This window comes from Acinetobacter sp. 16 (assembly GCF_033439925.1).
Taxonomy (GTDB): domain Bacteria; phylum Pseudomonadota; class Gammaproteobacteria; order Pseudomonadales; family Moraxellaceae; genus Acinetobacter; species Acinetobacter junii.
This window is the reverse complement of record NZ_CP137746.1, coordinates 3,228,390-3,343,732: the sequence shown is the minus strand read 5'-3', so window position 1 is coordinate 3,343,732 and position 115,343 is coordinate 3,228,390. Positions and strand designations below refer to the sequence as shown.

Below are 115,343 nucleotides of genomic sequence, written 5' to 3'. Positions count from 1 at the left end.
GATCTGTTTCGCGAACCATCGATGATGTCGCAACGTTACAAATCGTCATCGTGCTAATGTCAATCGTGTTGGCTTTAGCGCGTTTTTGGGTTTCACGTAAGGCTGCTAGAGTATCTGCCGTTTCACCAGATTGAGAAATACAGATATACAGCGTATTTGCCACAATAACAGGCGTACGATAGCGGAATTCGCTGGCAATTTCGACTTGGCAAGGTACGCCGATTAATTGTTCAAACCAATATTTTGCAATCATGCCTGCATGATAACTGGTTCCACAGGCAATAATTTGTACCTGTTGGATTTTAGCAAAATCAGCATTGGCATATTGAAGAAAATCTTCACGCAAATAATTGCCATTTAGGGCTTGAGAAATGGTTTGCTGGATCGCTTCAGGCTGCTCATAAATTTCTTTGAGCATGAAGTGCTTATATTCACCTTTAGATGCGTTGCTAACCGTAGCATCCAGTTCTTTCACTGGACGTTGAACAGCTTCACCTTGCGCAAAAACTTCAATGCTCGTACGAGTTAAGCGAGCAATATCGCCTTCTTCTAGATAAACAAAGCGATTCGTGACTGGAAGTAGAGCCAATTGATCTGAACTGATAAAGTTTTCACCGATACCTACACCAATCACGAGAGGAGAACCTTCACGGACAGTGATTAATTCATCTGGATGTTCAGTATGAATAATTCCAAGAGCGTAAGCACCTTTCAGTTGTGGAATAACTTTTTGTACGGCTTCAAGTAAGCTATCAGTATGTTTTAATGCGTCATGTACGAGATGAGCAACAACTTCGGTATCTGTTTGAGAGGTAAATACATAACCTAAGGTTTGTAGATCGTCTTTTAATTCTTGGTAATTTTCAATAATACCGTTATGTACGACAGCGACATTTCCAGAAACGTGTGGATGTGCATTATTTTCAGTTGGTTTACCATGAGTTGCCCAACGTGTGTGTGCAATTCCGATATTACCCATTAAATGCTGGTCTGAAACAGCTTCGGCAAGATTAGCTACTTTTCCTACGCGACGCTCACGTAGAATTTTTTGATTATTGAGTAATGCCAAGCCAGCAGAGTCGTAACCACGATACTCAAGACGCTTGAGTCCTTCGATCAAAATATCAGTTACGCAACGTTGAGCAACGCCTCCAACAATACCACACATAATTTTATCCTCTTATTTTTTCAGCTTTTGGGGACGTTGATAATTTGCTTTTTCAAACTGTTTAGATCGTTCGACAGCCAAACTATGGTCAGCCACATCTCGTGTTAAGGTTGAACCAGCGCCAGTTGTAGCACCAGTACCGATTTTGATCGGAGCAACCAGTGAATTATTGGTGCCAATAAATACATGATCTTCAATAATAGTTCTATGCTTATTTGCACCATCATAGTTGCAAGTAATCGTACCTGCACCGATATTGCAATCCGCACCAATATCAGCATCACCAAGATAAGTGAAATGATTGGCTTTAGAACCTACACCAATATTAGAATTTTTAACTTCTACGAAGTTACCGATATGCACATCATTTGCAAGATTTGCGCCTGGACGTAAACGAGCAAAAGGACCGATTTGAGTATTTTCGCCTACCACCGCATTTTCAAAAATACTATAAGCCTGAACTTTAGTGCCTGCTGCGATACGCGTGTTCTTTAGGATACAGCCTGCACCAAGTTGTACGTTATCACCGAGCTCACAGTGACCTTCAATAATAACATTGACATCGATTTGAACATCTTGCCCACATTTTAATGTGCCACGTAGATCAAAACGATTTGGATCAATTAAGTGAACGCCTTGTTGCATTAATTCTTTGGCTTGTTGTTGTTGAAATTGACGTTCCAACGTAGCGAGTTGTAGACGATCATTTACGCCTTCAACTTCAAATGCAAGTTCAGGTTGAATGGAAGCGATTTCTAGACCATCTGCAACCGCCATCGCTACGATATCGGTAAGATAATATTCACCTTGTGCGTTATTATTCGACAGCTTTGGTAGCCATTGGTGTAGTTTTGCATTGCTAACGCAGTAGATACCCGTATTGATCTCTTGGATCTGACGTTGTTCTTCATTGGCATCTTTATGCTCAACAATGGCTTGAACTTTTCCTGCCTGACGAACGATACGACCATAGCCCGTTGGATTTTCGACATCGAGTGTGATCATCCCAATACCAGACTGGCTAGATGCTTCTAGTAATTGTTCAAGAGTACTGAGTCGAACTAAAGGCACATCACCATATAAAATGAGTGAGATACCATCTTGCGGTAAAACTGGTAATGTCATCTGTACAGCATGACCAGTACCTAATTGCTCAGCTTGTTCAACCCATTCAATCTGTTCTTGTGCAAAGCTTTGTTTAACAAGTTCACCGCCATGCCCATAAATGGTAATAATATTTTGGGCGTTGAGTTTTTTTGCGGTTTCAATGACGTGTCCCAAAAGTGGACGACCTGCAAGTGGTTGTAATACTTTAGGAAGCTTTGAACGCATTCGCGTTCCTTTCCCTGCAGCTAGAATAATGACGGTTGTTGACATAATTAACCCTAATATTAATGTGTTAGGTCAAAAAATAAAATTGAATAAGAAAAATACATAATGCAGCCCAAAGTCCTGCAATCAGGTCATCAAGCATAATACCAAAGCCGCCAGAAACTTTTTGGTCAGCCCAATTAATTGGAAATGGTTTCCAGATGTCGAAGATACGGAATAAGACAAAACCTGCAATGACCCATAACCAATTCATTTGCTGTAAGTAAAGCAGAGGTAAAAAGGTAATCGATTGTCCCGCAAATTCATCCCAAACGATACGACCATCATCATGGACATTAATCACTTTGGCAGTGTGACCACAAATATAAATGCCTGCAATCGACATGAGTAGGATTGCAAAAACACTGGCATTGAAGCCAAGTATTAGCCACAGGGGGATGAAAAGAAGAGCAAACGCTGACCCAAAAGTACCAGGTGCTTTGGGACTGAGACCAGAGCCAAATCCTACACCGCAGAACACAATAAAGCGGTCAAACCAAGTCATTTGGCTAAAGTGAATAGGGGGTTTATGCAAAGTGTTGATATCCATGAACATGTAATGGGTAAACTTCGCCCATATACTTAAATAACAATCCAGTTTGTTGGGTAATTTCGCCGATTATTGTAAACGGTACATCAGATTGATGTCGCGATAGTTCTTCGAATTTTTGCGGTGATATTGTAAAGCATAATTCGTAGTCATCCCCACCAGCGAGCGCATATTGCCAAGCTTGTTGTTGATCTAATGCTTTTAGTGCTGAATCTATTGGCAAACGATCTAAAAATAAAGTCGCACCCACGCCAGAGGCTTTCAGAATATGTCCTAAGTCTTGTGCTAAACCATCCGAGACATCGATCATACTGGTCGCTCGACCTTTCAGTCGCTGACCTAACTGACAACGCGGTGTTGGATAATCTAAACGTTGTTGTAGAGTATGACCTAAATGGTGAAGTCCATACGCAGCATCACCGACTTGCCCACTCACGCATATATAGTCACCGACTTGCGCACCAGCTCGCGTAATTGCTTGCCCTTGTTCGATCCAACCTAGCGCTGTCACTGTAATCGTTAATTGGGAGCTTTGCGTTGTATCTCCGCCGATTAATGCAACATTGAATTGGTCACAACATTCAAAGAGTCCTCGACTGAATTCAGCCAACCATGTCTCATCTACACTTGGTAAACTGAGTGCAAGCAAGATACTGTGTGGTTGAGCTCCCATTGCCGCGATATCTGATAAATTTACGGCTACACTTTTCCAACCCACAGCATGTGCGGAGGTGTCTAAAGGGAAATGGCGACCAGCGACTAGAGTGTCTGTGCAAATGACGAGTTGTTGCGAGGTAAGAGGGGTGAGAATGGCTGAGTCATCACCAATACCTAAACTGACATCCTGATGAGATGCTCGTTTAAAGTAACGGTCAATAATTGAAAACTCAGCCATGAAACATCAAGCCTATTATTTCGCTTGTTGTTTTTCAGCTTCACGAAGCTTTGAAGAAAGACGATCTAATACACCATTGATGTATTTATGACTGTCTGCACCACCAAAGTGTTTTGCTAGCTCAATTGCTTCATCAAGTACAACGCGATAAGGAACTTCGAGATGATCTCGTAATTCATAAGCGCCCAATCGTAAGGTTGCAAGTTCTACACCATCAAGTGCAGATAGCTCACGGTCAAGTACAGGAATGAGTAACTCATCTAAAGCTTCATGTTGAGCAACCACTTGAGTGAGTAATTCATGGTAGTAGTTGAGGTCAACCTTGTGCATGGCATTTTCAACACGTGTACGTGCTTCAATTTCATGAACAGGATTTTGACTCATTTGCCATTCATAAATCCCTTGTACAGCAAAACGACGTGCTTTGCGTTTCGCTGCATAAGCGGCCTGAAGTGTTTGCGACATGCTTTAAATTGCCTTTAATAAGTTAACCATTTCGATAGCAGTAAGTGCAGCTTCGCTACCTTTATTACCTGCTTTCGTACCTGAACGTTCAATCGCTTGTTCGATGCTATCGGTAGTTAAAACACCGTTGATCACAGGCATTGTGCTTTCAAGTGCTACAACACCTAGACCTTTAGCACATTCACCAGCAACGAAGTCAAAGTGAGGTGTGCTACCACGAATTACTGCACCTAAAGCAATGATGGCATCAAATTTGTTTGAAGCCGCTAATTTCTTCGCAACGATCGGCAGTTCCCATGCACCTGGTGCATGAATCACGGTGATCGCATCTTCTGCAACGCCGTGACGTTTTAATGTGTCGATCGCACCTTCAAGTAAATGTTCTACAACGAAGCTATTGAAACGACCAACTAAGATCGCATAACGACCTTCGCTTGCGAGATGTAATAAACCTTCAATTCGGCGAATTGCCATAGCAACCTCGATTATTTTGCTGTGATTTGATCGGCAGTGATGTATTCCACCACCTCTAAATGAAATCCTGATAAAGCATTGAAACGAAGCGGAGAACTCAACAACTTCATTTTCTCAACACCAAGATCACGTAAAATTTGTGCACCGACACCAATTGTTTGATATTGCTGCGATAGCGCTGCATTTGATTTCAGTGGCTTTGGTTGGTTCAAATGATGAATGGCATGACCTAAATCTTCCAAGTGATCTTGTCCAATCCAAACCAATACACCACGGTCACTTGCAGCAATCGTTTTCATTGCAAGATCAAGATTCCATGCTGGAGAACCATCAGCTTTATTGAGCTTTAAAAGATCACGAACAGGATTGAATCCATGAACACGAACAGTGGTCACGCCTTCTTTCGGCTCACCTTTTACCAAAGCTAAATGAATGTCTGGGTTACCGATTTCACGATATTTATAAAGATCAAAAGTCCCGTATTCAGTTTGAATGGTTTCTTGAGATAAGCGTTCAACAGTTTGCTCGTTGGTCATACGGTAGTGAATTAAATCCGCAATCGTACCAATCTTGAGACCATGCTTTTCTGCAAATACTTCTAAATCAGGACGGCGCGCCATAGTGCCATCTTCATTGATAATTTCACAGATCACTGAAGCAGGCTCTAAACCTGCTAAGCGTGTTAAGTCACATCCAGCTTCGGTATGACCTGCGCGATGTAAGACACCACCTGGTTGAGCCATTAATGGAAAAATATGACCAGGTTGAACAATATCACTTGGTTTAGCATGGGCAGCTACAGCTGTGCGAATAGTATGTGCACGTTCTGCTGCTGAGATACCTGTGCTGATGCCTTCGGCTGCTTCGATTGAAAGGGTGAAGTTCGTGGCATGTTGAGCGCCGTTTTGATCAACCATAAGCGGAAGGTTGAGTTGCTTACAACGTTCGCGGCTTAATGTCAGACAGACCAAACCACGTGCATGTGTAATCATGAAGTTAATGTCTTCAGGACGAACATGGGTAGCAGCGATGACTAAGTCACCTTCATTTTCTCGATCTTCGTCATCCATGAGGATAACCATTTTGCCTGCACGAATATCTGCGACAAGTTCTTCAACACGACTCAGCGGCATTCGCTTTCACCTTTTAAGCAGCCTTTTAAGGCATTAGTATTCGATAAATTTGGCATAGTTTACCGCATTTTAAAACTTTTCGCCTGTGCTTCTTATCGCACGTGACGAATTTATACATCATGCTGAGTAAACGCTTTTATTGATCTAAATATTTGGTTTTGATTCAGAATATAATATTTTGTTTTTTCTAAAAATTTCATTGCTTTGCAATAATTTTTTAACTCAAGCTGCGCTGAATCGATTTAAGAATATAGTTTGAGTGTGTTGATGTTTTATGCAAATCAAGCACTTTTTGATGGAATGAACTTTATCGTTATTCAAATAATAAACCCCATTCTATACTTAAAAAAATGGGGATATTTTATCGAGGTGAATTACGAAAGGCTGGATGATTCAGATGAGACTTTTGCCTTTTTACCCATTAAAATTTCAGTGCGCAGATTTTGAGCTAAAGTTGCACACTCCTCATTCATACCATTAATCATAAATGCATGACGTGTCATGATGTTGCTTGGGTTAGGCATAGCAACTAATTCATAGCTATGTTGAATCGCTTTTAATTGCTCGTGATTCAAATGCAAGGCAGCTTCTTTTGCATGTAAATGTTGAGTTAGGCGTTTCGAAGCTTCAATTGCGTCGAGCTGCATGGCATCTACAGGGCTAGCAACAGAACCACGCGTTTGCAAGGCAAAGCGTTTGTCTTCGCGATAACGTTTATACAGTACCTCTGCGAGCAGTTGGAAAACAGCACCAATCATCATAAGACATTCTAAAGCATGTGTTTGATCTGACTGAGTACTTAAGGTTGCCCCTTCAGCATTAAACTCTTGTTCAACACAAATTTTAGATGGATCAATTTGATAATGTTTAGCACATAGATCGATACTTTTATCCAAAAATAACTGACATAGCTTAAAGTAAGGCAATGAAACGGATTGGTTAACACTATTTAAAAGTTGTTTTGGATCATAAAACTGGATGTTAAGCGCCAATGTATGCTGATCAACTTGAGGTGTTTCAGTGCTGACCTTCTCAACTCGCGTTTTGGGTTGTACTTTTGCTTGTTGTTGTGCTTGAGCGACCAAAGTAACGGTATTTTGTTTTTCTAATGCCAAAGCTTGAGTTAAACGTTGAATTTCATGCTTGAGATGATTTTCTTGATTGATACGAGCAAGATATTCGGTTCGCGTTGGGCGTGCAATAGCACGGTAGCCTAACCAAATTAATCCATGAATCAAGAGAGACAATAGAATCGCCAACCACTGTGTGCGCAAAATTTCACCAATACTTGGTTGTATCAGTGTTATTTCGACTGTTCCCACTTTCTTTTCATTCTGTAAAGCATCACGGACAAATACTTCGCCTTGACGAGTTTTAGCCATACCGCTAGTTGCTAACACTTGTTTGTTGGCATCCAAAATACGGATTGAGGCAACACTTGGATTGGTCGCATAGCGATTAGCAACCAATGCTAAAGAAACAGTATTGGCGGGTTCCATTTCAGAAAGAGTTTCTGCCACTAACTGACTGGTCATCAGTTGTCCTTGGCTGGCGCGGTTTTCATTGAGTTGATGAGTCGTTGCAATCACCAATAAAAAGGTATGCAAGGCAAAACTAACGATCAGTAGGCTAGCAAATAGCCCTTGGCGAGGCGCATTCAAGTTAAACTTCCAAGGCAAATAGATTCATGGGTTATGTTATGATTCTTACAATAGTTGTCGCTCTAACACGAGTCAATTCATGCGAGAAATCATTCTTATATCCTTTTTAGGACCAGATCAACCGAATCAGTTTACTCGATTAATGCAGGTACTCTCCGTACATTCTTTGCAAATACTCGATGTCGGTCAGGCGGTTATTCACAATCAACTGACCCTTGGGATCGTTGTTGCATCAGATAACGAGACTGCAACAGCATTAGCAATGAAAGAGATTCTGATTTTAGCACATGATATTGGCTTAACTGTGCGATTTAAACCAATCAGCAACGCAGAATATGACCAATGGGTGAGTGAGGGCGGACGTACACGCTATATCGTGACGGCTCTTGCACCTGAACTGACCGCTGCGCATTTGCAAGCTGTGACTCAAATTGTTTCGGGTCAAGGGTTTAACATAGAAACGGTAACACGTTTATCAGGACGTTTAGAACTAGAAGAAGAAAGTCAGTTCCCACGACGCGCTTGCGTTCAGTTCGGATTAAGCGGACAAATGCTGGATGCACAAGCAATGCGTGCTGCTTGTTTGAGTTTATCAGGTGAGTTAAACATCGACGTTGCCGTACAAGAAGATAATGCTTATCGCCGTAATCGTCGCTTGGTTTGCTTTGATATGGACTCTACATTGATTGAGCAAGAAGTGATTGATGAGCTTGCATTAGAAGCGGGTGTAGGTGAGCAAGTTGCTGAAATTACAGAGCGTGCAATGCAAGGTGAGCTTGATTTCCAACAAAGTTTCCGTGCACGTGTTGCGTTGTTAAAAGGCTTAGATGCATCTGTTCTGCCTAAAATTGCTGAGCGTCTAACTGTGACAGAAGGTGCAGAGCGCTTAATTTCAACGTTGAAAGCCTTGGGTTATAAGACAGCAATTCTTTCAGGTGGCTTCCAATATTTCGCAGAGTATTTACAAGCTAAACTTGGCATTGATGAAGTGCATGCCAATATTTTGGATGTGCAAGATGGGCTTGTCACTGGTGAAGTGAAAGGTGCGATTGTTGATGGTGCGCGTAAGGCAGAGCTGTTACGCCAGTTGGCTGATAAAATGGGTATCTCATTAGAGCAGGCGATGGCTGTTGGTGATGGCGCAAATGATTTACCAATGCTGTCAATCGCTGGGCTAGGTGTGGCTTTCCGTGCCAAACCTCTAGTTCGTCAAAATGCCAATCAGGCAATTTCGAGTGTGGGTTTAGATGGCGTGCTTTATCTTTTAGGTATGCATGATAAAGACCTCAATCGAGCATAGATAAATGTAGATCTGAGCCCTCAAATAAAGCCACAGATCATGTGGCTTTATTGATTTTATTGGCTGTCATCACTTCGTCATATTTATGTCTAAATGTATAGAAAACCTACAATTAAAAAATTCAGAAAAAAGTTTTTTTGACGTCAAAATTAAGCGTATTTTTTTGTAATGACACTCAGTAATTGATGCTATATAGAAATTTCAGAATTATGATTTTTAAAAAATGTAATTACAAAAGCATATTGCGACATCTTGTGTCGTATCGTTAATTTTAAGCTCTTTTTTTCTAAAAAAAACGCTCCATAATGCATAAAGACGTTAATGCAACACGAAGTACTGTTAGAGATTACAGAACAATATAAGGTCTGAACGTTGATTCAGACATCCTTTTAAAGACGGAGGTTTCTATGGAAGCAGCGAATTTCACCATGTGGGTTGGATTTGGCTTGATCGCTGTCGCAGTTATTGCTGTTTTCTTCTCTCCTTATCGTCGTTGGTTAGGTTTTATGTTGGCGGGTATGATTAGTTGGGGACTGCTCGAAGTGGTACGCTTTGGTGTGCAAACCATGTTCGAAATGTCTGTCGCTTATAGTTATCTGACAGCGCTCAGCCTTGCGATGGTGACGGTGACATTTATTCTTTTACGTGAAGACAAACAAGCACAAAAACAACTGGCAAATCGCCAGTATATTGAACACACGCCTGTTTATAAGGATGACCAACAACAATGTTCTAGTCGATAAATACATAATAATTCTAATCACATCAAAGGCGTGCTCAGCACGCCTTTTTTACATTCACTTTCTGAAACAAAGCTTTTACAGAGTTCTTCACAATTGTGCTAGGATACGGGTTGTCTTAATTTTCATCATTATACTGTGGGCATAATTGTCATGAAGCTTTCTTCTCTACCTGTGGTTAAGTTACCTATCGTTGATGTAAGTACAGATCCACTGGATTTGTTGGTGGCAGGTTTGGCGTTGCGTATGAAGCAATTGGCACGTACTAGCCCTAAGTTTATTGAGTTAGTTCATGATCGTGAATTTCGTATTCAAATTGGTACAGATTTGGGTATGGCGCGTCAGATTATTGTCAATCACGGTAAGATCGATACAGTTGCAGGCAATCCTGAAAAAGCGGATTTTATTTTGCAATTTGCTTCAAGTGAGCAAGGCGTAAAAACTTTAGTAAAAGGCGACCCAACAGCATTCATGACAGGTATGCAAGACGGTAGCATTAAAATGGAAGGTGACTTTAGCTTATTGGTTTGGTTCAACCAAGCAGCGAAATTGATCCCACCTAAAGTACCAAAACCTGTAAAAGAAAAAATTCGCCAAGCACGTGCGTTTATTAAAGAAAAAACAGGTAAATAACAAGCCTGAAAAAAACTCCCTAGATGGGAGTTTTTTTATTGCCTAAAGTTATTCAATCTCTAGATTAAAAGTCACAGGTCCATCATTCACCAAATGTACTTTCATATCCGCAGCAAAAATACCTGTTTGTACATTTTCAAATTGCTGTTGTGCGTATTCAACCAATTGCTCGTAGAGTGCTTTGGCATCTGAAGGTGGCATCGCAGGTCCAAAGTCTGGTCGTAACCCTTTTTGAGTTTGTGCCATGAGGGTAAATTGAGATACCAATAAAATACCGCCACTGGCTTGACTCACATTCCACCCCATCTTGCCATTTTCATCGTCAAAGATTCGATATTTGAGAATCTTATCGATCAGTTTCTTACCCTTTTCTAAAGTATCGTCTTTCCCTAAGCCTAGAAAAACCAATAAGCCTTTTTCAATCTCGCCCGTGGTTTGTCCGTCCACAACCACTTTTGCTTCAAGAACTCGCTGAATTAATGCACGCATAACTTTAAAAATTGGATGATAGGAGATGCGCAATTTTAGCAGAGCAAAAGGATAAAAATGAGTCGTGCAGCAAAAGTCTACTATTCAATCTCCAGCGTTTGGTTGTATAACAACAGATATCTAATAAAAATTGGTTAAAACCATCCTTTATGCCTGCCATTATTCGATCTTTACTCGACACGGACTTGTATAAATTCACGATGTTGCAAGTCGTGCTACATCAGTTTCCGCAAACTCACAGTGTTTATTTATTTCGTTGCCGCAATTTAGATGACACGGTTTATCCGCTAGTTGAGATTTTGGATGATTTGAACCATCAACTTGATTTGTTGTGTGAGCTGCGCTTCACCGATGATGAGTTACAGTATTTACGTTCCTTGCGTTTTATTAAAAGTGATTTTGTTGATTACTTAGAGTTATTTCAACTTAAACGTCGTTTTATCCAAGCCAGTATGGATGAGGCAGGTCGGCTCGATATTCGAATCGAAGGTCCAATGGTACAAGCCATGATGTTTGAGATTTTCGTTTTAGCTATCGTCAATGAGCTGTATTTCCAACGCATCCGTAATGATGACGTTTTTGTAGAAGGCGAGCGCCGTTTACAGCAGAAGCTAGTTCAACTACAAGATTATGCTCAGCAACAGCAAGAAAATGATCCTCCATTCTTAGTCTCAGATTTTGGAACACGACGACGTTATAGTTTTGAATGGCAAAAACATGTAGTTCAAGCCTTTCACTCAGCTGCACCCAAAGTTTTCCGTGGCACCAGCAATGTGCTGTTAGCGAAAGAATTAGGCATTAGCCCGATCGGAACCATGGCACATGAGTTTTTACAGGCTTTTCAGGCATTGGATGTACGGTTACGTAATTTCCAAAAAGCGGCTTTAGAAGCGTGGGTACAAGAGTATCGAGGGGATTTGGGTATCGCTTTGACCGATGTGGTTGGGATGGATGCTTTCTTGCGAGATTTTGATCTGTATTTTGCCAAATTATTTGATGGTTTGCGCCATGATAGTGGTGATCCTTATGAATGGGGTGATAAAGCCTTTGCGCACTATCGCAAATTAAAAATAGATACCAAGACCAAAATGTTAACTTTTAGTGATGGTTTAAATTTAGAGAAAGCATGGTTATTGCACCAATATTTTAAAGATCGCTTTCAGGTTAGTTTTGGTATTGGAACTAATCTCACCAATGACATGGGACAGACACCGCTTAATATTGTTTTAAAACTGGTGGAATGTAATGGGCAATCGGTAGCAAAAATTTCTGATAGTTCAGGCAAGACCATGAGCGATAATGAAACGTTTTTGGCGTATTTGCGTCAGGTGTTTGAGATTGAAGAGGCCTAATTATTCTTTCATACTCAAAATTTAGTACGGCTGTGGAATCGCTCAAATGTTATGAGAGATCTGTAATAGGTACTCTTTACTTTTGAAAGATCCAAAGTAACAATTTTTTGTTGAACTGACGGCACATCCTCAGCAATTTCAAAGCAACGCTTTGAAAGCAGCGCAAGGCAGCCACAGAGACGGCATGGATGCCGCCTCTGCACCAGTAAATTTTTTCGACAGGTTTATATGGCTTAACTTTCGCAATTGTCAGCAAATTTTATGCTTTAAATCTAAAATCGTTGGGTTTTTTCCTATATCTTGTTTTCTGCTAAATGAATATGAAAAATCAGACAAAGATAAAAAGTGAGCTATGCTAAAATTTGATGCAATGCTGTAATCACAAGACACCATAACAATGACTGACACAGATTTTAAATTAGGTTTATTGATTGAACCTGAACAACTTGTACCATACTTGGGTCATGAGTTGATTCGAGTGATCGATCTAAGCCGAGCTTCGGTTTATGAGCAACTGCACATTCCACATGCTATTCATTTGCAACCTAAATATTTAGTTGCGCAGAATGAACAAGCGAATGGTGTATTGCCAGATGTCGATGGTTTAAAAACCTTGATTGAGAAATTAAATATTTCACCGCAACATCATGTAGTGGTGTATGACGACGAGGGTGGTGCTTGGGCAGGGCGTTTGATTTGGAATTTACACTGCTTAGGTTTCACACGTACCAATTTGATTAATGGTGGTATTCACGGCTGGTTAGGTGCAGGTTTGCCAACCACATCTGAAGTTGAACCATACAAACCTGTTGCAGAGTTGGTTGCTATTGATGAGCAAGCCGTACAACAGCATCGTATTGAATATGATGAACTCCTCAATGCAGTCAATCATAAGAATATTCAACTTTGGGACTGCCGTACCATAGATGAATATACGGGTTTACGTCTTGCTGCGCGACGCGGTGGTCACATCCCAAGTGCTTTGCATTTTGAATGGAGTACTGCCCTAAATCGTGAAAATCATCTAAAATTACACCCGCTTGAACGCACTCAACAACGTTTGGAACAATTAGGCTTTAATTTACAACAACCTGTGGTGGTGTATTGTCAGTCACATCACCGTTCGGGCTTGGCGTATATCTTGGCAAAATTACTCAATTGGCAAGTGAGAGCCTACGATGGTGCGTGGAGTGAATGGGGCAATCGCCTCGATAGTCCTATTATTTCAGGGGAGTCACCATCTTGAGTTTTTCAGCAGACCTAAAAAAACAACTTTTTATCAAAGCACAAAACTTAGTACCTCAACATCAACTGAGCCGTGTTATCGGCAAAGTGGCAGCCAGTGAAAATGTTTTGGTAAAAACTGCTGTGATTCAGGCATTCAAAGCTAAATACGGCATTGACATGAGCATTGCTGAGCAGACTAATCCGAATCAATATAAATCATTTAATGAGTTCTTCACCCGTGCATTGAAGGAAGGTGTACGCGGTGTAGACGAGCGTGCGGATAGTATTGTTTGTCCTGCGGATGGTGCAATTTCTCAGCTGGGTAAGATCGAGGCAGGTGATATTTTCCAAGCCAAAGGTCAAAGTTTTTCTGTAGAGAAATTGATTGGTGATCCGCAACTTGCAAAGCCATTTGTAGATGGTCAGTTTGCAACAGTTTATTTATCACCAAAAGATTATCACCGTGTACATATGCCATTTGCAGGTACATTGACTGAAACTTTATATATCCCAGGTGAGTTGTTCTCAGTTAATCAAACGACTGCTGAAAATGTACCAGGTTTGTTTGCACGTAATGAGCGTATGGTATGTTTGTTTGATACAGAACTTGGTCGTATGGCGGTGGTTTTAGTTGGCGCGATGATTGTAGCTGGGATTGAAACTGTTGCGACAGGTAAGGTAAAACCTTCAGGTAAAGTTGAATTACAGCATCATCAAATGCAGTTAGATAAAGGTGCTGAGTTAGGTCGTTTCTACTTAGGTTCTACTGCTGTGGTTTTATTTGAAAAAGATAAAATGGTATGGGAAGAGCAGTTTAAAGCGAACTCGACTGTAGTAATGGGTGAGCGTTTAGGTCATTCGATTTAATTAGTAAAATTATAAAAAGCCCGGCAGAGTAAAACTTGAAGTGCGACATAAACCACCTAATTAATTTAAAGGGTTTATGGAGTATATAAAATTGTCATACCATCATCTTAACTTTGAAGATCGTACTGCATTAATGCTTGAGTCAAGAAAAGAAGGCTTTTCAGCCAGAAAATTTGCTGAACTTATTAAAAGACATCCTAGTACGATCTATCGTGAGCTTAAAAGAAATAGCATCAATGACGTTTATCAAGCTCGATATGCTTCTGATAACACTTTTGCTAGACGTAGACGTGGTCACAGAAAACTCAAAATCGATTCAATCCTCTGGAAATTTATTGTTGAAGCGATCCGTTGTTTATGGTCTCCTCAGCAAATAGCAAAGCGTTTAAAGACATTTCCTGATTTGGATCAAACAATGAATGTAAGCCATACAACGATTTATTCAACGATACGAGCATTACCCAAGGGTGAGTTGAAAAAAGACTTATTATCCTGTCTACGTCATGAAAATAAAAAGCGAAAAGCTAACGGTGAACCTAAAAAAGATTCTATATTACAGGATATTAAAACTATTCATGAGCGCCCAGCCGAAGTTCAAGAAAGAAAAATACCGGGTCATTGGGAAGCTGATTTAATTAAAGGTAAAGACAATAAAAGTTCGATAGCAACACTTATTGAACGAAATACACGGCTCTGTATCTTGGCAACATTACCTGATGCAAAGGCAGAATCAGTGCGCAAGGCTTTAACTGAAGCTCTGAAATATTTACCTGCAGAACTGCGTAAAACGTTGACCTATGACCGTGGACGCGAGATGGCAGAACATAAAATACTTGAAGAAGATTTAGGCATAGATGTATATTTCTGTGACCCACATTCACCCTGGCAAAAAGGCACATGCGAAAATATGAATGGTTTAATTAGGCAATATTTACCTAAAGGGATTGATTTAAATCAGGCAGATCAGCATTATTTAAATCAAGTTGCCATGTCACTGAATACTCGTCCTAGAAAAGCGTTAGATTGGCTTACACCATTAGAGAAATTTGCTCAGCTTGTTGATTATCATAAGACTTTTCAAACTGTCGCACCTCATGTTTGAATTCGCCCCCCTATAGATAGGGGCTTTTTATTTTATGTTTTTATTTTATGTATTTCGCATAAGGCGTATTATGTTAATTTTAGAAATATTTAACGATAAATATGCTTCTCAGGATTAATACTAATTATCAAATGATCTTCAATATCACGAAATTTAGTTACTTGATAATCAGGTGTCTGCGGATTTTGTTTATCACGATTATCTCTTTTCACTCTGATAGCAGCATTGTTGTGACTTTCTAGAGCGACTTTGAACCTTTTTCCGTGATATTGGCAGTTTTCAAATGTATTAGCATCTCTTAGAAGATTTGTTAAATATAAAGCACCGTAGCTTTCATCTTGCGAGTATTCATTTAAAGAACATGAATATAAAATCAATTGCTGAGGTTTTGCCCTTTCAATTTGATTTTCATACAGCCTTCTAGCTTCTAATCTCGTCAACTTTAAAGAATCTCCAAACTTGTAAGACTCCATGCTCATTGAAGCTCTCGATTCAGTAAGAGTTTCAATTTCACTACGACAACAGTCATATATATTAATCTGCTTTTTACATAAATTTTCCAATTCAGACTGTGCTATTAACTCTTTATCATTGTTTATTTGAACATAAGTTTGTTGACGCTTATGTCCTCCATGACCTGTAAAAAAAACCATCATGTAGTCATAGCTATGTAATTTATCTATCGCTAATGCTAACTTAAGAAAGCTTAACGTAGGATTAATATGAACCTCAATTTCATCTGAGTTCCATGCCCCCCCAACAATATCTTTTAAAAATACCTGAATATGATCTATATCTTTAGAAACACCAGTTAACAGAGGATCTTGGTTGGCAATAATTATTGCTTTTTTCTTCATCAGTGTTTTCCTAGACATTTATTAACAAGTGCTACAAACTTTTCATCATAACTATCAATATTTTCATTCGGATCATTTAAAGGATCATTCCAATTTTTTTGGTGTAATCTAACCCATTCTTTCATATTAATATGCTGTTTCTGAATACATTCCAAATCATATTCACAATATTCAGCTAAGCGAGAAAGATAGTTAAAAACTAAATTGCAAAAAACGCTATATCTCTGATATCTATCACAATCATCTCCAATTTCAGCTTTGGTTTTATCCCAAGTTTCACAAAATTTCTTTGTCTCAAGATAAGGGTATGAAATAGCTATCTTCAAAATATCATCAAGCTGCTTATCTAGCTGGTCTAAATCAGCTTTTTTCTGATTCTCTTCTCTAATCTTTTTATCAATATTATTTTTGACGAAAAATAAGACACCTGATACAACAACCGATAATACAGTACCTAAAATTGCAGGCCCTATTTTTGACCAATCTACTCCAGTTACTACTTCAGGAACACAATTAATATCCACAGTATTTCTCTTATAAAGTTATATCACAATTATACATATTTAATTTTAACTATTGATATAGTTAATCTTTTTTTAGCGACAGGTTAAGTCGTATTCCATACTAAAATAAATATTTAGTTTTCTAATGCACTCACCTAATTCGGGCTGACGGAGCCACGCATAGGTCGTATCTACGCAAGGGGTAATTGTGCTTTCCCTTATAGAGAGCCTAGATATTTTTAGACTCCATTAGTTAACATAAAAACTCTTATTCGCAATTTTAATTTAAAAACTGGAATTTTCCACCAATTCATCATCCATTTAACATAGTGGCGCTTATGTGAAACCATATTGGAAAAATTATATTAAATCAATTCCTTAATGGTTTTTATACTGTCCTAAAAAAGATAAAGAAACTGACTTAGACACAAGTCGGCTGCTTTTTAAGCATGTTTGATATTTCTTGCCAAGAATAAAACTATTCTGTAAGCCATTTCCTACACCAATTCCAGTCAATGACCCATATCCGTACCCACCAAAATCACCTAATATGGGCTCATCAGGAACAGGAAGTTCCAAAACATAAAACAATAATAATAAGTTTGAGCATCAGGATGTGAGATATGACAGGAGTTGTATCTAGTGAAAGGAATACGAAAAAGCCCGACAGGATGTCGGGCTTTTTTCTTTTCTGTTAAAGCTGTTGTGTTGCCCAAAGTTCTATCAGCAACTGGAGAGTTTTAGTGAGAGGTTTGTAACTAGGCCAAATCGCATGGATTGGCATATCTAGTCCGTTGGTGGTATCACTAAACTCCAAACGAACCAAACTTTGTTTAGCAAAATGCTCTTGGACAATAGACAACGGAAAATTACCCCAGCCGAGTCCTTGCTCCACCATCCCAATCGCCATGGATAAATTATCCGTATGCCAGTAGGCATCTGAGACCAAAATACGTGGGTCAGGGAGAGGATAATTTTTACTTGCCACAATAATTTGTCGAAGCTCAGATAACATCGTCAGCTCATTTTTATGTTGTGCCCGAAGCTGTTGTGCTTCTTTAGGGGAAATCGCAGCAACAAATTTTTCAACACCCAATAAGCGGAAGCGCTCATTGGCATCAATCGTAGAAGAACTATAAGCAACATACAGATCGATTTCATTATTTCTAAGGCATGCTTTGAGTTCTTGCTGTGCTGCGCAGTGCATTTCGATATTTAACAGCGGATAGCGATGCGTTAAATCTTCGATGCCTGCCAATACAATTTTTTGATTAATATCAGCCGCAACACCAATTTTAAGATTTGTTTCCAATCCCATAGAAAGCTCGGTGAGATGCATTTCAAGTTGACGCAATTTGGTCACAATTAATCGTGCATGCGGTTCAATAGATAGGGCAATCTCGGTAGGTTCTAAATGATTTTTGCTACGTTCAAATAATTTTAAATTCAATTCTGCTTCTAAATTCGCAATGGCCATACTCACAGCCGAAGGAACTCGATTTAAAGCACGTGCTGCAGCAGAGAAATTGCCTTGATCAATTACTTCAAGAATTAATTCTAGCTGTTCACTATTCATATTTATCTCTAGCTTGCTTGTCAGTAAAACTGATCACGATTAACTTTTTTTATCAGAAAGAGCGCGTAAAATCCACGTTTTGTTGATTTTGAGGTGCTGTCATGCAAGGAATGAAAAGAAGAGTGACCTATGTATTTTTCTATGAAGTACTCAGTTTTTTGATTTGTGCGATGATTTTGGCTGTACTTTCAGGCTCAACGATCAGTCACACTGGACCTTTGTCATTATTAATTGCGGTGATCGCTGTCAGCGTAAATTTCTTTTACAACTATGCCTTTGAATGGTGGGAAAAACGACAGCATTCTAAGACACGAACCATTTTTAGACGTGTCGTGCATGCTATCGGTTTTCAGGTGGTCTTAGTCATTATTTTGATTCCATTGATTGCTTGGTGGATGCAAATCAGTTTAGTCAAAGCCTTCTTATTAGATTTTAGTTTGATGATCATTATTCCATGCTATACCTTTGTTTATAATTACTTTTTTGATCATTTATTTGGCTTGCCAAGTCACTTGCTTGAAACTAAACCATTGCCTTCAACGACTAAGCTTTAATTTAAATCAAAGCCTATTCAAGCAATCATGATTGCATATAAATATGGGGACTTATTAAAAGCCCGGCAGAGTAAAACTTGAAGTGCGACATAAACCACCTAATTAATTTAAAGGGTTTATGGAGTATATAAAATTGTCATACCATCATCTTAACTTTGAAGATCGTACTGCATTAATGCTTGAGTCAAGAAAAGAAGGCTTTTCAGCCAGAAAATTTGCTGAACTTATTAAAAGACATCCTAGTACGATCTATCGTGAGCTTAAAAGAAATAGCATCAATGACGTTTATCAAGCTCGATATGCTTCTGATAACACTTTTGCTAGACGTAGACGTGGTCACAGAAAACTCAAAATCGATTCAATCCTCTGGAAATTTATTGTTGAAGCGATCCGTTGTTTATGGTCTCCTCAGCAAATAGCAAAGCGTTTAAAGACATTTCCTGATTTGGATCAAACAATGAATGTAAGCCATACAACGATTTATTCAACGATACGAGCATTACCCAAGGGTGAGTTGAAAAAAGACTTATTATCCTGTCTACGTCATGAAAATAAAAAGCGAAAAGCTAACGGTGAACCTAAAAAAGATTCTATATTACAGGATATTAAAACTATTCATGAGCGCCCAGCCGAAGTTCAAGAAAGAAAAATACCGGGTCATTGGGAAGCTGATTTAATTAAAGGTAAAGACAATAAAAGTTCGATAGCAACACTTATTGAACGAAATACACGGCTCTGTATCTTGGCAACATTACCTGATGCAAAGGCAGAATCAGTGCGCAAGGCTTTAACTGAAGCTCTGAAATATTTACCTGCAGAACTGCGTAAAACGTTGACCTATGACCGTGGACGCGAGATGGCAGAACATAAAATACTTGAAGAAGATTTAGGCATAGATGTATATTTCTGTGACCCACATTCACCCTGGCAAAAAGGCACATGCGAAAATATGAATGGTTTAATTAGGCAATATTTACCTAAAGGGATTGATTTAAATCAGGCAGATCAGCATTATTTAAATCAAGTTGCCATGTCACTGAATACTCGTCCTAGAAAAGCGTTAGATTGGCTTACACCATTAGAGAAATTTGCTCAGCTTGTTGATTATCATAAGACTTTTCAAACTGTCGCACCTCATGTTTGAATTCGCCCCCCCATATTTTTTTAACTATGACACTAAACGATGTATATTTTTTATAAGCGAATCCATGTCATAGCACGAAAGCTATTATTACTTGGATGTTTGGCACTGATATTTAGCATTTTACCAGTTTTGCTTAAACGTCCTTGAATACTGTATTTATAACCATCATAAGGGTTGATCCAGACACCTTGACCAAATTCCTCATCTTGATTGAGTTTTTTGAGCTTAGTTAATACTTCCATACCGACGATAGGTTGATCTTTCAAAGCACCTGTACATTTTGTGCAAGTAGTCGGAGCGGCCTCTTTAGCAGAGGGATACATTTTGACGATGACAGCACTGTATTGTTCTGTTTTAGAATTGCGTCGAATCACAATATCTGACACATAAGAACCAGTGCGTTCATCGACAACTTTCCATGTACCAATTAGAGGATCAAAAGGGCTTGCTTGAATATGAAAAGCAGTACTGAGTCCGAGGAGTAACGCAAAGCTGCGAATTAAAGAAATAATCATAAGTCGTTTTTACATCGAGATGAAGTGTAGAAATAGCGAAATGAAACAACAACTTATTATATTATTTAAAAGTATAGAAAAACATCATAAATCAGGGAACTTGGCAGTTCCCTGTAATTATTTTAGATCATATGGTAAAGGCGTTCTTTCGGGAACACGGCTGTAAATGTAGAGCCTTCATTTTCTTTAGAGGTGATTTCGAGATGTGCACCATGCTGCATCAGCACATGCTTAACGATCGCTAGGCCTAGACCTGTGCCGCCTGTTTGACGACTGCGAGCGCTATCAACCCGATAAAAACGCTCCGTGAGACGAGGGAGGTGTTTAGGGTTGATCCCAATACCATTGTCTTGGACAGAAAAATAGGCATGATCACCATCTTCGTGCCAACCAATGGTAATAATTCCACCTTTGGGTGTGTATTTAATGGCATTAGTAATTAAGTTACTGAAAGCACTAGCAATTTCCATGTTTGAACCAATCAGATCACAGTGGCTATCAATATCTAAGTTGAGTGTATGACCATAGTCGAGATTGTAGGCACGTGCATCATCAAATAATTGATTCATCAGATTTGCCATATCAATAATCTGATTTTTAGCGACTTTTTTATTATTCTCTAAATTGGATAATAGTAATAAATCATTAACCAAAGCATTCATACGTTTGGTTTGCGACTGCATTTGGGTAAAAGCACGTTTCCAACGTGGGGTAATATCATCTTGATCGGTAAAGGTTTCAAGGTATCCGCTCAATACCGTCAGTGGCGTGCGTAGCTCGTGGGAAATATTATCCACGAAATCTTTACGCATCTGTTCAAGGTTATGCATTCGAGTAATGTCATGTGCAACCAAGAGACGGCTTTCCCCACCAAAACGTGTGATTTTAACTTGTACATAACGCTCTTCGTCCATCTGTGCTTGAAGACGAATTCCATCTGGCGCTTGATCACTATTTTTGAAATATTCAATGAAATTGGGTTGGCGCAAAATAGAGAGTAAATTGCGACCACGATCTAAAGGATTAATTCCCAATAACTTTTCAGCAGCAGGATTCCACCATTCAATCTGATGCTGATCATCGATTAAAACCACCGCTTCAGCTAATGCAACTAATGATGACTGGGCACGATCTATTAATCCCACCATCTCAGCTTGTACGATTCGTTCTTGGCGTTGTGCGCGGTAGACATTAAATAATAGTGCGCCCCAAATGCCATTTAGATTAGGTGGCATATCGTAGGGACGATTTGAAATCCAATCATTGACTAGATAAAGCGAGCGGAGCTGCAAAAGAAAGAAAACAACAAAGGCAACAAAGATACAGCTCCAAAAGTATCCAACCCCAAATCCAATTAAGCTTGCAATCAATAAGAAAAACATCAACAGTCTTAAATCTTGTTTTGCAAACGTCCACAAACTGCTGTAACGAAATTGTTGGTGCTCACGTGCCAGTTCAGGGACGGGATAAGGTTCATACATAAAGGGTTTTAACCTGCTGCTAAGTCAGCTCGTGTAGAAAAACGATAACCAGTGCCACGTACCGTTTGAACAAAACGATCAACACCAAAGGGTTCTAACACTTTGCGCAAACGACGAATATGTACATCAATAGTACGGTCTTCGATATATACATTGCCGCCCCAAACTTGGTCAAGTAATTGAGCACGTGTATATGCACGTTCAGGGTGAGTCATAAAGAAAGCAAGCAAACGATATTCAGTCGGCCCCATCTCGAGGATGCTGTTTCCAAAACTCACACGCTGGCTGACAGGATCAAGCATTAAGCCATTGGCATCAATAACTTTTTCACCGCTCAGCGCATTGGCACGACGTAACACTGCTTTAATACGTGAAACCAGTTCACGCGTCGAAAATGGTTTGGTCATGTAGTCATCAGCACCAGCATCAAGACCTTGAACTTTATGGTCTTCTTCACCGCGTGCAGTCAACATGATCACAGGAATTTCTGCTAAGTTTTCATCGCGTTTTAGGCGACGGCACAAATCGACACCACTCACACCACCCGGTAGCATCCAATCCAGCAAAATAAGAGCAGGACGCTGGTCAACAATAATCTGATGCGCTTGTTTAGCATCTTCCGCTTGCAAACATTGGAAGCCTGCCATATCCAAAGATGTATGGATCATTTCGCGGATCGGTAGTTCATCATCGACAATTAAAATATAGTCATCTTTCACAGCGCAATACCCTTAATATCTGTAACGGTGAACCGTTTTGTTGTTATGACAGGCTTATTACAAAGATTAATTATGACAATATCATTGCAAAAGAGTTAATAAAGTCGAATTTAGCAATAAATTGTGACAATTGTGGGGCAGAGCAATGACCAAATGATGACAGATTGCTGATTAATAAATCAAATGAATTCATTCATTTAATCGGATCATCATTTAAGTATATGCTTTGTAACAAAACTGTAAAAGGATTTTAATTTTTTTGTGATGTGGTTTCGATAAAGGATAAAAACACGGCACAGCAGGCTGCAAGAACTTCATCAAGTGGTTGCTTGAAGCCTTCAGAGACCCAACGAATAATAATATGAGTCACGTATCCATTCAGCCCTGTTGCCATTAACGACACTTCATCATTGCCTTGAGGGGCATTCGGCATCGTGATCATGACGAAAGCCTGAATAATACGGTCAAATTGCGTCAATGTTTCTTGAATTGTGGCTTGGTTATGTAAGTCTTGAACGAGCATGGCATCAATATAAATGATACGTGCCATACGCGGATCATCTTTAATCGCAGTGAGCAATGCAGATAAACCTGCAGTCACCATGTTTTTAGGTTCAGGGGCAGCCATGATGACCGCTTGGGTCAAGCAAGTTTGCATTTTTCCAATCATTTTTAAGAAAACGGTTTGGAATAATTCTTCACTTTTCTTAAAAGATTCATAGAAATAGCGTTCAGTAAGTTTTGCCTCATTACAGACATCTTTCACAGTGACAGAGAAAAAACCTTGTGTCCCGTAAGTGGCGATACCCGCCTCAATCAGTTTCTCTCGGCGCGCTTCTTTACGCTCACTCAAAGACAGCCCTTTGAATTGGCGTTCTTTCGCGTCAACATTCTTTTTTTTACGTGTCGCCTGATCTTGAGTCGTCATTAGAAAAACCGTTCCCTAAAAAATCTTTAAATCGTGTGGCTCGGACGAGTTTGCATTGAATTACTGTCATTTCAGATCAAAAATCATGAAGATGACCATCCATGCCACAACTTGCAAAAGGTAGACAAAATTATTCCCCTTGTTAAATTTTATAACGAAGTTTGGGGAAACATCTTAGTCCTAACACTCTCGACAATAACATTTTTTACCAATTGTCGATGCTTTATGCGGCTCTAGCATAACTAAATTCCACGCAATATGCTTTGTCTCGTTCCAAGATCTTAGGTCATGAAATGTAAATAGACCTAATATGACAAGCAATATGTTGATTCTTGCCATTTGTCTTAAAGTGATATTGTACTATATTGACAATATGTATTGTCAAAATTATATTGGTTATAACTCAAACTGCACATGATCTACTCAAATGTGTGCAATTCATTCGCAATACAAAGGATAGGCAATGAAAAATTTTAAAAATAAAGTCGCAGCGATCACAGGTGCAGGTTCTGGGATTGGACAACAACTGGCAGTTTTATTGGCTAAACAAGGTTGTCACTTGTCATTGAGCGATATCAATGAAAAAGGCTTAGCACAAACTGTTGAGCTTGTGAAAGATAATCCAATTACAGTTACAACCAAAGTGCTTGATGTTTCTGATCGCGAAGCGGTAAAACAATGGGCACAAGAAACAGTTCAAGATCATGGTTGTGTCAATATGATCTTTAACAATGCAGGAGTTGCATTGGGTTCTACCGTTGAAGGTGCAAGCTACGAAGATTTAGAGTGGATCGTCGGAATTAACTTCTGGGGTGTGGTGTATGGAACAAAAGAATTCCTTCCATTCATCAAACAAACTAAAGATGGTCACATCATCAATATCTCAAGTATTTTTGGTTTGACATCACAACCAACTCAATCTGCTTATAACGCAACAAAATTTGCGGTACGCGGTTTCACAGAGTCATTACGCCAAGAACTTGATATTGAAAAGAGCGGTGTAAGTTCACTTTGCGTACACCCAGGTGGTATTCGTACCAATATTGCCAAAGCTGCAAAAATGAACGACAGCTTAAAGAGCCTAGGTATGGATCCAGGCAAATCAATCAAGCAGTTTGATAAATTCTTGCGTACACCACCAGAAGAAGCTGCACGTCAAATTTTAAATGCGGTATTAAAAGATAAACGCCGTTTGTTGATTGGAACAGATGCTCGAATTTTAGATTCTTTCCAACGTCTATTCCCTACGGGCTATCAACGTATTGCAGCTTTTGCAACTAAGATGCTTTAAGCTTTATATGCTTGATCAAAAAGCCATTCAGATTTGAATGGCTTTTTTATTTATTAGATGAGTCGTTTAATATCACGTCTTTTCCAGACAAATTGATAATAACTTGCTTGAAAAATACATAGACATACAAAGGCGAGCGCGTAAGCCGTCCAAATACCATTTAAGCCCCACATAGAACTAAACCAATAAGCACAAGGCACTTCGATCAGAAGGATGGTCAAAATATTGATCATCATTGGGACATTGACTGTGCCACTGGCACGCATGATTGAAGCAAAAATAGCGCTTGCTCCAAAAAACAAAATTGACCATAGCACAATAAATAATAGCTGTTGCCCTAATACCACCACACTATGATCGGTGATAAAAAGCGCCATTAAATACTTAGAAAATAGATAAGCCAAAGTGATGAGTGTTCCTGTAAACAAGATATTCATGCCTAAGGCAGTCCGTGTCACTTTAGCCAATAAGTCGGATTTTCCAGCCCCAATCGCTTGCGCTGCAAAGATTGATGCCGCTATGGAGATCGACATGGCTGGGAATTGAATGTAGTTCAGAACTTGATTGACTGCGCCATATGCGGCAGTTGCGTGTGCGCCATAACGATTAACTAAGCCAATAATCACTAAGCCAGCCAAAGACGTGGTGACCATTTGTACGCCTGTCGGAATACCCAGTTTTAAAATTAACTTACTTAAACTTGGATCGTGACGAATACTTCGAAGCAGTTGACGATCAATTTTAAGAGGATGATTTTTATAATTTAAGTAGAAAGCTAGAAAAATGAGTACAGCCGCATAACCCATGATGGTGGCAACTGCAGGTGCGATAATGCCTAATTCAGGAAAACCAAAATAGCCTTTTAATAAAACAGGTGTAACCACCAAGCCAATTAAACTGGTTAAACTCAAGGCAATTAGCGGTGTCACGCTATCGCCAACACCCCGTAAAATCGAGGTATAAATAATATAAACAAATAATAACGGACTACCCACCAGCATCCATTGAACGTAGGGTAATGATAGATGCATGACTTTAGGATCGGTGCCCAACACATTTAAAATCTGCTCAGCAAATACCAGACCTAAAATGGCAATCAAGGTGCCCCCAATCAGGGTAATAAATAATGTTGAGCCGATGACACAGCGAACCTTTTCAAGATTTTGTGCTCCCCATGCTTGCCCAACTAATACGGTAGTGCCTGCTGAAATTCCAATCACAAAAGCCAAGAGAAAAAACAGGATAGGGAAAAATACAGAAACGGCTGCAATCGCATCCACGCCCATCATCTGACCGACAAAAATCGTATTAATCGTACCTGAAAGATTCTGCAAAATATTTGTGGCGATTAGCGGGACAAGAAAAACAAAAAAGGTTTTCCAGAGATTGGGTTGCATCACCAACGTTTGGCGTGGCGTCATTTAAACTCCTTTACGCGTCTATTGGAAACGCAAATCATCTCTTCAAAATAACATATGCAGCACGAGCTTGGGTTGAGTTCAGTTTATGTTTTGTTGATCAACACTGTACGAGGATTTCTCCCGCACGTTGCAAGGTTATATCGGTTTTAGCAAAACAAAATCGAATGAGTCTGAGTGATTCAGGAGGCTGCTGATAAAAGACGGAAATTGGGATAGCGACAATTTTGTGTTGCTCTGCAAGGAATTGGCACATCTCCACATCATTCAGATCAGGTCGAATTTCACTATAGTCTAGGTTTTGGAAATAGGTTCCCTGAGATGGTAGAAATTTAAAATGTGAGTCTCGGATTTGAGCATTAAAACGATCACGTTTTGCTTGGTAGAAATGAGGAAGTTCTTGAATATGCTCAGGATGCTGCTGCATATAATTAGCCAGTGCGATTTGGCATGGTGTAGTACCACAAAAATTTGCGTACTGATAAATCTGTCGAAATAGACGCATTAATTCTGGTGCAGCAACACAATATCCTGTTTTCCAACCCGTGACATGATAGGTCTTTCCGAAAGAACCAATGACATAACTACGTTCACGCAGTTCGGGAAAACTTAGAGCACTAAAATGTTTTTGCCCATCAAAGACCAGATGTTCATAAACTTCATCAGACAATACAACAATATTTTTATCTTCAATAAGTTGAATCAGTTGTTGCCAGTCCTGCTCTGACCAAATTGCTCCTGTAGGATTATGTGGTGTATTGACAATAATCATGCGAGTTTTGGCAGTGATGCTGTCTTGAACCCTTTGCCAATCTACCTGAAATGAGGGTGCTTCCAAATGAATATGAATCGACTTACCACCTGCGAGTTGTACCGCAGGTGCATAACTGTCATAACTTGGATCAAAAATAATAACTTCATCACCTGCGTGGATACAGGCTTGAATTGCACAGAAAATGGCAATGGTTGCACCAGGTGTAATGGTAACTTCGGTGATGGGGTCGCAATTTAATTGATCACGTTGCAGAAATTGTTGTGCTAACTCTTCGCGCAGAGCTAGTACACCATCTCCTGCTGGGTATTGGTTATAGCCATCTAATGTTGCTTGGCTAAGTGCTTCTAACAGAGCGGGTGGGGCAGGAAAATCAGGAAAACCTTGTGATAGGTTCAAGGCATTGAGCCTGTGAGCGAGTTCAGTCATTACACTAAAAATGGTCACACCTTGACTTGGAAGTTTTGACTGAAGTTGCAGCATGGTGATTAACCTAATTGAAGTTTTGTTTTGAGTTGATTGTATCGGTAAAAGGATGAGATATCCAAATCGTCGCAACTGGTGCGAACAGAGATTTACGTCTCTTCCTTGCTTCAATAATGTGCTAAATATCAAGAGAAATAGTGGAATAGTGTCTTAATCAAAACAATAGTGACAGAATTGGTCATTTTTTAATTAAATTTGTATAATAAATTATTATTTTTCAATTACATATGGTGTTTTAATTTAATTATTTAAGCGATATAATTTATATCGAGAGATTAAAATAAATACGAATAATTGTGAAATAGGACATTAAGCAATGGACAATTTCGATCTAAAAATACGCTATCCGCATCATCTTGATTTAAATGATGTAGAACAATGTGGAGCATTAAATACCATTGGGGTATTAACTCGATTTGACAGAATGGGTTGGAAACAACAACTCAATCGTTGGTTGCAGCTCGACGGTGCAAGCCCGACTTTTACCATTACAGATGGTAATACAGAACACACCATCGAAATCGTTTTAAATCCCTATGCCTCATCTCAAGAGTTGAGCTTCACGGTAAAAACAGATATTCCTGTGGTCGTTGCTAAAAAACAAATCTTTGGTTTAGTACAATTTCAGGCAAAAGAGCGAATTCATTTTAGCCATCTGTCATTGGTTCAAGTAAAAGCGTACTTAACTGCCTTTTTAAAACAAGATACCGAAGCTTTGGCACGCTATTATCAAGAAAGTAAGCAGTTGGTTTGCTGATGAATGACAGGAAAAGAGATCTTTCTCTTTATGTGTTTTTGTTGGGAAGATGGATGAGCCCTAATCACAGGGTGCTTAGAGCAAAAGACGGCAAAGTCGAAAGACTCTACCGTATATGGCTCTATCGTTTATAAAACGTTTTCAACAATTGCACGAATGACGCCAAGTGCCAAACCAATAAATGCGCCAACAATCACACCATTCACACGGATCATATGTAAATCGCCACCCACTTCGCTTTCGATTTTGGCGATCATTTCTCGAGAATCCCACTCGTGGATGCGCTCACTGATATAACGAATAATTTTATCGCTATATTGTTCACTGAAGTTGGTTGCTAAGCCGACCATTTTTTCATTCAAAACTTCACGAACTTTTTCATTTTGAATCAAGCTTATACCAAGCTGTTGAATCGCAGTTCTTAAATTCGTTGCGATACCTGAATCTTCTTGCATTAAATCCGTTTTAATTGCATCACACAGGATCGCGATAGCACCACTAATAAAATTGAGCACCTGAGGACTATCGAGCAAAGCATCCTTGCCACTATTTAGACGTAGACTGGCTTCGCTATCGTTATCAGCAAGTTGTAACATCAGTGTATGTGTTGTGGCTTCAATATCTTGGCGCCATGGGTGATCAGGGTTAGCTAACATCGATTCAACTTTTTCGATCAGTGAATCAATCGTCCGTTGTTGTACATCAATTCCAATCCAGCTCGCACCTTTTGCCAGCTTCCATACGCCTAATTCTTGAAATAATTTACGAGATAGGTCTCGTGCTTCTTCAGGATGAGACACCATCCATTCATGTGCCAGATCAAGCCCACGTTGCAATACATCTTGGTGGAAATCATTATCTAAAACAGCACGTAACATTTCACTGGCAAGTTTGTTGATTTTGGTGCTACGAACCCATTGCACACTATTGTTCTGTACAAAGTGAGCAATTTGATCTTGGCTGACAAATTCAAAAATTCTAGGCACTGTGTGCTGAATCATCTGCACCACTTGCGTATTGTTTTTAGGATTGGCTAACCATTCACCAATTGCCAAACTCATGTCTGCATTTTTGAGACTACGTTCTACGATTTGCGGTGATAAAAAGTTTTCTTGGACGAAGCGACCCATCGATTCGGCAATACGGGCTTTATTACGTGGAATAATTTCCGTGTGGTCACGGAGTAATTTCGGTAAAGGCATTTTGCCGAAAGGATTACGAAATAGTACTGTGACCGCATACCAGTCTGCTAAACCACCAACCACACCTGCTTCTGCACCAAGCATAAATATATGGATGATCCATTTGTATTCAGGAAAAAAATGCGCCGCGACCATTAAGCCAATCCACGACACTACCGCAATAATCAGTGCCATCGTGGCGAAGTATTTACTTCTCTGGAGGCTAGGTACGTGGATTTCTTCGACTGAATTCATTTAGTCATCCTTTATTCACTTTTTGTTTTGAGTGGGCACAGCGGGCTGTAACACATCTCCTGATGGACTCAATCCGTACTTTGATCCTAATGATTGCAAAATCATTTGCGCGTCAAAAGCATCTGGAGATTGATCTTGAGTCTTGAAACACTCGATAGTATACGACACTTGGATTGGATCAATATTGACCACTTGTGGCATATCATAGAATGGATCGGGCCAAAAGCCTGGATGGCGACGATAGTAGCCATATGGATAATAGCTAGGCGATGGATAAATCACAGCCTGACGCGGTGCTTTATTCCGTGCATTACTTGGGTCATCCACAACCGTAAAATAACGGTATCCATTTTTGAGTGTTGTTTGAGCAGCTTTTAATAAGGTAATTTCTTCAGCTGTACCATAACTTAGATTTGGACCTGCTTGAAAACCAATACGATACGTTTTGCTATTTAATGGATAAGCGGTGAATTGACCAAGTTGGTCAAAGGTTTTGGGTTGTTGTGGAATGGTCGCGCACCCTGTAAATGCCAATGCGACAAGGAGAGGGGTGCATTTCAATACAGTTTTCATATGCAATTCCTATTTCAATGTCTGTAAAACTGACTTAAAAGCTACTGTTGGGTTGGGTTAAAAATTCCAACTCTTCCGCCGTTGATGTTCTACCTAAAATTTCATTTCGATGTGGATAGCGGCCAAAACGATCAATAATGATCTTATGTTTCTTTGCAAAACTCAGATTGATTTCATTACCCAAGCGTTGAAAAAGTTTGAGCGCATATTCATGCATCAATTTAGATTCACTGTGCATAAACGGCATATATAAGAAAGAACGTTGTTCAGGACTCAATTGCGCATCAAGTTGTAAGCTAATCGCTTCCTGTGCCAGTGCCAATACCAAACTGTCATAAGCAAATGCTTGTGCTTGGTCACGGTAGATATTACGAGAGAATTGATCGAGTACAATGATTTCAGCCAAACGGCCTTCTGGTGTTTTGCGCCAAGACCAAAGTTCTGCTTGTATTGCTTGCTGGTGAATTATTTGAAATTGCTCGCGAATTTTATCGTCAAAAGCATCACTTTTCGCGAACCAAAGTGAATGATGATTAGGATCAAACCAAAAGTCGAGAATGTCTTGTGCTTGCATGAAGAAGTGCCAAATGAAAGATCGATTATTTTAATAAAATCACAAATTCAGCGTGTCTTATGTAACAAGATTGTGATAAAAATTGCTAAATTAAATCAGATGACTAGATCACAATTGTCGTTATAATTGGCAGAATAACGAAGTCGCTAACACTTATCTTGTTGGCCGATCTTGAATAAGCGAGCATATAAATTATGAATCAACCCAACACATTTTCTTCCTCTGTGATTCCAACATGGGTAGATGCTTCGCTATTGAAGGGGATGTTACGCGGCATAGAACGTGAAAGTTTAAGAATGCAAAGCAATGGATTTTTATCACAAAAAAATCATCCAAAAGCTTTAGGGTCTGCACTCACGCACCCTCATATTACAACGGATTATTCAGAAGCATTGATGGAGTTTATTACCACTCCTCAATCTACTATTGCAGCGGCATTAGATGAGTTGCGAGATATTCACACCGTGGTGCATCAACACCTAGAAGAAGGTGAGCGCTTATGGCCACTGTCGATGCCATGTATGCTGGATGATAATGAAGAGAATATCCAATTAGCACAGTACGGAACCTCGAATATTGGTCGTTTTAAAACGCTTTATCGCCGTGGTTTAGGTGTGCGTTATGGTCGCCGTATGCAGACGATTTCAGGGGTGCATTATAATTTATCTTTCCCTGATCAATTGTTTGCTGAGTTACAACAACAAGAGAGCGATCAAGAATTAAAACAACTCAGTGCTCAAGATTATCGTAGCCATCGTTATTTTGGCTTAATTCGTAATTTTATTCGTTTAACTCCTTTGGTGATGTATTTATTAGGAGCGAGTCCATCCGTTTGTCGTTGTTTCCTGACAGGTCGTGAACATCATTTACAACCTTTGGTTAAAGGCACTTTGTATTTACCAGAGGCTACGGCTTTACGTATGGGGCGTTTGGGATACCAAAACTCAGCACAGAAAGAATTAGGCATTCATTATAACGATCTGCATGACTATTTGGATGGATTGCAGAAAGCAGTTCATACACCTTATCCAGAGTTTAGTGCGTTGGGCTTAGACGATGAGTCTGGTGAACCTATCCAAATTAATGATCATGTGCTTCAGATCGAAAATGAATACTATAGTTTGGTCCGTCCAAAACAAGTTCCTCAGGCCGGTGAAACGCCATCACAAGCGTTGAAAAATCGTGGTGTTGGTTATGTCGAACTTCGTGCTGTTGACGTGAATCCGTATAGTTCAATCGGTATTGATGAGATCGCTGCAGGTTTTCTTGAAAGTCTAGCTTTATATTGTTTACTGAGTGATAGTCCAGAGTTGTATGCAGATGAACAAGAACAGATTGATCGCAATCAAACTGAGGTTGTGAATCGAGGTCGTGCAGCTGATGTAAAGATTGAGCTTGGTAAGAATACAATGACTTTTCAAGCTTGGGCACAGCAGCATTTAGCTACTATTCAACAATGTGCGACTTTACTCGATCAAGCGAATCAAACACAGTTGTATCAAGACGCAATTGTTGTGATGCAACAACGCTTAGCACATGTTGAAAATACGCTTTCAGCGCATGTCATTGAAGATACCTTGAAGCATGGTGGTACATGGAGTTTTGGCAGCGTTATGGCTCAGCAACATGTGCAATATTATGATCAGCATGTATTAAACCAAGAAAGAAAACAGTATTTTGATGAGCTGGGACAAACTTCGTTGCAAAAACAGGCTGAACTTGAACAAGATAACGACATGAGTTTTAGCCAATATCTTGCAAAATACCGTTAAAAATTTTTTAGAGGATTTCCCATGCGTTGGAATTACCGTTTGGTCAGTGCTTTACTTGTTCTGACCAGTATTATTGGTATCTCATTTGCCTTGTATTTAGAACACGTACAAGGATTAGAACCATGTCCACTTTGTGTTTTCCAACGTATTGGTTTGATCGGTATGGGATTTATCGCATTGATTGCGTTTATTCACAATCCGATTTCGAATGGATTCAAACGTTTTTATGCATTATTAGCGACCTTATCAATTGGTTGGTCTGCGGGTGTTGCTGCACGTCATGTTTGGTTGCAGAATCTACCACCTGATCAAGTGCCAAGTTGTGGTCCTGGTTTGGATTATTTGGTAGAAGCTTTGCCGATGAAAACGGTTTTACAGCAAGTCTTAACAGGTTCTGGCGAATGCGCCTTGATCGATTGGACTTTTTTAGGTCAGTCGTTACCTGTTTGGTCTTTGGTATATTTTAGTTTTATTCTGCTGATTTGTTTGTGGCAGTTGTTTAGAAAATATGATTCTACTAAAGCTTAAAATACCATTTTGAATAAAAAGAGCCGAAATTTATAGGCTCTTTTTTTATTGATAAGCGAAAATGTAAAGATTTGCTAAAAATAAAATATAATTATAGACAGATAGGTCTGTTTTTTATAAAGTGCAGCCGTTTCTTTATCCTATGATTATAAAAAAATGCTTTTTAATATATCTAATGTATTAGAAAAAATAGGGCTAAATGCACAAAAACGTGCAATACACGTACAATTTTCTAATGAAGAATTAAATAACCAAGTTTTTTTACAGCGTATCGAGGGAAAGCATCAACTGAATGATGGCTTACATGCGGAATTAATTTGCCTCTCTACCAATCCTCATATTGCATTAAAACAATTTATCGGTGTTCAACTGGCTGTGGATCAAGTCACAGATTCAGGACAGTTGTTCCGTATGACTGGCATAGTAACTGAAGCGTGCTATGGACAAAGTGATGGTGCCTTAACTCTATATAAACTGAGTCTGAATGATGCGACAAACTTATGGCATAAACGCCGTAATAGTCGTGTTTTTATGAATAAAACAATTGTTGAAGTTACAGAAGTTTTATTCAAAGAATGGCAAGAAAAAAGCCCATTATTTGCTGCAAGTTTGAGTCTTGATCTGAATGGACTAAAGCAAAGTTATGATGTGCGTCCATTTGTGATGCAGCATAATGAATCTGATTATGATTTTCTTACACGCCTATGGCGTAGTGAAGGGATTAGTTGGCTCATTGATGAAGCAGAGCTTTTTGTTCCGCATTTTTCCATACCGATTCAATCACAAAAATTACGATTGATTGATGATAATAGTCAATATCAAGCCTTAGCTCGACGCAGTATTCGCCACCATCGAAGTAGTGCAACCGAATACCAAGACAGTATTACAGGTTTTGTCGCAGTGCGAAGTTTGCAACCCACTGCTGTTCATTTGCAACGTTGGCAGCCTGATGCTTTAGCACAAGACGAAGGCGCTGGTTCAGTCATCACCACACATAGTCATTCTACAAGTTTTGACTCAGTCAGTTTAGGTCTTGAACAAGCATGGCATGTAAGTCCAGCATGGATGCAGGATTTAAAAGGTGAAGATCAAGCTACAGCTTCAGGTAACAGCCAATTAGAAAAGCAAAATCAAATATTAAATGACAGGTATGCTTTTCAAGCCAAGTTTTTTAAAGCTTATAGTTCAGTGCGTGACAGCCAAGTAGGATATTGGTTCAACCTGATTGATCATCCAGAAATTAATCAGCATGACGTCGTAGATCAAGAGTTCTTGATTATTGCTAAAACGTTCTACAACCAAAATAATTTACCGAAAGATTTACAGCAACAGGTACGTCAATTATTAAAACAAAGTCGTTGGCATGCACTGGAAGATGAAGAGGCTGAGCGGCAGGCAAATGAACTGACATTGATTCGCCGTCAAATCAAAATTACACCAGAATATGATCCTCTACAGCATCGCCCAATCGCCTATCCACAACGCGCTAAAGTTGTTGGACCAGAAGGGGAAACTATTTATGTAGATGAATGGGGGCGTATCAAGGTTCGCTTTCTGTTTACCCGTAGTGATGATCACGGACATGATGGCGGTGCGGGCAGTAATGACAATGATACCGATTCAGCATGGGTGGATGTGTTAACACCTTGGGCGGGAGAGGGGTATGGAGCTCGCTTCTTACCTCGTATCGGTGAAGTTGTCGTTATTGATTTTTTTGATGGCAATATCGACCGTCCATTTGTGACTGGGCGCATCCATGAAGCGCAGCGCTCACCCACCAAGTTCGATGTAAAAGGTCAGCTTCCAGCAACTAAAAAACTGAGTGGAATTCGCAGTCAGGAAATAAACGGGAGCGGCTTTAACCAATTACGTTTTGATGACACAACAGGACAAATTAGTACCCAACTCCAAAGTAGCCATGCAGCAACACAGCTGAATTTAGGGAACTTAAGCCATCCGAAAGAACAAGAGACGAGCCAAGGCCGAGGTGAAGGCTTTGAGCTGAGAACAGATGCTTGGGGAGCTGTGCGTGCGGGTAAAGGCATGCTCATTAGTACCTATGCACAAGAGCAGGCGATTGCAGACCATTTAGAGGCTGCACAAGCACAATCTTTACTTTCACAAGGCTATGAAAGCATGAAAATGCTCAGTGAAGTTGCAGCTAAGCAACAAACTGATGCTTTGAATGTGATTAATCGCTTACCTAAATTTATCCAGTCGCTTGAGCTAAAAACCACAGGACAGGCATTAAATAGTACGGTAAACCTATTTAAAGAAGGCATTAATAACGACCCTATTCACGCTTTAAAAGACTGTGGCGGCTTTATCCAAGACATTGGTGCACTAGGTGGAAATGCAAAAGGCGTTGTAGATGAATTTAATGCTTTCTTTACCGATGCCAAAGATGCAGTGGAAAACTTAAAAGCGTTCATCGAAAACGTTGAAGAACATGGTGCCGACATCGTTAAAGGTAAGCTTGCAAGCATTAAAGATCGCATTCATAAAAATCCATTTGAGAGTATTAAAGAGGTCGGAAAAGTCTTAGCGAATGTCGAGACTAAAGACTTTGACATGATGAGTGTATGCGGAACTTTTAGTAAAGGCAGTAAATTGGAAGTATCACCTTCTAAAGCATTGAGTTCTTTACAAGGCTTTATGGAGGGTTATACCCAAGGTTTAGAAAGTAGTTCCGATACTAAACAGCAAGAACAAGGCAAAATTTTTAGACAAGCGCTTATGTTATTAGCATCGCCAAATGGCATTGCTTTGACGACGCCTGAAAATATTATTTTGCAAGCGTCGCAAGATATTGCTGAAAGTGCCAGTGGTTCAATTAATTTGAGTGCACAAAAAAATATTATTGGACATGCACAAGACAAAATCAGTTTGTTTGCTGCGCAAAAAGGCTTGCGTGCTTATGCAGCAAAAGGAAAGCTCGAACTACAAGCGCAAGATGATGCTATTGAAGCAATTGCCAAGAAAGTCATCAAGCTCATTTCTACTGAAGAAAAAATCGAGCTTACGAGTCCAAAAGAAATTGTATTAACGGCAGGTGGGTCACAGCTCAAAATTAATGCCAATGGCGTATTTTCAACAACAGGCGGTAAGTTTGAAAGTAAAGCTGGGCAGCATTTGTTTACGAGTGGGGCCAAGGTTTCATATGAGGTTCCTGAGTTGCCAAAAAATGGGCCTTATGCTGTTGATTTTTTATTTGCTAGTTTAGCTGGAAATGGTATAGAAAATGCAAAAATACAGCTGTATGAACCAGACAAAAAAGAAATTATTTGGGAGGGTAAAACAGATTTAAGAGGGAAAAGTAATTTATCTCTCCAGAATGAGTCAAAACGATATGAAGCTCTGATTGGCTTTGATGATTGGTCAAGTATATTTGATGATGAAGATAATTATGAAGAAGAACATGAAGAAGAATTTGAAATAGGTGAGCATGGTATGCAAGCTGAAGAAAATAACTTAGAAGAATAGGTATAATTTATGTCAAAAATTTATATTGTTAAATCAGGTGATACTCTTTGGGGAATTTCAAAAAAGCATCATACCTCAGTAAAAGAGTTAGCTAGAATTAATTCATTATCAGGTAGAATGATTCATAATCTTAGAATTGGGCAAAAGATTTATTTACAAAATGATGTAAATAACACTAATAATTTTGAAACCCAATTAAAAATTATTTTAATGGATCTTTCTTTTAAGCCTATACCAAAAGCTACCATTCAATTAGAGTTTGATGGAAAAAAAATTATTAGAAGTACAAAAAATAGTATTTTTGAAGATATAAACATTCAAGATCATTCGAAAGGACTAAAAGTTTTTTTTAAAAACTTAAATGGTACTTTCGATTTAATTGCTGATCATAAAGTGCTTCCATTAGGGCGAAAAGTATTAAAATTAACATCAAGAAAAATGAAAGTAGAAGGTTCACATTATGCAAAAGATGGAATATTAAATGAAACAGTTAATCAGATTATGAATAATTTAAAAAGGATTGGAAAACCTATAGTTGAAAGTATATCTACTACATCAAATAAAGATGAATTGAAAAATAAGCAACCACCACCAAAAATACCTGAAGAAAAAATAGAGCAAAAGCGTACTGATAATGGTAATAGTACCCACATAATTGCTGCACAATTTACAGAAGATAATTTTTTATTAAAACCTGTGAATAATAAATATCGAACTTATATTGTGAACGCAGCTAAAAGACATGGTTTCACCCCCCACTCTTTAGCAGCTGTTATTGAAGCTGAAGCAGCAAAAATAAAAAAGACAGGTGAATGGAATACTAATAGTAAAGCAAACTCGAGTACTGCAGCAGGATTGACCCAATTCTTAGATGAAACATGGTTAGCTATGTGTAAGGATAAAAGTTCATTAGTTGGGCAATATGTAATGAATAATCCTAAACTAACTAAAGAGCAGAAATTAAATTTAAGATTTAATGCGGAAATGGCTATTGATGCTGCCGCAGCCTATGCAATTAGTAATTTTAAATCGTCTGGTTTGCCCTATCAGAAACTAACAGAACCAAGTTCAATCGCTAAGTTTGCTTATTTGTTACATCATGAAGGAGCTACAGGAGGTAAAAATTTTGTACTAAACACTTTAAGTCAGGAACGTGCACACAAATTACTTTTTACTCAATTTGGAAAGAATGGCGCTAAGCAAGCTGCAGATTTTTTAAGCCGGTATAAAGGTGATGCAAAAGCTGCTTATGGAGCATGGCTGAGAAATTATATTGATGGGCATATAAATATTTATCAATATGTTGTAGATAAGAGCAAGACTTCTGGAATAAACTTAAGTACGGATGAAACTATAAAGTTATTGAAAGGACAAACAATTTCCACTCCTGCTCCTAAAATATCAACTACTACTAATAATCAACAAGCGACAAAAGTCAGTACTGTTGAAAAATCTGAATCTAAAATTGGAATTAATACTTCCCAAGCCCCAACAATTAATGTTGGAGGAGATAATAAGTGGCATAATCCTTTAGCAGATTGCAAATTAAGAACAGCAGGTTTAGCGAATGCTAAAGGTGCAACATTTGGTAAAGTAAGAAATAATGGTACTAAGAATCACCAGGGTGTTGATTTACAAGCTAATCCAGGTACAAAAATATATGCAGTCTGCGGTGGTGTTATTGCATTTGCTGGGGCAACTGGCGGTGCATATGGTAAAGTAATTGTCTTAAAGGTTGATATAAACGATTTACCTGAAAAGCAAAAGAAATATGCTCAAACTAAACTTACAAAAAATAAATATGTCTACTTCTTTTATGCTCATTTATCAGTTATTGATGTAGATAAAGGTGATCCAGTTGATACTGGCGAAGTAATTGGAAAAACGGGTGCAACAGGTAATGCTAATAAAATGACCACTATATCCAAAGGTGCTCATCTTCATTTTGAAGCCAGAAGCGCTCCCTTATTAGGAGTAGGGTTAGATGGAAGAATTGACCCAATCCCATTTATAAATGCAAATTTACCATATTAATTTTGAGGTACTTATGAAAGTTTTAAATTCTTTTGCAATGATGATAGCTTGTAGTGTTTCTTTTAATATTTGTTATGCAAAAGAAAATAGCGAGTGGAATGATTATTTACAAGATTCTACCCAAATAAATTCACCTATAGAATATATAGATTCTTATAATAAATATACAGTTATAAATCCTAATTTGAAAATTAAATTAGTAGACTTTGGTAACATTAATAAAACTAAAAAAGAGATTAAATATTCTTTAAAAAAGTATGGAGTTCAAATTTTAAATCGGAAAGAAGTATATAATATTTTTGAAGGTAAAGTTCCTTTAAAATCTAATGTTGACTTTACATTGTTGTACAATGATAAAAATATTGTGGCTTTCAGAATTCGAGAAAATAGTAATATAGATTATGTGAAAGAACCATATAAAAATTTTACTGCAAATGCATATTTTTATAATTTGATAAATAATAAATTTATTGAAGTGCCAGTTTTGAATTCAGATAGTGAGGATAAAAGTAAGTCGACCGATATCTTACAAGGAGATCAGTTAACATATGATTCAAAAAAAGGGCAATATATTTATCTTGCAAATATAAAATCTTATAAAACAGGAAAAACTCAATCTATAAAAACTATTTTTAACAGTAATTTAAAGTGTATTTCATCTACTTTGGGATGTGAGACAATAGGGGTTCTTCCTGCTACAAAAGCAAATTAATTTGTAAAAGCCCAATATAAGTTGGGCTTTTCAAATATTTTTAAATCTTCAAATACATACTAGGTCCACTATCAATCATAAATTTCAAAATGATTTAGGTTATAAAAAATAGCTTTTGCGCTTTGATAACTTTAATTTGAAAACCTAGATTAGAATAATCAAATAGATTATTATTTATAAATTTAAAAAATAGTATTTTACTAAATTAAGAGCATAGCATGTTTAGAAGAAAAATATTTTTAATTGGTATGTTAGCTTGGATTAATGTTGCTAATGCTGAGTTTAATATAGAAAATAATCTAAATCAGCCTGTATATATCAAATTAGGGTATCAGAATGTTTTAAATTCTTCCTTTATATATACTGATGTCAGCAAAAATGTAGATTTGAAAAAAAATATCGTTACTGTTCCATATGGCGAAGTTACAGTTTTACTAAACCCAGTTTTGAATAATAATAATGAGATAAAAGGAAAGGATTATTACTTTATAAACTATCAACCAAAAATTCTATTAGGAAAAAATCAGTATAAGCTTCCTTTTATTATTTCAGATGTTGGAGCAATTGGTACTAGTATTATTTATAATGATAATAATATTGCTATTTTTTCAATTGAAAGTTATGCAAATCCTGTGTCAAATAATAATTCAAAAAAATTTAAAAGTGATATATATATATTTAATAAAAAAATTTAGGAATATATAATCCATCATTTTTATCAATAAATGTTAAATTAAAAAGTTTAAATGATGCTTCAATGAAGTTTACAAAATTATCATCTATAAAATATAATAAAAATGATAAGTCCTATCAAGTGGTATATGATTTTCAGAAAGTAACTGAAGATTTTACTTCAACTGGAAAAGTTAATTATGAGAATTTCCCAATTCAATATTCTTTTTCCTTGATTCCTGATAAAAATAAACCTTTTTTAATTAAAGATATTATTGAAAAGAGAAAGGGTGATAAAAAGATTGTTTCGAAAATTGAAAATAATGATATGTATTCATATTTTTTAAAATAGAAATATTTTAATATAAATATATTATTATAAGCAGTAATAAATTAATATAATTTTTTGCTGCTTATAAATAATTGGTAATATTGAAAATATTTTCTTATTAATAAAAGTTAATACCAAATGACTAAATATCTTAAATTTATAGTTTTTAACACTTTCATGATTGGATCTACTGAGGCTTCATATGCTGATTTTGGTTTTATTCAAGATAAAGATGGGTATGTGAATGTAAGGGAAAATTCAAGTTTAAGTTCGAAAGTTACAACCAAATTAAATAATAATGAAATTGTTTCTTGTGTGATGGATGAAGAGACTAATAATTTTTGTTTAGTTAATGCAAGTAATGGTGTAACTGGATTTGTCTATAAAAATAGAATAAATAGTTTTGGTGGTTACACTTCTATTAAACTATCTCAATATTCTAGAGAAAAAGCTGTTTATAGTGATAAAAATATAATAGTAGAAGTGTATGCAAAAAAAGCTATTTTAGATCCTAAACTTTATAAAACTTTTAAAGGTGAATATAAGTAGGCAATAATAAACAATTCTTTGGTACTGATGGTAGTTTACCTAATAATAATTTTTTACAACTTGATAAAATCATAATTAAGGATAAAGATAAGAAAATAGAAATTGGTAAAAATGATATAGAGCAATACTTTTTTCCTAAAAATGGTATAGATGGTGACAAGAACGAGCTTGCTGATTTTAAAATATATTAGACCTCTTGCAAAAATCATTTTTTAACCAACTCCATGTTGTAAATTGCAGCAATTAAATTCAGACGTAAACCCATGCGTTTACGCCTATTTCGATAACGTGTAGCCAGAATTCTAAAGGTCTTTAATTTTCCATTGACGTGTTCAATTCGAATACGACGTTTACTAATTTCCCGATTTATTTGCTTCTGTAATAAAGTTAACGGCTTCTTTTTACTTGCCTTGAATGGCATCAGGCATTTTATCCCCAAACGATTTAAACCTAAATAACCTTTATCAATAAGCATAAAGGCTTGATATCTCTGCTTTTTACGTTGAGCCTTAAACAACTGGAAATCATGTGTACTCCCATGTGTAAGACCTAATGAAATAATCTGCATCGTTTCATAATGAATGATGAGTTGAGCTTTGATCGTATGTCGTTTTTTCTTACCGCTGTAGAATCTTTTCTGTTTTTTTTGGACGCTCAATTGTCATTTCAGTTGCATCGACAATAACAACATTCCAATCTATCCATGCACCATGCGGTAGTTTCTTAGGTAAATGAAATTTATCAGATTTTATTAAAATATTTTCTATTTTATGAATAATTCTGGACGCAGTTGATTCGTGGATTCCATAACTCATAGCAACATGAAAGAGCGTGCGATATTCACGCCAATAACTTAGCGTCATTAACAGTTGGTCTTCAAGTGAAAGACTCGAAGGCCTACCTCGTTGAGTATTGACTTGGCTTGACTCTAATACTTCAAGCATTTCTAAAAAGGTTGAGGGTTGTATTCCAATCAGTCGTTTAAACTGACTATTTGATAGCATCTTTACTTTTTCATATTTCATGTACTCATGATAGTAGAACATGACTTTTTAATCTGGATAAAAAACAAACAAAACGTTGATCGTTTTTTGATTTTTGCAAAAAGTCTATTATTTAAATAATAATATTTATATTTTAAATACTTTTAATAATGGTGGTGCAGCAGCTTACAATATTGTTTTAAATGTAAAAAATGGAAAAGTAGTTGCTAATAAAGCTTGGAAGGTTGAAATTTAAAATATTTTCTTTCTTCTACAAAAGCTAATTTATTAAAGGAGCCCAACAAAAGTTGGGCTTCTTTACGCCTCTAAAATCCCTTCCAAATCTTTGAGTGTATAGTTCCATTCATCAATTATGAGTTTGAATATCTTCTTGTACATAATCATGTACATGAGGAAAAAACTAGCAAGAAATTTTTTTAGAAAAATTAGGTGGCACTGAATTTAAAAATACTTTAAGCTAAAAAATATTACTTTATGTGAGTTTTAATAAAAGTATAAGATAAAATGTGTAATTCTAAAAATATATGCAAAATATAATTATAGATGAGTTAAATAAAAATATTTTTATGATGTTTTTTTGTAAGTTTTCTTATAAAATAAAGCACCAGCTTAGGTGTAATTTATGAAATACAAATTATTTACATTTATTTTTCTATCTATTTTATGTAGTGTTACAAATGCAAGTAACGATGATAAATGTTTTGAAGACTCAAAAAGTTTAATCACAAACTTATATAAAAACTATCCTGTGGATGGAAATAAAATTATTGAGAGTGCTGATAGAAAAACTATTTCTAGGTTTTTTTCTAATCAATTAACAAATATGTTAGTAAAAGATTATGCTTGTAGAAGTAATTTAAATGGTGTATGCAATATAGATTTTAATATTTTAAGTAATGCACAAGATGATATAGGTAAATTTAGTATACTACAAGCTACAGATAATATTGTTACTGTTAAATTTAATACGCCTACACATGGTGAGTTTATTGATTTTTTGATAGAAAATAAAGGGGTAAGAGTTTCGAAACACTGCGTTTCAGAAGAGCAATATAGAAAAAATAATATTATTGATTTAGGTACGAATAGTAATGGTTTTGGTACTAATAGTCACTTGAATGCACAAGGGAAAAAATTTAAGCAAGCCTGTAAGGATGCTAAGCTTAATGGTATCATTAGTGGCTTTATTTCTGGGGATGAACCTGGAGAAGGTGCAATGCATATAGAGATAACCCAATGAAAAATACTTTATTATTAATACTAGTTTTATTAATTTCTGGATGTTTCAATACAGCTAATACAGCTAATACAGCTAATACAGCTAATACAATTTATTATTCATATAAAAAATGCACTTTAAAAAACATTTGTAATGAATTTAATTATACAAAAAATCAAAACAGCTATGCATTGTTTGCTTATAAGCCTCCGGTAGATGAATTTTATATAGAAATAAAAGATAATAAATATTATGTTATATATAAAAATATCTTTTCAGAAGGTGTTGAAATGGGGTGGGCACAAATGAAAATAGTTACAAATAATGAAAATAATCTAGTTATGGAAACTAATAAGATATTTCAAACTTTAGGAAACTATAATTCTATAGGTAGTGGTGATAACTCTAATTATGTTCCCTCGAGAAACTATAGAAAAGATATGTATATAATTAATGACTTCTATGATGGTTACTCTTTCAAACAATATCAAAAATTAACTTTTATAAAGAAAAATAAGCAGCTTTTACTTGATTGTAAAAGTTATATGAAAGATTTAGATCCGAAGAATAATTATTCAGGCATGTTCTATAGCGTTTGTTCTGATAAGGAAAAAATTTATTTTAAAGAAATTCCAGAGTTATAACCAAGGTTGTTTTTTACTATATTAACTCTTTAACTTTATAGCAAGAGTGGTAAGTTTTTTTACTTTTATAAATTAGAGAGACTAAGTACTTGATATGAGAATAATATTATTTACACCTAATCTTATTTAAGTAATAAGATTAGGTGTAAGATGGTATGTATTACTATTAATTATATTTAACTAAAATATTTGATATTAAATTACGTAAAACAGTTGATGTTCAAAATTAAGTATCAAATGTTTCAATATATTTTATTTCAGCAGATGTAGCAGGTGAAGGTGGGCAGAGTAAAACTTGAAGTGCGACATAAACCACCTAATTAATTTAAAGGGTTTATGGAGTATATAAAATTGTCATACCATCATCTTAACTTTGAAGATCGTACTGCATTAATGCTTGAGTCAAGAAAAGAAGGCTTTTCAGCCAGAAAATTTGCTGAACTTATTAAAAGACATCCTAGTACGATCTATCGTGAGCTTAAAAGAAATAGCATCAATGACGTTTATCAAGCTCGATATGCTTCTGATAACACTTTTGCTAGACGTAGACGTGGTCACAGAAAACTCAAAATCGATTCAATCCTCTGGAAATTTATTGTTGAAGCGATCCGTTGTTTATGGTCTCCTCAGCAAATAGCAAAGCGTTTAAAGACATTTCCTGATTTGGATCAAACAATGAATGTAAGCCATACAACGATTTATTCAACGATACGAGCATTACCCAAGGGTGAGTTGAAAAAAGACTTATTATCCTGTCTACGTCATGAAAATAAAAAGCGAAAAGCTAACGGTGAACCTAAAAAAGATTCTATATTACAGGATATTAAAACTATTCATGAGCGCCCAGCCGAAGTTCAAGAAAGAAAAATACCGGGTCATTGGGAAGCTGATTTAATTAAAGGTAAAGACAATAAAAGTTCGATAGCAACACTTATTGAACGAAATACACGGCTCTGTATCTTGGCAACATTACCTGATGCAAAGGCAGAATCAGTGCGCAAGGCTTTAACTGAAGCTCTGAAATATTTACCTGCAGAACTGCGTAAAACGTTGACCTATGACCGTGGACGCGAGATGGCAGAACATAAAATACTTGAAGAAGATTTAGGCATAGATGTATATTTCTGTGACCCACATTCACCCTGGCAAAAAGGCACATGCGAAAATATGAATGGTTTAATTAGGCAATATTTACCTAAAGGGATTGATTTAAATCAGGCAGATCAGCATTATTTAAATCAAGTTGCCATGTCACTGAATACTCGTCCTAGAAAAGCGTTAGATTGGCTTACACCATTAGAGAAATTTGCTCAGCTTGTTGATTATCATAAGACTTTTCAAACTGTCGCACCTCATGTTTGAATTCGCCGTGCTATGCACATAGAGATTATACAATGATGAGCAGACTATTTCTTTTATTTGTAATTAGTTTAATGTATGCATGTACAACTGAGGCGGATCAGCCTAAATCAAGTAACACAAAACTTTATTTTTCATATCGAATCTGTGAAAAGGCAGGAAAGTGTAAGAATTTTACACCTACAAAAAAGATGGATAATTATCTCTTTAAAAGACTTGATCCTGCATATGATGAATTTTATATAAAAGATAATAATGGTAATTTTACCTTATATTATAAAAATGTTTATAGTGAAGATGTTCAAGTTGGATGGGCAGAAGCTAAAGCTGATAAAAATAATAGTAGTGAGTTGAGTTTAAATATTGATAAAGTTAACCTCGCCTTGGGTGGGATTGATTTTATAAAAAATGGATATGCAACTAAACAGGCTGAATCAAAGAATTTTAAATCGGGAATCTATTATTTAGCTGATAATTATACGGGTGCTCCATATTATCAAAAGCAAAAAATATTTTTTAAGAAAAATGCTGGAGATTTAGTATTGGACTGTAATAGTTATTTGAATAATCCCTCTGTAAAGAATGAATCTTATGGAGTTTTTTATGGAGTATGTTCTGAAGGGGAAAAAGTATATTTTAAGCAGGTAAACTGATTTAGTTTTTCTTTTTGAATAAAAATGTAAGAATGGTAAGTCTTACATTTTTCAACCTAATATAGTTTATTAAAATGAATAACTTAGGTGTGATATTTGTTTTTAGGATTAGAAAAAAACTATAAAAATAGCAACTTGTCTGAGTTTTGATTTTTATTGAAGGTACATATAGTGAGAAATAGTTTCACTAAGTTTTCTAACGTTTTATTAGTCTCTAGTTTGAGTATCTATTCAAATGCTGCAGATTATAAACCACAACGGTTAGACGAGAAAAAATATATAGTTGACTTCTTGCAAAAATCAAAAAACGATCAACGTTTTGTTTGTTTTTTATCCACATTAAAAAGTCATGTTCTACTATCATGAGTACATGAAATATGAAAAAGTAAAGATGCTATCAAATAGTCAGTTTAAACGACTGATTGGAATACAACCCTCAACCTTTTTAGAAATGCTTGAAGTATTAGAGTCAAGCCAAGTCAATACTCAACGAGGTAGACCTTCGAGTCTTTCACTTGAAGACCAACTGTTAATGACGCTAAGTTATTGGCGTGAATATCGCACGCTCTTTCATGTTGCTATGAGTTATGGAATCCACGAATCAACTGCGTCCAGAATTATTCATAAAATAGAAAATATTTTAATAAAATCTGATAAATTTCATTTACCTAAGAAACTACCGCATGGTGCATGGATAGATTGGAATGTTGTTATTGTCGATGCAACTGAAATGACAATTGAGCGTCCAAAAAAAACAGAAAAGATTCTACAGCGGTAAGAAAAAACGACATACGATCAAAGCTCAACTCATCATTCATTATGAAACGATGCAGATTATTTCATTAGGTCTTACACATGGGAGTACACATGATTTCCAGTTGTTTAAGGCTCAACGTAAAAAGCAGAGATATCAAGCCTTTATGCTGATTGATAAAGGTTATTTAGGTTTAAATCGTTTGGGGATAAAATGCCTGATGCCATTCAAGGCAAGTAAAAAGAAGCCGTTAACTTTATTACAGAAGCAAATAAATCGGGAAATTAGTAAACGTCGTATTCGAATTGAACACGTCAATGGAAAATTAAAGACCTTTAGAATTCTGGCTACACGTTATCGAAATAGGCGTAAACGCATGGGTTTACGTCTGAATTTAATTGCTGCAATTTACAACATGGAGTTGGTTGAAAAATGATTTTTGCAAGAGGTCTAGTAATAGTGAGTATGATCTGAATAGTGTATATTCAGATATAAAAGGCTATATCAGTGATAATAAAAATGAAGTTAAATATCTTGTTGATACTCAATGTTCTTGGTTGAAAAATAGAAATTTAAAATGTAATTTTAATGGAAAAGAAGCAAATAGTGGAAACTATAAATGTTTAAGTGATTTTAATAATTCTAAAATAAAAGATTTGAAAAATTCATATTTGGACCTTGATAGTTTAGAAGGAAAGCTAATAAAACCATTTAAATATACAAATGGTATCATGAAAGATTTGGAAACAGGTGGATGTTATTGTAGTGAAAGTACAATTAAGATTTTAAAAGATAAAATTTATATATATCAAGCTTGTGATCAAGGGTTAAAGGAGCCACGTATATATAATATTGTTGGTAAGAAAAAAGATGGATTTTCTGTAGAGTATCAAATTGATACTACTAATAATAAAGTACCAGAATTTAATTTAGTTTTTGTCACTAATGGAAAAAATGTTTGGAATATTGTTCCTAAGGTTTTTAGAAAAAAAGATTTATTGAATTTAAATTTTAAAATTGGCTATACAACTGATGAAAATTTGAAAAACAATAAAATTGATTGCAGCGATTATGAGGAGTAATGCTCTAAATTTAGATTTTTTTTACCTAAGATACAGTGAATTTTATGATTAGAATTACAGTTAAGCAAAATTAATCTGAATATTTAATTTCAAAAATCTAAAAAAAGCTCAGCTATACAGCTGAGCTTTTTTACTTTTATGTCTCAACAATCCCTTCTAAATCATCAAAGGTATAATTGTTGGGTACATTAATCATATGTGTTTGAACACCTTCTTCAACGACTTCCCCAACTTCTGGATAAAGCCATCTTGTGATTTGCTCAGCAACACTCGAATGGTATTGAATTTCAAAATGATTCAAACCATAGAAAACAGCTTTATGTGTATCTGGTAATTTAAGCTGAAAACGAGGGTTCGGATGTTCACCAAGAGCACTTTTAACACTGACGAGATAATCACCTATCACTTTAAGTGCTTTATTTTTAACTTTCTCAAATTCTAATGTTCCAGCAATCAGGAATGTGTTGATATGAGATGGTAATGGTGCAGGTTTACGATTGTCGTCCGCGAAGCCGATACGCGCATCATTATGTTCCCAGTCATCATCACGAACACTACCATATCGTAGATCGAGTATCCCATTACTGCGTACATTTACTAATTGACCGATCAGGCTGATAAAAGGGAATGCCCCTAATTTGTCTTGTAAGACAAAACCAAATCGTTCCAGTACGGCACCGTGATGTGGGGAACCGATACATACGAGATTTTCTACCATATGTACCCATTGATGTAGATTTTGTTTGCCATAGAAAAGCGCACTGCGTGAAACCAGTCCACCCATACTATGTCCGATCAAATCGATACTGGTAATACGAGGGTTTCTCTGGATCAAATCTTCTAATACGTTGGCAAAACTGCGACCATTTGCAGAGATTCGACGACCTGTATTGTAATTTAAATACAGCATCGTGTTATTGTCACGCTGAGCAAGTAAACGCTCACCGATTCCGCCATAACGATGATTTGACCAACTCAAATGGTTCATACATAAACCATGTGTGAGTATTACGATACGCCCAGTAAGTTCACCTTGCTGTAATGATCCATAGTGATCATATAACACCATCGGTAATGCCATTGGGTTATGTTGTTTTAGGAAGAAATCCCCAAAAATCCCATTCAATGCCCCTACAACAAAATGAAGGCTTGGCGTTAATGGTTTATCGTGTAGAACTGGAAATTTTTCAACGATATGACGCAGACTAGGAGCAAGAAAGCTACTTCCGTATTTTTGAATAGCATCATATGAAAATTGATAGAATTTCTGTAATTGTGGATGTTTCTGTAATTTTTTGGCTTTTTGTGCACTTAAACCGAGCGTAGTCCTTAACACTTCAGTTTGAATTAATTGCACCAGTTCATGAACACCACTTAAACTTGTGCTCACTAATTGTGCCAAACCTTCCAAAACATCTGCCTGACTTGGGGGCGTACTGTCCCATTTGCAGTAGGTTTCATGCAGAGGTGTTAAACTTGGCATATTATTTTTCCCCATCCTTGATATATATACCGAAGGTTTGAAGTTATTAACTTAACATTGTTTAGATAAACTACAACAAACTCTTACATCTTATGTCTTTCAGAACTAATTTTTTTAGAATACTGATGAATGGAATTCAGTATCGTTTTTTGTGTCAGACAATATCGAGCTTAAATGTAATTTATATTGTTATATGTTTAATCATTACGCAAAATAATGTGATTTATTTGACAATAAGTCAAGCACTTGTCTAATTTGGTGCATATGCAAATTATCTATTTACATGGTTTTAGAAGCAGCCCACTATCAAAAAAAGGGCAAGAGCTGTATCAATATTGTGCAAATCACGATCATATTCACGTGCATTTGCCCGATTTGAATCAACCACCTGAAGTGGTTTTAAAATACGTTTCTAATTTAATCGAAAGTTTACCACTCGATCAAGTTGTCTTGGTCGGTAGCAGTTTGGGTGGGTTCTATGCGACATATTTTGTCGCCAAATATGATTGTCCTGCTGTACTGATCAATCCTGCTATGCAACCATGGCAACTCTTTCAAGAGTTGTTTGGTATTGAGCAAATCCCACTCAAAGTCACTGAATCATGGACGCTTGATCACGATCAATTGCAGCAATTACAATCAATTGCTGATACGAAAACAGAACAGGCTGATAAAATTCTCGTGCTGTTGCAACAAGATGATGAGGTCTTGGATTATCGTCAGGCACAACGCTATTATAGTGCCCTACATCCATCTGCATTGATATTAACGGATGTGGGTGGTAATCATGCAATGGATGATTTTAAAGACAAATTACCCTTAGTACTCGAATTTTTGTCGGCAGGCATATAAAAAGGAAGTCAGATCAAGTGACACAATACACGGCACAATCCCTCGAAGTTCTTTCTGGTTTAGATCCTGTTCGTCGTCGTCCAGGGATGTATACAGATACCTCACGCCCAAACCATTTGGCGCAAGAGGTGATTGATAATGCTGTCGATGAGGCGCTGGCAGGACATGCTGACCAAATTTGTGTGACGGTCTATGAGGATGGTTCGTTGTCAGTTGAAGACAATGGTCGAGGTATGCCTGTCGATATCCATCCAGAGTATGGTCAAAGTGGTATTGAAATCATTCTGACCAAGCTACATGCAGGTGGTAAGTTCAGTACTGATAACTATCAGTTTTCAGGTGGTTTGCACGGTGTTGGTATTTCTGTGGTCAATGCTTTATCTACACGGGTTGAAGTCGCTGTACAACGTCAGGGTAACTTGTATCAAATGGCATTTGAGCAAGGTGAGCCTGTTGCGCCATTGTCTGTGTTAGAAGGTAAAGTTGCGAAACGTGCGACAGGGACAACCGTTCGTTTCTGGCCGGAAGCTAAATATTTTGATAGTCCTAAGTTTGCATTAAAAGCGCTGAAACATAATTTAAAAGCCAAAGCTGTATTGGCGGCAGGCTTAAAAATTATTTATGACGATAAAATCAATAATGAAAAAATCGAATGGCAGTTCGAAAATGGTCTCGTTGACTATTTAATGGATGAATTGGAAGATCGAGAGATTTTACCAGCACCTGCTTTTGTGAGTAGTGGACAAGCAGAAAGAGCCGCATGTGAATTTGCAATTTGCTGGAATGTTGAGGGTGGTGAACAGATTCAAGAAAGTTATGTCAACTTGATTCCAACTGCGCAAGGCGGTACGCATGTGAATGGATTGCGTTCGGGGGTCACAGAGGCTTTACGCGAGTTCTGTGAATTACGTAATTTATTACCGCGTAACATGAAACTTTCGGCAGAAGATGTCTGGGATGGGGTGAATTTCATCCTATCTTTAAAATTCCAAGAGCCACAATTTTCAGGACAAACCAAAGAGCGTCTCTCGAGTCGTGAAGCTTCGAATATTGTGCTCAATATTGCCAAAGATGCATTTGCGTTATGGTTAAACCAACATGCTGAGATTGCAACTCAACTAGCTGAAATGGCAATCGCCAAAGCAGGTCGTCGTTTAAAAGCAGCTAAGAAAGTCGAACGTAAGAAGATTGTGGCTGGTCCAGCATTACCTGGAAAATTAGCAGATTGTGTCGGCTTAACCCGTGAAGACAGTGAGCTGTTTATTGTCGAAGGGGATTCAGCAGGTGGCAGTGCTAAACAAGCACGGGACAAAAATTTCCAAGCGATTATGCCGATTCGTGGAAAAATCCTAAATACTTGGGAAGTCTCTTCGGATGAAGTCTTGGCATCTCAGGAAGTCCATGACATTGCGATTGCGATTGGTGTTGATCCAGGTAGTGATGATTTGTCTGAACTACGTTATGGCAAAATCTGTATCCTTGCCGATGCGGACTCAGATGGTCTACATATCGCAACTTTACTCTGTGCATTGTTTGTGAAACATTTTCCAGCTTTAGTTGAGGACGGTCATTTATTTGTCGCGATGCCACCGCTTTATCGTATTGATATTGGCAAAGATGTGCACTATGCCCTAGATGATGATGAGTTAGAGGCAATTCTGAAAAAAGTAAAAGGTAATAAAAATCCACAAATCACTCGATTTAAAGGTCTGGGTGAAATGAATGCCAGTCAATTACGTGAAACCACGATGGATCCAAATACACGTCGTTTGGTGCAACTGGATCTAGATGATGCACATTTAACTGCAGGTTTGTTAGACAAGTTACTCGCGAAAAAAAGAGCGGCTGATCGTAAACACTGGTTAGAGCAGAAAGGTAATTTGGCGGATATTGTGGTTTGATTTGAATCGATTTTTTGCATAGCCCAGTTGATCTGGGCTTTTTTTATGCCTTTTTAAAAAATGTAAATTCATAAGCTGAAAAACAAACATGGAATGCTATTTGCTTTTTATCTCTTGGTAAAATTTTATCTAACATTTGAAGCGTATTGATCAAAATAGCTTGTTTGTTTCTAAGATTTTAAAATTCAAATATATCAAATCTTTAAATGATATAGTGAAAATAGAATGAAGCGTTTTTTAAGTATTTTTTTCCCAATTCTGTTTAGTAATACGATTTTTATTATGAGTGGTGTCATTGATACCGCATTTTTATCTCACTATAGCCATGTGCATTTAACGGCTTTATCGGTTTCTCTCTCAGTTTATATGATTGTTTTTGTGGTGGGCTACGGATTACTACAAGGAATGTTTCAAATCCTCGCTGAAGAAAAAGGGAGGGAAATTAATCAGCAGAAATTAACCAATATCGTAAGCTTGGCGGTATTAATCGCAGCTGTATTTAGTATTGTTGCGATTGTTTTGATCAATAATGCCGAGCATTTATTAACCTTTTTTCAAGCATCAGATACCGTCCTGTTATTGGTTAAAAATTGTTTGATGATTTTTTCAATCGATCTGGTGGTTCGGCTATGTTGCCGTATTTTAACCATACAAATACAGGTTCTTGATCGTCCAATTATCGCAACTTATATAGGCGTAATTTTTTTATTGATTAAATTGCCTCTGTCCTATGCTTTGATCAATCGAGTAGCGTACTTTGATATTGCACCTTGGGGTGTCTATGGCGCCGTTTTCTTCGAATTGGAATACCTACCGCACTGATGATCGTGATTGATGTGATTGCTTTTATGGCAATTTCGATTCTAACATTGCCACTAGGAAGTATCGTGATTGCTTCACATCAAGTGGTCGCTAGTATTTGTTCCATGCTATATATTTTACCTGCCGCATTTTCTGTTGCATTCAGTTTGATGTTATCTGAAAAAATTGGCGCTCAACAGAAACAAGTTGCTTTGCTTTGGTCAAAAAAAGCCTTTCTGCTTATCTTTATTTTTGCCGTCACTTTATGCAGTGTATTACTGCTTGTTCGAGATAAGTTCATTTCTCTATTTACCCAAGACTTAGCAGTTATTCAAATCACGACCTCCCTCTTTATCCTCGGAATCTTGTTTCATTTAGCAGATGCAATGTTATGTATTTTTGCAACGGTATTACGCTGTTGGGGCATAACGATTGTGCCAAGCATGATTTATAGCACTTCATTGTTGATCTTTGGTTTAGGCGGTGGACAGCTATTGGCATATTGGTGAGTGGATTGGTGGATCTTTGAAATTACTCCATTAGGTATTGATGGGTTTTGGATTGCTTTAATTGGGTCGTATAGCTTAGCTGTCACCATGTGTGCTTTATGTTTTAAATACCGAAATGCCACTTGGATTCGTTGAAACAATCTGATTTTTTGAATCTTCTGGATCAAAAAGTTAAATACTCTTTATCTGAGCAAGCTATCAATTTTCTATTTTGCCTAATTGTGCTTCATTTTAGTTCAGCATGTATTTTTTGTATGCAACGTTGTATACAAGATTGGATTTTTTTCTACTGGTTTGAATTAATTTTTATTACAAAACAATAACTTGTTGTGTTGGCACAGATATTGAATAACTCCATTCAGTAAAAATCAAAAGATCAACCTGTGGAGAACAAAGATGCAAAATAAATTGATGTCGATGTCTGTACTTATGGCAGCGATGATGGGGGTAGGACTGGTCGGTTGTTCAAAACCAACAGAAAAAACAGAACAAACAAAAGCTGAAGCAAAAACAGCACCAGCAGAAAGTGGTGACACCATTAAAGTGGGGATTCTGCATTCCCTTTCAGGTACTATGGCAATTTCTGAAACTTCCCTGAAAGATACAGCATTGATGACTATTAATGAAATCAATGCTAATGGTGGTGTACTCGGTAAAAAATTAGAACCTGTTATCGTTGATCCAGCATCAGATTGGCCGTTATTTGCTGAGAAAGCTCGCCAGTTAATTACTCAGGACAAAGTTGCTGTTATTTTCGGTTGCTGGACATCAGTATCACGTAAGTCGGTTCTTCCTGTGGTTGAAGAGTTGAATGGTTTACTGTTCTATCCAGTGCAATATGAAGGTCAGGAACAATCAAAAAATATTTTCTATACCGGCGCAGCACCGAATCAACAAGCGATTCCTGCAGTTGAGTATTTGATGGGAGAAGAGGGCGGTAAAGCACAACGTTTTGTTTTACTTGGTACAGATTACGTCTACCCACGTACGACCAATAAAATCTTACGGGCATTCTTGAAATCTAAAGGCATTGCCGATGCAGACATCATGGAAGAATACACACCGTTTGGTCATAGCAACTATCAAACCATTGTTGCCAATATTAAGAAATTCTCTGCAGGCAAAAAGACTGCGGTGATTTCGACCATCAATGGTGACTCTAACGTACCTTTCTATCGTGAGCTTGGTAACCAAGGTATTAAAGCGGCTGATATTCCAGTCATGGCATTCTCCGTTGGCGAAGAAGAATTACGTGGAATTGATACCAAACCATTGGTGGGTCATTTAGCGGCATGGAACTATTTCATGTCAGTTAAAAATCCGAAAAACACCGAGTTTGTGAATAAATTCAAACAATATGCGGTGGAGTACAAACTTCCAAATGCCGATAAAGTTGTGACCAACGATCCGATGGAAGCGACCTATGTGGGTATCAATATGTGGAAACAAGCGGTCGAAAAGGCAGGTACTACTGAGGTTGATAAAGTTCGTGATGCAATGGCAGGTCAAACATTTGCAGCACCATCGGGTTATACCCTCAAAATGGATGAAACCAATCACCATTTACATAAGCCTGTGATGATTGGGCAAATTCGTGGTGATGGGCAATTTGATGTGGTTTATAAAACGCCTCAAACCATCAAAGCTGAGCCTTGGAGCCCATACATTCCTAAATAATTTTCCTATGCAACTTGCTGTTTCGGCAGCAGGTTTTTCTTAGTTTTATTTCTTGTTGATTGGTTTAAATAGAAAATATAAGGGGAGTCTTATGGCGAAACACTATGTTTTGGCAATGCTCTGCATCATGGCACAGATCATGTTTAATCCTGCATGGGCAGAAGTTACCTCACCAACAACCGTGACGTCTACAACTTCTCAGGATGCCATCCAAACTTTTGTTAAATCTGACTTTGCTACTCGCCGTGCCATGTTGAATCAATGGCCAGCCAGTATTGAACAACTGGATCAATTGGTCGCGTATATTGATCAAAATGAGTTATATACCGATAGTTCAGGTCATACTTACATTTTAAAAAACGATGAAAAATTATTAAGTTATCCGCAATTGCAAGCCATCGACACTTGGCCCTCAGATTTATCTCAAGTGACGCTGGTCAATACTTTACGTAAGGCACTGAACTTTGGACAAGCCAAAGTTAAATTGAATTCTGACGATGCAGCACAACGTTTAGCTGCGGTGGACATTTTAGAAAATAATTTAGATGAGCTCGATGTTGCTACAGTTAAGCAACTCTATCTCAATGAAAAAAGTGAAGCGGTTAAAGCACGTTTGGCACAACTGAAAGCACGTTTAGATTTTAATAGCTCAGATGAGTTTACCAAGATCGAAGCAGTAAAAGTTTTGGCGGATTCGAATCGTCCCGATGTATTGGCGTTGATCAACCAAAGCATAGAACAGCCACAAAATAATCCCGCATTAAAAGCAGCTTTGCTTGAAGCACAAAATAAAATTAAAACGCGCATTCAAATCAGTGAATGGTCAGGGCATGTATTTTCAGGTCTCAGTACCGCTAGTATTTTACTTTTAGCAGCGCTTGGTCTTGCAATCACCTATGGTTTGCTTGGTGTCATCAATATGGCACATGGTGAACTCATCATGATCGGTGCTTATACCACTTACGTCATTCAAAGTTTTTTTAAAACGCACTTTGCAGGCTTGGTTGATTGGTATTTATTGGCAGCGATTCCTGCTGCATTTCTGGTGAGTGCACTGATTGGCATGTTGATTGAACGCACGGTGATTCGCCCGTTGTATGGTCGCCAACTAGAAACATTATTGGCAACCTTTGGTGTGAGCTTAATCTTGATGCAATCGGTTCGCATGATCTTTGGTGCACAGAACGTTGAAGTGTCGAATGTCGCATGGCTCAGTGGTGGTATTGCCCTGACGCCAAGCCTGATGTTGCCATATAACCGTATTGCGATTATTGGTTTTACTGTGGCGGTCTTACTGCTTCTAGTTTTCTTATTAAACAAAACCCGTTTTGGATTATTTGTTCGTGCTGTGACACAAAACCGTCAAATGGCGCGTGCCGTGGGCATTCGTTCTGCACGTATCGACATGATGGCATTTGGCTTAGGTTCTGGCTTAGCTGGATTGGCAGGTTGCGCGCTAGCACAAGTAGGGAATGTCGGGCCTGACCTCGGACAAAACTACATTATTGATGCTTTCCTTGTTGTTGTCGTCGGTGGTGTGGGGCAAGTGTGGGGTGCGGTACTTGCAGCCTTAGGTCTAGGGATTAGCGGTACAGTTCTAGAGATTGGTCTAGGTGCAGTTTTAGCAAAAATTATTCTCTTGGTTCTTGTGATTTTGTTTATCCAAAAGCGTCCACAAGGTTTGTTTGCCATCAAAGGTCGTTTCGTGGAGTAAGCCAATGAAAATCACTTCTTTATTTGCAGATAAACCGTATAGTGCAATTGCGATTGCCATTTGTTTTGCCGTGTTATTGAGCTTACCTTGGTTACATCTGTTATCCCCTGATTCGGCATTTTATCTGTCAGCGTATTGGATTACGTTAATTGGCAAAATCATGTGCTTGGCTTTGGTCGCATTGGCACTGGATTTAGTGTGGGGCTATGCAGGGATTTTAAGCTTGGGGCACGGTTTGTATTTCGCCCTCGGTGGTTACGCCTTTGGCATGTACTTGATGCGCGAATCAGCAGGTGATGGCTTACCTGATTTCATGCGCTTCCTCAGTTGGACAGAACTCCCTTGGTATTGGATGGGCACAGAGCACTTTGCTTGGGCGATGATCTTGGTTTTATCTGTGCCTGCCTTAGTTGCGTTTATTTTTGGTTTCTTTGCTTTTCGCTCAAAAATCAAGGGTGTGTATTTCTCAATTATTACCCAAGCCATGACCTTTGCAGCGGCACTCTTGTTCTTCCGCAATGAGACGGGTTTTGGTGGTAACAATGGCTTTACGGGTTTTAAAACCTTACTCGGTTTTGATATCACTTCTGCGCCAATGCGTGCCAGTTTATGTTTTGTCACCGCTTTGGTTTTGATGCTGTGCTTTATCGGCTTACGTCAACTGATGAATCGTCCTTATGGCCGAGTGCTTGGCGCGATTCGTGACAGCGAAAACCGTTTGCAATATTTGGGTTATCGCACGTTGTGGTACAAGCTTTCAGCATGGGTATTGTCGGCTGTGATCGCAGGTATCGCAGGGGCGTTGTATGTGCCACAGGTCGGTATCATTAACCCAAGTGAAATGAATCCAGTCAATTCGATTGAAATGGCAGTGTGGGTTGCAGCAGGGGGGCGTGGCACCTTGATTGGACCGATTCTTGGTGCAGGTTTAATCAATGCTGTGAAGACTTATTTTACAGTAGCAGCACCAGAAGCATGGTTATTGATCTTAGGCGCTTTATTTATCGTGGTGACGATTTTCTTACCGAAAGGTGTGATTGGATTATTTGACCGTTTTAAAAAGGAGAGCAATTAAATGAGTGATTTATTCCTAGACTCAGCTCAACATGGCGGTCAACTCGGCGAGGGTTATGGACGTGCCAAAACTGAGGGCGCAGATTTTAGTCATGGGATTGCCTTGTATTTGGAAAAAGTCAGTGTGTGGTTTGATTCGTTTCGCGCTCTCAATGATTTATCACTGTACATCGCTGAAGGTGAATTGCGCTGCATCATTGGACCAAATGGTGCGGGGAAAACCACACTAATGGATGTGATTACAGGTAAAACGCGTCCAACCACGGGCACTGCTTTTTTTGGACAAAACTATGATCTTGCCAAAATGGGCACAGAGGAAATTGCGGAAGCTGGGATTGGGCGCAAATTTCAGAAACCAACGGTATTTGAAAATTTCACAGTCATGGAAAATTTACTACTCGCTGCACCCCGTGATAAGCGAGTGAAAAAAAGCTTATTTAACAGACTTGATCCACAAGCGCAGTTAGCACTGGATGAAAGTTTGGAGCAAATTCGCTTAAAGGAGTTTGTGAAAAAGCCCGCAGGATTATTATCGCATGGTCAAAAGCAGTGGTTAGAAATCGGCATGTTGTTGATGCAACGTCCGAAGCTGATTTTATTGGATGAGCCTGTGGCGGGTATGACTGATGCGGAAACAGAACGCACTGCTGAATTGTGTTTGGAATTGAAAAAAAATCATACGCTGGTGGTCGTGGAGCACGACATGAGCTTTATTGACACCATCAGCGAGAAAGTTACGGTATTGGCGCAAGGCGCAATTTTGGCAGAGGGCACATTGGCAGAGGTACAAGCCAATGAAGATGTGATTGAAAAGTATTTGGGACGCTAGGAGACTGCCATGTTAGAAGTGAAAGAAATTAACCAGTTTTATGGTGGTAGTCATATTCTGCGTGACGTGTCTTTTCAAGCGCCTGTAGGGGAATGCAGTGTTGTTCTAGGACGGAATGGCGTTGGTAAAACCACGTTGCTGAAATGCTTGATGGGGATTCTCCCGATTAAATCAGGACAGATTTTGCTAGATGGCAAAGATATTGCCAAAATGTCCCCTGAGCAACGAGTACGTGCAGGATTGGCTTACGTGCCGCAAGGACGAGATATTTTTTCAACTTTAACCGTAGAGGAAAATATCTTAATTGGTATGGCGAAATTTTCAGGTGCGAAAACTCGAAAAGTACCGAGTCATCTCTACGAAATTTTTCCTGTCTTGGATGAAATGAAGCATCGCCGTGGTGGAGATTTGTCAGGTGGTCAACAGCAACAGCTCGCGATTGCGAGAGCGTTGGCTTCGGAGCCAAGAGTCTTGATTTTGGATGAACCGACTGAGGGGATTCAGCCCTCGATCATCAAAGATATTGGGCGGGTGATTCGTAAATTGGCAGATCAGGGTGAAATGGCGATCGTTTTGGTGGAGCAGTTTTACGATTTTGCTGAAGAACTGGCAGATAACTATACGGTGATGGCGCGTGGTCAAGTGATTGCAAACGGGCAAGGTGCAGAAATGCCGGAAAAGGGGATTCGGGAATTGGTGGCGATTTAGTATCGACCCTATATATCTCATTTTACTATTTAGAAACTAGATATTAAAAAAATGATTATCTTTCGGAGTCATACCTAGTAGTCTTCTAATTTTTAAATACGCCTTCCGCTGGAGTTACTTTGGTTTTGCCCAAAGTAACCAAAGGCATTGTCATTCACAAAACCTGTTCAATTCTTGGATTTTTTCTATTGTTTCGCAGAAACAATATCTTTCAAAGATTACGCAGGTTGTGAATGACGTTTCCGAGACTCATAAGTTTTCTTAAATTTTTTGTTGAGTTTGAGGGTAAAGATCATTTATTTACCTTCAACCTTATAGAACGTGCCGCCCGCATAGACGTTATGCCCAAAACCACATCCAGACTCGCCACTATTTTGTTTCACCTCAATTTTTTGACCATTATTTGTATCATTCGTAAATTGAAGCTTAATCTGGCAGTCCTCATAATGATAGTTGGCTTGCTTTGCAGTGATCGGCATTGTGGTATCAAATTCACCTAAATTGGGACCATAAATAAGACCACGAATGCCAAAATAATAACCTTCAAAATTAATTAGATATTTATTTTGTTGTTTCTTGACCGTGATGTAATCCCATTGTCCGAAACCATTGGCTCGGACATAAGTGCCTTGTAGGTCTTTCGTGATCTGCGGTTTAGGAAGCTGTTTTAAATTGTATAGACTGATTTTTGAATCTTCATCTCTTAAAAACCATACCCTTGCCCATTGTGGTTTACCTAATTTTGCATAACTCAACCCGACATTATTATTGGCTATTTCAATCTCTCGATCAGTCACTTTAATACCGCTTTCTTCAGCATTCATTTGGCAGAAATGTGCCCAGGCGGCTTGATCTTCAAATTGTTTCACTGCTTTGGCATATTGCTTTTGGTCGTAGAGCTTTTTCCCATTTAGAGCGTATTGTTTTACTTTGGCACAGCCTTGCTGTAATTCTTGCTCAAAAGACGTTTCTGCAAAACTAACGGTTGTTGCTGAAGCACATGTAATGATTAAAGCGAGTTGTGAAATTTTCATGTTTTAAATTATTTTGTAAATGAGATGTTTTTATTCTAACCAACTACATATGCATAGTAGAGATGAAATTGTTCTGTTTATGAACGACTCAATTGTAGCTGCATCAAAACTAAATCACGCCATTTGTCAAACTTTTGTCCCACTTGTGGCATATAGCCAGTTTGAATAAAACCAAGTTGTTGATGTAATACGATTGAACCCGTATTTTCGCTATCAATCGCAGCCACCATGACATGCATATGCTGTTGAGTCGCAAGATGAATCAGTTGTTGCATGAGGGCTTTACCTAAACCCTGACGAGCATAATTCGGATCAACAAAAACAGAATGTTCGATACTCTGACGATAGCCGCTGATACTACGAAATGCAGCATAGTAGGCATAGCCAGTAACTTTATTATGGTGTTGGTCTTCAACCACAATCATTGGGAATTGCTGCTGTTGCATGTCTTGAAAACGTTGTTGATATTGTTCTAAAGCAACAGCTTGATCATTCCAGTTGGCTGTACCTGTCAGGATTTCATGATTATAAATCGTAAGAATCTGTTCCAAATCATTTAGTGTGGCAAAACGAATTTGATAAGGTGAATGCAAAGAACGCGCTGCAAGCTTAAGTTTGAATGGCATGGATGAATTAATGAAAGTTCATATATTCTGAATATGCCTGATTGCAAAAAAAACAGCAAGACTAAGCTTGCTGTTTTTCAATTGATTGACTGTTTAGAAGTGGTATTTAACCAAGGCGCTGACATTGTTTTCATCGCGGTTTTTCATACCAAACTTGTTATTCCAAACAGAGTGTTCTACACCTAAATATAAGCGTGTTTCAGGTGAAATATGTTTGCCAACATTCCACTTATATTGTGTGGTCCAGTTGAGTTCACTTTCATGACGCTCCTTACCATCGTGGGCAGCACTTGACCAGTCAAGGAAACCATCGACCAAGAAATCTTCAGTTGATACTTTAAATGGCACTGCATAGGCAATCGTCATTTGATAGTCATCAGCGGTTTTTTCATTATTGGCACGGTAGAAGTTTACATTCGCATATTGGAAATATGGAATTGCTAAATCAAAGCCTACACCGTACAAGAAGTTGTCAAAGTTATTGCCATTGGCACTATTGCTTTCCCATGTTGTTGAGATCAACACATCTTTGACTGGGCCGAAAGCAAGTTTCTGACCTGAAACCTCACCCAAGCTCAAGCGTGGAGAAAGCTCGAAATAAGTGCTTTTATGATCGTCGCTACCACGCATACGATCCATAAAGAAGAACACATCGGCATATTTTACTTTTGCCGCATATTCAACTGTTAAAGTTGTTTGTTTTTCATCAACCACTTCGTAGTTTTCGCCGTATAAACCCGTTAGGCTGAAATCCTGCCAAATTGGTTTCGCTTGAGCGAAAACTGCTGTAGATAACAATAAAGATGTAGCCGCAAGTTGCTTCAATTGCATTTAAAAAATCTCCCCCACAAAAGGCGTGTAAAGCATACAAGTTATGAAGCAAAAATAAAGCCAAATTTGACCAAATGCTCAAAAGAATTGTATACGGTAAAAGCTCTGCTAAAGATAAGATTCGGTAAGAGAATCTTTTTGATCAAGTTTTAATAAAAATGTCAAAAATCAGCTTGCATATTTCTGATGAAAGACAGATATTGGAATTATAGAAGATCTTCTAAATAACTGAAACACAACTGATGTGAAGCAAGGAGACGACAAGCATTTACATAATCAGAATATACAACTGCACTGAATGAATGCATGCTCAAAGTGTGCTGAATAAAAAGCTTCGTAGAACCGTCTCAATATAGAAGAGAGGAAGATATTTATGAATATTGAAATCCGTACAGATAAAAACATCCATGGTAGCGAACGTTTAATTAGTTATATCCGTGCAGAGCTTAAACAAGAATTTCAACGTTATAGCGAACGTATTACACATTTTTCGGTTCATATTAGTGATGAAAATGGGGAAAAAACGGGAGATCATGACAAACGCTGTATGATCGAAGCCCGTCCAGCAGGTATGAAACCTGTAGCTGTGACACACAAAGCTGCAAATATCGATGCATCTATCCATGGTGCAATTGATAAATTACAACGTAGTTTGGAACATTTATATGAGAAAAAAGACCACCATCGTGGAGCTTTACCAGAATATGTTGATGTCGATGATGATATAAAAGTAGATGATGAGGCGTAGTGAGCGCGTTTAAAAAAAGCCCAGTATTGGGCTTTTTTTATGCCTGTATCAAATTTATACATGATTTTTAGGTCGTTTTATAAAATCCCGATGGGATATTCGGCATAATAGGCGAATTAAATACTTTGTGAGAATTGGTCATGTTAAGCAATCAGCAACAGGCCTTGGTGCAAGCCATACAGCAACTCGATTTAGACCAAGTGCAAGCATTACTTGCTGAAGGACTTGACCCAAACTTTATTGATCCAGAACAAGGACCACCTGTTTCAGTTCTTTGTGATGGTTTGTTTGCGTGGTGGGAAAAAATTTGTGAGGCTTATGAAGCTGGCAAGCCATTAAGTGAAGATGAAAAACAACAAGAACTTCACGTTTATCTTGCTATTTTAGACGCATTAATTCAAGCCAAAGCAAATCTACATTTGTGGGATGCTGAAGAATTTTATGGTCCGCTTTGGGATGCTGCAAGCTCGGCATGTGTCCCTGTGGTACAGCGTTTACTAGACGAAAAAGTTGATCCAAATACACGTGATGAAGAAGGACTAACGATTTTATCTTCGATTAGCCAATTATTCTTTGATTGTGATTTTGATGAAATTGATTGGTCAGAATCGCTGAAAGAAGAGCGCGAGACACTCGAATTATTGCGTCAGCATGGCGCTAAAATGTCAAAAGAGCTAACAGCATAAGTTTAGCGAAAACAAGGAAAAGGGGTTCATCATGAAGAAGCTTAATGCTTTAACTTTTGTGGCTGCGTCAATGCTAGCAAGCACGACTTTTGCGGCAGAATTTTCATTTGATCGTCCTGGTGCAGGGATCGGAACAGGGATTACACCTGTTGGTCAACTTGCTTGGGAACAGGGCTTACCAACAGTAAGTTACCAAGAACAAAATATTGAAGGTGTAAAAGATAAAACTTTAACCCTAAATGGCGATATGTTGTTGCGTACAGGTTTAGCAAATGGTCTAGAACTGCAATTGGGTTGGCAAGGTCCAGTATGGCAACAACACAAGCGAGCTGGATTTAAAACTGAAACTGATGGTTTAGGCGATGTCAGTATTGGTTTAAAGAAAGCGATTGATCTGAAAGATGATCGTTTATCGATGGCGGTGTTAGCTGAAGCGATTATTGCAACGGGTAATGATGAATTCACAGCACATGATGATATTTATAGCTTAACTTCAGCTGTTGCCTATGAGTTCAGTGATTTAATCGGTACGTCAATTACCATGCGCTATGAAGCACAAAATAGTAATTGGGCAGTGACAGCGATTCCAACCATTGATTATAAAATTGCAGGTAAATTATCAGGATATTCTGAGTTTATTTATCGCAAAGCAGAGAGCCAAGACTATCAATATGGTTTAGGGACTGGACTGGTTTATGCCATCAATGATCGTGCACAGCTTGATGCAAGTGTGGGTGTTGATTTAGATGGTGATGTGCGAAGTTATAACGGTGGTTTAGGCGTATCCGTTTTATTCTGATAGATGATCTCTCAAATGCTCTATGTTGAACTGCCATTCAAGAAATCGGGCATTTGAGAGAACATAGAGAGATGATATGAAAATGAATGTTCGGGGTGAGGCTAGTGTCTCGCTGATCCAATACTTTTTGGGTACATTATTGCTGTTATGTGGGTCTTTAACCTACGCCCAAGAAAATTCAGCAGCACCATTACTAAGCCCTGAAGAGGCATTTACATTTTCAGTTGAATCGACACAAACCGATCAAGCACGATTACGTTGGGAAATTCAGCCAAACTATTATTTATATCAACATAAATTTGAAGTTCAGCAAGGCAATCAAGCTGTTGCGTTGGATTTGCCCAAAGCCGTTGAGCAATATGATGAAAACTATGGTCATAGCCAAGTTTATTATCAGCAAGTTGAATTCAATATTCCGACACTAGCATCGCAGCACTACCGTGTCACATGGCAGGGTTGTGCCAAAGATCGAATTTGTTACCCACCTCAAACGATTGACTTTCAAACCGATATTGATGGTTTGGTGAGTATGCAAAATACCACTGCAAACTCTCAAAAGCGTTTTTTAGATGTTGCTCGATCTGCTCAGGCAGCGAATACAAATAACGCAGTATTAAGTGAAACGCCACAAGACCAATCAACGGTAGACAGCAACAATACTGTTATGGCCCAAGATCAGAAATGGTCGAGCACATTAGAACAACATTCTTTAGCTTATAGTTTGGCTTTATTCTTAGGATTAGGGATTTTACTGGCATTCACGCCATGTTCATTGCCGATGTTGCCTATTTTGACATCATTGATCGTGCGTGAACATAAAGGTGTTAAAGCATGGATGATTGCATTGACCTTTGTGATCAGCATGGCGATGGTATATGCGGTACTGGGATTAATCGCATCAGCTGCAGGGTTGAACTTTCAACGGTGGCTTCAACAGCCAGCAACATTAATTGCCTTTAGTTTATTGTTTGTGGTTTTCGCACTCAATTTATTTGGTTTATTTGAAATTAAACTACCACAAAAATGGGTCAATCATCTTGATCGAATGCAATCGGTGCAACAAGGTGGCACCTTAATTGGCGCAAGTGTGATGGGGATGATTTCAGCTTTGTTGGTTGGTCCATGTATGACTGCTCCACTTGCTGGAACGCTACTGTTTATTTCACAGACCCAAAGTCAATGGCAAGGTGCATTACTCTTGTTTACGCTCGGATTTGGGATGGGTATACCTTTGCTTTTGGCGAGTGTACTTGGTGCAAAAGCACTTCCTAAAGCGGGAGAATGGATGCATCAAATCAAGGTGATTTTTGCCTTTTTGATGTTAGCGCTCAGTTTGTATTTTATTCGACCACTTTTGCCTGAATTGGCGATGCAGATTCTCAGTCTATTATTAGGTCTTGGATTTATTGTTTTTGCAGCGTATCGACTCTTTGTGAAGACGAGCCAATTAAAATGGCTATACGCATTATTGTTATTGGTTGTTGTTCCTTTTTTGGCATTTAATCAATATCAGCATGTACAGAATTTGACAACGCAACAAGCTGATCAACTTGCTACTTGGCATATTGCACGAACAGCAGATGAGTTTGAACAACTTCTTGCAACTGCGCCGAAAGATCAAATGATCGTGGTTGATGTGTATGCAGACTGGTGTGTAGCATGCCAACCGATTGAGCATCGGATTTTAAAAGACTCAGAGGTCCAAAATGCTTTGGCTCCTTATTATTTGATCAAGCTTGACCTCAGTCAGTATGATCTATCGCATCAGAACTTACTCAATCAATGGGACATATTAGGTCCGCCAACTTATTTATTCTTAGATCAACAAAAGAAAGAAATACGTGCTTTACGTTTGACGGGTGCATTCCAGAAATCTGAACTAATACAACAACTCGCTGCATTAAAAGAGAAATCATTATGAGTTATCAACTGTTCATCGGAAATAAAAATTACTCCACATGGTCGATGCGTCCGTGGATTTTGTTAAAACAGGCGGGTATTGCATTTCAAGAACATTGGATTCAGTTTGATAGTTTTGAGCCAGATAGCCAGTTTAAAACTGAAATTTTAAAACTTAATCCAACAGGAAAAGTACCTGCTTTAGTTGATGAGGATATTATTGTTTGGGATAGTCTAGCGATTGCAGAATATATTGCTGAACAACATCCTGATAAAAATTTATTACCTCAAGATAAAAAGTTACGTGCCCGCGCACGTTGTATTAGTGCAGAAATGCATAGTGGTTTTCAGAATTTACGCAATCTTTGTCCGATGAATGTTGAAGCGGATTTATCACATATAGGAAAACAGCTTTGGGCTGAGCATGAGCAACTGCGTAATGAAGTCGCACGTATTGATCAAATTTGGTCAGAGCGACCAAGCGAAGATCAGTTTTTGTGTGGTGAGTTTAGTATTGCCGATGCATTTTATGCACCAGTGGTAATGCGTTTTGAATGTTTTGACCTACCTATTTCAGCATCAGGCAAAAGCTATATAGACAAGATTTTGTCTTTACCATCGGTTCAACAGTGGATTACGGAAGCAAAACAAGAGCAAATGTTTGTACCATTTGATGAGCCATATCGTCAGACTCGAGATGAATATTTAAAGAAATAGACAAAAAGTAAAAGAGGGAATTTCCCTCTTTTATTGATCAACCCACCAGCTCACTAAATACTTTGACTTGGTTGCGCCCATTTGCTTTGACTGCATACAATGCTTTGTCAGCTTGACTAATAATTAAGTGTGACTCACTGGCATTTTGTGAGCTGCTAATTCCAAAACTAGCACTAACCGAAAATTCTTGATGATCTTCAGAAATAAAACTTAATTGTGAAATCGCAATTCGACAACGTTCAGCAATACTTTTTGCTTGTGTTGTACTGGTGTTGGGAAGCAAAATAATAAATTCCTCGCCCCCAAAGCGACCAATCATGTCTTGATCACGTAGATTTTCAGTTAAGCATTTCGCGACATTTACTAATACTTCGTCCCCTAAACTATGTCCAAAGTGATCATTAATATTTTTGAAATGATCAAGGTCGAGCAAAATCACAGAATACAACTGATCGGCTTGTTGATTGAGCTTCTCTAGCTGATTACTAATGCTTCTACGATTCATGACATTGGTTAAAGGATCGAGGCGGCTCAGAGCTTGAATGGCAGTTTCACGAGTACGCCATTGTTGCAGTAAAATTTCAAACAAATACAAACAAGCCAATAGAATTGGGAGCAGGAAGAAGAACATACTGCCAACCCAGAAAGGGTGCATTTCCGCTTGATTTAAGATCTCAGGATTAAATATTGGCGCATACTGAAGGATGCCATACATACTGAGGAAATTACAAAAGAGCAGAGCAATAGTCGCGGGAATCAATGCGCAGTAGATCATACGACGATCAAACAAGATGAGACCGACACCGACTACACTAGCGTATGTCACCATGGTCGCAGGGCTAAAACTGCCGATCAGATAGCCTGTATGGCAAAGCAATACCGTAACAATCTGTACACTCAAAATAGGAATAATTTCCTGAACCCACACTCGATCTTTGTAAAAATAACAAGCAATAATCAAGCTGAGAAAAACGATCAGCATGATCAAGTTGGTGAGTAGTTTTGAGCGAACGAGTGGTAAATTCACCCATTGCCATGTACTAGGATTCAGCAAGACAAAACTGTCCCACAAAATTCCAAACAAGCTCATCAGTGCAGTGAGTATTAGCAACAAAATACTTTTTTTCAGCATGTCCCAATTGATAAGCGGTTCATGCTCCCAAAGTTGTGAGAAATTCCATTTTTCACGTTTTGCTAAACTCTTAAAGTGAACCTTCATGATTGACATGCATCCTTTATGCAATGAGATTCCTAAGAACGGTTATAAGTGTAAATTTGTGATCAAAAAAATTGAAAAACGATTATTGAAATTACAATAGCATCTTTAGATTGAGAAAAAAGTCTAGCTCTCGGTTTTTAATGTTAAATCGCAAGGGAAAATTTTTTGGAAAAAGACTTGGTTATCTAAATAATCGATCAAATTTTAACTATTATGACAAAAATAAATTAAGAGTGACAATGGTCAGCCATTGCTGACCATTTTTTTCATTTGGAGAAAATGAGTTAATTTCGATCTAAGGAATGAGCAAACTCAGCAATATCCGCTAGTGCTTGTTTCGCTTCAGGGAACCATGCATTAAACATTTGGAAGTTATGCCACATACCTGTGTAAAGTTTGAAGTTCACTTTGACATTGGCTTTTTCCGCCTTTTCTCTAAAGCGTTTTGAATCATCCAATAGGATTTCCTTAGAGCCGACTTGAACCAACGTTGGCGGTAAACCTTTTAGATCATCAAATAAAGGAGATACCCGAGGATCATCCGCTTGAATCCCATCTTTCAAATAATGATTGATTCCTGCTTGTAATGCTTCAATCGAAAGTAAAGCATCATGCTTCTGATTGAAACGTAATGATTCACTAGTGAGTGTCAGATCTAAATATGGTGACATTAAAATCATACCACTTGGCATCAGTTCAGGTTGTTGCTTCAAGCGTAAGCAAAGCGCCAATGCAAGGTTAGCCCCACACGAGTCGCCAGAGACAATAATATCTTTGGGTTTAATTCCTTGTACCAGTAGTGCTTGGTATACATCAAAAATTGCATCTATCGCCTCTGGAAATGGATGTTCAGGTGCGAGTGGATAATCTACATGGATCACCTGCATTTGAGTACGAGCTGAGATGTCAGTCATTAACGCACGATGTGTGTTTAGGCTACCTAAGAAAAAGGCACCCCCATGAATATGAAAGATCAGTTGGGTTGCAGAAGCTTGAGCTTTGATTTCTTCACCGCGAACACCCGCCAAACGTAGTGGTCGAATTTGTACTGTTGGATTCTGAGGAAACAAGCGACAAAGTTGATCTAAAACAGGTCGTAACGCATTCGGTGCTAAATTAAACTGACTGGGTGTGCGAATAGTCGCTTTTAGTAACGATTCAGTAAAATAATATTTCCAAACAGTACCAAATTTCATAATTTTTCCATATTGTTAGGTCAGTATATAACTAAGAGAATTTTGACTCGTGTGCCTTGCGCTGTCATTACTGCAATGTTTTGTTGTTGGTCAGGCTATACCCAATAGTCATAATCAAGAATTGCAATATTGATAGAAATACTCAATACTCTTAATCTTGAAAAGACCCCTTAAGGATATTACAAAAATGAAGAAAATTGCTTTAGCATTTGGATTGCTCGGTTTAACAACTTTTGCCAATGCTGCAGATGCATTAAATGGCTCAGTATGGCAAACCATTGATGATGAAACTAAACAACCTAAAGCGATTGTGAAGTTTACAGAGCAAAAAGACGGCACGCTCAATGCATCAATTCAAAAATATTTAGTGGCTGGTCAGGAAAATGCCTGCACTAAATGTGAAGGTACTTTTAAAAATAAACCGCTGAAAGGCGTGACAATTGTTCACGGTCTTAAAAATGCAGGCGGTACAAATTATGATGGCGGTTCTATCATTGATCCTAAAAATGGTAAAACTTATAAATTGAAAGCTGAAATCATCGATGGTGGTAAAAAGCTTAAATTACGTGGCTACATCGGCGTTGCAGCATTAGGTCGTAACCAAACTTGGATTCGTACCAACTAAACCGAATTCGATATAAAAAACCGAGTGTAAATCCACTCGGTTTTTTATTGTTTGCTTATTTTAAGCCGATAAATTTTCATAAGCCGCTTCATCAAAACCGATCACATAACCTTGAGGAGTTTGTAAAACTGGGCGTTTAATCAAGCTCGGTTGTGCGATCAATGTTTCAATCAGATTTGATTCGTTACTAGTCGCATGATTTTGTTCCGCTTCGCTGAGTTTGCGCCATGTGGTGCCTTTTTTATTTAATACTTTGTCTGCGCCAATCTCTTTCAGCCAGACTGTTAAAGTTTCAGCATCAATACCTTGTTTTTTATAATCATGAAATTCGTAAGCAATTCCTTTGGCAGTTAAAGCATCGAAAGCTTTTTTCATTGAATTGCAATTTTTAATACCGTAAATTTTAAACATACTGAAAAACCATATAGATTGATGAAAAGATTTATTCGAAAGCCTAACGTAAAAACTGACTCAGTTGCCAATCGATATTGTTTATAAAGTTGATTGAGCGTTTTTTAAAAGATGGGCGATTGATTAAATTGTTCTTATATATTGAGCATAAAAGCTAAAGACAGCGTCAAGAAAAAAATCGAATATCTAAAAAAGAGAAAACCCGCATCTAATCATCCTGATCATGCGGGTCTCATTTCAACGTCCAATGTCTCATCCTTGCAAATAAACTTAAACTAAGTTTATTTTATCTTCCTACGGCGTCCTATCCCTTCTGGTCATCCTGACCGCTTCCCTGTGCCGTGGTGCTATAATGCCGTTACAGGGGATAAATAAAAATACACAAAAAACGACACGGTATGTAAGCTAAAGAAGCGGTCAAAGTGAACACTTGTTCACTTATTCGTTTATTTTGTAGTCGATGATCACAGGGGCATGGTCGCTAAACCATTGTTCTTTATAGACCCATGCATTGGTTGTACGTGCTTTCCAGTCTGGAGAGCAAGCTTGATAGTCGATGCGCCAACCGACATTTTTCGCACGGGCTTGACCGCGATTTGACCACCATGAATATAATTCTGCTTCTTGGCGGACTTCACGGAAAGTATCCACATAGCCCAAATCATCATAAATGTGATCAAGCCATGCTCGTTCATGTGGTAAGCAGCCTGATGATTTTTGATTGCCTGACCAGTTTTTAATATCAATACGTTTATGCACGATATTATAGTCACCACAGACGATGATCGATTTATTTTCATCTCGCCATTGTTTTAAAATCTTGGCGTATTCTAGTAAAAATAAATCTTTACGTGCTTGTGCATCTTCACCACTTGAACCTGATGGTAAGTATAGAGAAGCAATATGAACAGGATGTGACAGTCCTAAATCAAACTCCGCCGTGATAAAACGCCCTTGCGAGTCAGCAAGTTCAAAGCCAAGTCCATTTTTCACCGTAATAAATGGCAAACGACTATAAATTGCTGTACCTGCATAGCCTGCACGTTCAGCTGGAAATAAGTGCGTATACCAACCCTCAGGTTTGAATTTATCAGTCCATTGTTCATGGGTGATGCGGCTTTCTTGCATACATACGACATCCGCATCGGACTGTTCTAACCATTCGAGTAGACCTTTGGTTACTGATGAACGTAGCCCATTTACGTTAATTGAGACGACTCGAAGAATTTTTACATCACTTGGATAGCTATCCTTTGGTATCATGCGTATGTTTAACCTCAATTGATGAATTTGGAGCACCTTATGACAACGCCTGTGTCATTTAATCCGCAAGCTTTTATTGAACTCGCATTATCACGTGGTGTGCTTAAATTTGGTGAGTTTACCTTAAAATCAGGTCGTGTCAGTCCTTATTTCTTTAACGCAGGTTTGTTAAATGATGGTGAAGCACTCTCTCTTTTAGCACAAGGCTATGCAGATAAATTGGTTCAGTGTGACAATGTCGGTTTGATTTTTGGTCCTGCGTACAAAGGTATTCCTTTTGTAGCAGCAACTGCGGTGGCCTTGTCTCAAATACATGGCAAGAGCGTTCCTTGGGGTTTTAACCGTAAAGAAGCTAAAGATCATGGTGAAGGTGGTGTGTTGGTTGGTGCATCGGTTGCAGGTCAAAAAGTCTGGATCATTGATGATGTGATCACTGCGGGGACTGCGATTCGTGAAGTTGTGACTATCTTAAAAAATGCTGGTGCAACGATTGCGGGGGTATTGGTTGCATTAGATCGTCAAGAACGTGGTCAAGGTGAACTTTCTGCGATTCAGGAAGTACAAAAAGAACTCGAAATCCCAGTGCATGCTTTAATCACAATGAAAGATTTGATGGATTATTTGGATGCCAAAGGCGAGAAAGAAGCATTGGCAAATATGCAGGCTTATCGTGAAAAATATGGCATCTAAGTTTTAGATAGAGAAAGGAAGCTGATGCTTCCTTTTTATTGAGTTTAATTCATCAATTATTGGAAATAATGATTGAAAAATAAGCGTGGAACGTGAAAAATCATATAAAAGCCGTTTCAGTATGCTGAACCCTAGAACGACCTAATTTAAGATATTGATATTTATGTTAAAATCTCAAGTATTTCGCATAAGGTGTATTATGTTAATTTTAGAAAAATTAATAAATAATCTCTAAAAAGAAAGATTAATTTTGTCTTTCATTCTCAAATAGATTTGATATAGTAAAATTTATAATGAATAATCCATTTTATGGATAAAATGTCCATAGAAATTAGGTTTTATATATGATTATTGACTTCACAGTAGAAAATTTTCTATCTTTTAGAGAACAACAAACATTAAGTTTTATTGCTGACAATAAGAATTTAGCCCATAGTAACCACTTATTAGATACACCTATTAAGGATCTTAAACTTTTAAAAGTGGCGGTCATCTATGGCCCTAATGCGTCAGGAAAATCTAATTTTTTATCAGCTCTACATCGTTTAAAAAAATTAGTTGTAAATTCTGTTAGTCATTCACCAAATGATGAAACTAAAATTTTGCCATTCAAGTTAGATAAAGAAAGTCGTATTACTCCTTCTACTTTTGAGCTTAATTTTTTATGTAATGGCATCAGATATAATTACTTGATTGAACTAGATTCACAGAGAGTCTATTTTGAGCATCTTTCTTATTATCCAAAGAAATACAAAAAGAATATTTTTACACGACAATTAGACGATACAAAAGAATATTTTTATAGCTTTGGTGATGATTTAAAACCTAAAAGAATTTATGAAGATATCGCAATCAGAACTTCCGAAAATGTTTTATTTTTATCAAAAGCAGTTCAAGATAATAGTAAGTTTTTAAAACCAATTTATGATTGGTTTGATCAAGTACTTGTAGAGCAAACTTCATTAGAAGACGCTGCAAAAAAAATCTATAGTGATGATACTTTCAAAAACCAGTTTCTAAATTTTATTAGTAAACAGGATATAGACATTGTTAATGTTAATGTTGATCCCTCATCATTAGCTGAAAAAATTCTTAAAAGTGATAAAAATATTCCTCCAGAAATGAAGGAGAAAATTATGAGTAATTTCAAAGATGAGATGGTTTATGATATCCAAACTGTCCATAAGGACATTGATGGTGATTTAGTACCTTTCGAATTTGGATTAGAGTCTAATGGCACTCATAAATTATTTGCTTTATCTCCACTTGTTGTAAAAAATTCAGAAGAACCCACTAAGACATTTTACGTAGATGAACTTAGTTCTGCATTACACCCTCTTCTTGTAAGAAATTTTTTAAAAACTTTTCATGAGAATGATAACCAAATGATTTGTGTCACTCACGACACTCACTTAATTGATCCTGATTTCTTAAGAAAAGATCAAATCTACTTTGTAGAAAAAGATAACGATCAAGCTTCATCTCTTTATTCTTTATTAGAATTTAACCCAAGAAATGATCGCGAAAACTGGGAGTTACGTTATTTATCAGGAAGGTATGGTGCAACACCATTTTTAAAATAATTGTACATAGAGATTTTTAATGGGTACTGATGATATAGCGAAGAAGAGAATTGCAGCCAGTCGCAAAGCAAAAGAAGATCGTAAACTTGCAAAACGTTCAGCCGGTAATCGTAGTCTTATTCCTAAAGTCCTAATACTTACAGAGGGCGATTCAGAAGAAATATATTTTCAGAAACTAATTGAAAATATGTCGTTACCTACTGTTTTTTCTGAAAAAAGCTCATGTACGGATAGTGTAGGTATTGTTAGTGAGGCTGTGAAATTAGCAAAAGCGGAAGAAAGAAAAGGGAATGCTTATACATATATATTCTGCATATTTGATTTGGATACGGTAAAAAATAAAAAGTTCCTTGATGTGATAAGTAACTACAAATCAAAGGAAACTAGAATTTTTCCAATATATTCTTTTCCTTGTATCGAAGTCTTTTTTTCTCTTCATTTTGAAATATGCACGAAGCCTTTTCATGTTACAGGTAATAAATCTATTGGAGATACTGTAAAAGACTACTTTAGGCAAAAATTTGACAATGAATATTCTGAGACGAATAAAGAAAGCATTGAAAAACTAACTTATGAATATAAGAGAGCTATATATCACTCTACAAAGCTAATAGAGCAACAGGTTTCTGTTGACTCTATTAATCCTATAAGTACAGTCCATAAACTACTCATATTATTAGAATCAATATTTTGCAAAAATAGTTCTTATATATTTGAGAGAGATATAGAAGACTTCATTGAATCAAAAATCTAAATCAGAAGGCACCTACCTAGGTGCTTTCTCATTTAACATAAAATCTCTAATGCGAATCACTTCTCCTCACACTTCTTACATTCCAACATCACCCCTAACTTTTCCTTACGCCCTTGCTCCGTCAACACCCAAGGGCGATTTTGCCACGGTGGATCATGGCGCACATGCTGCGTATGACCACAAGCTAGATCAGCAACCCAATGATTTTCTTCATCGATATGAAAACCAACAATAGCTTGCTGCATTTATTCACTCAAACTTTCGAGTTTAGAATCCTCTAAACCCTTTAAAAAACGATGGCATAGATTATGAATTGCCACCAAATCATTGGGATCGAGACCCAATGAGCAGGCGAGTTTAAAAGGAATTAAGGTAATTTGATCTTTTGCAGCAAGTGCTTTTTCTAGCAAGATTACCTTTTTCATACGCTCATCTTCTTTTACCGCAACGCGCTTTAAAAATTGCTTTTCTTCAAGTTTTTTAATAATTGGCGTCAGCGTGCCTGAATCAAAAAAGGTCTTTTGTCCAATTTCAGACAACGTCACATTGTCCTTTTCATACAAAGCCAACAGTACGATAAATTGCGGATAGGTTAGGTCGTATTCCTGAAGTAAGGGACGATATTGACGAATCATTGCATTGGTCGCGGAATACATTGCAAAACACACTTGATTATCCAAGTAAGAAAATTCAGTCATGCTTTACTCCCCAAGGTCACCTTTGCTAGCTCACAGTATAGATTGGTTAATAAGAAAAGTATATTGCGCATAATTAACTTGTATGCAAGATAATTGTGTGCAATATTAATTCGCATAGCTGAACAAATAGACAAAGCTATTAAGCAAATAAGATGGATTGAATCAGAGCGAGATGTTGTATGACCACAATTTATGATTTTCAGGCTGAACTTTTAGAAGGTGAGCAAAAGAACCTTGCAGACTATCAAGGCAAAGTTTTATTGGTAGTGAACACTGCAAGTCAATGTGGCTTAACCCCACAATTTGAAGGGCTTGAGAAGCTATATCAAGACTATCAACAACAAGGTTTGGTGATTTTAGGTTTTCCATGTAATCAGTTTGCAAACCAAGACCCATCAAGCAATGAAGAAATTGGCAGCTTCTGTCAGCGCAACTATGGTGTGTCATTTCCTATGTTTGCCAAAGTCGATGTGAATGGTTCAAATGCACATCCGATTTATAAATACCTCACCTCAGAAGCCAAAGGTATTTTAGGTAGTGAAAGCATCAAATGGAATTTCACCAAGTTTTTGATTAATCAAAATGGCGAAGTGATTAAACGTTATTCTCCAACGACCAAACCTGAAAAAATTGGCAAAGATATTCAGAAACTTTTGGCTTAATTTGATGCTGAAAGCGAATGCTGCACGAATTACTGGCAATGAAATCATTTGCCAGTAATTTTATAATTTTTATCACTCAGAAAATCGTCTATTTAAATAAATAGAATCTAGTGATCTGAATAAATTAGAATTTTTTAGATTTAAGAATTACATAACTTGTTTAAACATCATCACTAAACTTCGCTATACTTTTTGCCAAGATTAAAAATACGAGCGTCAAATTATGCGTGTACTTGTAGTGATGGACCCAATCGAAACGGTAAATCTTAAGAAAGATTCCACGATGGCAATGTTATGGGCGGCAAGTCGTCGTGGGCATGAATTGGGTTATGCATTACAACACGATTTATATATTGATCAAGGTAAAGCATTTGGTCTGATTGCACCGCTTAAAGTCTTTGAAGATTATGATCATTATTATGAGTTGGGTGACAAGCGCAAAGAGTCATTGGCTGACTACGATGTGGTGTTGATGCGCAAAGACCCGCCATTTGACATGAATTTTGTCTATACCACTTATATTTTGGAACAAGCAGAACGTGAAGGCGCGTGGATTATTAACAAACCCCAATCCTTACGCGACTGCAATGAAAAATTATTTGCAACTCAATTCCCAGAACTTCAAGTGCCCACTTTAGTGACTTCACAACAAAGCCTGATTCGTGAATTTATTAAAGAACATGGCGATGTGATCGTAAAACCACTCGATGGAATGGGTGGAATGGGGATTTTCCGTTTATATCAAGATGGCGTAAATATCGGTTCAACTCTAGAAATGCTCACCGAAATGGGCACACGTCCAATCATGGCGCAACGTTATATTCCTGAAATCGTCGAAGGAGATAAGCGTATTTTGATGGTGAACGGTGAACCTGTACCTTATTGTTTGGCACGTATTCCACAAAATGGCGAAGTGCGTGGTAACTTGGCTGCGGGTGGTCTAGGTCAGGCGCGTCCACTCACTGAAAATGATAAAATGATCGCAGCAAAAGTGGGTCCTTTCCTGCGTGAAAAAGGCTTAGTTTTTGTCGGTCTTGATGTGATTGGTAATTATGTGACAGAGATTAATGTCACGAGCCCAACCTGTATCCGTGAGATTGATGCACAATTTGGGACGTCGATTGCAGACGATCTATTCAATGTCTTAGAAGCAGGCCGTTCAAATTAATTGAGCTGTTAGATTTTGACCCAAATGCCCATTTGTTTTTTGCGAAAATTAACATACGAATGGGCATTTAGATGTCGACAGAACCATGTTTTTAGCAAACAATTGAAAAAAGCTACGCTTTCTGTTGTAAACAGGTGAAATTCGCTTTTCGTGAATGAAGCTTTAGGATTAAAATAACTCCCGAAAACAATAGACGATAACCTTCTTTTTTGAGTTGAAGAATTAGACCGTGACCAATTCGCCACAGAACAAACCCAAACATGTCATGATGATGGCCGCTGGTACAGGTGGACATGTCTTTCCAGCACTTGCAGTTGCGAAACAACTTCAACAAGAAGGTTGCCAAGTCTCATGGTTAGCGACACCATCGGGTATGGAAAATCGCTTACTTAAAGATCAAAATATTCCAATCTATCAAATTGATATTCAAGGTGTACGCGGTAATGGTTTAGTCCGTAAACTCAGCGCACCTTTTAAAATCTTAAAAGCGACCTTAAGCGCTATGCGCTACATGAAACAGTTGAAAGTTGATGTAGTTGCAGGCTTTGGTGGTTATGTCGCAGGACCAGGTGGTTTAGCTGCACGTTTACTTGGTATTCCTGTATTAATTCATGAGCAAAATGCGATTGCAGGATTTACCAACACCCAATTGGCTCGTATTGCCAAAACCGTGTGTCAGGCATTTCCAAATACTTTCCCAAACAGTGATAAAGTCGTCACCACAGGCAATCCTGTACGTGCGGAAATTAGTTCGATTTTGAATCCTTCTTGGCGTTATCAAACCCGAGAGCAGGAGCATCAACCGATTAGCATCTTGATTGTGGGAGGGTCATTGGGGGCACAAGCGTTGAATGAGCGCTTACCCGCAGCATTGAAAAAAATAAATGCGCCTCTCAATGTATTCCATCAATGTGGTCAGAACCAACAGGATGTCACGCTTGAGCGTTATCAAGATGCGCCAGCGACATTAAAAGTTGATGTTCAGCCATTCATTCATGATATGGCAAAGGCGTATAGTGAAGCAGATTTGATTATCTGTCGTGCGGGTGCGTTAACCGTCACCGAGGTTGCGACAGCAGGGGTTGCTGCAGTTTTTGTTCCACTACCGATCGCTGTAGATGATCACCAAACTGCAAATGCGAAGTTTTTAGCAAATGTTGGTGCGGCTAAGATTTGTCAACAAGCAGAAATGACACCTGATGTGTTAGATAAACTGCTAAGTAGCTTGATCAATCGTCAGTTACTTTCTGAAATGGCAGTTAAAGCACGTCAACAAGCACAACCAAATGCTACACAGCATGTGGTTGATCTGATTAAAAAATTGTAATTCGAGTCCATCTATGTCACCTACAAATCCAAACCAAGCCAAAAAGCTAATCAAAGTGCCTGAAATGCGCCGTATTAAAAACATCCACTTTGTTGGTATTGGTGGTGCGGGGATGTGCGGTATCGCTGAGGTATTAGCCAACCAAGGTTATAAAATTTCGGGTTCAGACATTAAAGCCTCAAAAACCACAGCGCAACTCGAAGCGAATGGCGTTAAAGTCTTTATTGGACATAGCGCTGACAATATTAAAAATGCCAACGTCCTTGTTGTTTCAACAGCGATTGATCCTGAAAATCCAGAGATTAAAGCCGCGATTGAACAACGCACACCGATTGTACGCCGTGCTGAAATGCTTGGTGAGTTGATGCGTTATCGTCATGGTATTGCAGTTGCAGGTACACATGGTAAAACTACAACGACTAGTTTATTAACAACGATGTTGGCGGAAGAAAATCTTGACCCGACATACGTGATTGGTGGATTGCTGAATAGTACAGGGGTAAATGCGGCATTGGGTGAAAGCCGTTTTATCGTGGCAGAAGCGGATGAGTCAGATGCTTCATTCTTATATTTGCAGCCAATGGCCGCGATTGTGACCAACATCGATGCCGATCATATGGACACTTATGAAGGTAGTTTCGATAAATTAAAAGATACCTTTATTCAATTCCTACATAACTTGCCGTTCTATGGCTTGGCTGTGGTATGTGGTGATGATGCCAATATTCGCGAAATTTTACCGCGTGTTGGGCGTCCAGTACTGACCTATGGTTTTAATGAAGATAATGATGTACGTGCCGTTGACGTTGAACAAGATGGTATGCGCTCACATTTCACTGTATTGCGTAAAGATCGTGAGCCATTACGTGTCACGATTAACCAACCAGGTTTACACAATGTCCTAAATGCGCTTGCGGCGATTGGTGTTGCGACAGATGAAGGTGTTTCTGATGGTGCGATTTGTCGTGCTTTAGAAGGCTTTAGCGGTGTTGGTCGTCGTTTCCAAGTTCAAGGTGAATTTGAGGTTGGTGAAGGCACTGTTAAACTCGTTGATGATTATGGCCACCATCCAAAAGAAGTTGAAGCAACGATTAAGGCAGCGCGTGCCAGTCATCCAGATCGCCGTTTAGTCATGATGTTCCAACCACATCGTTTTAGTCGTACTCGTGATTGCTTTGATGACTTCGTGGATGTTCTTTCGCAAGTTGATCAACTTTTATTGTTAGAAGTTTATCCAGCGGGTGAAAAGCCGATTGTGGGTGCAGACAGCCGTGCTCTTGCGCGTAGTATTCGTTTGCGTGGTCAGGTTGAGCCGATTTTAGTTGATCCTGTTGAAGGAAATTTACCAAACGTTTTGCAAAAAGTGTTACAACCGAATGACCTGTTATTAACACAAGGTGCGGGTAACGTCGGTGCAATTTCGGTAGAATTGGCTCAGCATCGCTTGTATGCCCAGTAGTTTTAGAAAATTCCTCCCAACCTTCTTTTAACAAAGGGCGGAGTTCCCCTCTTTCATAAAGATGGGGCGGGAAGATTTAGAGAATTTAGAAAAGTTTTAAGGATATAAACGTGTCAAATGCTGCAAAATTCGGCAAAGTTGCTGTGTTATTTGGTGGGAAGTCGGCTGAGCGTGCTGTGTCATTAGACAGTGGTCAAGCTGTATTAGAGGCTTTATTGCGTTCAGGTGTACAAGCAGAAGCATTTGATCCACAAGAAAAAAGCGTAACTGAGCTTGTTGCCTATGATCGTGCATTTATTGTATTGCACGGTCGTGGTGGTGAAGACGGACAAATTCAAGGTGTGCTTGAGTGGTTAAATATTCCATATACAGGAACGGGCGTTCAAGGCTCTGCGATTGGTATGGATAAAGTCAAAACCAAACAAATTTGGCAGGGTAGTGATTTGCCAACAGCTCCATACCGCATTATTACAAAAGATTCTGATTTGAACTCAGTTATAGCTGATCTAGGCTTGCCCGTGATCATCAAGCCTGTACATGAAGGTTCGAGTGTCGGGATGAGTAAAGTTGAAAAAGCAGAAGATTTTGCTGCGGCAATCGAGAAAGCGACTCAACATGATGCAGTGGTCATGGCTGAAAAATGGATTACGGGTCGTGAATTCACGATTTCTTTCCTGAATGGTCAACCGTTGCCAGTTATTCGTTTGCAACCCCCAGCTGATGTCGCATTTTATGACTATGAAGCGAAGTACCAACGCGATGATGTGCAATATGGTATTCCATGTGGTTTGAGTGAAACTGAAGAAAAGTCTTTGCAAGCGCTATGCTTACGTGCATTTCAAGCAGTAGGTGCAGAAGGTTGGGGACGTATTGATGCGATGCAAGATGAGCAAGGTAATTTCTGGTTGTTAGAGGTAAATACTGTACCTGGTATGACCAGCCACTCGCTTGTACCTAAAGCTGCACAAGCGGTCGGTTATAGTTTTGATGAGCTTTGCCTAGCAATTTTAGAGCAAACTTTAGCAAAGTCGGCTTAATTATTCATGGCTCAACTTCCTGCATCAATGCGTCGTAAAACACGACCTGCCATCAGCTCTATTCATGAGAAACCGCCTTCGCCTAAACAAAAAATGGTGAACGCGGGTGGTTGGCTGCTTCTTGTTGTTGCATTTGCCGTGCTTGCAGTTGGTCTTTATGGCTTATATAAAGTCATGACAGATGCAACTGTGGCACAATTGCAGGTGGTGGGTACTCAATCAGAAGTTGAGAACCAACAGTTGGTTCAACATCTCAATCCTATAATTAAAGATAATTATTTCACTTCAGATTTAGAATTAATTCGTGATCAGGCGTTACAAGTCTCATGGGTTGATCGGGTGGTAGTTTCACGAGCTTGGCCAAATGCAATTCGTGTGCGGGTGATGCCGCGACATGCGATTGCACGTTGGGGAACAGGGCGCTTGCTCAGTGATAATGGCGATGTATTTAGCGAAGCTGTGCCAAAGGTACATCCAAACTTGCCGCTTTTGCATGGTCCAGTCAGCCAATCCAAAATGATGATGCGTCGCTATAATGAAATTAATCAGTTGTTTTATCCTGCAAATTTGCGGTTAAAAGAGCTTTATTTAACAGAGCGTATGACATGGTTCATGCAGTTTGACTCAGGTTTACGTATTATTGTTGACCAAGATCAAACCATGAATAAGTTACAACGCTTGAGCCAATTGGCACAAACGGATTTAAAACCTGTATGGTCAAAAATCTCGGCGATTGATTTACGTTACCGAAATGGTTTAGCCATTCAGTGGAAAAATGCAATGCCGCCAAAGATTGTCAATGGTCAATTAGTTGTAACGATTGATGACACAAACCTTGCGGGTGCAATTCAGGCAAAGCCATAATACGTGGCTTGAAAATAACAGGCAATTTTGCCCGTATAAACAACAAAAGATATGGTATTGAAGTAATGAGTGAAGCTGTTCCCTCAGTTGTTGCGATTGATATTGGGACTCATAAAGTCTCAGTTTTGATTGGTAAGATCCATGCACCGGATAAAATCCAAGTGATCGGCATGGCAACTGCTCGCAACCGAGGTATGGTTAAAGGCAAGATTGTCAGCTTAGACAAAGTGATTGCTGCCATTAAAAATGCAGTATCCGAAGCAGAAGATATGGCGGAATGTCGTATTCATAGCGCATGGGTGTCGATACCAAGTACTGAATTACAAAGTTTTTATGCTTCAGGTCGCACTCCTGTCGCAAATCATGATCATATTATTACGACAAATGAAGTAGTTAGAGCGTTAGAGTTGGCTAAAGCGAGCCATGTGACCCCTGATTATTATTTGGCAAGTGCTGTGCCTTTAGGCTTTGAGTTAGGTGACTCTGCTGAATGGGTACAAAATCCTGTGAATATGTCAGCACATAGCATGACAGGACACTATCAGCTGATGATGATGCCGATCAGCACTATGCAAAACCTTGATCGCGCGATGAAAGGTGCGAACATTGGTGTTGAGAAAATGGTGGTATCTTGCCTTGCAACAGCTGAATCGAGCTTGCTGAAAGATGAAAAAGAATATGGTGTTTGTTTAGTTGATATTGGTGCAGGTATTACCAATATTGCGGTTTATTTGGATGGACGTTTGGCATTAGCACGTACTTTACCGCGTGGTGGTGAAAATGTGACACGTGATATTGCAGCAGTTTTACAGACTACAACTGAAGAAGCCGAACGCATCAAAATTTTACATGGTTGTGTCGATATCAGTGTGGTCAAACCAGACCATATGATTCAAGTTCAAGGTATTGATGGTACGCAAACCATTAGTCGTATTGAGCTTGCAGAAATTGTAATTGCACGTTATGAAGAAATCTTTACATCTATCCGTGAAGAGTTAGAGCATAGTGGTGCAATACATGGTTTATATCATGGTGTTGTACTCACAGGTGATGCTTGTCAAATTGAAGGAATGGTGAATTTGGCACGTCGTATGCTTGGTGTATCTGCACACTTGGGTAATCCGCCTTTGCAAGTTTATGCTGAAGATCAGCACTTACCTGCATTGCGTCGTTCAATGTATGCGACAGCGGCAGGGTTGTTGATGTTTAGCCAAAGTGACTTACAAGATGCTGTTGAAGAACCTGAAGAAGCGAATGATCGGAGTTTTATGGATCGTGTCGCAAATGGTTGGAATGCACTCAATAGCAAGCTTAAGGCGATTTTCTAACTTGTAGGTATTTTGGGGAAAAATTGTTAGGAAGTTGTAATAGTAAGTCACTGGACTTGACAAGCTGAGTAATATTGAACAGCATCCTAGGCATCAGTAGTTTTAAAAATCAAGGCAGTAACGGGCTGAAGTAACTGCCATTTATATATTAGGAAATCTAAAGGTCATGGCCTCATTTGAATTTATAGAAGATGAACTAGACGATGGCAACGGTCAAGCCCGTTTCACAGTATTTGGCGTGGGTGGTGGTGGCGGTAACGCTGTTCAACACATGGTGCAGTCAGACATCAAAGGCGTAAAGTTTGTTTGTGCAAACACGGATAAACAAGCCCTAGATAGCATGAATGCTCCATTCAAGATCCAGCTGGGTGAGCAAAGTACTCGTGGTTTAGGTGCAGGTGCAAATCCAGAGGTTGGTCAGATTGCTGCTGAAGAAAGCCGTGAAGTGATTCGTCAACATCTCGAAGGCACGGACATGGTTTTTGTCACTGCAGGTATGGGCGGTGGTACAGGTACAGGTGCAGCACCTGTGGTTGCCGAAGTAGCTAAAGAAATGGGTATTTTGACCGTTGGTGTTGTGACAACCCCTTTTAATTTTGAAGGTCGTCGTCGTCAAAAATCAGCTGAAAAAGGTATTGATGCACTTGAAGCACATGTAGATTCGTTGATTATTATCCCAAATCAACGCTTACTCAGCGTGTATGGTGACATCTCAATGAAAGATGCCTATAAAAAGGCAGACGATGTATTGTTAAATGCTGTTCGCAGTATTTTTGACTTAGTGGTAAATCGTGGTCACATTAACCTAGACTTTGCTGACTTAAAAACTGCGATGAGCACACGTGGTTATGCAATGATGGGTGCTGGTTTGGGACGTGGTGAAGACCGTGCTCGCCAAGCAGCTGAACAAGCAATCCGTAGCCCATTACTCGATAACGTGAATATTATCAATGCTAAAGGTGTATTGATCAATATTACTGGTGGTGATGATATTACCTTACGTGAAACAGAAATTATTACCGATGTGGTCAATCAAATTGTTGATTTGGACGAAGGTGAAATCTTCTACGGTACGGTATTTGATCCTGATGCACGTGATGAACTTCGTGTGACTGTAATTGCAACTGGTCTGACTCGTAATGCGAGCGAAGTTGAGGCGAAGAAGCGCGTTACGACAACGCATCATGCCACAGCACATACAGCCCAACAATCAGTTGATGAAGATGATGTACCTGCAATTAGTAAGCGTACAAATGCTGAATCACCAGTAGCGAACGCACCAAGTTCAACCCCGCGTTCTTCGCCGATGAGCATTCAGGACTATCTGAAAAATCAACAGCGTAAATAACAAAATCATATGTTTAGCTAAAGGGGGACAGTAATTGTCCCCTTTTTTATTTTTTTAAAATGGCAAAATATGCTAAGTTATATCGGTTTTTGCAAATGAAGTTGGCGTGGCATGGTGAAACAACGTACTTTGAAACGTGTGGTGAAAGCGAGCGGTATTGGTCTGCACAGTGGTCAAAAGGTGCTGATTAATTTTGTTCCACACCATATTGATGGAGGTATTGTCTTTCGCCGTATTGATTTAAATCCGCCAGTTGATATTCCAGCAAATGCTTTACTTATCCAAGAAGCCTTTATGTGCTCCAATCTCGTTCGAGAAGACATTAAAGTCGGAACGATTGAGCATGTGATGAGTGCGATTGCAGGATTGGGGATTGATAACCTTATCGTTGAAGTGTCTGCATCTGAAGTGCCAATCATGGATGGTAGTGCTGGTCCATTTATCTATCTTCTTATGCAAGGTGAGCTCGCAGAGCAAAATGCACCGAAGAAATTTATCCGAATTTTAAAACCTGTAGAAGCGCTGCTTGAGGATAAGCGTGCTATTTTTACCCCTCATTCAGGTTTTCAACTTAATTTTACGATCGATTTTGACCATCCCGCCTTCGCAAAAGAATATCAATCTGTCAGTATCGACTTCTCTACAGAAACCTTTGTCTATGAAGTTAGCGAAGCCCGAACTTTTGGTTTCATGAAAGATTTGGATTATTTAAAAGCCAACAATCTTGCATTAGGTGCAAGTTTGGAAAATGCGATTGGTGTTGATGATACAGGCGTAGTCAATGAAGAAGGGCTGCGCTTCGCCGATGAGTTTGTTCGCCATAAGATTTTAGACGCAGTAGGTGATTTATATCTATTAGGGCATCAAATTATTGCGAAATTTGATGGCTATAAGTCAGGACACGCTCTGAATAATCAGCTTCTTCGCAATGTTCAAAACGATCCAAGCAGCTATGAAATTGTAACATTTATTAACGAGAATGAATGTCCGATTCCGTATGTAAGTGTGACATAAGTCATTGTCTTATATTGTGTATGTTATATTATAACAATTAAAATTGTGATGTAGTTCTCGTTATTTGATTGAGTGTTTCGATCGTCAATATCGGTACTTTACTTTTTATTGCTTGCCAAACGTAGTAAAGCTTGGCTAAGCTTAGCGTCGCTCACATATTCAGCGGCACTGCGTAATAGCTCCTTTGTCTCTGAAGAAAGTGCTTGAGGCGGGGGAGAGACTTGTTGAGAAACCACGGTCTTATTTCTTAAACGGACTTGGATTTTTCTTAAATCTCTGAGACCTTCAAGCTGAGCTAACTGCGCAACATAGTGACTTTGTAAATAACTGAGCTGACTAATCATTGCTTGATTTTCACCTGTTATGGTCAAAACGCCATGTTGATAACAAACAACCTGCCATTGTTCTGGTTGGGGCAATAATGGTTGAATAATTTTCGTAAGTTGTTTCCATTGTGTGACTTGCGTAGTCAGAAACGTTAAGTTTCCTGTTTTTATGTGTTGTCCTTTCTGTTGAAAGACGTTTGTAGGTTCAGACATTTTAACTTCCCACGAGGTTAGATGTTCATCTTAAGCGTTCACTTCAGCTGATTTCAAGGAAGAGATGATAAAGGAACTTTAGTAAGGACGGTTTCAAGAGGTTTTTTATGCATCATACGCGTCGTATTTTACTCGCATTTTCATTAGCTGCTTCTGCAGCATCGGTTGCCTTTGCAGATTATCAAAATATCACTCAAACTACGGGTGATGACCGTTTAGAAGAATTATCAAAAACACTTGCTCAAGGTTCTTATAATCATCCAGATGATATAGATCTACCAGCAGTTTCAAATGTATCTGTTCAGTTGCGTGAAAAGACGATTGAATTAAACAACGCAATGATTGAAAAGAAATATGGCCGTTCGGCAATTTCTACTCCGAAAGAAAAATCTACATCATCATTTTCATCAAATACGGGTTATTCTTGGTTAGTGAGCCATCCGTTGGAAGAGGGTCGTGTAAGTTCATCTTGGGGAACTCGTACTTTACTCGGTTCTACTCGTCACCATTCAGGTATTGATCTTTCAGCACCATCTGGAACTCCGATTTATGCAACCGGTCCTGGCGTTGTAACAAAATCTGGTTGGGGTTCAGGTTATGGACAATACGTTGAAATTGATCATGGCAATGGATATATCACACGCTACGCTCATGCTTCGCGTTTAATCGTAAATGCTGGTGATCGAGTGAGTGCAGGTGAACACATTGCAAATGTAGGTTGTACTGGTCGTTGTACTGGTCCGCATTTACATTTTGAAGTTGTTAAAGATGGTCAGCGTAAAAATCCATCAACATACTTAGCGATGCTGCCTTAAGTCATTTGTATAACATTTGTATATTAATTCTGAGAAAATCGCCATTATTGGCGATTTTTTATGTCTTTTGTTTTATTTAGGTCAATGACTATTTAGTGAGAAAATATTAAGGCATTTTGTATTCATTTGGGGCGATACCTTTATGAAGCCAAAACATGATAAAAATAGAACGTCAAAATAACTTAAGGGAAAAGGTGAATTGTATGGCGTTTTATGGCGACTCTGACGCGCAAGAAACCCAGGAATGGCAAGAAGCATTTGATTCAGTATTACAACACATGGGCACAGAACGCGCTGCTTTCTTACTAGAAAAACTATATCAACGTGCGATTGCAAAACATGTGCCGATCCAACGCTTAAATACACCTTATCTCAACACGATCTCAGTTGAAGAACAACCAGCAATGCCAGGCGATCAAGACATGGAGCGTCGTATTCGTGCCTTGATTCGTTGGAATGCACTTGCAATGGTTTTACGTGCAAACAAAACAGGTGATGACTTAGGTGGTCACCTTGCTAGTTTCGCATCTTCTGCGACGTTATATGATGTTGGTTTTAACCATTTCTTCCGCGCTGCCTCTGATAATTTTGGTGGCGACATGATTTACTACCAAGGTCACTGTGCACCTGGTATTTATGCGCGTTCTTTCTTGGAAGGACGTTTGAATGAAGAGCAACTTAATAATTTCCGTCGTGAAGTGGGTGGTAATGGTCTCCCAAGTTATCCTCATCCATATTTGATGCCTGACTATTGGCAATTCCCTACCGTATCGATGGGTCTTGGTCCAATCATGTCAATTTATCAAGCTCATATTCAAAAGTACTTGATGAATCGTGGTTTGATTAAAGAAGAGAATCGTAAAGTCTGGGCATATCTTGGCGATGGTGAGATGGATGAGCCAGAAAGTACTGGTGCAATTTCACTTGCGGGGCGTGAAAAGCTTGATAACCTGATTTGGGTCGTGAATTGTAATCTACAGCGCCTCGATGGTCCTGTACGTGGTAACGGTAAAATTATTCAAGAATTAGAATCTTTATTCCGTGGTGCAGGCTGGCGTGTCATTAAAGTAGTTTGGGGTCGTCATTGGGATCCACTACTTGCTCAAGATACTTCAGGCGCTTTAAAAGCGGTCATGGAAGAAACTGTTGATGGTGAGTACCAACGCTATCAAGTGAAAGGCGGTGCGTATACGCGTGAGAAATTCTTTGGCAAGTACCCAGAAGCTGCAGAACTGGTAAAAGATTTAAGCGATGAAGATATCGATAATCTGAACCGTGGGGGTCATGACCCATACAAAGTTTTTGCTGCCTACGCAGAAGCAATGAAAGCCAAAGGTCAACCAACCGTTATTCTTGCAAAAACGGTTAAAGGTTATGGTTTGTCTGAAGAAATTGAAGCGGTGAACAAAACTCACCAAATCAAAAAAATGCAGATCGACTCTTTGAAATATGTGCGTGACCGTTTTAACTTGCCATTTACAGATGATAAGTTAGAAGAGCTTCCATTCTACCGTCCAAGTGAAAACTCTCCAGAAATGAAGTACATGAAAGCACGTCGTGAAGCGTTAGGTGGTTACCTACCTGCACGTCGTAAGGAAAGTACTTCTTTGCCAATACCTGAACTGTCAGTATTTGATGCCGTATTAAAAGGCAGCGGTGGAAAAGAGCAATCAACGACGATGTTGATGGTACGTTTGATCTCAGCTTTGTTAAAAGAAAAAGCTATCAAAGATCATGTTGTCCCAATCGTTCCAGATGAGGCTCGTACATTCGGCTTGGAAGGTATGTTCCGCCAACTCGGGATTTATGCCGCACACGGACAAAAATATACCCCTGAAGACAATGAACAGCTCATGAATTATCGTGAAGCGAAAGATGGTCATATGTTGCAAGAAGGGATTAACGAAGCTGGTGCGATGAGTGCTTGGGCTGCGTTAGGGACTAGTTATTCAACCAATAACTTACCAATGATTCCGATGTACATGTATTACTCAATGTTTGGTTTCCAACGTATTGGGGATATTGCATGGGCGGCAGGTGATGCACAAGCGCAAGGCTTCTTGTTAGGTGCAACTGCTGGACGTACCACTTTAAATGGTGAAGGTCTACAGCACCAAGATGGTCATTCTCATATCTTGGCAGGTACGATTCCAAACTGTGTTTCTTATGATCCTTGTTTTGGTTATGAACTTGCGGTGATTGTGCATGACGGCTTGAAACGCATGTATCAAGATCAAGAGCGTGTGTTCTATTATTTAACAGTGATGAACGAAAACTACGAACATCCTGAAATGCCTGAAGGTGCAGAAGAAGGCATTAAGCGTGGTATGTATTTGTTGCAGAAAGATGAGCAAGCAACGGTTCAACTATTAGGCTCAGGTGTCATTTTACGTGAAGTGATCAAAGCAGCAAAAATACTTCGTGATGAATATCAGATTCATTCAAATGTCTGGAGTGTGACGAGTTTCAACGAGCTAGCGCGTGATGGTATGGCATGTGACGAATATAATCGTTTACATCCATTGACTGAGACAGCAAAAGAATCTTGGGTATCTCAGCAATTACGTGATACTGACGGTATTGTAGTTTCAGCTACGGATCACATGCGCGTTTATAGTGAGCAAATCCGAGCATATTTACCAGACAATCGCCCATATGTCACTTTGGGGACAGATGGTTATGGTCGCTCAGATACTCGTGCTAATTTGCGTAGCTATTTCGGAGTTGATGCGGCACATATCGTGGTTGCGACTTTGAAAAAATTAGCCGATGAAGGTGAAGTGGAAAACCGTTTAGTAAAAGATGCAATCTCATCATTTGAGTTAGATACAGATCGTCCAGTTGCATGGGCACCACAGGCGCACCCGCAAGTGCAAGCTGTGGCTGAATATCACGAAAACCAAACAGGTGAGGGGAACTAATCATGCAAATCCAAGCACCTGATATTGGCGTTGATAAAGCTTTGGTCGCCGAAATTTTGGTAAAAATAGGTGATCGAGTTGCTGTAGAAGATGGCCTTTTAGTTCTAGAGTCTGATAAAGCGACGGTAGAAGTTCCAAGTACTGCCGCAGGTATCGTGAAAAGTATTTTGGTTAAGCAAGGTGATGAAGTTACTGAAGGTGTTGCTTTAGTTGAACTGGAAGCAGAATCTCAAGCAACGGAAAGTCGTGTTGTCGAAACAGCTCAAGTTGAAACTCCGAAGGTAGAAACTCAATCTGAACAGATTGAAACTCCATCTGCACCTGTCGTTAACCAATCTGCGACTTCGACGCAAGTTGTGGATGTAAAAGTTCCAGATATTGGTGTTGAAAAAGCTTTGGTTGCCGAAGTTCTTGTAAAAGTTGGCGATGAAATTGAAGTTGAACAAAGTATTGTCGTTGTTGAGTCAGATAAGGCAACGGTCGAAGTTCCGAGTTCAGTTGCAGGCGTAGTTGAAGCGATTCAAATCAAAGAGGGTGACAGCATTAAGGAAGGAGTGGTGTTGATTCAGGTCAAGACCGCGAGTGCTGTAGTACCATCTGAACCGCAAGTAGCTCCAGCTCAAACAGTAGCAACTACAGAAGCCTCAGCTGCAACTAATAGCTCAACAGGTAATGTTGAAATTGAAGTACCTGATCTAGGTGTAGAAAAAGCACTTGTTTCAGAAATTTTGGTCAATGTTGGTGATCGCGTTAAAGCTCAACAAAGCTTATGCGTGGTTGAGTCAGATAAGGCATCTGTTGAAGTTCCAAGCTCGGTTGCGGGAATTGTGAGAGCAATCCATGTGTCAGCCAATCAAGAAGTTCGTCAAGGCATGGGTTTGGCAACGATAGAGGTGAGTGGTCAGGCTGCTGCTCAAGTAGCACCAAAAACTCAACCAACTGCTACTGAAGCTGCACCAGTAAAACCACAGACGGTAGCGACAGCAGCACCGAGTGCGCCAGCGCAAGCTGAGAAGCTGACCAAAGAGCAAGAAGCTGACAATGCCAAAGTTTATGCGGGTCCAGCGGTACGTAAATTGGCGCGTGAACTCGGAGTAGTCCTTGGTCAAGTGAAAGCCTCTGGCGAACACGGTCGTGTGATGAAAGACGATGTTTTTGCTTATGTAAAAACGCGTTTAACTGCACCACAAGCTGCTCCTAGTACACAGGCTGCACCTGTCGCTTCAGGCTTGCCATCATTACCTGATTTCACTGCCTTCGGTGGTGGCGAAGTAAAAGCAATGACACGTTTGCAACAGGTCTCTGTTCCGCAATTGTCATTGAATAACTTCATACCACAAGTAACGCAGTTTGACTTGGCTGATATCACTGAGCTTGAAGCATGGCGTGGCGAACTGAAAGATGGGTTCAAAAAACAAGGAATTAGCTTAACTATTTTAGCGTTCATCGCGAAAGCGGTTGCTCACTTGTTAAAAGAAGAACCTTATTTCGCGGGTCATTTGGCAGATGATCAAAAGTCAGTGTTGTTGCGTAACGAAATTCATATGGGTATCGCAGTCGCTACACCTGATGGTTTAACAGTTCCTGTACTGCGTAATCCAGACCAAAAATCCATTAAGCAAATCGCGATGGAACTGGCTGAACTCAGTCAAAAAGCGCGTGATCGTAAGTTATCACCGAAAGATTTGCAAGGTGCCAACTTTACCATTACGAGCTTGGGTAGTATTGGTGGAACTGCATTTACGCCTTTAGTGAACTGGCCTCAAGTCGCAATTTTGGGTATCTCTCCAGCAACCATGCAACCTGTATGGAATGGTAAAGATTTTGATCCACGCTTAATGTTGCCATTATCGTTGTCATATGATCATCGAGTTATTAATGGGGCTGATGCGGCACGCTTTACCAATAAATTGACCAAGCTATTAAAAGATATTCGTAGTTTATTGCTCTAACGAATAATTGATTTAAGAATACCTCGCTCAGGCGGGGTTTTCTTTTTATTGAATATAGAAAAACGTTACTTTATTTGCTATCAATTTGAAAATGAGCAATGAGGGAATCAAGCACTGAATTTGAGGTGGAGAAATGTTTGCGATTTATAGAGTCATGTTGCCATTATTGCTGCTAGTTTCTGTGCTTATGGGATTATGGGTGAGCTTTCTGCATTTTCCATCAGAGTGGGTGCTTTATATTGTGATGGGGATTGAACTATTAGTCGCAACCATTGTGATGGCGATGGAATATCAGGCACAAAATTTAAATACGAGCAGTGGTTGGGGTGGTTTTAGTTTTGTTGGTATAAGTGTTTATTTAGCTCTGCTATTAGGTCTGGTTCGATTGTTAATGTGGAGTTACCAAAAATTTTGGACTTAAAGATTCAAAACAATAAAGTTCTTTGATAGAATAAAAACACTTCATTGGGGAGTAGCCGCTCTTTACGCAAAGTAAAGAGGTGATGATCAACATAATTGTTCAACAGAACATGGTCATCATAGCAAAGAACCAAGAACAGCTATTTAGCTGTGCTTTTGTTGGCAAGACCTTTGATTTATCACTCTGCATCAATCTAATTGATTTTGGCTAGCAGGAGGGGTAGATCATCGGTATATATTGCTAGCCAGAGCATTCAATTATGTATGAATTTCTCATCTCTACTTCGATCGTTGCCCTTGCTGAAATGGGTGATAAGACACAATTACTCGCTTTATTGTTAGCAGCACGTTTCCGAAAACCTGTTCCAATCCTCATCGCAATTTTATTAGCAACCACGATTAACCACGGTATTTCTGCTGTTTTTGGTCAATGGATTACGACCGTTCTCAGTCCTGAAATTTTGATTTGGATACTTGCACTTGGTTTTATCGGGATGGCGATCTGGATGTTGATCCCTGATGAACTTGGTGATGAAACAGAAAGCATCAATAAATGGCAGAGATTTGGAGTATTTGGCGCGACCTTTATTTTATTTTTCTTGGCCGAAATCGGTGATAAAACCCAAATTGCAACTGTTGCCTTAGCCGCACGTTTTGACAGCGTATTTTGGGTCATGTGTGGTACTACTGTTGGGATGATGCTTGCAAATGCCCCAGCAGTATTTATTGGTAATAAGTTGGCTGATAAATTACCAATCTCTTTAATCCATAAAATCGGTGCAGCGATTTTCTTGGTGGTAGGTATTTCAACCTTAGTTCAGCATTATTATTTTGCTTAATCTTATTCAAACATGCACCTGTTGTTGAGCAGGTGCATTTTTTATGTCGAGAGAAAATTAATAATTAAACTTCACTGTAAAATTAATTTGGCGTGGATTGCCTAAAGTAACCAAGTTCTCGTTGAGCGCACCAGCATAATAATCTTTATCAAACATATTGCGGATTGCCAGTTGAGCACCCCAGTGTTTGGCATCATAACCTGCCTCAGTATCAAACAAGGTATAGCTTGGAAGATCGATCGCTAAACCATTGACACTTTTTTTACTTTCACCGCGAAAGCTAGCGCCTACATACCAACCCAAATTTGAATTGGGTTCAAAACGATAGCGTGTAGATAAGCTATAACTGTGCTCTGGAACATTATCTATCGTTAATCCGATATTTTCAGCTTGAGTATCTTTACTTATTTCTGCATCAGGCGTGTAGGTATAGGCAGCAGTAATTTTGAGTTGATCAAATAAATGAGCTGCAAGCTCTGTTTCGATTCCACGTGTCAGTTGTTCACCACGTTGTACTTTAAAACCTGTGTTGATTGGATCAGTCACGGAAACATTTTGGCGACGTAAATCAAACCAAGCGATACTGCCTTGAATGCGTTGATCTGGACTTTGTAGTTTTAGACCTACTTCAATTTGCTTGCCTTTCTCGGGTTTAAAGGCATGGTCATGGAAATCCGTACCACTTACAGGTAAGAATGAGGTTGCATAACTCACATAAGGTGCAGCGATTTCATTGATGCTGTAAAGCAAAGAGGCATTACCTGTAAATGCATTCTCAGATTGGGTTGTTTCGGTATTTTTAACTAGATTTTGAGTGGTTGTTTCAGTCCAGTCATGTCGCCCCGCGAGATTCAAAACCAGCTGATCATTCAATTCGATTCGATCACGAAGATATAAACCTGTATATCTGAGACGATTGATATCATGGTTGGTCGGTATATCTGGGCAAGTCACCTTGGTATTGTATTCAGGTTGATAGAGATTCAAATTACCCACTGTACAACGGTTATTGATGTAATCACTTTTTTCTTGCATGGCATCAACTCCCACAGTGATTTCATGTGAGGTATTACCGAAATTTAATGTTTTTAGCAGTTGATTATCGATAGAAAAATTTAGGTTATCGACATCTTGATAACGCCCTTGTCGTTGGATCGTGGTGTAATCAATTTTACCTTCTTCGTTTTTTGCCCAAAAGTTTTTACCTGTTGCAGCAAATACTGCGGGTCCAAGCATTTCTGTTTTTTGCACTGCAAAGTTTTGTTTAAATTGCCAATCATTTTCAAAACGATGCACGAAATTATAACCTACACGATAGACATCGGCCTCATAAGCGCCATGTGATGGTTCACTAATCAATAGTTTGGAATTCAATGCGCCATTTGGATTATTTAATAATGTACCTAAGACTGGTAAACCTTGTTGTCGTAGATATTCACGATGTTGATAGCTGGCAATCACTGATAAATCGGTTTTATCGCCTAAATCAAAATTATAAGAAGGTGAGATATAGTAGTTTTTAAAATAAACAAAGTCAGTCGGATCATTTTGATCAGAGATGCGACCATTTAAGCGAAAAGCACCTTTCTCACTTTCATTCGGACTGTAGTTGATATCGAATGTTGCTTGCTTGAGTTGATGAGAGCCGTAGGTGAAAGCGCTGCGGTAAAAGCTCTCGGCTTGTGGGCGTTTGGTGACCATGTTCACCATGCCACCAGGTTGAACTAAACCAAAGTTAACCGATGCAGGTCCTTTTAAAATTTGAACTTGATCCATACCTGAAATTTCAGTAGCAACAAAGGTACTTTGACCTTGACGTAACCCATCAATAAAGACCTGATCAGACGAAGTTTGCCCACGAATAATAAAATCATCCCAACCCCGTCTTCCGAATTGCCCTGAGACGACCCCTGCAACACCATTTAGGGCTTCAGCCAAAGTTTGAGCTTGTTTTTGTTGTAATTGTTCTTGGGTAATCACCGTAACAGACTGTGCTGTTTTAAATAATGGCGCATTTGATTTCAAAGTGGATGTTGCTTGTGTCGCCACATAATCATTTTTTTTATCTTGTTGAGCTTTGATGGAAATTGTTGGAAGGATATTGCTTTGATCTTCAGTTGCATAAGCAGCGCTTGTTATATAGCTCAAAATAAAGGTTGCAAGTAAAGTGGGGCGCGTAAAGAGCATAGAAATTTCCAAGAAAGGGCAGATTAATAAAGATGCTAATGAGAATTATTATATTTTATAGCTTAGGCGTGCTAAATCCAATAAATAAATCGAAAAAGAATTTTTTAAAAATTACGATAAATATCCAACATTCGATTGAAACATGAACTTAATCCCATTATTTTATTATGGAATTAAAATAATTCATATTTAAAGATTTTTTATGGGGTTGCTATGAGCTTTGAAAGGACAACATCACAGATATTATTCGATAATGGTCAGCATAAATGTATTAGTTTTACCAGTTTGGTAAAAGGTGAGGGAATTCAAGCCAACCAGTTTTTAATTATTGATCATGATCGTGCAGCCGTCTTAGATCCAGGTGGTGATTTGACTTATGTCCCGCTCACGATGGAGCTTAATCGCTATACCAAATTGAAGAATCTAGATTATGTGATGGCTTCGCATCAAGATCCTGACATTATCACTTCGATGCCACGTTGGTTGGTCTATACCGATGCTAAAGTCGTTGCATCTAAGCTATGGGCACGTTTCTTACCCCATCTCAATTCTGCTTTTATGAGTGATCGAATGAAAGGCAATTGGGAAGAGCGTTTGATTGAACTCCCTGATACAGGTCAAGTTATTCCTTTGGGAGAGTCGGCGATTATTGCAGTTCCTGCGCATTTCTTACATTCAGTCGGGAATTTTCAGTTTTATGACCCAACTGCAAAGATTCTTTTCTCAGGTGATATGGGGGCATCAATTGTTGAAGATGCCAGTCTGCCGATAGTCGACTTTGAAGCGCATATTAAAAAAATGAAAGGCTTTCACCAACGTTATATGTGTTCCAACAAAGTGATACGTTTATGGGTCAATATGGTTCGTCAAATGGATATTGATATGATCGTTCCACAGCATGGCACGGCATTTGTCGGTAAAGAAATGATCAATCAATTTCTTGATTGGGTTGAAACACTTGAATGCGGTGTTGATCTGATGAGCGAATACGTATTTAGCTGCCCAACAACCTAATTTGGATGTAGGTGATTTAGCAAAATCGACGCATGATTGCATAAAAAATTTATAGGCAATATTGTTTTTCAGAATGACTTTTTTTAGGATTCTCGTTGCAAAGGAATTGGTTTTGATAACGAGAATTTTAAAAAAATGTTGTCTCAAATTGCAACGCCAGATGCATGTATGACTTGTGGTGCATGCTGCGCGAATTATCGAGTTTCATTTTATTGGGCTGAAGCTGAATATATCCCTGAAACTATGGTTGAACCACTCACAGCTATTTATTCTTGTATGAAGGGAACCAACCAATCACAGCCCAAATGCATTGCTCTTGAAGGTGAGGTTGGAACGCGTGTGAGTTGTTCGATATATCATGCTCGAAGCACAACTTGTAAAGAAGTGAAAATTGCGGATGAACAATGCAATAAAGCAAGGCTCAAATACAATCTGATCCCGTTGATAGATATTGAACAACAAGACTCAGAAAATAATGAAGATTATGATCAAGTCTGTTGATTGCGATAGCTTAAATTGAGTTTTTGAAGCAGTTGATATATCGATCAACAGCTTTTCTCAAATAATTTTCATCATAGAAAATGAAAATCACCCTGAAATTTGTTTATAATAGCTCACGGAATTTACCAGTGAGATTGTTATGCTGACCATCGTTCAAGAAGCGTTAACCTTCGATGATGTCTTATTACTTCCTGCCTACTCAACTGTTCTCCCAAAAGATGTCTCCTTAAAGACACGTTTAACTCGCGGAATTCAACTTAATATCCCTCTTGTTTCTGCTGCAATGGATACCGTGACTGAATCACGTATGGCGATTGCGATGGCGCAAAATGGCGGTATCGGTATTTTGCATAAAAACATGGATATTGCCGCACAAGCTGCGGAAGTACGCCGTGTAAAAAAATTCGAAGCTGGAATGGTGAAAGACCCAATCACAGTAACTCCTGAAACGACAGTTCGTGAACTTATTGCAATTACTCAAGCCAATAATATTAGCGGTGTACCTGTTGTAAAAAATGGCAAAGTTGTGGGTATTGTCACAGGTCGTGATACTCGTTTTGAAACCAATCTTGAACAACCAGTGAGCAATATTATGACGGGTCAAGACCGTCTAGTGACTGTTCGTGAAGGTGAGTCGAAAGAAAATATTCAAGCTTTGCTACAAAAGCACCGTATTGAAAAAGTCTTAGTTGTTGGTGAAAACAATGAACTCAAAGGCTTAATTACGGTGACTGACTTCCGTAAAGCGGAAAGCTATCCAAACAGTTGTAAAGATGACCTTGGTCGTTTACGCGTTGGTGCAGCAGTTGGTACAGGTGCTGAAACACCTAGCCGTGTTGAAGCCTTAGTTGATGCGGGTGTTGATGCGATCGTCGTTGATACTGCACATGGTCACTCAGCTGGTGTGATTGAGCGTGTACGTTGGGTTAAAGCAAACTATCCACAAGTTCAAGTGATTGGTGGAAATATTGCAACGGGTGATGCTGCATTGGCGTTACTTGATGCGGGTGCTGATGCTGTTAAAGTTGGTATTGGTCCAGGTTCGATCTGTACAACACGTATTGTTGCTGGTATTGGTATGCCGCAGATTTCGGCAATTGATAGTGTTGCCAATGCACTAAAAGATCAAATTCCATTGATCGCAGATGGCGGTATTCGTTTCTCTGGCGATATGGCAAAAGCAATTGGTGCAGGCGCAAGCACAATTATGGTGGGTTCACTACTTGCAGGTACTGAAGAAGCACCTGGTGAAGTTGAATTCTTCCAAGGTCGTTACTACAAAGCTTATCGCGGTATGGGTTCATTGGGTGCAATGGCTGGAGCAACTGGCTCTGCTGACCGTTATTTCCAAGACTCTAAAGCGGGTGCTGAAAAATTAGTACCAGAAGGTATTGAAGGTCGTGTTCCTTATAAAGGTCCTATGGGTAACATCGTACACCAAATGATGGGCGGTTTACGTTCTTCTATGGGTTATACAGGTTCATCTGTAATTGAAGATCTTCGCCAAAATGCAAAATTTGTGAAAATTACTTCAGCAGGTATGTCTGAATCACATGTGCATGACGTTACGATTACAAAAGAAGCGCCGAACTATCGTGTTGGTTGATTTTTCGTAATTTTACCGATAGAAAAACCGTCAGTTCGCTGACGGTTTTTTCGTTTTGGTGTAAAGTGAAACGGGTAAAAAAGCTATGACCAAAGGTCATATAAAAGATAAGAAAGTGAGTAAAAGATGAGCTATTTTGGAACTGATGGAATTCGTGGCAAGTTTGGACAAATGCCCATTACTCCTGAGTTTGCATTAAAATTAGGTTTTGCTGCGGGCAAGGTGTTGAAACGAAACAGTCCCAAAAATAAACCGATTGTTGTTTTGGGGAAAGATACGCGATTATCGGGCTATATTTTGGAAGCCGCTTTGCAAGCAGGTTTGAATGCAGCAGGAGTGTATGTTCACTTACTAGGTCCATTGCCGACACCTGCGATTGCGCATTTAACACGTGCCCTCCATGCCCATGCGGGTATTGTGATTTCTGCTTCACATAATCCTTATTTTGATAATGGAATTAAATTCTTCTCGAGTGAAGGCAAAAAGCTACCAGATTGTTTGCAAGAAGAAATCAATCAAGAATTAGAAAAAGATTTGATCATCGAGGATACAGCTAATTTAGGTAAAAGTGTTCGTGTCAAAGATGCCAATGGTCGTTATATCGAGTTCTGCAAATCAACTTTTCCATATCACTTCGACTTAAGTGAATTAACAATTGTGGTCGATTGTGCAAATGGCGCAGCCTACAGCGTTGGACCTTCTGTATTCCGTGAGTTGGGTGCGAAGGTAATTCCATTATTTAATGAGCCAGATGGTTTAAACATCAATGAAAACTGTGGCTCAACGCATCCTGAACTATTGCAGAAAGCCGTTGTAGAGCAACAAGCAGATCTAGGTATTGCTTTTGATGGTGATGCAGATCGTGTCGTGATGGTTGATAAACACGGTCAATTGGTTGATGGTGACCATATTCTGTATATTCTGGCGACTCAAGCAAGTCATAAACCTGCGGGTATTGTGGGTACAGTGATGAGTAATATGGCACTTGAACTGGCTTTAGCAAAAGCAAATGTCAATTTTGTACGTGCTAAAGTTGGTGACCGTTATGTATTACAGGCACTTGAAGAAAATAATTGGGTGATTGGTGGTGAGCCATCTGGTCATATCTTGACCCTTGATAAGAGCACGACAGGCGATGCTATTATTGCTGCATTGCAAGTGCTCACTGTCATGGTAGAGCAAAGTAAAGCTTTGCATGAATTGGTTGAAGATTTTGTTTTATTCCCTCAAGTGTTGGTAAATGTTCGTTTGCAGCAAATGCTCGACCCATATTCTATCCCAGCCTTAGTTGCTGAATTTGATAAAGCCGAAAAACAACTTGAAGGTCGTGGACGTATTTTGATTCGTAAATCAGGTACTGAGCCTGTGATTCGTGTCATGGTGGAAGGTGATCAATTGGAAGAAGTTGAAGCCTTGGCAAATCACTTAGCAGAAGCGGTCCGAGCTCAAGCACAAGCTGCTTAAAAGGTGACAAGAATGAACGATGTTATTAAAGATTTGAGTGAACTACGTTTAAGCTATGAGCAAGGTGAGTTGCATGAGTCTCAAATCAGTCATGATCCTCATCTTCAATTTTTAAACTGGTTTAATCACGCCTTAGCTGCAAATTTGCATGAACCGTACGCAATGTCGTTGGCAACAGCTAATCGACTAGGTCGACCACATGTTCGTACGGTTTTACTCCGTGGAGCGACTGAAAACGGATACGATTTCTACACCAATTACGATAGTCAAAAAGGTTTGGATCTCGCGGAAAATCCATACGCTGAGTTATTGTTTTATTGGCCGAGTTTGGAACGACAAGTGCGGATTAGTGGAAAGGTGACTAAGATTTCTGAACAGGAATCAACCGACTATTACCATAAACGCCCACGTGACAGTCAGATTGCAGCACATATCAGTACACCTCAAAGTGGTGTGATTGCTGATCGTGAAGCATTACAGTCTCGTTTTGAGGACTTGCAGCAGCAAGTGGGCGATCAAGAGGAGCTTGCTAAACCTGTATTTTGGGGCGGTTATCGTTTAGAAGCAGATTATTATGAGTTTTGGCAAGGTCGACCAAATCGTTTACATGATCGTTTGAGTTATGAAAGAACAGATCAGGTTTGGGTTGTTCAACGATTGATGCCATAAATGACAAAAATTCAAATTTTAGAAAGACCATTACTCACACGCCCTGAACAGTTTCAGGGCGTGCCAACGTTTATTGCCGAGATTTTGGCACGACGTGGTGTTGCCTCAGAGCAAGAACTAGAACTGAAGCTTAAACATCTGCTTGCACCCAATCTAAAAGATTTGGATCGAGCTGTAGAAATCATTGATCAAGCAATTGATCGTCAATTACAAATCGTGATTGTGGGAGATTATGATGCTGATGGTGCAACCAGTACGGCTTTGATGGTTCTCGTACTTCGAGAGATGGGAGCAAGAGTTGAGTATCTTGTTCCTGATCGATTTAAATATGGTTATGGTTTAACACCTAAGATTGCAGAGTTAGCAGCCCAGACTTATCGCCCAGATTTATTGATTACCGTTGATAATGGAATTTCAAGCCATGCAGGTGTTGAGGTCGCTCAAGCACTGGGGATGCAGGTGATCATTACAGATCATCACCTGACCACTAAGCCAAAACCAAGTGCGGAAGCTGTGGTTAATCCTAATCAGTTGGATTGTGACTTTTCGAGTAAGTCACTGGCGGGGGTTGGCGTTGCTTTCTATGTCTTAGCAAAATTGGCAACTCACCGTAGTCAGCAAAATAAAAGTACTAGCAAAGTGTCTCAATACTTGGATTTGGTTGCTTTAGGTACTTATGCGGATGTTGCAAGTTTGGATTATAACAATCGTATTTTGATTGATGCAGGTCTAAAACGTATTCAGCAAAACCAATGTCGGGCAGGTATTCTCGCGCTACTTGACGTCGCAGGTCGAGAGGCTTCAACTTTGCGAGCACAAGATTTGGGTTTCGTCTTAGGACCGAGAATCAATGCTGCTGGTCGTATGGAAAGTATGAGAATTGGGATCGAATGCTTACTCGCGGAGGATATGGCAACAGCTTATCCACTGGCACAGCAACTCAATCAGTTAAATGTTGAGCGACGCCAAGTTGAAACTGAAATGAAGCAACAAGCATTAATTGCTTTGCAAAACGTTCAACTTGAAACAGATCAAATTCCGCCCGCTATCGTGATGTATGACGAACAGTGGCATCAAGGTGTAATTGGGATTGTCGCTGGACGTTTAAAGGAGCAGTTTCATCGTCCGAGTTTAGTTTTTGCCCCCGATGAAGATGGTATTCATATTAAGGGATCTGCACGTTCTATTGATGGGATTCATATCCGCGATATGATTGAACATGTCGCAGAGCAATATCCGCATCTTGTGACTCATTTTGGTGGGCATGCAGCGGCAGCGGGTTTGACGCTCAAAAAAGCACATTTTAATGAGTTCAAACAGCTATTTATTCAGACAATTGCTGAAATGGATGCTGAATTGTTTCATGCAACGATTTGGACAGATGGTGAATTGCCTGAGAACGCTTTAGATCTATCTACAGTGGATTGGATTGAACAAATGGGCCCATGGGGACAAAAATTTCCATTTCCACAATTTCAAGGAACATTCAAAGTCATTGATTATCGCTGGTTGAAAGATCAGCATCTCAAGTTAAAACTTTCACTTGGTACACAGTCGATTGATGCAATTGCATTTAATGCGGTTGACCGTTTTGAGTTTAATCCAATGCAGGGTTTTGTTGATTTGGTCTATACCTTGGAGCGTAATGTTTTTAATGGAAATGTCAGTCTACAATTACAGGTTGTGCATTTAAAACAATAAAAAACCGCTCAAATTTGAGCGGTTTTTAGAAAGATTAGTAGCGGAATGTGCCGTTAATTCCATACGAGTTCGCGCCGTCGATCCCTGTATAACCAACACCCACAGCAAATGTTGGAGTAAAGAATTTTTGCGCACGAATGCTGAAAATGGTATCTGCATCTTCAGCGGTTGAATCTGCGAATGCAATTCCGACACTGAGTGTTGGGTCTAGATAGAGATCAGCAGCTAAACGATATGTTGTCTCATCACCTATATAGCTCTGAGCTTCAAAATTGGTGTAATAACCTGCAATAGGTGAAACATATTTAGCACGAAGCGTAATCGCAGTGTCTTCATCGTCTTCGCCTGTGATAGCGACTGCATTTGAATAAGTTGTGATAAAGCCATATTGAGCAGCTTGAATAGGATCAAAACTTTTCGATAAATCTGCGACACCTACGGCAAGTAGCATCCCATGTGTTGGAAGAAAGCCTACTTCAGCCGAATAACCATTGCCATCATCACTCGCAAATTTGTAAGACTCATTATAGCTCTTTGCAATCGCTTCTATGTCGGTTCTATGCAGACTTCCTGAGATATAGAATTGCGTGTTGGGAATATAAAATTCACCATTAAGACCGATAGAGTTGAACTCTTGTTTGAAATCTACGTTTATTTGCGGTATTCCGCCAAAATTCACAAAAGAATAAATACCTGATTCTTCTGCATAGGTATAACCTAAGCCAATGTTTGATGTTTTATCTAAGAATGCCGCTTCCGCTAGTGGAGCATTACGTGTTTGAACTGGGTTAAAATAATATTTACCGTTTACACTTGCGGTATTAACGCGATGGCTATCCATTTCGCTGTTTTTAATATATGTATATTCATAAGCACCCATAAGCTGAGTTTGGTATGCATTTGCATTTAAACCGATGCAAGATGTTAATAGTGCAGTAATAAGACTTAATTTTTTCATAAAAAAACCTGACCCCTTTTTAAAATAATACGTGCTATTAATAAGTTATTGCGCGATGTAGTGTAGTGATATTTGAAAACACGTCAATAATGCTTAAATGGACAGTAAAATTTTATTGATATTTTTTTCGACCCATTGGTTTGAGACTTAATTCTTTTTCTATGTACTTTTATCTAAGAAATTAAAAAAAGCCCTGATCTTAAAGAGCAGGGCTTTTGTCTTTTCGTATGAAGTGATGTTTAGTCACTTTCTTATTTAGAAGCGATATGCACCACGGATACCATAGGTATTGTAGTCATCACCAAAACCAACACGACCTTCTAAACTTACTTGTTGATTTAGGAATTTCTTCGCAGAAATACCCCATTCATCACGTTTTGTGAGGTCATTGTTGTAGTAATCTGCACCGACACTTAAGGTTTTGTCGAGATAGAAGTCACCTTTAACACCGTACTCATCTAAATCACCAAATGCACCATAAGCTTCCAGGTTGACATCATTCGCTCCAACCTGAGTGACGTATTTAGCACGAACTGTTGGGTCAGCGCCATCTTCACCATCTTTCTCATCGTATCCTTTAACACCAAGTGCAAGTAATAAACCTGGTGCTGGTAAATAACCTACCTCAGCACTATAAGTTGTTACTTTTTGATCGATTGGCAGGTTGTCTACTTCAAGTTCGTCACGACCTAAATTACCGCTTAAGTAAAAGTCACTGTTCGGAACGAAGTATTCAACACCAACACCGTATTGCGAGTTCTTCACACCGTCATTGTCGGCATAATTCACTTTTGCATTTACATTACTAGAGCGGTTCAAGAACGCTGCTTCAGCAAGAGGTGCATTACGTGTTTGGACTGGATTAAAGTAATAAGTCCCATCTACACCAAAACTATGTGTACTATCGAACTGATCCCAATCTGTATAAGTATATGAACCACCTACTTCAGCTTGATACGCATGTGCAGTACCTGTTACTGCCAAAGCAGATAAAAGTGCTGATGCAATTGCTAATTTTTTCATGGTTACTCCCCTTTGAGATAATGAACCAATTGAATGTTAATTACATGTTTTGTTACAACTCTCAGTCTAGTTAAAAACTTTAGCGGGTCAATCAAAGGAAAGTAATCAAACTGTACGAATGTATTTTTTTTGTAAAATTTGCAATATAAAATATTGATTTATAACTAGTATTTAATAATGTTTTGATTTATTAAAACTTAGGAGAGATTGTGTGTTTAGGTAATTTTCGTGTATTTAAGCAACAATCTTGTCGCTAGATGTTTCAAAGTACGATTACTTTGTTTCAATATTTCTGATAAGTAAATAGTAAATCTATAAGAAAAACACTTTAAAAGGTTATGGCTGTGTCGCATAAAGCACTTATGTTAAAATATTAGGTTAGGTGAAAATTTGTGAGAACAGACGCGTGGAAATCAATCCGTATTTAATCCAATTGAAAGATTTATCTGATCGTAGCCAAACACTACGGGGGTATCTTTGACTACGATCTAAAAGCAGAGCGTTTAGAAGAAGTTTTAAGAGAATTAGAAGACCCTGCGATTTGGAATGACCAAAGTCGTGCGCAAGCAATTGCAAAAGAAAAGGGCAGTTTAGAAAATACTTTGGGTGTATTTGATCGTCTTGCAGAACAGTTAGATGATGCAAAAGCGATGCTTGATCTGGCTGTTGAAGCCGATGATGAAAGCTTACTTGAAGATGTGCAAGCAGAATTAGATAGCGCTGAACAAGCTCTTGGGAACCTCGAATTCCGTCGTATGTTTAGTAATCCGATGGATCCAAACCCATGCTTCCTTGAAATCCAATCTGGTTCGGGTGGTACAGAGGCACAAGACTGGGCTTCGATGTTATTACGTATGTATATGCGTTGGATCGAGCGTCATGGTTTCAAAGCAGAACTGATGGAAGTTTCTGATGGTGACGTGGCGGGTATTAAATCAGCGACGATTCGAGTTGATGGTGAATTTGCTTATGGGTGGTTACGTACAGAAAGTGGTGTACACCGTTTAGTTCGTAAATCTCCATTCGATAGTAATAATAACCGTCACACTTCATTCTCTGCCGTATTCGTTTCACCAGAGATTGATGACAATATCGAAATTGATATCAATCCATCAGATGTCCGTACGGATACCTATCGTGCATCAGGCGCGGGTGGTCAGCATATTAACAAAACTGACTCAGCTGTTCGTCTGACTCACGCGCCAACAGGTATTGTGGTTGCATGTCAGAACCAACGTTCACAACATGCCAACCGTGACCATGCGTGGAAACAACTACGTGCCAAACTCTATGAGTTAGAAATGAACAAGCGCAACGAAGCAGCTCAGGCGCTCGAAGATTCTAAATCGGATATTGGCTGGGGAAGTCAGATTCGCTCTTATGTACTTGATGACTCACGTATTAAAGACTTGCGTACAGGTGTCGAAAACTCCAATACAAAAGCTGTGCTTGATGGGGACTTAGACAAGTTTATTGAAGCGAGTTTAAAACAAGGTCTGTAAGTTTTATCCAATAAAAATGGCAATCTCGTTCAGCTCTCGACCCTTAATCGAAAAAATATGATATTAATATCGAAAAAAATAGATATTAATATTTATAAAATTCGATATACTGGGTCGAGATGCTGAACAAAGCTTTGCCTGTTGAGAAACGTGGTGAGTCTATGGATATTGATGTTATAAGCAAAGCCTTAGCCAATCCGTTGCGTCGACAGATTTTGCAATGGCTAAAAGAGCCTGAGCAATTTTTACCTTTACAAGAATGTGGTGGCAGTTTCGAACGCGGCGTATGTGCAGGACACATCGAACGTTTAGGAAAGGTTGCTCAATCGACCATGTCAAATCATCTGTCTGTATTACAGCAAGCAGGTTTGATTAAGGTTGAGAAATATGGGCAATGGTCATATTTTACGCGTAATGAAGCTTTGATTCAGCAATACATCGAACATTTAAAACAAACACTTTAAAGTAACAAGTGTAAGTTGAGGCGATTATGGCTGAGTTAAATTCTGCATTGCAAGTCGGTGACTTTACAATCAAGAACCGTTTGGTTTTAGCACCGTTAACAAGAGCACGTAGCGGTGAACAACGTATCCCAAATGATCTGATGGTTGAATATTACCAACAACGTGCTAATGCAGGTCTGATTATTACTGAAGCGACTGTGATTAGCCCGAAAGCGGTAGGATATGCCAATACCCCAGGTTTATGGTCACAAGAACAAGCGCAAGCTTGGAATAAAATCGTAAAAGCCGTGCATGCGCAAGGTTCAAAAATTGTTGTTCAGTTATGGCATGTAGGACGTATTTCACATCCAGACTTATTAGATGGTGATACACCTGTCGCACCAAGTGCAATCCAGCCAGCAGGGGAAGTGAGTTTACTTCGTCCGAAACGCCCGTTTGTGACACCTAGAGCTTTATCGCACGAAGAAATTCAAGAAATTGTAGCTGAGTATAAACACGCTGCTGAACTTGCAAAGGCTGCAGGTTTTGATGGTGTTGAGCTGCATGCTGCCAATGGATATCTAATCGATCAATTCTTGCAAAGTAAAACCAATACTCGCGAAGATGAATACGGTGGTTCAATTGAAAACCGTGCACGTTTGTTGTTGCAAGTCGTTGATGCATTTATTGAAGTATGGGGGGCAGGTCGTGTCGGTGTACATTTAGCGCCACGTGCTGATTCTCATGATATGGGTGATGATAATCCATTAGCAACTTTTGGTTATGTCGTTGAGCAATTAGATCAGCGTAATGTTGCGTTTATCTTTACTCGCGAGTATGAAGCTGAAGATAGTTTACAACCAAAGTTGCGTCCTAAATTCAAAGGTGCTTGGATTGCCAACGAAAAATTAACGCCAGATTCAGCCAAGCGTATTTTAGCGACTGAACAGGCGGATGCAGTTGCATTTGGTTTAGCATATATCGCAAATCCTGATTTATTCGAGCGTTTGGAAAATGATCTACCGCTTAATCAGGTTCAATTCGATACCTTGTATGGTCCGAGTACCGAAGGTTATACGGATTATCCTGTTTTTGAACAACTCGAAGCTTAAGTTGTTTTTAGAATTACTCATGTCATTTACCAAAATGGCATGAGTTTTTTTTTGAAATTCCGCATAATGTGCTGAAATCAAATCGAAATATATGGTCTAGGATGGCGCAGGAAATCGCAGCACAACAAACACCATTTTGGTATAACATTTTATTGGCTTGTCTCAAGCCTTTATACCGCTGGAAAATAAAACAACGTGCTGAAAGCGAAGAGCTCTTTCAACAAGAATGCCTTGAGCGTTTTGGACCATTTCAAACGCCAAAAAACCTGCATACGATCTGGTTCCATGTGGTTTCTATAGGTGAAACCAATGCTGCACAACCTCTTATCGAGCATTATTTAAAATTAGGTCATCCTGTCTTAGTGACCAATACCACAAAAACGGGACAAGCCCGTGCCAAATCACTTTTTCTTAAAGCACCCTACTTAGCGTTATTTCAAGCTGTATATTTGCCTGTTGATCAAAAACCATTACTCAAGCAATTTTTTGATTTGTATCAGCCGAAGCTACTCGCTTTAGTTGAAACTGAGATTTGGCCAAATTTAATTGCCCAAGCGAAACAGCAACAGATTCCATGTATTTTGCTTAATGCACGTCTTTCCGAAAAATCCGCCAAAGGCTATGCCAAGGTGAGTCGACTTACCCAAGCCATGTTGCAACAATTAACGTGGATGTTGACGCAAGATCAAGCGACACAGCAACGCTATGTGGATTTAGGATTAGAGAAAGCCAAAAGTCAGGTTGTTGGAAATATTAAATTTGATATTAGTGCTCCAACCTCCTTTATTGAGCAAGCTGAACAGTTAAAACAGGAATGGCAGTTAGAGAAACGCCAAATTATTACTTTAGCCAGCACACATGCACCTGAAGAAGAACAGTTACTTAAACAGTTACAGCCACATTTAAATTCAAATCCTCATTTGTTGTGTATCGTTGTACCACGTCATCCAGAGCGTTTTGATGAGGTAAATAAGATCTGCCAAACCCTGAATTTAAATACGCAGCGGCGTAGTCTTAAACAAGAGATTACAGCGGATACACAGGTATATCTTGCAGATAGTATGGGTGAGATGTGGTTATGGTATGCATTAAGTCAGGCATGTTTTGTCGGTGGTTCACTCAATGAACCAGGCGGTGGGCACAATATCTTAGAACCAATGGTTTTAGATGTGCCCACTGTGATTGGTCCTCGCTATTTTAATTTTCAAACGATTGTCGATGAGTTTGTGACTGAACAAGGGATCTTTGTTGCTGAAAATGCTGAACTAGTTATACAAAATCTGATGAGTTGCCTAAATCATCCAGAGCAAAGCCAGCGATTGATTCATCAAGCTGAATTGGTGTTGCAACGCAATAAAGGCTCATTGCAAAAACATATTCAATTAATTGACCATTATTTAGCGCAACGAACTGCTTCATGAATATCGTTTTACTGGACGCGAACCAAGATTGCTCAAGTGATATTTGGTCAATCGAGGATCAACGTCAAATCAAGCACTTGAATCAACATCTTCAATTAAAGGCTGGAGATACTTTAAAGGTCGGCGTTCGTGATGGTCAGCGTTATCTCACTGAGGTGCAGAGTATTACAGCACAGCAGATTATGCTAAGACCCATTCAAACAGAAAGTGTGCCGAACAAAGTTCCTGTGCATTTGATCTTGGCTTTACCTCGCCCCAAAGTGTTGCGACGTATGATTATGGATGCGGTGACGCTAGGTGTGGAACGCATAAGTTTGATTCATAGCTATCGGGTTGATAAAAGTTATTGGCAAAGTCCTTTTCTGCAACAACTCGATGATTATGTGACACTCGGCTTAGAGCAGGCTGGCGATACGATTGTTCCTGAAATTCAACTCTACAAACGGTTTAAACCTTTTGTTGAAGATGTCTTACCAACTTTGATCTCAGAGCAAAGACCTGCTTATGTCGCACATCCTTATGCAGAACAATCGATGCCCCATGCGATAGCTCATGGCTGTAATTTAATTGTAGGGCCAGAAGGTGGGTTTATACCGTACGAAATTGAGTTACTCAAAAAAAATGGTTGCCAAGCAATGAGTCTAGGCAACCGAATTTTGCGAACTGAAACAGCGGTGTCGAATATCTTAGGTCGTTTGTTTGTCTAAATTTTCGGTGTTATCTGATTGATCACCGCGATAGACTTTGACTTCTTGCACAGGGTAAGGAATCGAAATCCCTTTCTCATCAAAAGCCGTAACAACCAATTCTTGAATTTCACTGATCGATGCAGAGGTCGATGTCTCGGTGGTGTTGACCCACCAACGCACGGTTAAATTAATTGAGAAATCCGCCAAAGCAGTGACATTTACAGAAAAAGCAGGCTGACTGAGTACAGTCATATTATTATTCAGGATATCCAGAATAATTTTCTTAGCCTTTTGTATGTCATCTTCATACCCAATTCCTACAACAAACTCGCAGCGGCGACGTTGATACGCACTGTTCACAATAACAGCGCTGGTATATACCGTCGCGTTTGGAATCACGATGCGACGACCATCGGGAGAGCGTAAAAATGTTGCACGAATTTGGATATCTTCAACATTTCCTTCCAAACCATTGACTACGATATCGTCACCGATACGGAAAGGTTCACTGAGCAAGATTAAGATTCCTGACAGTAAGTTTTGGAAAATATCTTTAAAGGCAAAACCAATTGCTACCGAACCAATTCCAAGAGCACCAATCAATTGACTCGGTGTAAAACCTGGAATTGCGATCACAAGTGCGATTAGGAAACCAAAGAAAATAATAAAGGTACTTCCGACACGGTTTAATACCAACACCAAATTTTGACGCGTGTAAGTTCGATTTTCCAAGGTTTTACGAATAAACAATTTAAATAGTTTGGTCAGTAACCAGAAAATGATAAAAACGACCAAGGCAATACAAATATAAGGAACACGTTCCCAGAAACTGTCCATGATCTTATCGATGGTCGTATATGCATCTTGATATTTTTCAGTGTGTGCCAATACAGTTTGCGTTGTTTTGGCACCTGCTTGGTGAATCAATTCGCCAGTATCTTTTGCGACATCAGTCAATGTCGGTTGTTCATTTGCCACAAGAAAATCTCTATTTCGCAAAGTTGGGTGTGATGAGGAACGCAATCATAATAAATTTATCGTCAGCACGCATGAAAAATTCGTTAACAGTAGCGATTGATGTCGATTTAGAAATATTCGGTTGTGTTTTGAATCATCTGTGTCGGTGCATCCCAAAAATCAGGACTTGCGAAATAATAAGCAAAAATAAACATGCCGAAAATCATAAATAGACTGAGGAGAATCATGATCCAAGCGAGTAATTTTTCCCAAGTTTTTGATGGGCGAACATCCCCATAATCGTTGCGGTGAGGTGTTCCTGCTGCAAGTAATACATAGAGAGTGAAAACTAATTGGATAAATGGCACCAGTAATAACAAGCTTAACCAACCTGTTTTATTCAAATCATGTAAACGTCGAATAAGAAAAACGATTTGAAAATAAAAAGCGAGAAACCATGAGATCACTAGTGCGAGTACCGCAATGCCTGAAAATGCAGGCATGATAGGATCATTTACATTGACACTGTTGATGCTCAATTGACCTGCAAAGACAATAATACACATGAAGGTAGCGAGATAAACGATGGTCAGTAACCCATACCAACCCAAATAACTCAGACGATTAAAACGTCCTTTAGGTGACAGTGGATTATCTTTTACTAAAGCATTACGACTAGTGGATGAAGAGTCAAACATTACAGATACCTATTTTTTTGATTATTTAATCTTTAAATCTATGCATAATGATCAAAATATTCACTTATTTTAAAAAGAAAAAGCATAGACAAGCTGTTAAATTTTAAATTATTTTGAGTAAATTTTTGAAATAAAATTGGTTGTAAAACAATAACAGTCCTACGACCAAAGCCGAATTGTTTGCTCTTGTTAATGGTGACCATACTGCAAGAGAAAACAAAACATACCAATGCTAGATGAGTATATCTAAGGTATGAAATAAAAAACCAAGGAAGTGAGCTATGAAAGAAATCTACCCAGTGCCAGAGAAATTTAAAGAAACGGCAAGAATCTCGGAAACAGACTATTTCAAACGTTATCAGTACTCTATCGAGCAGCCAGATGCATTCTGGGCTGAAGAAGCGAAAAAGGTCGATTGGATCAAGCCTTTTACCCAAGTGAAAAATACTAGTTTTCAACAGGACAATTTCAAGATCGAATGGTTTGCAGATGGGGAGTTGAACGTCTCCGCAAACTGTCTGGATCGCCATCTAAAAACCAACCCTTTAAAGCCTGCCATTATTTGGGAAGGTGATCATCCATCACGTCATAAAATTATTTCTTTTGCTGAATTACATGACGAAGTATGCCGCTTCGCAAATGTATTGAAAAAGCAGGGCATTGTGAAGGGTGATCGTGTCGTTTTATATATGCCAATGGTGCCTGAAGCAGCAATTGCGATGTTGGCTTGTGCACGCATTGGGGCAGTCCATTGTGTAGTGTTTGGTGGTTTCTCACCCGACTCATTGGCGAGTCGTATTGAAGATAGCCAAGCAAAATTAGTGATTACTGCAGATGCTGGCATGCGCGGTGGCAAGCTTATTCCATTGAAAGAGAATGTAGATGCTGCTTTGCAAATCAAAGGGACAGAAAGTGTTGAACATGTAATCGTGGTTCATCGTACTGGAAACCCAATTCAATTCAATGATGATCGTGACGTTTGGTACCACCTTGCCATCATGGAAGTGGATGAGCATTGCCCACCTGAACCGATGAAAGCGGAAGATCCTCTATTCATTCTCTATACCTCGGGTTCTACAGGCAAACCAAAAGGGGTATTACATACCACAGGTGGTTATTTAGTTTATGTGAACACCACATTTAGAGAAGTCTTTGATCTAAAAGAAGATGATGTGTACTGGTGTACTGCTGATGTGGGTTGGATTACAGGACATAGCTATTTGTTGTATGGTCCATTAAGCAATGCAACCACCACAGTGATGTTTGAAGGGATTCCTCAATACCCAACGTGGGCACGTATCGGGCATGTAATTGATAAGCATAACGTTACCATTTTGTATACTGCACCAACTGCGATTCGCGCGATGATGCGTGAAGGTGATGCCTATGTCCGTGAAAGTGATCGCAGCAGTTTACGTTTGCTTGGTTCGGTGGGTGAACCAATTAACCCTGAAGCATGGAACTGGTATCACGAAGTGGTCGGTGAAGGCCGTTGCCCAATTGTTGATACATGGTGGCAAACTGAAACAGGCGGTATTCTAATTTCACCATTACCAGGTGCAACTGCACTCAAACCAGGCTCTGCTACACGTCCATTGTTTGGTGTGCAACCTGCTTTAGTTGATGGTGAAGGCAACGAGTTAGAGGGTGCAGCAGAAGGGAATCTTGTGATTAAAGATTCTTGGCCAGGTCAAATGCGTACGATTTGGGGTGACCCGCAGCGTTTTATCGAAGCTTATTTTTCAACTTTTAAAAACTGCTATTTCACAGGAGATGGTGCACGCCGTGATGCTGATGGCTATTACTGGATTACTGGACGTGTAGATGATGTGCTCAATGTTTCAGGACACCGTTTGGGAACAGCTGAAATAGAAAGTGCGCTAGTTGCGCATGAGGCAGTCGCTGAAGCGGCGGTCGTTGGTATGCCACATGATATTAAAGGACAAGGAATTTGTACTTTTGTCACTTTGCAGGCTGATGTTGCAGAATCTGAAGAACTTCGTAAAGAGCTCGTGGATTGGGTACGTAAAGTACTTGGTCCTGTGGCGACACCAGATGCTTTGCATTGGGCGCCTGCTTTACCCAAAACACGCTCAGGTAAGATCATGCGTCGTATCTTGCGTAAGATCGCGGCAAATGAGTTAGATAGCTTAGGAGATACTTCAACATTGGCTGAGCCAGCAGTGGTGGAAAACCTGATTGCAACGGTTTATCCAAATCGTTGAATTTAAAATATCTGGAAAGAGCGTTCATCTGAACGCTCTTTTTTTATTTTCGCGCTTACTGATTGTTCAGGAAATCAGAGGTATTTTGTACTTTCGCAAAAACATTTAGAGCTGATAAAAACGCTGACTGTACATCCGATGCTTTGACGATGGAGTTTTTATATTCTAGATCACGAGTTGCTGTTGCATCGGCAATTAATATGGGTTGATAGCCAAGCTCGCATGCGGCACGTGTACCTGAATCTATACACATATGCGTCATCATGCCTGTAATCACGAGTTGTTCGATCTGAAGCTTTTGAAGCATTGATTGAAGATTTGTTTTCAAGAAACTATTCGGAAAATGCTTTTGCACAACGAGTGATGAGTCGCTAAGTAGAAGTTTAGGATGTAATTCCACACCCAGCGTATTTTCAAGGAAAAAGCCCGCAGATGCAGGGTTGATATGTTGAATATAAATAATCGGTAAATTGTTTTGATTAAAGTAATATTCTAATTGATTGATTTTTTCTAAAGCATGCTCTGGATTCACTAATTCCATTTTGCCATCTTTAAAATAATCATTTTGAACGTCGATAATGAGGAGTGCTTGTTTCATTTTAAATGTCCCAATAGGAGATAAAACAAGCTTAGGGAGATGATGAAAAATCAGCTATAGTCTGATGAAAGCTTTGAATCCTATTTTCTTTCGTAATGAAAAATGAATATTGAACTTGATCCAATTGATTTAAAAATTATTGCGTTACTCAAACACGATTCACGTCTGACTCATAAGCAGATCGGACAACACGTGCATCGTACAGGGCAAGCCGTAGGTGCTCGCATCGCACAACTCATGGATGCGGGTATTATTAAGAATTACACCATCACGATAGGTTATGAATATAAACAATTCATTCAACTGTTCTTAAATGAGCAACAGGCTTTTACAGAGATTGAGCAACTGGTCAAGCAATATCCGCAGATTGATGAATGTTTTAAAACCTTAGGAAATGGCTGCTATATGATTGTGAGTCATTTTAATCCATCCGAATTCAATCAGTTTATAGAGAAATTATCGCAGTGGAGTCGCTATTCAGTTGAAACTGTGATGCGAGAAATAGAGCTTCACTAAAATAAAAATCCCCAAGCCGAGTCTTGAGGAAAAGGTTTTTTACTCTTTCTTTTTCTTCTTATATCACAGTGTGTCAAGCTGATTTGGCAGGTACTTGCAAGTGTTGTAATTGCTGCTGTTCGATTTGTCGAACCAAAGGTAGAACGTTTTCACCGAAATACTCAACCTCTTCAATGAAATGCAGAAAGCCTGACAGGATGAGATCAACGCCTACGTTTTTTAAATCCACGATTCGTTCAGCTATCTGCTGTGGTGTACCGATCAAATTAGTTTTAAAACCATCGTTGTATTGTACTAGATCATCAAAGGTTGATTTAGCCCAATTTCCTTCTTGTTCTGGTGCTGCTGCACCTGCTTCACGTGTTGCATCACCAAATGCATTGACTGCTTCGACATTTGCCTTAGCGATGATTTCATTCAGCACGGCTTGAGCTTCTTGCTCCGTATCACGTGCAATAATAAAAGCATTCACTCCGATTTTCACATGGCGATTTTCGAGTTTTGCTTTGGCACGGACATCATCAATCTGTTTCTTAATCTCTGCAACGCTATTCCCATTGGTAAAATACCAATCAGAAACACGAGCTGCCATGTCTCGTGCGGCGCGTGAACTACCACCTTGAAAGACTTCGATATAGGGTTTCTGTGCTGGCTTTGGTTTTAGCGTATAGTTTTGGAATTGGTAATATTTACCTTCAAAACTATAATTATCTGTAGTCCAAATGCCTTTAAGGGTTCGAATAAACTCTTCAGAACGGATATATCGTTCATCATGCTCAGGCCAAGGCTCACCGATTGCATCAAATTCTCCACGGAACCATCCACTGACCACATTAATGGCAATACGACCTTGAGTTAAATAATCAATCGTTGCCAATTGCTTTGCTGCAAGTGCTGGTTTCCACGGCCCTGGCAAAATCGCCGCAATCACTTTGAGTTTCTCTGTTTTTGCCAACAAAGCGTGACTAAAGCTCACCGATTCATGCTGATTTTCTGCACCATAGCCCGCAGTAAAACGGATTTGAGTGAGTGCATATTCGAAACCATTTTTTTCTGCTGTTTGCGCCAAACGAATGTTGTAGTCATAACTCCAGTCAGTACGTTGTTCAATTGTACTGACCACTAAACCACCACTCACATTTGGAACCCAATATGCAAACTTAATTTCTGATGATTGCAAGGACATAGATTTTCCTCCCTCAGGTCGCTTATGCAACCTGAGTTAAATTTTT

The 115,343-nt window shown here is 38.8% G+C and carries 108 protein-coding genes, 4 pseudogenes and 1 riboswitch (2 of these 113 cut by a window edge); of the genes and pseudogenes, 71 read left to right on the top strand and 41 right to left on the bottom strand.

The window, feature by feature from the left end:
* From glmS to R2H34_RS16195, 8 genes are all read right to left on the bottom strand, one after another.
* A protein-coding gene (glmS, locus tag R2H34_RS16230; protein WP_042893022.1) for a glutamine--fructose-6-phosphate transaminase (isomerizing) crosses the window boundary here: on the bottom strand, positions 1 to 1,168 show its 5' portion. The gene continues 671 nt to the left of window position 1, outside the view; 1,168 of the gene's 1,839 nt are visible here — the first part of the coding sequence; it begins with the start codon at positions 1,166 to 1,168; the stop codon falls past the left edge of the window.
* Positions 1,169 to 1,180: 12 nt separating this feature from the next.
* Positions 1,181 to 2,545, bottom strand: a complete 1,365-nt coding sequence (gene glmU, locus R2H34_RS16225) for a bifunctional UDP-N-acetylglucosamine diphosphorylase/glucosamine-1-phosphate N-acetyltransferase GlmU (protein ID WP_004910114.1) — start codon at positions 2,543 to 2,545, stop codon at positions 1,181 to 1,183.
* A 22-nt stretch (positions 2,546 to 2,567) separates the two neighbouring features.
* Complete coding sequence (locus tag R2H34_RS16220) at positions 2,568 to 3,089, bottom strand: phosphatidylglycerophosphatase A (RefSeq protein WP_042893020.1); 522 nt, start codon at positions 3,087 to 3,089, stop codon at positions 2,568 to 2,570.
* Positions 3,067 to 3,984: a thiamine-phosphate kinase gene (gene thiL, locus R2H34_RS16215; protein ID WP_004910108.1), complete on the bottom strand. Its 918-nt coding sequence runs from the start codon at positions 3,982 to 3,984 to the stop codon at positions 3,067 to 3,069. The genes R2H34_RS16220 and thiL overlap by 23 nt, the downstream gene beginning before the upstream one ends.
* 15 nt (positions 3,985 to 3,999) lie before the next feature.
* A complete protein-coding gene (nusB, locus tag R2H34_RS16210; protein ID WP_004679125.1) occupies positions 4,000 to 4,449 on the bottom strand; it encodes a transcription antitermination factor NusB in 450 nt (149 codons plus the stop codon).
* A 3-nt stretch (positions 4,450 to 4,452) separates the two neighbouring features.
* A complete protein-coding gene (gene ribE / locus R2H34_RS16205; protein WP_004637206.1) occupies positions 4,453 to 4,923 on the bottom strand; it encodes a 6,7-dimethyl-8-ribityllumazine synthase in 471 nt (156 codons plus the stop codon).
* Positions 4,924 to 4,934: 11 nt separating this feature from the next.
* Positions 4,935 to 6,056, bottom strand: coding sequence for a bifunctional 3,4-dihydroxy-2-butanone-4-phosphate synthase/GTP cyclohydrolase II (ribBA, locus tag R2H34_RS16200; RefSeq protein WP_004951142.1), 1,122 nt, complete (start codon positions 6,054 to 6,056; stop codon positions 4,935 to 4,937).
* 374 nt (positions 6,057 to 6,430) lie between these two features.
* Positions 6,431 to 7,735 (bottom strand): hypothetical protein, encoded by a 1,305-nt coding sequence (locus R2H34_RS16195; protein ID WP_171488064.1) that lies wholly within the window; start codon positions 7,733 to 7,735, stop codon positions 6,431 to 6,433.
* A 61-nt stretch (positions 7,736 to 7,796) separates the two neighbouring features.
* On the opposite strand from R2H34_RS16195, the gene serB reads away from it, so the two are divergent.
* The 3 genes from serB (at position 7,797) to R2H34_RS16180 (ending at position 10,390) form a co-directional block, all read left to right on the top strand.
* A complete protein-coding gene (gene serB / locus R2H34_RS16190; RefSeq protein WP_004910102.1) occupies positions 7,797 to 9,017 on the top strand; it encodes a phosphoserine phosphatase SerB in 1,221 nt (406 codons plus the stop codon).
* Positions 9,018 to 9,424: 407 nt separating this feature from the next.
* Positions 9,425 to 9,760: a ciprofloxacin tolerance protein AciT gene (gene aciT, locus R2H34_RS16185; protein ID WP_004951151.1), complete on the top strand. Its 336-nt coding sequence runs from the start codon at positions 9,425 to 9,427 to the stop codon at positions 9,758 to 9,760.
* Positions 9,761 to 9,910: 150 nt separating this feature from the next.
* Entirely contained in the window at positions 9,911 to 10,390 is a 480-nt protein-coding gene (locus R2H34_RS16180; RefSeq protein WP_004910100.1) for a hypothetical protein, read from the top strand.
* A 48-nt stretch (positions 10,391 to 10,438) separates the two neighbouring features.
* Here the strand turns inward: R2H34_RS16180 and dtd are convergent, their stop codons facing one another.
* Positions 10,439 to 10,879: a D-aminoacyl-tRNA deacylase gene (dtd, locus tag R2H34_RS16175; protein ID WP_004951153.1), complete on the bottom strand. Its 441-nt coding sequence runs from the start codon at positions 10,877 to 10,879 to the stop codon at positions 10,439 to 10,441.
* 149 nt (positions 10,880 to 11,028) lie between these two features.
* Between dtd and pncB the strand changes: the two genes are divergently transcribed.
* The 4 genes from pncB (at position 11,029) to R2H34_RS16155 (ending at position 15,427) form a co-directional block, all read left to right on the top strand.
* Entirely contained in the window at positions 11,029 to 12,231 is a 1,203-nt protein-coding gene (pncB, locus tag R2H34_RS16170; RefSeq protein ID WP_004951160.1) for a nicotinate phosphoribosyltransferase, read from the top strand.
* Positions 12,232 to 12,628: 397 nt separating this feature from the next.
* Positions 12,629 to 13,477 (top strand): sulfurtransferase, encoded by an 849-nt coding sequence (locus R2H34_RS16165; protein ID WP_075695991.1) that lies wholly within the window; start codon positions 12,629 to 12,631, stop codon positions 13,475 to 13,477.
* On the top strand, positions 13,474 to 14,325 hold the full coding sequence (gene asd / locus R2H34_RS16160; protein WP_004910093.1) for an archaetidylserine decarboxylase: 852 nt from the start codon (positions 13,474 to 13,476) through the stop codon (positions 14,323 to 14,325). The genes R2H34_RS16165 and asd overlap by 4 nt, the downstream gene beginning before the upstream one ends.
* A 133-nt stretch (positions 14,326 to 14,458) precedes the next feature.
* Positions 14,459 to 15,427 carry an IS30 family transposase gene (locus tag R2H34_RS16155; protein WP_014538385.1) on the top strand — a complete coding sequence of 323 codons (969 nt, stop codon included), beginning with the start codon at positions 14,459 to 14,461 and terminating at the stop codon, positions 15,425 to 15,427.
* Positions 15,428 to 15,516: 89 nt separating this feature from the next.
* Here R2H34_RS16155 and R2H34_RS16150 read toward each other — a convergent pair whose 3' ends face one another.
* From R2H34_RS16150 to R2H34_RS16140, 3 genes are all read right to left on the bottom strand, one after another.
* On the bottom strand, positions 15,517 to 16,284 hold the full coding sequence (locus tag R2H34_RS16150) for a caspase family protein (RefSeq protein WP_005156002.1): 768 nt from the start codon (positions 16,282 to 16,284) through the stop codon (positions 15,517 to 15,519).
* The gene (locus R2H34_RS16145; protein WP_005156000.1) at positions 16,284 to 16,808 is read right to left on the bottom strand and encodes a hypothetical protein; all 525 of its coding nucleotides are present in this window, start codon (positions 16,806 to 16,808) and stop codon (positions 16,284 to 16,286) included. The genes R2H34_RS16150 and R2H34_RS16145 overlap by 1 nt, the downstream gene beginning before the upstream one ends.
* A 673-nt stretch (positions 16,809 to 17,481) precedes the next feature.
* Positions 17,482 to 18,369: a LysR family transcriptional regulator gene (locus tag R2H34_RS16140; RefSeq protein ID WP_087540294.1), complete on the bottom strand. Its 888-nt coding sequence runs from the start codon at positions 18,367 to 18,369 to the stop codon at positions 17,482 to 17,484.
* Between the two features lie 95 nt (positions 18,370 to 18,464).
* Here R2H34_RS16140 and R2H34_RS16135 point away from each other — a divergent pair, with 95 nt between their 5' ends.
* Both R2H34_RS16135 and R2H34_RS16130 read left to right on the top strand, forming a co-directional pair.
* On the top strand, positions 18,465 to 18,917 hold the full coding sequence (locus R2H34_RS16135) for a PACE efflux transporter (protein WP_087540292.1): 453 nt from the start codon (positions 18,465 to 18,467) through the stop codon (positions 18,915 to 18,917).
* Between the two features lie 175 nt (positions 18,918 to 19,092).
* Entirely contained in the window at positions 19,093 to 20,061 is a 969-nt protein-coding gene (locus tag R2H34_RS16130; protein ID WP_014538385.1) for an IS30 family transposase, read from the top strand.
* Between the two features lie 50 nt (positions 20,062 to 20,111).
* Here R2H34_RS16130 and R2H34_RS16125 read toward each other — a convergent pair whose 3' ends face one another.
* The 4 genes from R2H34_RS16125 to R2H34_RS16110 form a co-directional block, all read right to left on the bottom strand.
* The gene (locus R2H34_RS16125; RefSeq protein ID WP_087540290.1) at positions 20,112 to 20,576 is read right to left on the bottom strand and encodes a DUF2147 domain-containing protein; all 465 of its coding nucleotides are present in this window, start codon (positions 20,574 to 20,576) and stop codon (positions 20,112 to 20,114) included.
* Between the two features lie 122 nt (positions 20,577 to 20,698).
* Entirely contained in the window at positions 20,699 to 22,057 is a 1,359-nt protein-coding gene (gene phoR / locus R2H34_RS16120; RefSeq protein ID WP_318342351.1) for a phosphate regulon sensor histidine kinase PhoR, read from the bottom strand.
* Positions 22,058 to 22,065: 8 nt separating this feature from the next.
* Positions 22,066 to 22,776: a phosphate regulon transcriptional regulator PhoB gene (gene phoB / locus R2H34_RS16115; RefSeq protein WP_004679100.1), complete on the bottom strand. Its 711-nt coding sequence runs from the start codon at positions 22,774 to 22,776 to the stop codon at positions 22,066 to 22,068.
* Positions 22,777 to 23,026: 250 nt separating this feature from the next.
* The gene (locus R2H34_RS16110; protein WP_004910075.1) at positions 23,027 to 23,704 is read right to left on the bottom strand and encodes a TetR/AcrR family transcriptional regulator; all 678 of its coding nucleotides are present in this window, start codon (positions 23,702 to 23,704) and stop codon (positions 23,027 to 23,029) included.
* Positions 23,705 to 24,167: 463 nt separating this feature from the next.
* Here R2H34_RS16110 and R2H34_RS16105 point away from each other — a divergent pair, with 463 nt between their 5' ends.
* Positions 24,168 to 24,995, top strand: coding sequence for an SDR family NAD(P)-dependent oxidoreductase (locus R2H34_RS16105; protein WP_004910072.1), 828 nt, complete (start codon positions 24,168 to 24,170; stop codon positions 24,993 to 24,995).
* A 53-nt stretch (positions 24,996 to 25,048) separates the two neighbouring features.
* Here the strand turns inward: R2H34_RS16105 and R2H34_RS16100 are convergent, their stop codons facing one another.
* Together R2H34_RS16100 and R2H34_RS16095 are read right to left on the bottom strand one after the other, a co-directional pair.
* Positions 25,049 to 26,416, bottom strand: a complete 1,368-nt coding sequence (locus tag R2H34_RS16100; RefSeq protein WP_087540288.1) for an MATE family efflux transporter — start codon at positions 26,414 to 26,416, stop codon at positions 25,049 to 25,051.
* 97 nt (positions 26,417 to 26,513) lie between these two features.
* Complete coding sequence (locus R2H34_RS16095) at positions 26,514 to 27,668, bottom strand: pyridoxal phosphate-dependent aminotransferase (protein WP_125272530.1); 1,155 nt, start codon at positions 27,666 to 27,668, stop codon at positions 26,514 to 26,516.
* Positions 27,669 to 27,987: 319 nt separating this feature from the next.
* On the opposite strand from R2H34_RS16095, the gene R2H34_RS16090 reads away from it, so the two are divergent.
* Positions 27,988 to 28,428 carry a hypothetical protein gene (locus R2H34_RS16090; RefSeq protein WP_004910063.1) on the top strand — a complete coding sequence of 147 codons (441 nt, stop codon included), beginning with the start codon at positions 27,988 to 27,990 and terminating at the stop codon, positions 28,426 to 28,428.
* A 128-nt stretch (positions 28,429 to 28,556) separates the two neighbouring features.
* Here the strand turns inward: R2H34_RS16090 and R2H34_RS16085 are convergent, their stop codons facing one another.
* From R2H34_RS16085 to R2H34_RS16075, 3 genes are read right to left on the bottom strand one after another with little or no spacing between them, the layout of a single operon-like run.
* A complete protein-coding gene (locus R2H34_RS16085; protein WP_004910060.1) occupies positions 28,557 to 29,864 on the bottom strand; it encodes a DUF445 domain-containing protein in 1,308 nt (435 codons plus the stop codon).
* 15 nt (positions 29,865 to 29,879) lie between these two features.
* Positions 29,880 to 30,437 (bottom strand): CC0125/CC1285 family lipoprotein, encoded by a 558-nt coding sequence (locus R2H34_RS16080; RefSeq protein WP_042892962.1) that lies wholly within the window; start codon positions 30,435 to 30,437, stop codon positions 29,880 to 29,882.
* A gap of 34 nt (positions 30,438 to 30,471) precedes the next feature.
* Complete coding sequence (locus R2H34_RS16075; protein WP_087540284.1) at positions 30,472 to 31,011, bottom strand: DUF924 family protein; 540 nt, start codon at positions 31,009 to 31,011, stop codon at positions 30,472 to 30,474.
* A 194-nt stretch (positions 31,012 to 31,205) separates the two neighbouring features.
* On the opposite strand from R2H34_RS16075, the gene gshA reads away from it, so the two are divergent.
* The 7 genes and pseudogenes from gshA to R2H34_RS16040 all read left to right on the top strand — a co-directional run.
* Positions 31,206 to 32,783, top strand: coding sequence for a glutamate--cysteine ligase (gshA, locus tag R2H34_RS16070; protein WP_318342350.1), 1,578 nt, complete (start codon positions 31,206 to 31,208; stop codon positions 32,781 to 32,783).
* Between the two features lie 21 nt (positions 32,784 to 32,804).
* Positions 32,805 to 33,311, top strand: a complete 507-nt coding sequence (locus R2H34_RS16065) for a disulfide bond formation protein B (RefSeq protein ID WP_004910048.1) — start codon at positions 32,805 to 32,807, stop codon at positions 33,309 to 33,311.
* Positions 33,312 to 33,467: 156 nt separating this feature from the next.
* Positions 33,468 to 36,794 carry a type VI secretion system Vgr family protein gene (locus tag R2H34_RS16060; RefSeq protein WP_087540280.1) on the top strand — a complete coding sequence of 1,109 codons (3,327 nt, stop codon included), beginning with the start codon at positions 33,468 to 33,470 and terminating at the stop codon, positions 36,792 to 36,794.
* A gap of 9 nt (positions 36,795 to 36,803) precedes the next feature.
* A complete protein-coding gene (locus R2H34_RS16055; RefSeq protein ID WP_039047196.1) occupies positions 36,804 to 38,828 on the top strand; it encodes a peptidoglycan DD-metalloendopeptidase family protein in 2,025 nt (674 codons plus the stop codon).
* On the top strand, positions 38,809 to 39,540 hold the full coding sequence (locus R2H34_RS16050) for a hypothetical protein (protein WP_171133415.1): 732 nt from the start codon (positions 38,809 to 38,811) through the stop codon (positions 39,538 to 39,540). Before R2H34_RS16055 ends, R2H34_RS16050 begins: the two co-directional genes overlap by 20 nt.
* A 218-nt stretch (positions 39,541 to 39,758) precedes the next feature.
* Positions 39,759 to 40,564 (top strand): annotated as a pseudogene (locus R2H34_RS16045) (hypothetical protein).
* Between the two features lie 117 nt (positions 40,565 to 40,681).
* Positions 40,682 to 41,280 (top strand): annotated as a pseudogene (locus R2H34_RS16040) (SH3 domain-containing protein); the annotation flags it as partial.
* A 17-nt stretch (positions 41,281 to 41,297) separates the two neighbouring features.
* Here R2H34_RS16040 and R2H34_RS17985 read toward each other — a convergent pair.
* Positions 41,298 to 42,117 (bottom strand): IS5 family transposase gene (locus R2H34_RS17985; RefSeq protein ID WP_410487167.1). Its coding sequence is split into 2 segments (ribosomal slippage): positions 41,298 to 41,733 and positions 41,732 to 42,117, totalling 822 coding nucleotides; the frame shifts between segments, so codons are not numbered across the junction.
* A 79-nt stretch (positions 42,118 to 42,196) separates the two neighbouring features.
* Here R2H34_RS17985 and R2H34_RS16025 point away from each other — a divergent pair.
* The 8 genes and pseudogenes from R2H34_RS16025 to R2H34_RS15985 all read left to right on the top strand — a co-directional run.
* A pseudogene (locus tag R2H34_RS16025) lies at positions 42,197 to 42,331 on the top strand (SH3 domain-containing protein); the annotation flags it as partial.
* Positions 42,332 to 42,718: 387 nt separating this feature from the next.
* Positions 42,719 to 43,336 (top strand): hypothetical protein, encoded by a 618-nt coding sequence (locus R2H34_RS17980; RefSeq protein WP_075695996.1) that lies wholly within the window; start codon positions 42,719 to 42,721, stop codon positions 43,334 to 43,336.
* The gene (locus R2H34_RS16015) at positions 43,333 to 43,959 is read left to right on the top strand and encodes a hypothetical protein (protein WP_087541036.1); all 627 of its coding nucleotides are present in this window, start codon (positions 43,333 to 43,335) and stop codon (positions 43,957 to 43,959) included. Before R2H34_RS17980 ends, R2H34_RS16015 begins: the two co-directional genes overlap by 4 nt.
* 393 nt (positions 43,960 to 44,352) lie before the next feature.
* Complete coding sequence (locus tag R2H34_RS16010; protein ID WP_014538385.1) at positions 44,353 to 45,321, top strand: IS30 family transposase; 969 nt, start codon at positions 44,353 to 44,355, stop codon at positions 45,319 to 45,321.
* Positions 45,322 to 45,353: 32 nt separating this feature from the next.
* Positions 45,354 to 45,971 (top strand): hypothetical protein, encoded by a 618-nt coding sequence (locus R2H34_RS16005; protein ID WP_000987758.1) that lies wholly within the window; start codon positions 45,354 to 45,356, stop codon positions 45,969 to 45,971.
* A 171-nt stretch (positions 45,972 to 46,142) separates the two neighbouring features.
* Positions 46,143 to 46,244: pseudogene (locus R2H34_RS16000) on the top strand (DUF1311 domain-containing protein); the annotation flags it as partial.
* Between the two features lie 97 nt (positions 46,245 to 46,341).
* A protein-coding gene (locus R2H34_RS17975; protein ID WP_378222793.1) for an IS5 family transposase occupies positions 46,342 to 47,161 on the top strand; the annotation gives its coding sequence in 2 pieces (ribosomal slippage) (positions 46,342 to 46,727 and positions 46,726 to 47,161; 822 coding nt in all).
* Positions 47,151 to 47,807, top strand: a complete 657-nt coding sequence (locus R2H34_RS15985; RefSeq protein ID WP_228715702.1) for a lysozyme inhibitor LprI family protein — start codon at positions 47,151 to 47,153, stop codon at positions 47,805 to 47,807. Before R2H34_RS17975 ends, R2H34_RS15985 begins: the two co-directional genes overlap by 11 nt.
* A gap of 136 nt (positions 47,808 to 47,943) precedes the next feature.
* Here the strand turns inward: R2H34_RS15985 and R2H34_RS15980 are convergent, their stop codons facing one another.
* A complete protein-coding gene (locus tag R2H34_RS15980; protein ID WP_004910011.1) occupies positions 47,944 to 49,290 on the bottom strand; it encodes a hypothetical protein in 1,347 nt (448 codons plus the stop codon).
* 264 nt (positions 49,291 to 49,554) lie between these two features.
* Between R2H34_RS15980 and R2H34_RS15975 the strand changes: the two genes are divergently transcribed.
* The 9 genes from R2H34_RS15975 (at position 49,555) to urtE (ending at position 59,355) form a co-directional block, all read left to right on the top strand.
* Positions 49,555 to 50,142, top strand: a complete 588-nt coding sequence (locus R2H34_RS15975) for a YqiA/YcfP family alpha/beta fold hydrolase (protein WP_075695998.1) — start codon at positions 49,555 to 49,557, stop codon at positions 50,140 to 50,142.
* 17 nt (positions 50,143 to 50,159) lie between these two features.
* Positions 50,160 to 52,043 (top strand): DNA topoisomerase IV subunit B, encoded by a 1,884-nt coding sequence (gene parE, locus R2H34_RS15970; protein WP_004910003.1) that lies wholly within the window; start codon positions 50,160 to 50,162, stop codon positions 52,041 to 52,043.
* 225 nt (positions 52,044 to 52,268) lie between these two features.
* Positions 52,269 to 52,865: an MATE family efflux transporter gene (locus R2H34_RS15965; protein WP_228269098.1), complete on the top strand. Its 597-nt coding sequence runs from the start codon at positions 52,269 to 52,271 to the stop codon at positions 52,863 to 52,865.
* Positions 52,866 to 52,891: 26 nt separating this feature from the next.
* Entirely contained in the window at positions 52,892 to 53,353 is a 462-nt protein-coding gene (locus R2H34_RS15960) for an MATE family efflux transporter (RefSeq protein WP_267285746.1), read from the top strand.
* A gap of 396 nt (positions 53,354 to 53,749) precedes the next feature.
* Positions 53,750 to 55,030 carry an urea ABC transporter substrate-binding protein gene (gene urtA, locus R2H34_RS15955; RefSeq protein ID WP_087539918.1) on the top strand — a complete coding sequence of 427 codons (1,281 nt, stop codon included), beginning with the start codon at positions 53,750 to 53,752 and terminating at the stop codon, positions 55,028 to 55,030.
* A 91-nt stretch (positions 55,031 to 55,121) separates the two neighbouring features.
* Positions 55,122 to 56,744 carry an urea ABC transporter permease subunit UrtB gene (gene urtB, locus R2H34_RS15950; RefSeq protein WP_318342349.1) on the top strand — a complete coding sequence of 541 codons (1,623 nt, stop codon included), beginning with the start codon at positions 55,122 to 55,124 and terminating at the stop codon, positions 56,742 to 56,744.
* Between the two features lie 4 nt (positions 56,745 to 56,748).
* On the top strand, positions 56,749 to 57,819 hold the full coding sequence (gene urtC / locus R2H34_RS15945) for an urea ABC transporter permease subunit UrtC (RefSeq protein ID WP_087539921.1): 1,071 nt from the start codon (positions 56,749 to 56,751) through the stop codon (positions 57,817 to 57,819).
* Positions 57,820 to 58,647, top strand: a complete 828-nt coding sequence (urtD, locus tag R2H34_RS15940) for an urea ABC transporter ATP-binding protein UrtD (protein WP_087539922.1) — start codon at positions 57,820 to 57,822, stop codon at positions 58,645 to 58,647.
* 9 nt (positions 58,648 to 58,656) lie between these two features.
* Positions 58,657 to 59,355, top strand: a complete 699-nt coding sequence (gene urtE, locus R2H34_RS15935) for an urea ABC transporter ATP-binding subunit UrtE (RefSeq protein ID WP_087539924.1) — start codon at positions 58,657 to 58,659, stop codon at positions 59,353 to 59,355.
* Between the two features lie 296 nt (positions 59,356 to 59,651).
* Here urtE and R2H34_RS15930 read toward each other — a convergent pair whose 3' ends face one another.
* The 3 genes from R2H34_RS15930 to R2H34_RS15920 form a co-directional block, all read right to left on the bottom strand.
* A complete protein-coding gene (locus R2H34_RS15930; RefSeq protein ID WP_004909982.1) occupies positions 59,652 to 60,389 on the bottom strand; it encodes a hypothetical protein in 738 nt (245 codons plus the stop codon).
* Positions 60,390 to 60,466: 77 nt separating this feature from the next.
* Complete coding sequence (locus R2H34_RS15925) at positions 60,467 to 61,015, bottom strand: GNAT family N-acetyltransferase (protein ID WP_087539926.1); 549 nt, start codon at positions 61,013 to 61,015, stop codon at positions 60,467 to 60,469.
* Between the two features lie 93 nt (positions 61,016 to 61,108).
* Positions 61,109 to 61,846, bottom strand: a complete 738-nt coding sequence (locus tag R2H34_RS15920; protein WP_087539927.1) for an outer membrane protein OmpK — start codon at positions 61,844 to 61,846, stop codon at positions 61,109 to 61,111.
* Between the two features lie 373 nt (positions 61,847 to 62,219).
* Between R2H34_RS15920 and R2H34_RS15915 the strand changes: the two genes are divergently transcribed.
* From R2H34_RS15915 to R2H34_RS15895, 5 genes are all read left to right on the top strand, one after another.
* On the top strand, positions 62,220 to 62,594 hold the full coding sequence (locus tag R2H34_RS15915) for an HPF/RaiA family ribosome-associated protein (protein ID WP_004909977.1): 375 nt from the start codon (positions 62,220 to 62,222) through the stop codon (positions 62,592 to 62,594).
* Between the two features lie 140 nt (positions 62,595 to 62,734).
* Complete coding sequence (locus tag R2H34_RS15910) at positions 62,735 to 63,280, top strand: ankyrin repeat domain-containing protein (protein ID WP_004909975.1); 546 nt, start codon at positions 62,735 to 62,737, stop codon at positions 63,278 to 63,280.
* A 31-nt stretch (positions 63,281 to 63,311) separates the two neighbouring features.
* On the top strand, positions 63,312 to 64,079 hold the full coding sequence (locus tag R2H34_RS15905) for a transporter (RefSeq protein ID WP_004951237.1): 768 nt from the start codon (positions 63,312 to 63,314) through the stop codon (positions 64,077 to 64,079).
* A 76-nt stretch (positions 64,080 to 64,155) separates the two neighbouring features.
* The gene (gene dsbD, locus R2H34_RS15900) at positions 64,156 to 66,000 is read left to right on the top strand and encodes a protein-disulfide reductase DsbD (protein WP_039047787.1); all 1,845 of its coding nucleotides are present in this window, start codon (positions 64,156 to 64,158) and stop codon (positions 65,998 to 66,000) included.
* Positions 65,997 to 66,695, top strand: coding sequence for a glutathione S-transferase family protein (locus tag R2H34_RS15895; protein ID WP_087539929.1), 699 nt, complete (start codon positions 65,997 to 65,999; stop codon positions 66,693 to 66,695). Before dsbD ends, R2H34_RS15895 begins: the two co-directional genes overlap by 4 nt.
* Before the next feature lie 37 nt (positions 66,696 to 66,732).
* On the opposite strand, the gene R2H34_RS15890 is transcribed toward R2H34_RS15895, so the two are convergent.
* Together R2H34_RS15890 and R2H34_RS15885 are read right to left on the bottom strand one after the other, a co-directional pair.
* Positions 66,733 to 67,914 carry a GGDEF domain-containing protein gene (locus R2H34_RS15890; protein WP_087539930.1) on the bottom strand — a complete coding sequence of 394 codons (1,182 nt, stop codon included), beginning with the start codon at positions 67,912 to 67,914 and terminating at the stop codon, positions 66,733 to 66,735.
* A 284-nt stretch (positions 67,915 to 68,198) separates the two neighbouring features.
* Positions 68,199 to 69,110, bottom strand: coding sequence for an alpha/beta hydrolase (locus tag R2H34_RS15885; protein WP_004909966.1), 912 nt, complete (start codon positions 69,108 to 69,110; stop codon positions 68,199 to 68,201).
* A gap of 187 nt (positions 69,111 to 69,297) precedes the next feature.
* Here R2H34_RS15885 and R2H34_RS15880 point away from each other — a divergent pair, with 187 nt between their 5' ends.
* Complete coding sequence (locus R2H34_RS15880) at positions 69,298 to 69,735, top strand: DUF2147 domain-containing protein (RefSeq protein WP_004909965.1); 438 nt, start codon at positions 69,298 to 69,300, stop codon at positions 69,733 to 69,735.
* A 60-nt stretch (positions 69,736 to 69,795) separates the two neighbouring features.
* On the opposite strand, the gene R2H34_RS15875 is transcribed toward R2H34_RS15880, so the two are convergent.
* The gene (locus R2H34_RS15875; RefSeq protein ID WP_087539932.1) at positions 69,796 to 70,146 is read right to left on the bottom strand and encodes an arsenate reductase; all 351 of its coding nucleotides are present in this window, start codon (positions 70,144 to 70,146) and stop codon (positions 69,796 to 69,798) included.
* A 438-nt stretch (positions 70,147 to 70,584) separates the two neighbouring features.
* Positions 70,585 to 71,409: an exodeoxyribonuclease III gene (locus R2H34_RS15870; RefSeq protein WP_004964967.1), complete on the bottom strand. Its 825-nt coding sequence runs from the start codon at positions 71,407 to 71,409 to the stop codon at positions 70,585 to 70,587.
* 39 nt (positions 71,410 to 71,448) lie between these two features.
* On the opposite strand from R2H34_RS15870, the gene pyrE reads away from it, so the two are divergent.
* The 3 genes from pyrE (at position 71,449) to R2H34_RS15855 (ending at position 74,436) form a co-directional block, all read left to right on the top strand.
* Positions 71,449 to 72,099 (top strand): orotate phosphoribosyltransferase, encoded by a 651-nt coding sequence (gene pyrE, locus R2H34_RS15865; RefSeq protein ID WP_004964964.1) that lies wholly within the window; start codon positions 71,449 to 71,451, stop codon positions 72,097 to 72,099.
* Positions 72,100 to 72,443: 344 nt separating this feature from the next.
* On the top strand, positions 72,444 to 73,682 hold the full coding sequence (locus R2H34_RS15860; RefSeq protein ID WP_004964960.1) for an AAA family ATPase: 1,239 nt from the start codon (positions 72,444 to 72,446) through the stop codon (positions 73,680 to 73,682).
* A gap of 19 nt (positions 73,683 to 73,701) precedes the next feature.
* Positions 73,702 to 74,436, top strand: a complete 735-nt coding sequence (locus R2H34_RS15855; RefSeq protein WP_004964955.1) for an RloB family protein — start codon at positions 73,702 to 73,704, stop codon at positions 74,434 to 74,436.
* A gap of 56 nt (positions 74,437 to 74,492) precedes the next feature.
* Here the strand turns inward: R2H34_RS15855 and R2H34_RS15850 are convergent, their stop codons facing one another.
* Entirely contained in the window at positions 74,493 to 74,681 is a 189-nt protein-coding gene (locus tag R2H34_RS15850) for a DUF3565 domain-containing protein (RefSeq protein WP_035334310.1), read from the bottom strand.
* Entirely contained in the window at positions 74,682 to 75,134 is a 453-nt protein-coding gene (locus R2H34_RS15845; protein WP_004964947.1) for a MarR family winged helix-turn-helix transcriptional regulator, read from the bottom strand.
* A gap of 179 nt (positions 75,135 to 75,313) precedes the next feature.
* On the opposite strand from R2H34_RS15845, the gene R2H34_RS15840 reads away from it, so the two are divergent.
* From R2H34_RS15840 to lpxC, 9 genes are all read left to right on the top strand, one after another.
* Complete coding sequence (locus R2H34_RS15840; RefSeq protein ID WP_004951282.1) at positions 75,314 to 75,796, top strand: glutathione peroxidase; 483 nt, start codon at positions 75,314 to 75,316, stop codon at positions 75,794 to 75,796.
* 223 nt (positions 75,797 to 76,019) lie between these two features.
* On the top strand, positions 76,020 to 76,964 hold the full coding sequence (gshB, locus tag R2H34_RS15835) for a glutathione synthase (protein WP_099947880.1): 945 nt from the start codon (positions 76,020 to 76,022) through the stop codon (positions 76,962 to 76,964).
* 229 nt (positions 76,965 to 77,193) lie between these two features.
* On the top strand, positions 77,194 to 78,291 hold the full coding sequence (gene murG, locus R2H34_RS15830) for an undecaprenyldiphospho-muramoylpentapeptide beta-N-acetylglucosaminyltransferase (RefSeq protein ID WP_017397599.1): 1,098 nt from the start codon (positions 77,194 to 77,196) through the stop codon (positions 78,289 to 78,291).
* Between the two features lie 13 nt (positions 78,292 to 78,304).
* Positions 78,305 to 79,750, top strand: coding sequence for a UDP-N-acetylmuramate--L-alanine ligase (murC, locus tag R2H34_RS15825; RefSeq protein WP_004909932.1), 1,446 nt, complete (start codon positions 78,305 to 78,307; stop codon positions 79,748 to 79,750).
* Between the two features lie 110 nt (positions 79,751 to 79,860).
* Positions 79,861 to 80,787, top strand: coding sequence for a D-alanine--D-alanine ligase (locus tag R2H34_RS15820; protein ID WP_004964941.1), 927 nt, complete (start codon positions 79,861 to 79,863; stop codon positions 80,785 to 80,787).
* Positions 80,788 to 80,793: 6 nt separating this feature from the next.
* Positions 80,794 to 81,651, top strand: a complete 858-nt coding sequence (locus R2H34_RS15815) for a cell division protein FtsQ/DivIB (RefSeq protein WP_004951291.1) — start codon at positions 80,794 to 80,796, stop codon at positions 81,649 to 81,651.
* Between the two features lie 65 nt (positions 81,652 to 81,716).
* Positions 81,717 to 82,979, top strand: a complete 1,263-nt coding sequence (gene ftsA / locus R2H34_RS15810; RefSeq protein WP_004909921.1) for a cell division protein FtsA — start codon at positions 81,717 to 81,719, stop codon at positions 82,977 to 82,979.
* A gap of 166 nt (positions 82,980 to 83,145) precedes the next feature.
* Positions 83,146 to 84,327, top strand: coding sequence for a cell division protein FtsZ (gene ftsZ, locus R2H34_RS15805; protein WP_004909919.1), 1,182 nt, complete (start codon positions 83,146 to 83,148; stop codon positions 84,325 to 84,327).
* A 111-nt stretch (positions 84,328 to 84,438) separates the two neighbouring features.
* Positions 84,439 to 85,341 carry a UDP-3-O-acyl-N-acetylglucosamine deacetylase gene (gene lpxC / locus R2H34_RS15800; protein ID WP_004909915.1) on the top strand — a complete coding sequence of 301 codons (903 nt, stop codon included), beginning with the start codon at positions 84,439 to 84,441 and terminating at the stop codon, positions 85,339 to 85,341.
* 98 nt (positions 85,342 to 85,439) lie between these two features.
* Here the strand turns inward: lpxC and R2H34_RS15795 are convergent, their stop codons facing one another.
* Positions 85,440 to 85,880: a hypothetical protein gene (locus R2H34_RS15795; RefSeq protein WP_004964937.1), complete on the bottom strand. Its 441-nt coding sequence runs from the start codon at positions 85,878 to 85,880 to the stop codon at positions 85,440 to 85,442.
* 107 nt (positions 85,881 to 85,987) lie between these two features.
* Here R2H34_RS15795 and R2H34_RS15790 point away from each other — a divergent pair, with 107 nt between their 5' ends.
* From R2H34_RS15790 to R2H34_RS15770, 5 genes are all read left to right on the top strand, one after another.
* The gene (locus R2H34_RS15790; protein WP_004909910.1) at positions 85,988 to 86,695 is read left to right on the top strand and encodes a M23 family metallopeptidase; all 708 of its coding nucleotides are present in this window, start codon (positions 85,988 to 85,990) and stop codon (positions 86,693 to 86,695) included.
* Positions 86,696 to 86,898: 203 nt separating this feature from the next.
* The gene (gene aceE / locus R2H34_RS15785) at positions 86,899 to 89,616 is read left to right on the top strand and encodes a pyruvate dehydrogenase (acetyl-transferring), homodimeric type (protein ID WP_004964934.1); all 2,718 of its coding nucleotides are present in this window, start codon (positions 86,899 to 86,901) and stop codon (positions 89,614 to 89,616) included.
* A 2-nt stretch (positions 89,617 to 89,618) separates the two neighbouring features.
* On the top strand, positions 89,619 to 91,568 hold the full coding sequence (locus tag R2H34_RS15780; protein ID WP_042891089.1) for a 2-oxo acid dehydrogenase subunit E2: 1,950 nt from the start codon (positions 89,619 to 89,621) through the stop codon (positions 91,566 to 91,568).
* A gap of 133 nt (positions 91,569 to 91,701) precedes the next feature.
* Positions 91,702 to 91,989, top strand: a complete 288-nt coding sequence (locus R2H34_RS15775) for a hypothetical protein (RefSeq protein ID WP_004909902.1) — start codon at positions 91,702 to 91,704, stop codon at positions 91,987 to 91,989.
* A gap of 34 nt (positions 91,990 to 92,023) precedes the next feature.
* Positions 92,024 to 92,164, top strand: a riboswitch (yybP-ykoY riboswitch).
* 84 nt (positions 92,165 to 92,248) lie between these two features.
* The gene (locus R2H34_RS15770; protein WP_004951316.1) at positions 92,249 to 92,827 is read left to right on the top strand and encodes a TMEM165/GDT1 family protein; all 579 of its coding nucleotides are present in this window, start codon (positions 92,249 to 92,251) and stop codon (positions 92,825 to 92,827) included.
* A gap of 57 nt (positions 92,828 to 92,884) precedes the next feature.
* Here the strand turns inward: R2H34_RS15770 and R2H34_RS15765 are convergent, their stop codons facing one another.
* A complete protein-coding gene (locus tag R2H34_RS15765; RefSeq protein WP_087539941.1) occupies positions 92,885 to 95,014 on the bottom strand; it encodes a TonB-dependent siderophore receptor in 2,130 nt (709 codons plus the stop codon).
* 213 nt (positions 95,015 to 95,227) lie between these two features.
* Here R2H34_RS15765 and R2H34_RS15760 point away from each other — a divergent pair, with 213 nt between their 5' ends.
* From R2H34_RS15760 to recJ, 6 genes are all read left to right on the top strand, one after another.
* Positions 95,228 to 96,028 (top strand): MBL fold metallo-hydrolase, encoded by an 801-nt coding sequence (locus tag R2H34_RS15760; RefSeq protein ID WP_318342347.1) that lies wholly within the window; start codon positions 95,228 to 95,230, stop codon positions 96,026 to 96,028.
* A 135-nt stretch (positions 96,029 to 96,163) separates the two neighbouring features.
* Positions 96,164 to 96,529 (top strand): YkgJ family cysteine cluster protein, encoded by a 366-nt coding sequence (locus R2H34_RS15755; protein ID WP_004909895.1) that lies wholly within the window; start codon positions 96,164 to 96,166, stop codon positions 96,527 to 96,529.
* A gap of 139 nt (positions 96,530 to 96,668) precedes the next feature.
* Complete coding sequence (gene guaB / locus R2H34_RS15750; protein ID WP_087539944.1) at positions 96,669 to 98,135, top strand: IMP dehydrogenase; 1,467 nt, start codon at positions 96,669 to 96,671, stop codon at positions 98,133 to 98,135.
* Between the two features lie 126 nt (positions 98,136 to 98,261).
* On the top strand, positions 98,262 to 99,599 hold the full coding sequence (gene glmM / locus R2H34_RS15745; RefSeq protein WP_005403400.1) for a phosphoglucosamine mutase: 1,338 nt from the start codon (positions 98,262 to 98,264) through the stop codon (positions 99,597 to 99,599).
* A gap of 12 nt (positions 99,600 to 99,611) precedes the next feature.
* A complete protein-coding gene (pdxH, locus tag R2H34_RS15740; protein ID WP_004909891.1) occupies positions 99,612 to 100,268 on the top strand; it encodes a pyridoxamine 5'-phosphate oxidase in 657 nt (218 codons plus the stop codon).
* Entirely contained in the window at positions 100,269 to 101,969 is a 1,701-nt protein-coding gene (recJ, locus tag R2H34_RS15735; RefSeq protein ID WP_004964921.1) for a single-stranded-DNA-specific exonuclease RecJ, read from the top strand.
* A 34-nt stretch (positions 101,970 to 102,003) separates the two neighbouring features.
* On the opposite strand, the gene R2H34_RS15730 is transcribed toward recJ, so the two are convergent.
* A complete protein-coding gene (locus tag R2H34_RS15730; protein WP_004964918.1) occupies positions 102,004 to 102,927 on the bottom strand; it encodes a putative porin in 924 nt (307 codons plus the stop codon).
* A gap of 255 nt (positions 102,928 to 103,182) precedes the next feature.
* The gene (locus R2H34_RS15725; RefSeq protein WP_004909885.1) at positions 103,183 to 103,950 is read right to left on the bottom strand and encodes a putative porin; all 768 of its coding nucleotides are present in this window, start codon (positions 103,948 to 103,950) and stop codon (positions 103,183 to 103,185) included.
* A gap of 406 nt (positions 103,951 to 104,356) precedes the next feature.
* On the opposite strand from R2H34_RS15725, the gene prfB reads away from it, so the two are divergent.
* The 5 genes from prfB (at position 104,357) to R2H34_RS15700 (ending at position 109,135) form a co-directional block, all read left to right on the top strand.
* A protein-coding gene (gene prfB / locus R2H34_RS15720) for a peptide chain release factor 2 (protein WP_108565294.1) occupies positions 104,357 to 105,452 on the top strand; the annotation gives its coding sequence in 2 pieces (ribosomal slippage) (positions 104,357 to 104,428 and positions 104,430 to 105,452; 1,095 coding nt in all).
* A 161-nt stretch (positions 105,453 to 105,613) separates the two neighbouring features.
* Positions 105,614 to 105,916: an ArsR/SmtB family transcription factor gene (locus tag R2H34_RS15715; protein ID WP_087539956.1), complete on the top strand. Its 303-nt coding sequence runs from the start codon at positions 105,614 to 105,616 to the stop codon at positions 105,914 to 105,916.
* A gap of 26 nt (positions 105,917 to 105,942) precedes the next feature.
* On the top strand, positions 105,943 to 107,007 hold the full coding sequence (locus R2H34_RS15710; RefSeq protein ID WP_087539947.1) for an alkene reductase: 1,065 nt from the start codon (positions 105,943 to 105,945) through the stop codon (positions 107,005 to 107,007).
* Positions 107,008 to 107,108: 101 nt separating this feature from the next.
* Positions 107,109 to 108,428 (top strand): 3-deoxy-D-manno-octulosonic acid transferase, encoded by a 1,320-nt coding sequence (locus R2H34_RS15705; protein ID WP_087539949.1) that lies wholly within the window; start codon positions 107,109 to 107,111, stop codon positions 108,426 to 108,428.
* Positions 108,425 to 109,135: a 16S rRNA (uracil(1498)-N(3))-methyltransferase gene (locus R2H34_RS15700; RefSeq protein WP_005403393.1), complete on the top strand. Its 711-nt coding sequence runs from the start codon at positions 108,425 to 108,427 to the stop codon at positions 109,133 to 109,135. Before R2H34_RS15705 ends, R2H34_RS15700 begins: the two co-directional genes overlap by 4 nt.
* On the opposite strand, the gene R2H34_RS15695 is transcribed toward R2H34_RS15700, so the two are convergent.
* Positions 109,115 to 110,095 carry a mechanosensitive ion channel family protein gene (locus tag R2H34_RS15695; RefSeq protein ID WP_005403392.1) on the bottom strand — a complete coding sequence of 327 codons (981 nt, stop codon included), beginning with the start codon at positions 110,093 to 110,095 and terminating at the stop codon, positions 109,115 to 109,117. The genes R2H34_RS15700 and R2H34_RS15695 overlap by 21 nt on opposite strands.
* Positions 110,096 to 110,202: 107 nt before the next feature.
* Complete coding sequence (locus R2H34_RS15690; RefSeq protein WP_087539950.1) at positions 110,203 to 110,772, bottom strand: DUF805 domain-containing protein; 570 nt, start codon at positions 110,770 to 110,772, stop codon at positions 110,203 to 110,205.
* 281 nt (positions 110,773 to 111,053) lie between these two features.
* Between R2H34_RS15690 and acs the strand changes: the two genes are divergently transcribed.
* Positions 111,054 to 112,997 carry an acetate--CoA ligase gene (gene acs / locus R2H34_RS15685; RefSeq protein WP_004964902.1) on the top strand — a complete coding sequence of 648 codons (1,944 nt, stop codon included), beginning with the start codon at positions 111,054 to 111,056 and terminating at the stop codon, positions 112,995 to 112,997.
* Between the two features lie 55 nt (positions 112,998 to 113,052).
* On the opposite strand, the gene R2H34_RS15680 is transcribed toward acs, so the two are convergent.
* Complete coding sequence (locus tag R2H34_RS15680) at positions 113,053 to 113,595, bottom strand: cysteine hydrolase family protein (RefSeq protein WP_318342346.1); 543 nt, start codon at positions 113,593 to 113,595, stop codon at positions 113,053 to 113,055.
* A gap of 102 nt (positions 113,596 to 113,697) precedes the next feature.
* Between R2H34_RS15680 and R2H34_RS15675 the strand changes: the two genes are divergently transcribed.
* Positions 113,698 to 114,111 carry an Lrp/AsnC family transcriptional regulator gene (locus R2H34_RS15675; protein WP_087539953.1) on the top strand — a complete coding sequence of 138 codons (414 nt, stop codon included), beginning with the start codon at positions 113,698 to 113,700 and terminating at the stop codon, positions 114,109 to 114,111.
* A gap of 73 nt (positions 114,112 to 114,184) precedes the next feature.
* Here the strand turns inward: R2H34_RS15675 and sfnG are convergent, their stop codons facing one another.
* Both sfnG and msuE read right to left on the bottom strand, forming a co-directional pair.
* Positions 114,185 to 115,297: a dimethylsulfone monooxygenase SfnG gene (gene sfnG / locus R2H34_RS15670; protein ID WP_004964898.1), complete on the bottom strand. Its 1,113-nt coding sequence runs from the start codon at positions 115,295 to 115,297 to the stop codon at positions 114,185 to 114,187.
* Between the two features lie 22 nt (positions 115,298 to 115,319).
* Positions 115,320 to 115,343 carry the 3' end of an FMN reductase gene (msuE, locus tag R2H34_RS15665; protein ID WP_004964895.1) on the bottom strand. Its footprint extends 717 nt past the window's final position, so 24 of the gene's 741 nt are visible here — the last part of the coding sequence; the start codon falls outside the window, past its right edge — the gene reads right to left on this strand; the stop codon is at positions 115,320 to 115,322.

Coding starts and splice junctions, on each gene's coding strand:
- R2H34_RS15770 (WP_004951316.1), top strand. CDS start 92,249: ATGTATGAATTTCTCATCTCTACTTCGATCGTTGCCCTTGCTGAAATG.
- R2H34_RS15880 (WP_004909965.1), top strand. CDS start 69,298: ATGAAGAAAATTGCTTTAGCATTTGGATTGCTCGGTTTAACAACTTTT.
- ftsA (WP_004909921.1), top strand. CDS start 81,717: ATGAGTGAAGCTGTTCCCTCAGTTGTTGCGATTGATATTGGGACTCAT.
- R2H34_RS15860 (WP_004964960.1), top strand. CDS start 72,444: ATGATTATTGACTTCACAGTAGAAAATTTTCTATCTTTTAGAGAACAA.
- pncB (WP_004951160.1), top strand. CDS start 11,029: ATGCCTGCCATTATTCGATCTTTACTCGACACGGACTTGTATAAATTC.
- R2H34_RS15895 (WP_087539929.1), top strand. CDS start 65,997: ATGAGTTATCAACTGTTCATCGGAAATAAAAATTACTCCACATGGTCG.
- glmM (WP_005403400.1), top strand. CDS start 98,262: ATGAGCTATTTTGGAACTGATGGAATTCGTGGCAAGTTTGGACAAATG.
- R2H34_RS16095 (WP_125272530.1), bottom strand. CDS start 27,668: ATGCTGCAACTTCAGTCAAAACTTCCAAGTCAAGGTGTGACCATTTTT.
- R2H34_RS15815 (WP_004951291.1), top strand. CDS start 80,794: ATGGCTCAACTTCCTGCATCAATGCGTCGTAAAACACGACCTGCCATC.
- R2H34_RS16015 (WP_087541036.1), top strand. CDS start 43,333: ATGAAAAATACTTTATTATTAATACTAGTTTTATTAATTTCTGGATGT.
- R2H34_RS16050 (WP_171133415.1), top strand. CDS start 38,809: ATGCAAATTTACCATATTAATTTTGAGGTACTTATGAAAGTTTTAAAT.
- R2H34_RS15725 (WP_004909885.1), bottom strand. CDS start 103,950: ATGAAAAAATTAGCAATTGCATCAGCACTTTTATCTGCTTTGGCAGTA.
- R2H34_RS15905 (WP_004951237.1), top strand. CDS start 63,312: ATGAAGAAGCTTAATGCTTTAACTTTTGTGGCTGCGTCAATGCTAGCA.
- R2H34_RS16155 (WP_014538385.1), top strand. CDS start 14,459: ATGCTTGAGTCAAGAAAAGAAGGCTTTTCAGCCAGAAAATTTGCTGAA.
- dsbD (WP_039047787.1), top strand. CDS start 64,156: ATGAAAATGAATGTTCGGGGTGAGGCTAGTGTCTCGCTGATCCAATAC.
- aceE (WP_004964934.1), top strand. CDS start 86,899: ATGGCGTTTTATGGCGACTCTGACGCGCAAGAAACCCAGGAATGGCAA.
- R2H34_RS15680 (WP_318342346.1), bottom strand. CDS start 113,595: ATGAAACAAGCACTCCTCATTATCGACGTTCAAAATGATTATTTTAAA.
- R2H34_RS15775 (WP_004909902.1), top strand. CDS start 91,702: ATGTTTGCGATTTATAGAGTCATGTTGCCATTATTGCTGCTAGTTTCT.
- R2H34_RS15795 (WP_004964937.1), bottom strand. CDS start 85,880: ATGTCTGAACCTACAAACGTCTTTCAACAGAAAGGACAACACATAAAA.
- R2H34_RS16180 (WP_004910100.1), top strand. CDS start 9,911: ATGAAGCTTTCTTCTCTACCTGTGGTTAAGTTACCTATCGTTGATGTA.
- ftsZ (WP_004909919.1), top strand. CDS start 83,146: ATGGCCTCATTTGAATTTATAGAAGATGAACTAGACGATGGCAACGGT.
- R2H34_RS16055 (WP_039047196.1), top strand. CDS start 36,804: ATGTCAAAAATTTATATTGTTAAATCAGGTGATACTCTTTGGGGAATT.
- urtA (WP_087539918.1), top strand. CDS start 53,750: ATGCAAAATAAATTGATGTCGATGTCTGTACTTATGGCAGCGATGATG.
- R2H34_RS15930 (WP_004909982.1), bottom strand. CDS start 60,389: ATGAAAATTTCACAACTCGCTTTAATCATTACATGTGCTTCAGCAACA.
- sfnG (WP_004964898.1), bottom strand. CDS start 115,297: ATGTCCTTGCAATCATCAGAAATTAAGTTTGCATATTGGGTTCCAAAT.
- phoR (WP_318342351.1), bottom strand. CDS start 22,057: ATGTATGAACCTTATCCCGTCCCTGAACTGGCACGTGAGCACCAACAA.
- R2H34_RS16060 (WP_087540280.1), top strand. CDS start 33,468: ATGCTTTTTAATATATCTAATGTATTAGAAAAAATAGGGCTAAATGCA.
- R2H34_RS15890 (WP_087539930.1), bottom strand. CDS start 67,914: ATGAAGGTTCACTTTAAGAGTTTAGCAAAACGTGAAAAATGGAATTTC.
- murC (WP_004909932.1), top strand. CDS start 78,305: ATGTCACCTACAAATCCAAACCAAGCCAAAAAGCTAATCAAAGTGCCT.
- ribBA (WP_004951142.1), bottom strand. CDS start 6,056: ATGCCGCTGAGTCGTGTTGAAGAACTTGTCGCAGATATTCGTGCAGGC.
- R2H34_RS16220 (WP_042893020.1), bottom strand. CDS start 3,089: ATGGATATCAACACTTTGCATAAACCCCCTATTCACTTTAGCCAAATG.
- R2H34_RS16105 (WP_004910072.1), top strand. CDS start 24,168: ATGAAAAATTTTAAAAATAAAGTCGCAGCGATCACAGGTGCAGGTTCT.
- R2H34_RS15855 (WP_004964955.1), top strand. CDS start 73,702: ATGGGTACTGATGATATAGCGAAGAAGAGAATTGCAGCCAGTCGCAAA.
- R2H34_RS15850 (WP_035334310.1), bottom strand. CDS start 74,681: ATGCAGCAAGCTATTGTTGGTTTTCATATCGATGAAGAAAATCATTGG.
- R2H34_RS16085 (WP_004910060.1), bottom strand. CDS start 29,864: ATGAATTCAGTCGAAGAAATCCACGTACCTAGCCTCCAGAGAAGTAAA.
- pdxH (WP_004909891.1), top strand. CDS start 99,612: ATGAACGATGTTATTAAAGATTTGAGTGAACTACGTTTAAGCTATGAG.
- R2H34_RS15975 (WP_075695998.1), top strand. CDS start 49,555: ATGCAAATTATCTATTTACATGGTTTTAGAAGCAGCCCACTATCAAAA.
- urtC (WP_087539921.1), top strand. CDS start 56,749: ATGAAAATCACTTCTTTATTTGCAGATAAACCGTATAGTGCAATTGCG.
- R2H34_RS15845 (WP_004964947.1), bottom strand. CDS start 75,134: ATGACTGAATTTTCTTACTTGGATAATCAAGTGTGTTTTGCAATGTAT.
- R2H34_RS15925 (WP_087539926.1), bottom strand. CDS start 61,015: ATGCCATTCAAACTTAAGCTTGCAGCGCGTTCTTTGCATTCACCTTAT.
- urtE (WP_087539924.1), top strand. CDS start 58,657: ATGTTAGAAGTGAAAGAAATTAACCAGTTTTATGGTGGTAGTCATATT.
- R2H34_RS16165 (WP_075695991.1), top strand. CDS start 12,629: ATGACTGACACAGATTTTAAATTAGGTTTATTGATTGAACCTGAACAA.
- R2H34_RS15965 (WP_228269098.1), top strand. CDS start 52,269: ATGAAGCGTTTTTTAAGTATTTTTTTCCCAATTCTGTTTAGTAATACG.
- R2H34_RS16090 (WP_004910063.1), top strand. CDS start 27,988: ATGGACAATTTCGATCTAAAAATACGCTATCCGCATCATCTTGATTTA.
- thiL (WP_004910108.1), bottom strand. CDS start 3,984: ATGGCTGAGTTTTCAATTATTGACCGTTACTTTAAACGAGCATCTCAT.
- R2H34_RS15705 (WP_087539949.1), top strand. CDS start 107,109: ATGGCGCAGGAAATCGCAGCACAACAAACACCATTTTGGTATAACATT.
- R2H34_RS15870 (WP_004964967.1), bottom strand. CDS start 71,409: ATGATACCAAAGGATAGCTATCCAAGTGATGTAAAAATTCTTCGAGTC.
- R2H34_RS15960 (WP_267285746.1), top strand. CDS start 52,892: ATGGCAATTTCGATTCTAACATTGCCACTAGGAAGTATCGTGATTGCT.
- ribE (WP_004637206.1), bottom strand. CDS start 4,923: ATGGCAATTCGCCGAATTGAAGGTTTATTACATCTCGCAAGCGAAGGT.
- R2H34_RS15875 (WP_087539932.1), bottom strand. CDS start 70,146: ATGTTTAAAATTTACGGTATTAAAAATTGCAATTCAATGAAAAAAGCT.
- R2H34_RS16130 (WP_014538385.1), top strand. CDS start 19,093: ATGCTTGAGTCAAGAAAAGAAGGCTTTTCAGCCAGAAAATTTGCTGAA.
- guaB (WP_087539944.1), top strand. CDS start 96,669: ATGCTGACCATCGTTCAAGAAGCGTTAACCTTCGATGATGTCTTATTA.
- R2H34_RS16100 (WP_087540288.1), bottom strand. CDS start 26,416: ATGACGCCACGCCAAACGTTGGTGATGCAACCCAATCTCTGGAAAACC.
- R2H34_RS16010 (WP_014538385.1), top strand. CDS start 44,353: ATGCTTGAGTCAAGAAAAGAAGGCTTTTCAGCCAGAAAATTTGCTGAA.
- R2H34_RS15885 (WP_004909966.1), bottom strand. CDS start 69,110: ATGAAATTTGGTACTGTTTGGAAATATTATTTTACTGAATCGTTACTA.
- gshA (WP_318342350.1), top strand. CDS start 31,206: ATGAATCAACCCAACACATTTTCTTCCTCTGTGATTCCAACATGGGTA.
- glmU (WP_004910114.1), bottom strand. CDS start 2,545: ATGTCAACAACCGTCATTATTCTAGCTGCAGGGAAAGGAACGCGAATG.
- R2H34_RS15760 (WP_318342347.1), top strand. CDS start 95,228: ATGAGCTTTGAAAGGACAACATCACAGATATTATTCGATAATGGTCAG.
- R2H34_RS16110 (WP_004910075.1), bottom strand. CDS start 23,704: ATGACGACTCAAGATCAGGCGACACGTAAAAAAAAGAATGTTGACGCG.
- R2H34_RS15755 (WP_004909895.1), top strand. CDS start 96,164: ATGTTGTCTCAAATTGCAACGCCAGATGCATGTATGACTTGTGGTGCA.
- R2H34_RS15780 (WP_042891089.1), top strand. CDS start 89,619: ATGCAAATCCAAGCACCTGATATTGGCGTTGATAAAGCTTTGGTCGCC.
- R2H34_RS15910 (WP_004909975.1), top strand. CDS start 62,735: ATGTTAAGCAATCAGCAACAGGCCTTGGTGCAAGCCATACAGCAACTC.
- R2H34_RS16075 (WP_087540284.1), bottom strand. CDS start 31,011: ATGCAAGCACAAGACATTCTCGACTTTTGGTTTGATCCTAATCATCAT.
- R2H34_RS15715 (WP_087539956.1), top strand. CDS start 105,614: ATGGATATTGATGTTATAAGCAAAGCCTTAGCCAATCCGTTGCGTCGA.
- dtd (WP_004951153.1), bottom strand. CDS start 10,879: ATGCGTGCATTAATTCAGCGAGTTCTTGAAGCAAAAGTGGTTGTGGAC.
- R2H34_RS15920 (WP_087539927.1), bottom strand. CDS start 61,846: ATGCAATTGAAGCAACTTGCGGCTACATCTTTATTGTTATCTACAGCA.
- urtD (WP_087539922.1), top strand. CDS start 57,820: ATGAGTGATTTATTCCTAGACTCAGCTCAACATGGCGGTCAACTCGGC.
- R2H34_RS15700 (WP_005403393.1), top strand. CDS start 108,425: ATGAATATCGTTTTACTGGACGCGAACCAAGATTGCTCAAGTGATATT.
- pyrE (WP_004964964.1), top strand. CDS start 71,449: ATGACAACGCCTGTGTCATTTAATCCGCAAGCTTTTATTGAACTCGCA.
- R2H34_RS16150 (WP_005156002.1), bottom strand. CDS start 16,284: ATGAAGAAAAAAGCAATAATTATTGCCAACCAAGATCCTCTGTTAACT.
- serB (WP_004910102.1), top strand. CDS start 7,797: ATGCGAGAAATCATTCTTATATCCTTTTTAGGACCAGATCAACCGAAT.
- R2H34_RS16005 (WP_000987758.1), top strand. CDS start 45,354: ATGATGAGCAGACTATTTCTTTTATTTGTAATTAGTTTAATGTATGCA.
- R2H34_RS15790 (WP_004909910.1), top strand. CDS start 85,988: ATGCATCATACGCGTCGTATTTTACTCGCATTTTCATTAGCTGCTTCT.
- R2H34_RS17980 (WP_075695996.1), top strand. CDS start 42,719: ATGAAATACAAATTATTTACATTTATTTTTCTATCTATTTTATGTAGT.
- nusB (WP_004679125.1), bottom strand. CDS start 4,449: ATGTCGCAAACACTTCAGGCCGCTTATGCAGCGAAACGCAAAGCACGT.
- R2H34_RS15730 (WP_004964918.1), bottom strand. CDS start 102,927: ATGAAAAAATTAAGTCTTATTACTGCACTATTAACATCTTGCATCGGT.
- recJ (WP_004964921.1), top strand. CDS start 100,269: ATGACAAAAATTCAAATTTTAGAAAGACCATTACTCACACGCCCTGAA.
- gshB (WP_099947880.1), top strand. CDS start 76,020: ATGCGTGTACTTGTAGTGATGGACCCAATCGAAACGGTAAATCTTAAG.
- R2H34_RS15675 (WP_087539953.1), top strand. CDS start 113,698: ATGAATATTGAACTTGATCCAATTGATTTAAAAATTATTGCGTTACTC.
- R2H34_RS15980 (WP_004910011.1), bottom strand. CDS start 49,290: ATGCCAAGTTTAACACCTCTGCATGAAACCTACTGCAAATGGGACAGT.
- aciT (WP_004951151.1), top strand. CDS start 9,425: ATGGAAGCAGCGAATTTCACCATGTGGGTTGGATTTGGCTTGATCGCT.
- R2H34_RS15690 (WP_087539950.1), bottom strand. CDS start 110,772: ATGTTTGACTCTTCATCCACTAGTCGTAATGCTTTAGTAAAAGATAAT.
- R2H34_RS15915 (WP_004909977.1), top strand. CDS start 62,220: ATGAATATTGAAATCCGTACAGATAAAAACATCCATGGTAGCGAACGT.
- urtB (WP_318342349.1), top strand. CDS start 55,122: ATGGCGAAACACTATGTTTTGGCAATGCTCTGCATCATGGCACAGATC.
- acs (WP_004964902.1), top strand. CDS start 111,054: ATGAAAGAAATCTACCCAGTGCCAGAGAAATTTAAAGAAACGGCAAGA.
- lpxC (WP_004909915.1), top strand. CDS start 84,439: ATGGTGAAACAACGTACTTTGAAACGTGTGGTGAAAGCGAGCGGTATT.
- R2H34_RS15840 (WP_004951282.1), top strand. CDS start 75,314: ATGACCACAATTTATGATTTTCAGGCTGAACTTTTAGAAGGTGAGCAA.
- R2H34_RS15710 (WP_087539947.1), top strand. CDS start 105,943: ATGGCTGAGTTAAATTCTGCATTGCAAGTCGGTGACTTTACAATCAAG.
- R2H34_RS16125 (WP_087540290.1), bottom strand. CDS start 20,576: ATGATTATTTCTTTAATTCGCAGCTTTGCGTTACTCCTCGGACTCAGT.
- R2H34_RS16135 (WP_087540292.1), top strand. CDS start 18,465: ATGCAAGGAATGAAAAGAAGAGTGACCTATGTATTTTTCTATGAAGTA.
- R2H34_RS16065 (WP_004910048.1), top strand. CDS start 32,805: ATGCGTTGGAATTACCGTTTGGTCAGTGCTTTACTTGTTCTGACCAGT.
- R2H34_RS16080 (WP_042892962.1), bottom strand. CDS start 30,437: ATGAAAACTGTATTGAAATGCACCCCTCTCCTTGTCGCATTGGCATTT.
- R2H34_RS15765 (WP_087539941.1), bottom strand. CDS start 95,014: ATGCTCTTTACGCGCCCCACTTTACTTGCAACCTTTATTTTGAGCTAT.